At 59.0% G+C, this 115,343-nt stretch carries 98 protein-coding genes, 2 pseudogenes and 1 riboswitch; of the genes and pseudogenes, 62 read left to right on the top strand and 38 right to left on the bottom strand.

Going from position 1 to position 115,343, the window contains the following annotated elements; all coding sequences use genetic code 11:
• The first annotated feature begins 419 nt into the window (after positions 1-419).
• Genes QD357_RS19710 through QD357_RS19700 form a run of 3 tightly spaced genes read left to right on the top strand, consistent with a single transcriptional unit; the run spans position 420 to position 4,156 of the window.
• Entirely contained in the window at positions 420-2,171 is a 1,752-nt protein-coding gene (locus tag QD357_RS19710; protein ID WP_183938765.1) for a SulP family inorganic anion transporter, read from the top strand.
• Positions 2,155-2,988, top strand: a complete 834-nt coding sequence (gene ppk2, locus QD357_RS19705) for a polyphosphate kinase 2 (RefSeq protein ID WP_183938766.1) — start codon at positions 2,155-2,157, stop codon at positions 2,986-2,988. Before QD357_RS19710 ends, ppk2 begins: the two co-directional genes overlap by 17 nt.
• A gap of 28 nt (positions 2,989-3,016) precedes the next feature.
• On the top strand, positions 3,017-4,156 hold the full coding sequence (locus QD357_RS19700) for an AI-2E family transporter (protein ID WP_414124843.1): 1,140 nt from the start codon (positions 3,017-3,019) through the stop codon (positions 4,154-4,156).
• An 81-nt stretch (positions 4,157-4,237) separates the two neighbouring features.
• Here QD357_RS19700 and QD357_RS19695 read toward each other — a convergent pair whose 3' ends face one another.
• Entirely contained in the window at positions 4,238-4,546 is a 309-nt protein-coding gene (locus QD357_RS19695; protein WP_183938768.1) for a hypothetical protein, read from the bottom strand.
• Positions 4,547-4,678: 132 nt separating this feature from the next.
• Here QD357_RS19695 and QD357_RS19690 point away from each other — a divergent pair, with 132 nt between their 5' ends.
• From QD357_RS19690 to QD357_RS19680, 3 genes are all read left to right on the top strand, one after another.
• A complete protein-coding gene (locus QD357_RS19690) occupies positions 4,679-6,472 on the top strand; it encodes a tetratricopeptide repeat protein (protein WP_183938769.1) in 1,794 nt (597 codons plus the stop codon).
• Positions 6,473-6,613: 141 nt separating this feature from the next.
• Complete coding sequence (locus QD357_RS19685) at positions 6,614-6,955, top strand: DUF3302 domain-containing protein (protein WP_183938770.1); 342 nt, start codon at positions 6,614-6,616, stop codon at positions 6,953-6,955.
• Positions 6,955-8,112 (top strand): HlyD family secretion protein, encoded by a 1,158-nt coding sequence (locus QD357_RS19680; RefSeq protein WP_414124842.1) that lies wholly within the window; start codon positions 6,955-6,957, stop codon positions 8,110-8,112. The genes QD357_RS19685 and QD357_RS19680 overlap by 1 nt, the downstream gene beginning before the upstream one ends.
• 250 nt (positions 8,113-8,362) lie before the next feature.
• On the opposite strand, the gene QD357_RS19675 is transcribed toward QD357_RS19680, so the two are convergent.
• Positions 8,363-9,382, bottom strand: a complete 1,020-nt coding sequence (locus QD357_RS19675; RefSeq protein ID WP_414124841.1) for a quaternary amine ABC transporter ATP-binding protein — start codon at positions 9,380-9,382, stop codon at positions 8,363-8,365.
• Between the two features lie 11 nt (positions 9,383-9,393).
• Positions 9,394-9,663 (bottom strand): hypothetical protein, encoded by a 270-nt coding sequence (locus tag QD357_RS19670; protein ID WP_414124840.1) that lies wholly within the window; start codon positions 9,661-9,663, stop codon positions 9,394-9,396.
• A 9-nt stretch (positions 9,664-9,672) separates the two neighbouring features.
• Here QD357_RS19670 and QD357_RS19665 point away from each other — a divergent pair.
• A pseudogene (locus QD357_RS19665) lies at positions 9,673-9,993 on the top strand (helix-turn-helix domain-containing protein); the annotation flags it as partial.
• A gap of 36 nt (positions 9,994-10,029) precedes the next feature.
• On the opposite strand, the gene QD357_RS19660 reads toward QD357_RS19665, so the two are convergent.
• Positions 10,030-10,974 carry a LysR substrate-binding domain-containing protein gene (locus QD357_RS19660; RefSeq protein WP_414124839.1) on the bottom strand — a complete coding sequence of 315 codons (945 nt, stop codon included), beginning with the start codon at positions 10,972-10,974 and terminating at the stop codon, positions 10,030-10,032.
• Between the two features lie 87 nt (positions 10,975-11,061).
• Between QD357_RS19660 and QD357_RS19655 the strand changes: the two genes are divergently transcribed.
• Entirely contained in the window at positions 11,062-12,606 is a 1,545-nt protein-coding gene (locus QD357_RS19655; RefSeq protein ID WP_414124838.1) for a trimethylamine methyltransferase family protein, read from the top strand.
• Between the two features lie 74 nt (positions 12,607-12,680).
• Here the strand turns inward: QD357_RS19655 and QD357_RS19650 are convergent, their stop codons facing one another.
• Positions 12,681-16,070 (bottom strand): response regulator, encoded by a 3,390-nt coding sequence (locus tag QD357_RS19650; RefSeq protein WP_414124837.1) that lies wholly within the window; start codon positions 16,068-16,070, stop codon positions 12,681-12,683.
• 250 nt (positions 16,071-16,320) lie between these two features.
• Between QD357_RS19650 and QD357_RS19645 the strand changes: the two genes are divergently transcribed.
• From QD357_RS19645 to QD357_RS19620, 6 genes are all read left to right on the top strand, one after another.
• A complete protein-coding gene (locus QD357_RS19645) occupies positions 16,321-17,976 on the top strand; it encodes an ABC transporter substrate-binding protein (RefSeq protein ID WP_414124836.1) in 1,656 nt (551 codons plus the stop codon).
• Between the two features lie 104 nt (positions 17,977-18,080).
• Positions 18,081-19,058 (top strand): ABC transporter permease, encoded by a 978-nt coding sequence (locus QD357_RS19640; protein WP_414124835.1) that lies wholly within the window; start codon positions 18,081-18,083, stop codon positions 19,056-19,058.
• Between the two features lie 3 nt (positions 19,059-19,061).
• Positions 19,062-19,976 (top strand): ABC transporter permease, encoded by a 915-nt coding sequence (locus QD357_RS19635; RefSeq protein ID WP_414124834.1) that lies wholly within the window; start codon positions 19,062-19,064, stop codon positions 19,974-19,976.
• Between the two features lies 1 nt (position 19,977).
• Complete coding sequence (locus tag QD357_RS19630; protein WP_414124833.1) at positions 19,978-20,790, top strand: ABC transporter ATP-binding protein; 813 nt, start codon at positions 19,978-19,980, stop codon at positions 20,788-20,790.
• A complete protein-coding gene (locus QD357_RS19625) occupies positions 20,787-21,764 on the top strand; it encodes an ABC transporter ATP-binding protein (protein WP_414124832.1) in 978 nt (325 codons plus the stop codon). Before QD357_RS19630 ends, QD357_RS19625 begins: the two co-directional genes overlap by 4 nt.
• Positions 21,757-22,230: a GNAT family N-acetyltransferase gene (locus QD357_RS19620; protein ID WP_183938781.1), complete on the top strand. Its 474-nt coding sequence runs from the start codon at positions 21,757-21,759 to the stop codon at positions 22,228-22,230. The genes QD357_RS19625 and QD357_RS19620 overlap by 8 nt, the downstream gene beginning before the upstream one ends.
• Before the next feature lie 22 nt (positions 22,231-22,252).
• On the opposite strand, the gene QD357_RS19615 is transcribed toward QD357_RS19620, so the two are convergent.
• Entirely contained in the window at positions 22,253-23,047 is a 795-nt protein-coding gene (locus QD357_RS19615) for a helix-turn-helix domain-containing protein (RefSeq protein WP_414124831.1), read from the bottom strand.
• Positions 23,048-23,357: 310 nt separating this feature from the next.
• Here QD357_RS19615 and QD357_RS19610 point away from each other — a divergent pair, with 310 nt between their 5' ends.
• The 8 genes from QD357_RS19610 (at position 23,358) to QD357_RS19575 (ending at position 32,181) form a co-directional block, all read left to right on the top strand.
• Positions 23,358-24,548: an ABC transporter substrate-binding protein gene (locus QD357_RS19610; protein WP_414124885.1), complete on the top strand. Its 1,191-nt coding sequence runs from the start codon at positions 23,358-23,360 to the stop codon at positions 24,546-24,548.
• Positions 24,549-24,628: 80 nt separating this feature from the next.
• Positions 24,629-25,537, top strand: a complete 909-nt coding sequence (locus tag QD357_RS19605; RefSeq protein WP_183938784.1) for an ABC transporter permease subunit — start codon at positions 24,629-24,631, stop codon at positions 25,535-25,537.
• On the top strand, positions 25,537-26,388 hold the full coding sequence (locus QD357_RS19600; RefSeq protein ID WP_414124829.1) for a carbohydrate ABC transporter permease: 852 nt from the start codon (positions 25,537-25,539) through the stop codon (positions 26,386-26,388). Before QD357_RS19605 ends, QD357_RS19600 begins: the two co-directional genes overlap by 1 nt.
• Positions 26,385-28,475 carry an alpha-galactosidase gene (locus QD357_RS19595; protein ID WP_414124828.1) on the top strand — a complete coding sequence of 697 codons (2,091 nt, stop codon included), beginning with the start codon at positions 26,385-26,387 and terminating at the stop codon, positions 28,473-28,475. The genes QD357_RS19600 and QD357_RS19595 overlap by 4 nt, the downstream gene beginning before the upstream one ends.
• A gap of 5 nt (positions 28,476-28,480) precedes the next feature.
• On the top strand, positions 28,481-29,572 hold the full coding sequence (locus QD357_RS19590) for an ABC transporter ATP-binding protein (protein ID WP_414124827.1): 1,092 nt from the start codon (positions 28,481-28,483) through the stop codon (positions 29,570-29,572).
• On the top strand, positions 29,572-31,518 hold the full coding sequence (locus QD357_RS19585; RefSeq protein WP_414124826.1) for a beta-galactosidase: 1,947 nt from the start codon (positions 29,572-29,574) through the stop codon (positions 31,516-31,518). The genes QD357_RS19590 and QD357_RS19585 overlap by 1 nt, the downstream gene beginning before the upstream one ends.
• Positions 31,519-31,615: 97 nt before the next feature.
• Positions 31,616-31,855: a type II toxin-antitoxin system ParD family antitoxin gene (locus tag QD357_RS19580; RefSeq protein WP_183938789.1), complete on the top strand. Its 240-nt coding sequence runs from the start codon at positions 31,616-31,618 to the stop codon at positions 31,853-31,855.
• The gene (locus QD357_RS19575; RefSeq protein ID WP_183938790.1) at positions 31,852-32,181 is read left to right on the top strand and encodes a type II toxin-antitoxin system RelE/ParE family toxin; all 330 of its coding nucleotides are present in this window, start codon (positions 31,852-31,854) and stop codon (positions 32,179-32,181) included. Before QD357_RS19580 ends, QD357_RS19575 begins: the two co-directional genes overlap by 4 nt.
• 48 nt (positions 32,182-32,229) lie before the next feature.
• Here the strand turns inward: QD357_RS19575 and QD357_RS19570 are convergent, their stop codons facing one another.
• From QD357_RS19570 to QD357_RS19555, 4 genes are all read right to left on the bottom strand, one after another.
• The gene (locus QD357_RS19570) at positions 32,230-34,488 is read right to left on the bottom strand and encodes an EAL domain-containing protein (RefSeq protein WP_414124825.1); all 2,259 of its coding nucleotides are present in this window, start codon (positions 34,486-34,488) and stop codon (positions 32,230-32,232) included.
• Positions 34,489-34,814: 326 nt separating this feature from the next.
• Complete coding sequence (locus tag QD357_RS19565) at positions 34,815-35,114, bottom strand: DUF982 domain-containing protein (protein WP_281397205.1); 300 nt, start codon at positions 35,112-35,114, stop codon at positions 34,815-34,817.
• Between the two features lie 100 nt (positions 35,115-35,214).
• Positions 35,215-36,330 (bottom strand): MFS transporter, encoded by a 1,116-nt coding sequence (locus QD357_RS19560; RefSeq protein ID WP_414124824.1) that lies wholly within the window; start codon positions 36,328-36,330, stop codon positions 35,215-35,217.
• Between the two features lie 255 nt (positions 36,331-36,585).
• Positions 36,586-37,272, bottom strand: a complete 687-nt coding sequence (locus tag QD357_RS19555; protein WP_183938794.1) for a GntR family transcriptional regulator — start codon at positions 37,270-37,272, stop codon at positions 36,586-36,588.
• Positions 37,273-37,381: 109 nt separating this feature from the next.
• Between QD357_RS19555 and QD357_RS19550 the strand changes: the two genes are divergently transcribed.
• The 4 genes from QD357_RS19550 to QD357_RS19535 all read left to right on the top strand — a co-directional run bounded on the left by QD357_RS19550 (position 37,382) and on the right by QD357_RS19535 (position 41,149).
• Entirely contained in the window at positions 37,382-38,305 is a 924-nt protein-coding gene (locus QD357_RS19550; RefSeq protein ID WP_414124823.1) for a substrate-binding periplasmic protein, read from the top strand.
• 16 nt (positions 38,306-38,321) lie between these two features.
• Positions 38,322-39,062 (top strand): amino acid ABC transporter permease, encoded by a 741-nt coding sequence (locus QD357_RS19545; protein WP_414124822.1) that lies wholly within the window; start codon positions 38,322-38,324, stop codon positions 39,060-39,062.
• 13 nt (positions 39,063-39,075) lie between these two features.
• Entirely contained in the window at positions 39,076-39,867 is a 792-nt protein-coding gene (locus tag QD357_RS19540; protein WP_414124884.1) for an amino acid ABC transporter ATP-binding protein, read from the top strand.
• 76 nt (positions 39,868-39,943) lie between these two features.
• Positions 39,944-41,149, top strand: coding sequence for an NAD(P)/FAD-dependent oxidoreductase (locus QD357_RS19535; protein ID WP_414124821.1), 1,206 nt, complete (start codon positions 39,944-39,946; stop codon positions 41,147-41,149).
• A 21-nt stretch (positions 41,150-41,170) separates the two neighbouring features.
• Here the strand turns inward: QD357_RS19535 and QD357_RS19530 are convergent, their stop codons facing one another.
• The 7 genes from QD357_RS19530 to QD357_RS19500 all read right to left on the bottom strand — a co-directional run bounded on the left by QD357_RS19530 (position 41,171) and on the right by QD357_RS19500 (position 49,860).
• Positions 41,171-42,562, bottom strand: a complete 1,392-nt coding sequence (locus QD357_RS19530; RefSeq protein WP_183938799.1) for an LLM class flavin-dependent oxidoreductase — start codon at positions 42,560-42,562, stop codon at positions 41,171-41,173.
• A gap of 33 nt (positions 42,563-42,595) precedes the next feature.
• On the bottom strand, positions 42,596-43,573 hold the full coding sequence (locus QD357_RS19525; protein WP_414124820.1) for an ABC transporter permease: 978 nt from the start codon (positions 43,571-43,573) through the stop codon (positions 42,596-42,598).
• A gap of 1 nt (position 43,574) precedes the next feature.
• Complete coding sequence (locus tag QD357_RS19520) at positions 43,575-44,594, bottom strand: ABC transporter permease (protein ID WP_414124819.1); 1,020 nt, start codon at positions 44,592-44,594, stop codon at positions 43,575-43,577.
• The gene (locus QD357_RS19515) at positions 44,584-46,134 is read right to left on the bottom strand and encodes a sugar ABC transporter ATP-binding protein (RefSeq protein ID WP_414124818.1); all 1,551 of its coding nucleotides are present in this window, start codon (positions 46,132-46,134) and stop codon (positions 44,584-44,586) included. Before QD357_RS19515 ends, QD357_RS19520 begins: the two co-directional genes overlap by 11 nt.
• Before the next feature lie 61 nt (positions 46,135-46,195).
• On the bottom strand, positions 46,196-47,206 hold the full coding sequence (locus QD357_RS19510) for a sugar ABC transporter substrate-binding protein (protein ID WP_183938803.1): 1,011 nt from the start codon (positions 47,204-47,206) through the stop codon (positions 46,196-46,198).
• A 114-nt stretch (positions 47,207-47,320) separates the two neighbouring features.
• Positions 47,321-48,379, bottom strand: coding sequence for an ABC transporter permease (locus tag QD357_RS19505; RefSeq protein WP_183938804.1), 1,059 nt, complete (start codon positions 48,377-48,379; stop codon positions 47,321-47,323).
• Complete coding sequence (locus QD357_RS19500; protein WP_414124817.1) at positions 48,376-49,860, bottom strand: sugar ABC transporter ATP-binding protein; 1,485 nt, start codon at positions 49,858-49,860, stop codon at positions 48,376-48,378. Before QD357_RS19500 ends, QD357_RS19505 begins: the two co-directional genes overlap by 4 nt.
• A 234-nt stretch (positions 49,861-50,094) precedes the next feature.
• Here QD357_RS19500 and QD357_RS19495 point away from each other — a divergent pair, with 234 nt between their 5' ends.
• Together QD357_RS19495 and QD357_RS19490 are read left to right on the top strand one after the other, a co-directional pair.
• On the top strand, positions 50,095-51,141 hold the full coding sequence (locus tag QD357_RS19495) for a substrate-binding domain-containing protein (RefSeq protein WP_414124816.1): 1,047 nt from the start codon (positions 50,095-50,097) through the stop codon (positions 51,139-51,141).
• Between the two features lie 75 nt (positions 51,142-51,216).
• Positions 51,217-52,425 carry an acyl-CoA dehydrogenase family protein gene (locus tag QD357_RS19490; RefSeq protein ID WP_183938807.1) on the top strand — a complete coding sequence of 403 codons (1,209 nt, stop codon included), beginning with the start codon at positions 51,217-51,219 and terminating at the stop codon, positions 52,423-52,425.
• A gap of 75 nt (positions 52,426-52,500) precedes the next feature.
• Here the strand turns inward: QD357_RS19490 and QD357_RS19485 are convergent, their stop codons facing one another.
• The 3 genes from QD357_RS19485 to QD357_RS19475 form a co-directional block, all read right to left on the bottom strand.
• Entirely contained in the window at positions 52,501-53,715 is a 1,215-nt protein-coding gene (locus tag QD357_RS19485; protein ID WP_183938808.1) for an SfnB family sulfur acquisition oxidoreductase, read from the bottom strand.
• Positions 53,716-53,969: 254 nt separating this feature from the next.
• Complete coding sequence (locus QD357_RS19480; protein ID WP_414124814.1) at positions 53,970-55,211, bottom strand: Zn-dependent hydrolase; 1,242 nt, start codon at positions 55,209-55,211, stop codon at positions 53,970-53,972.
• Positions 55,208-56,419 carry a diaminopropionate ammonia-lyase gene (locus QD357_RS19475; protein WP_414124813.1) on the bottom strand — a complete coding sequence of 404 codons (1,212 nt, stop codon included), beginning with the start codon at positions 56,417-56,419 and terminating at the stop codon, positions 55,208-55,210. The genes QD357_RS19480 and QD357_RS19475 overlap by 4 nt, the downstream gene beginning before the upstream one ends.
• A 169-nt stretch (positions 56,420-56,588) precedes the next feature.
• On the opposite strand from QD357_RS19475, the gene QD357_RS19470 reads away from it, so the two are divergent.
• Positions 56,589-57,095, top strand: coding sequence for an Lrp/AsnC family transcriptional regulator (locus QD357_RS19470; RefSeq protein WP_414124812.1), 507 nt, complete (start codon positions 56,589-56,591; stop codon positions 57,093-57,095).
• 94 nt (positions 57,096-57,189) lie between these two features.
• Here the strand turns inward: QD357_RS19470 and QD357_RS19465 are convergent, their stop codons facing one another.
• From QD357_RS19465 to QD357_RS19455, 3 genes are all read right to left on the bottom strand, one after another.
• On the bottom strand, positions 57,190-58,350 hold the full coding sequence (locus tag QD357_RS19465; protein ID WP_414124811.1) for a M20 aminoacylase family protein: 1,161 nt from the start codon (positions 58,348-58,350) through the stop codon (positions 57,190-57,192).
• A 300-nt stretch (positions 58,351-58,650) separates the two neighbouring features.
• Positions 58,651-60,681 carry a methyl-accepting chemotaxis protein gene (locus tag QD357_RS19460; RefSeq protein WP_414124810.1) on the bottom strand — a complete coding sequence of 677 codons (2,031 nt, stop codon included), beginning with the start codon at positions 60,679-60,681 and terminating at the stop codon, positions 58,651-58,653.
• A gap of 385 nt (positions 60,682-61,066) precedes the next feature.
• Complete coding sequence (locus QD357_RS19455; protein ID WP_414124809.1) at positions 61,067-61,960, bottom strand: helix-turn-helix transcriptional regulator; 894 nt, start codon at positions 61,958-61,960, stop codon at positions 61,067-61,069.
• A 21-nt stretch (positions 61,961-61,981) separates the two neighbouring features.
• On the opposite strand from QD357_RS19455, the gene QD357_RS19450 reads away from it, so the two are divergent.
• Positions 61,982-62,143, top strand: a complete 162-nt coding sequence (locus QD357_RS19450; protein ID WP_414124808.1) for a hypothetical protein — start codon at positions 61,982-61,984, stop codon at positions 62,141-62,143.
• A gap of 280 nt (positions 62,144-62,423) precedes the next feature.
• Here QD357_RS19450 and QD357_RS19445 read toward each other — a convergent pair whose 3' ends face one another.
• The 4 genes and pseudogenes from QD357_RS19445 to QD357_RS19430 form a co-directional block, all read right to left on the bottom strand.
• Entirely contained in the window at positions 62,424-62,897 is a 474-nt protein-coding gene (locus QD357_RS19445) for a chemotaxis protein CheW (RefSeq protein ID WP_414124807.1), read from the bottom strand.
• An 83-nt stretch (positions 62,898-62,980) separates the two neighbouring features.
• Positions 62,981-64,444, bottom strand: a pseudogene (locus QD357_RS19440) (methyl-accepting chemotaxis protein); the annotation flags it as partial.
• 29 nt (positions 64,445-64,473) lie between these two features.
• On the bottom strand, positions 64,474-64,851 hold the full coding sequence (locus QD357_RS19435) for a hypothetical protein (RefSeq protein WP_414124806.1): 378 nt from the start codon (positions 64,849-64,851) through the stop codon (positions 64,474-64,476).
• 876 nt (positions 64,852-65,727) lie between these two features.
• Positions 65,728-67,383, bottom strand: a complete 1,656-nt coding sequence (locus QD357_RS19430) for a diguanylate cyclase (RefSeq protein ID WP_414124883.1) — start codon at positions 67,381-67,383, stop codon at positions 65,728-65,730.
• A gap of 476 nt (positions 67,384-67,859) precedes the next feature.
• On the opposite strand from QD357_RS19430, the gene QD357_RS19425 reads away from it, so the two are divergent.
• The 10 genes from QD357_RS19425 (at position 67,860) to QD357_RS19380 (ending at position 80,310) form a co-directional block, all read left to right on the top strand.
• Positions 67,860-69,029 carry a transporter substrate-binding domain-containing protein gene (locus tag QD357_RS19425; RefSeq protein ID WP_414124805.1) on the top strand — a complete coding sequence of 390 codons (1,170 nt, stop codon included), beginning with the start codon at positions 67,860-67,862 and terminating at the stop codon, positions 69,027-69,029.
• A complete protein-coding gene (locus QD357_RS19420; RefSeq protein WP_414124804.1) occupies positions 69,026-69,616 on the top strand; it encodes an ANTAR domain-containing response regulator in 591 nt (196 codons plus the stop codon). Before QD357_RS19425 ends, QD357_RS19420 begins: the two co-directional genes overlap by 4 nt.
• A 28-nt stretch (positions 69,617-69,644) precedes the next feature.
• Positions 69,645-70,538, top strand: a complete 894-nt coding sequence (locus QD357_RS19415) for a proline iminopeptidase-family hydrolase (RefSeq protein WP_414124803.1) — start codon at positions 69,645-69,647, stop codon at positions 70,536-70,538.
• Positions 70,539-70,603: 65 nt separating this feature from the next.
• Entirely contained in the window at positions 70,604-72,301 is a 1,698-nt protein-coding gene (locus QD357_RS19410; protein ID WP_414124802.1) for an ABC transporter substrate-binding protein, read from the top strand.
• A 126-nt stretch (positions 72,302-72,427) separates the two neighbouring features.
• Positions 72,428-73,465, top strand: a complete 1,038-nt coding sequence (locus tag QD357_RS19405; protein ID WP_414124801.1) for an ABC transporter permease — start codon at positions 72,428-72,430, stop codon at positions 73,463-73,465.
• Positions 73,466-73,475: 10 nt separating this feature from the next.
• Positions 73,476-74,447, top strand: coding sequence for an ABC transporter permease (locus QD357_RS19400; protein ID WP_414124800.1), 972 nt, complete (start codon positions 73,476-73,478; stop codon positions 74,445-74,447).
• 2 nt (positions 74,448-74,449) lie between these two features.
• Complete coding sequence (locus tag QD357_RS19395) at positions 74,450-75,475, top strand: ABC transporter ATP-binding protein (RefSeq protein ID WP_414124799.1); 1,026 nt, start codon at positions 74,450-74,452, stop codon at positions 75,473-75,475.
• A complete protein-coding gene (locus QD357_RS19390) occupies positions 75,472-76,458 on the top strand; it encodes an ABC transporter ATP-binding protein (RefSeq protein ID WP_414124798.1) in 987 nt (328 codons plus the stop codon). Before QD357_RS19395 ends, QD357_RS19390 begins: the two co-directional genes overlap by 4 nt.
• A gap of 468 nt (positions 76,459-76,926) precedes the next feature.
• Positions 76,927-79,002 carry a putative bifunctional diguanylate cyclase/phosphodiesterase gene (locus QD357_RS19385; RefSeq protein WP_414124882.1) on the top strand — a complete coding sequence of 692 codons (2,076 nt, stop codon included), beginning with the start codon at positions 76,927-76,929 and terminating at the stop codon, positions 79,000-79,002.
• Positions 79,003-79,071: 69 nt separating this feature from the next.
• Positions 79,072-80,310: an ABC transporter substrate-binding protein gene (locus QD357_RS19380; protein WP_414124881.1), complete on the top strand. Its 1,239-nt coding sequence runs from the start codon at positions 79,072-79,074 to the stop codon at positions 80,308-80,310.
• 51 nt (positions 80,311-80,361) lie between these two features.
• Here the strand turns inward: QD357_RS19380 and QD357_RS19375 are convergent, their stop codons facing one another.
• Positions 80,362-81,315 carry a helix-turn-helix transcriptional regulator gene (locus tag QD357_RS19375; RefSeq protein ID WP_414124797.1) on the bottom strand — a complete coding sequence of 318 codons (954 nt, stop codon included), beginning with the start codon at positions 81,313-81,315 and terminating at the stop codon, positions 80,362-80,364.
• A gap of 331 nt (positions 81,316-81,646) precedes the next feature.
• Here QD357_RS19375 and QD357_RS19370 point away from each other — a divergent pair, with 331 nt between their 5' ends.
• From QD357_RS19370 to QD357_RS19355, 4 genes are all read left to right on the top strand, one after another.
• Positions 81,647-82,453: a LuxR C-terminal-related transcriptional regulator gene (locus tag QD357_RS19370; protein ID WP_246451354.1), complete on the top strand. Its 807-nt coding sequence runs from the start codon at positions 81,647-81,649 to the stop codon at positions 82,451-82,453.
• A 348-nt stretch (positions 82,454-82,801) separates the two neighbouring features.
• Positions 82,802-84,478, top strand: coding sequence for a methyl-accepting chemotaxis protein (locus QD357_RS19365; protein WP_414124796.1), 1,677 nt, complete (start codon positions 82,802-82,804; stop codon positions 84,476-84,478).
• Positions 84,479-84,591: 113 nt separating this feature from the next.
• Positions 84,592-84,810, top strand: coding sequence for a hypothetical protein (locus QD357_RS19360; RefSeq protein WP_414124795.1), 219 nt, complete (start codon positions 84,592-84,594; stop codon positions 84,808-84,810).
• A gap of 299 nt (positions 84,811-85,109) precedes the next feature.
• A complete protein-coding gene (locus QD357_RS19355) occupies positions 85,110-85,313 on the top strand; it encodes a hypothetical protein (RefSeq protein WP_414124794.1) in 204 nt (67 codons plus the stop codon).
• Positions 85,314-85,443: 130 nt separating this feature from the next.
• On the opposite strand, the gene QD357_RS19350 is transcribed toward QD357_RS19355, so the two are convergent.
• Positions 85,444-86,439 (bottom strand): LacI family DNA-binding transcriptional regulator, encoded by a 996-nt coding sequence (locus QD357_RS19350; RefSeq protein ID WP_414124793.1) that lies wholly within the window; start codon positions 86,437-86,439, stop codon positions 85,444-85,446.
• A gap of 241 nt (positions 86,440-86,680) precedes the next feature.
• On the opposite strand from QD357_RS19350, the gene QD357_RS19345 reads away from it, so the two are divergent.
• From QD357_RS19345 to QD357_RS19290, 12 genes are all read left to right on the top strand, one after another.
• Positions 86,681-87,997 (top strand): MFS transporter, encoded by a 1,317-nt coding sequence (locus tag QD357_RS19345; protein ID WP_414124792.1) that lies wholly within the window; start codon positions 86,681-86,683, stop codon positions 87,995-87,997.
• A 65-nt stretch (positions 87,998-88,062) separates the two neighbouring features.
• A complete protein-coding gene (ltnD, locus tag QD357_RS19340; RefSeq protein WP_414124791.1) occupies positions 88,063-88,992 on the top strand; it encodes an L-threonate dehydrogenase in 930 nt (309 codons plus the stop codon).
• A 3-nt stretch (positions 88,993-88,995) separates the two neighbouring features.
• Positions 88,996-89,772: a 2-oxo-tetronate isomerase gene (otnI, locus tag QD357_RS19335; protein ID WP_414124790.1), complete on the top strand. Its 777-nt coding sequence runs from the start codon at positions 88,996-88,998 to the stop codon at positions 89,770-89,772.
• A gap of 3 nt (positions 89,773-89,775) precedes the next feature.
• Complete coding sequence (gene otnK, locus QD357_RS19330; protein ID WP_414124789.1) at positions 89,776-91,038, top strand: 3-oxo-tetronate kinase; 1,263 nt, start codon at positions 89,776-89,778, stop codon at positions 91,036-91,038.
• The gene (gene otnC / locus QD357_RS19325; RefSeq protein ID WP_414124788.1) at positions 91,035-91,673 is read left to right on the top strand and encodes a 3-oxo-tetronate 4-phosphate decarboxylase; all 639 of its coding nucleotides are present in this window, start codon (positions 91,035-91,037) and stop codon (positions 91,671-91,673) included. The genes otnK and otnC overlap by 4 nt, the downstream gene beginning before the upstream one ends.
• A 282-nt stretch (positions 91,674-91,955) precedes the next feature.
• Positions 91,956-92,396 carry an acetyl-CoA carboxylase biotin carboxyl carrier protein gene (locus tag QD357_RS19320; RefSeq protein WP_414124787.1) on the top strand — a complete coding sequence of 147 codons (441 nt, stop codon included), beginning with the start codon at positions 91,956-91,958 and terminating at the stop codon, positions 92,394-92,396.
• Positions 92,396-93,787, top strand: a complete 1,392-nt coding sequence (locus QD357_RS19315; protein ID WP_414124786.1) for an acetyl/propionyl/methylcrotonyl-CoA carboxylase subunit alpha — start codon at positions 92,396-92,398, stop codon at positions 93,785-93,787. The genes QD357_RS19320 and QD357_RS19315 overlap by 1 nt, the downstream gene beginning before the upstream one ends.
• Positions 93,784-94,212 carry an acetyl-CoA carboxylase gene (locus QD357_RS19310; RefSeq protein WP_414124785.1) on the top strand — a complete coding sequence of 143 codons (429 nt, stop codon included), beginning with the start codon at positions 93,784-93,786 and terminating at the stop codon, positions 94,210-94,212. Before QD357_RS19315 ends, QD357_RS19310 begins: the two co-directional genes overlap by 4 nt.
• Entirely contained in the window at positions 94,209-94,916 is a 708-nt protein-coding gene (gene pxpB / locus QD357_RS19305) for a 5-oxoprolinase subunit PxpB (RefSeq protein WP_183938840.1), read from the top strand. Before QD357_RS19310 ends, pxpB begins: the two co-directional genes overlap by 4 nt.
• A complete protein-coding gene (locus QD357_RS19300) occupies positions 94,913-95,908 on the top strand; it encodes a biotin-dependent carboxyltransferase family protein (RefSeq protein WP_183938841.1) in 996 nt (331 codons plus the stop codon). The genes pxpB and QD357_RS19300 overlap by 4 nt, the downstream gene beginning before the upstream one ends.
• Before the next feature lie 31 nt (positions 95,909-95,939).
• Positions 95,940-96,707, top strand: a complete 768-nt coding sequence (locus tag QD357_RS19295) for a 5-oxoprolinase subunit PxpA (RefSeq protein WP_414124784.1) — start codon at positions 95,940-95,942, stop codon at positions 96,705-96,707.
• Positions 96,708-96,753: 46 nt separating this feature from the next.
• The gene (locus tag QD357_RS19290) at positions 96,754-97,959 is read left to right on the top strand and encodes a pyridoxal phosphate-dependent aminotransferase (protein ID WP_183938843.1); all 1,206 of its coding nucleotides are present in this window, start codon (positions 96,754-96,756) and stop codon (positions 97,957-97,959) included.
• Between the two features lie 64 nt (positions 97,960-98,023).
• On the opposite strand, the gene nac is transcribed toward QD357_RS19290, so the two are convergent.
• Positions 98,024-98,929 carry a nitrogen assimilation transcriptional regulator NAC gene (gene nac / locus QD357_RS19285; RefSeq protein WP_183938844.1) on the bottom strand — a complete coding sequence of 302 codons (906 nt, stop codon included), beginning with the start codon at positions 98,927-98,929 and terminating at the stop codon, positions 98,024-98,026.
• A gap of 240 nt (positions 98,930-99,169) precedes the next feature.
• On the opposite strand from nac, the gene QD357_RS19280 reads away from it, so the two are divergent.
• The 6 genes from QD357_RS19280 to QD357_RS19255 all read left to right on the top strand — a co-directional run bounded on the left by QD357_RS19280 (position 99,170) and on the right by QD357_RS19255 (position 103,912).
• Positions 99,170-99,949, top strand: coding sequence for an SDR family oxidoreductase (locus tag QD357_RS19280; protein WP_183938845.1), 780 nt, complete (start codon positions 99,170-99,172; stop codon positions 99,947-99,949).
• Positions 99,946-100,653: an amino acid ABC transporter permease gene (locus QD357_RS19275; protein ID WP_414124783.1), complete on the top strand. Its 708-nt coding sequence runs from the start codon at positions 99,946-99,948 to the stop codon at positions 100,651-100,653. The genes QD357_RS19280 and QD357_RS19275 overlap by 4 nt, the downstream gene beginning before the upstream one ends.
• Positions 100,650-101,408, top strand: coding sequence for an amino acid ABC transporter permease (locus tag QD357_RS19270; protein WP_183938847.1), 759 nt, complete (start codon positions 100,650-100,652; stop codon positions 101,406-101,408). The genes QD357_RS19275 and QD357_RS19270 overlap by 4 nt, the downstream gene beginning before the upstream one ends.
• Positions 101,405-102,172, top strand: a complete 768-nt coding sequence (locus QD357_RS19265) for an amino acid ABC transporter ATP-binding protein (RefSeq protein ID WP_414124782.1) — start codon at positions 101,405-101,407, stop codon at positions 102,170-102,172. The genes QD357_RS19270 and QD357_RS19265 overlap by 4 nt, the downstream gene beginning before the upstream one ends.
• A 133-nt stretch (positions 102,173-102,305) precedes the next feature.
• Complete coding sequence (locus tag QD357_RS19260; protein WP_183938849.1) at positions 102,306-103,142, top strand: ABC transporter substrate-binding protein; 837 nt, start codon at positions 102,306-102,308, stop codon at positions 103,140-103,142.
• Positions 103,143-103,237: 95 nt separating this feature from the next.
• Entirely contained in the window at positions 103,238-103,912 is a 675-nt protein-coding gene (locus QD357_RS19255; RefSeq protein ID WP_414124781.1) for a 4-carboxy-4-hydroxy-2-oxoadipate aldolase/oxaloacetate decarboxylase, read from the top strand.
• A 66-nt stretch (positions 103,913-103,978) separates the two neighbouring features.
• Here the strand turns inward: QD357_RS19255 and fdhA are convergent, their stop codons facing one another.
• The 8 genes from fdhA to QD357_RS19215 form a co-directional block, all read right to left on the bottom strand.
• On the bottom strand, positions 103,979-105,169 hold the full coding sequence (fdhA, locus tag QD357_RS19250) for a formaldehyde dehydrogenase, glutathione-independent (protein WP_414124780.1): 1,191 nt from the start codon (positions 105,167-105,169) through the stop codon (positions 103,979-103,981).
• 242 nt (positions 105,170-105,411) lie between these two features.
• Positions 105,412-106,509, bottom strand: a complete 1,098-nt coding sequence (locus tag QD357_RS19245; RefSeq protein ID WP_414124779.1) for a 2Fe-2S iron-sulfur cluster-binding protein — start codon at positions 106,507-106,509, stop codon at positions 105,412-105,414.
• 1 nt (position 106,510) lies between these two features.
• Complete coding sequence (locus QD357_RS19240) at positions 106,511-107,755, bottom strand: aromatic ring-hydroxylating oxygenase subunit alpha (RefSeq protein ID WP_414124778.1); 1,245 nt, start codon at positions 107,753-107,755, stop codon at positions 106,511-106,513.
• 90 nt (positions 107,756-107,845) lie between these two features.
• Positions 107,846-108,045: riboswitch (cobalamin riboswitch) on the bottom strand.
• A gap of 299 nt (positions 108,046-108,344) precedes the next feature.
• Positions 108,345-109,382, bottom strand: a complete 1,038-nt coding sequence (locus tag QD357_RS19235) for a quaternary amine ABC transporter ATP-binding protein (protein ID WP_183938854.1) — start codon at positions 109,380-109,382, stop codon at positions 108,345-108,347.
• Positions 109,375-110,262 carry an ABC transporter permease gene (locus tag QD357_RS19230; RefSeq protein WP_183938855.1) on the bottom strand — a complete coding sequence of 296 codons (888 nt, stop codon included), beginning with the start codon at positions 110,260-110,262 and terminating at the stop codon, positions 109,375-109,377. Before QD357_RS19230 ends, QD357_RS19235 begins: the two co-directional genes overlap by 8 nt.
• 97 nt (positions 110,263-110,359) lie before the next feature.
• Positions 110,360-111,361: an ABC transporter substrate-binding protein gene (locus QD357_RS19225; RefSeq protein ID WP_183938856.1), complete on the bottom strand. Its 1,002-nt coding sequence runs from the start codon at positions 111,359-111,361 to the stop codon at positions 110,360-110,362.
• Between the two features lie 600 nt (positions 111,362-111,961).
• On the bottom strand, positions 111,962-114,523 hold the full coding sequence (locus QD357_RS19220) for a GcvT family protein (RefSeq protein ID WP_414124777.1): 2,562 nt from the start codon (positions 114,521-114,523) through the stop codon (positions 111,962-111,964).
• Positions 114,524-114,826: 303 nt separating this feature from the next.
• A partial coding sequence (locus tag QD357_RS19215) for a formyltetrahydrofolate deformylase (protein ID WP_414124776.1) occupies positions 114,827-115,343 on the bottom strand: 517 nt, incomplete at its 5' end.

The raw sequence follows: 115,343 nt of genomic DNA, 5'->3' as shown, positions 1-115,343 counted from the left end.
GTCCTATGTTTGCGTACGAAGCGTCCGTCAGCAGACTTTATCCCTCCCGTGGACCATGACGCGTGCGCTGCGGTGCGGCTTCGCTCGTTTCTCAACCAAACCGCTGCACAGGGAGAAACGATCCTCGATCAGCACCGGGAAGGAGCGCGAACGTGCCTTCAGAACCAGCGGTGCGCGCTTGCACTTCCTCCGATTCATCGGTCATGGCGGCCGGCGGCATCCAGTCGGATCTGATGCGCCACGGGGATGTTACACGATGCTACACGCGTTCGGGCGGCCTCCGCGTTAAAATCTCGTCCATCTGTCATAAACCTGTCACGAAGAGGGCGAGCCCTTGCCTGAGCTATGCCTTCATCGAGCAGTGATCAAGTGTTGGGACGTCGCTCAAGCGAACGCCCTTTGCGGACGGGAGCTTTAGGATGGCCGTGAGTTTTCATCTGCCCATATTGCGGGGCCTGGGCGGCTTTCGATCCGATTGGCTGCGTAGCGACATCCCCGCCGGTCTGTCGATTGCCGCGGTCGGATTGCCCAGCGCCATCGCCTATCCCGCCATTGCCGGACTTCCGCCGGAAACCGGAATTTATGCCAGTATTGTCGCTCCTATTGCATACGCCCTCTTCGGGCCGTCGCGATTATTGGTGGTCGGACCCGACGCCGCGACGATGACCGTGCTTGCCGCTGCCATGGGTGCGGTGGTCGCCGCCATGCCTGCCGGAACTCCGGTTGATCGAGTCGCCATTGCTGCCGCCCTCGCTTTGGGCGTCGGGTGTTTCTGTTTCGCCGCTCGGCTACTGCGCCTGGGCATTTTGGCGAACTTTCTCTCGCGGCCTATCCTCGTTGGTTTCTTCGCCGGCGTATCGCTTTCCATCCTGGTGGGCCAGATCAGCCGGTTTACGGGTGTCCGCATTGAATCGGATGGTCTCCTGGCGCCGGTTGCGGAAATCCTTCGCAAGAGCGCATCCATCCATTGGCCCTCATTGCTGTTCGGGCTGGCCATGTTTTGTCTGCTATGGGTCGCAAAGGCGATGCGTTCCCGTATACCGGGACCCGTGCTCGTCGTTGTCGTATCCTTCCTGCTATCCGCCATCTTCGATTTTCAGGGGCGCGGAATTGCCGTGATCGGCGACATTCCTCGCGGGCTTCCGTCGATTAGCTTGCCGCCGATCTCGCAATTGCCGCTCGACAAGATCGCCCTGGGATCGGCCGCTGTTTTCCTCGTCAGCTTTGGTGCAGGCATTGTCGCTGCCCGTAGTTTCGGAGCAAAGGCGGGCGAGGAGGTCGATGCCAATCAGGAATTGATCGGTCTGGGTGCTGCCAACATCGCGCCCGGCCTGTTTGGCGCATTCCCGATCAGCGTTTCGGATTCGAGAACGGCGATCAATTTTTCGGTGGGCGGCCGTTCGCAGGCATCCGGCCTGGTGTCTGCAGCGACGTTGATTGCGGCCCTGGTCTTCCTGCACAGCGCCTTGCGCATCCTGCCTATTCCCGCCCTTGCGGCAATACTTGCGACTGCTGCGATCGGCCTTATCGATGTTCATGAGCTGAAAAGAATATGGCAGATCAGCAGAATGGAATTCGTCTTCGCGCTGATCGCCATGTGGGGCGCCATTAGCTTCGGCGTTCTAAACGGCGTGGTCGTCGCCATCGTTGCGACGCTGATCTATCTCCTGCGCAAGACGATGTTTCCTCGCGATACGCTTCTCGGGCGCATTCCCGGCCGGGACGGCTTTTACGATATGCAGCGCTTTCCGGATGCCGCTGCCATCCAGGGCGTGGCGATATGCCTGATCCAGGGCAGCGTGCTGTTCTACAATGCCGATTACGTTCGCATAAGACTGCGCGACATCGCCAAAAGCCTCGCGCCGGACACACGCCGCTTCGTGCTCGACGCCAGCGCAATGGTCCACCTCGACAGCACGGGTGCTGCGGCGCTCGATGCGGTTCAGGAGGCTCTGCAGCAGCAAGGTATCGTCTTTTGCGTAGCGGAGCTGAACGCTGAGGCCAGGGCGCTGCTGGAGCGCGCGGGAGTCGCCGATCGTATCGGCGCGATGAGTTTCTTTGACGACAAAGAGGATGCAATCGGGTCGTTCCGTCTTCAGGAGGCGGAGCGCAAGGCAGTGCAAAACGAGACACCGCAATTCAGGGAGGGAAGTCATGAACAAGATGTATGACCCCAATCGTGACGGGGAGACAGATGGCGGCTCAAAGAAGAAAAAGCGGAACAAGGATTACGAAAAAGAGATCGCAAAGCTGCAGGTCGAACTTGCGCACCTGCAGGCTTGGGTCAAAAGCTCCGGCGCCCGCATCGTGATCATTTTCGAGGGCCGCGATGCGGCCGGCAAGGGTGGCATGATCAAGCGCATTACGGAACGCGTCAGTCCGCGTGTATTTCGCGTGGTTGCCCTGCCGGCACCCAACGACCGTGAAAAGTCGCAGATCTATATGCAGCGTTATATCGCTCATTTGCCCGCGGCAGGCGAGGTCGTGATCTTCGATCGCAGTTGGTACAACCGCCCCGGCGTCGATCGGGTCATGGGCTTCGCCACGGAAAAGAAGGCTAAGCGCTTCCTTGAGCTTGCTCCTCGTTTTGAGGCCGCCATTGTCGAGAGTGGCACAGTTCTGCTGAAATATTTCCTGACTGTCAGCGAAGCGGAGCAAGAGCGTCGCTTCAGACGTCGGATCGACGATCCGGTACGGCAATGGAAGTTAAGTCCGATGGACGTGGAGTCCTATCGTCGTTGGTGGGACTATACGCGGGCCTACGACGAAATGATCAGAATGACGGATACTCAGCACGCTCCCTGGTGGATCGTCCCTTCAGATGACAAGAAGCACGCCCGCATCAATTGCATCTCGCATATTCTGAAGTCGATTCCCTATGAGCGAGTGAAGTTCGATAAACCTGAATTGGGAAAGCGGCAGAAGCGACCCGGGGATTATGTTGAGGACGAGGGCGTCCGCAATATCGTTCCGGACCTTAACTGGTAGACCACAGAATGTGGCGGGAGCTTATGCCATGCAGTCAATCTCAGCTCCGCCCGCACAGGAATTAGCGGGAGATACCAACAGCGTCCGAACGAGCCCGAGCTCCGCCGACGCACGAATAGGCGAATTCATCCGGCTCGCTGTCGCCGGCCTTTTCGCCTATTGGTCCTTTACGATCGTCGCTCCCTTCATCTTGATCATCGCCTGGGCGGCTATACTGGCAGTCGCCCTTTTTCCCGTCTTTGAATTGTTGAGAAAGTTGCTTGGCCCTCGAGGCATTGCCGCGGCAGTTTTGATCGTGATTGCGTGCCTTGCGATCGTGATCGCGCCGCTGGCAACCATCCTGTTTGGCTTCGCCKACGGTACGCGCGCGCTTCTAACCGGCCTGAAGGAAGGGACGATCGCGTTGCCCTCAGCGCCGGAGAGCATAAAAGCGTGGCCCTATTTCGGAGAGCGCGCTTTTGAGCTTTGGAACTATGCCATAGCCAATTTTGCTGAGATGCTGAAGCAGTTCCAGGAGCCGATAAGAGCGGCCGCCGGCGTCATTCTGGAGAGAACAGCGGCTCTTGCAGGCGGCGTGCTCAGTTTCATTGCATCCCTGTTGCTTTGCGGCGTTTTCCTGGTCACTAGGCAGCAGTTGGTGTCGGCGGTGAACCTTGTCGTCACCCGGATCGCAGGCAATCGGGGAACCGATTTTGTTCGTCTGGCAAGCATAACGGTCCGCAATGTGTCTCGCGGCATCATCGGTATCGCATTGCTGCAGACGCTTCTGTGCGGGCTTCTCCTGTTTCTTTTCGACGTTCCTGCTCAGGGAGTGTTGAGCTTTGTCGTTTTCATACTCTGCATCATCCAGATCGGACCTGGCATCGTGCTGCTGCCCCTGGTCATTTGGGGCTGGTTCGCATGGCCATTCACGGACGCCTTATTGTTCATGCTCCTCGCAGTGCCGATCGCCCTTCTGGATAATATTCTAAAGCCGATTTTGATCTCGCGCGGCTTGTCCACCCCGATGCCTCTGATCTTGCTTGGCGTCATCGGTGGAACCCTGGCACACGGGTTGGTGGGCTTATTTCTCGGGCCGGTCGTCCTTGGTGTTTTCTATGATCTGTTTGTGGCCTGGACAAATCCCACAGTTCCCGCCGGTGAGAGTCCCGCAGTGACGTCGGCTTGAGAGGACGGATCGTGGCTGGTTATCGCCGCCTGCTGCCGAGCCATACTCATCGGCAGTGTCGATATGCTCTTCAAAGCAGCACTATGATTTCGGGCGCGCGGACGGTGCGCGCAAGATCACGATCTTCGAATTGCGGAGCGCATCACGAATTTCGCCAGTAAGAGCCTCGACGAGACCGGCATACTCCTGGCGCCGTACTTCCCGGACATTATCAGGCAGGTAGTCCACTCGCGTCAGTGTTTCGACGGCGGCTGCAAGGTCTTCGCACATGCTGCGGAAAGTCTCGTCGGCGCTAAAGAGCTGTTGCACGCGCGCGACTTCATCAGGGAAGCGCACTTCGACAATTTGGAGTGCGGACAAATGCGTTAAATTGTTCTTTCCCGATATCATTTTCCGCCCCGTACGTCACGGTCACGTTAAAGGAGATTGAGACATTATATTGCCACAACGTAAATTAGAGGCGTAATATACATGAACATACAAGGGCGATAAGACGACCGCTATGGTCGCGGAGGGGATACCATGCAAAGCGCTTGGGCAAGCGGCGGGGACGACGCGTCGTCTCCTGATATGTGGGAGATCAGAGAACAGCTACAGCGCATCCTTTCAAGCGAGGAGTTTTTGGCGCCGGAACGGGGCCGCAGGTTCTTGGAATACGTCGTCGAAGAGACGCTTGCCGGGCGCGCTGACTACCTCAAGGCCTATACGATCGCACAGGAGGTTTTTACCCGGGATGCATCGTTCGACGCGCAAAATGACCCGGTCGTCAGAATAGAAGCGGGCCGGATTCGACGAGGCCTCGAACGCTATTATTTGGTTGCCGGGCATGATGACCGGATCGTCATTACTATACCGAAAGGGGCCTATATCCCCTGTTTTCGGTACGCTGCTGCCGCGGAGATGCGGCCCGATCCGCCCGAGACGAAAGATGTCTCGGAGACCGAACCCGAAATCCAGAAGCCAATGATTGCGGCGGATCGCAGGGACGCACCGCCGCCGCCCGTGTGGCTGTGGTATGCGATCGGGGCGGCGATAGCCTTGGCGACGTTTGTTGCCGTTGTTCCGCCGCTCAGCGTCCTTTTCTTTTCATCGCGTGGCATTCAAAATATCACCCCGGTGGCGGCGGGAGTAACCGTTCCCAAAGTTCTCGTCGAACCTTTCGAAGAAATATCAAAAGGGGGCGGGTCCGCCGACGTTGCCCGTGGCCTCACGGAAGAGGTCATTGGCGAGCTTGCGAAGTTCAAGGAAATTGCCGTCATTGCAAAACAGCCGCCTTCGAGGCCCGACACGCGCGTGGAAGAGCCGCGCTTTGCGCTGCAGGGCGGCGTTCGCGTCGACGGAAACAAGCTTCGGCTAACGACCAGACTCGTCCGCCGTTCCGATGGATCGGTGATCTGGGCGAACAATTACGACAGGGACCTTCGAGTGCAGGATATGCTCGAGGTCGAAGCCGATGTTGCGCGGCGGGTTGCGACGGCTGTCGCCCAACCTTACGGCCTGATCTTCCAGGCCGACGTGCCGCGCCTGACCGAGTCTCCTCCCAATGACTGGGACGCTTATGCATGTACCCTGTCCTATTACAACTACCGAATCGAACTGAACCCGCAAAACCATGCGGAAGTGCAGGACTGTCTCAAGCGTACGACCGCGCGGCTTCCGAACTACGCCACCTCATGGGCATTGCTTTCTCTGACCTATCTGGACGAGGTCCGCTTCCAATATCGGCTGGACGTGCCGCAATCGGCTCAGCCGTTGACGCTGGCTCTTGAAACCGCAAAGCGCGCGGTTGAACTCGATCCCGAGAATGCACGGGCATTGCAGGCCTTGATGCTGGCGAACTTCTTCAATGGCGACGTCGACGCTGCACTGAAGGCGGGAGCCGCCGCCTATGCGATCAATCCCAACGACACGGAAGTTTCCGGAGAATATGGTTTCAGACTTGCCTTCTCCGGCAGATGGGAAACGGGCTGCGAACTGATGTCGAGTGCCATCAGCAGAAACCCCGGCCCGATCGGATATTATGAAGTGGGCATGGCAATGTGCGCCTACATTCGGGGCGACTACCAGGCGGCCGAACTATGGGCGCGCATGGCAGATCTCAAATATAACCCCATGCACCATCTTGTCCTGCTCGCGATTCTTGGTGCTCAGGGCAAAGTCGAGGAAGCCGGCCATGAACAGGAGTGGCTGAAATCGAATGCGCCCGCGTTGCTGGTCAACATCCGCAGGGAAGTCGCAAAGCGCCTGCAGCGGCCCTCGGATCAAGAGCTTTTTCTGACCAGTTTAAAAGCCGCCGGCGTCGCGATTACACCCTGAAGCGTGGCGTTTTGCCGACCCGAACAAAGAGCGGCCAATAGACGATACGTGATGCTACAGGCGTTTGAGGTCTGGCAGCGTTACTATCTCCTCCTTGACTACGGCTGGTCGGCTCCGTGATGCAGCCGAAAAGGAGGAACCGTGTTTCTCGACTATTTCGCACTTGGGGTGTTGTTTTTCGTAGTGATCACTTTGTTCTACGCAGTGATCGCGATTCATGACATCCCCCACCTGATTGCCAAGGCCCGTAATCATCCTCATCAAGACGCGATCCATGTTGCCGGATGGGTGAGCCTGTTCACCCTGCACGCCATCTGGCCGTTTCTATTTATCTGGGCAACGCTTTATCGGGAGGACCGCGGCTGGGGAATCCGGCCTGACGGCAAGCTTTCGCGCGAAGCGGAGGCAAACGCTGAAATCGCGCGTCTTCACGCCCGGATCGCCGAGCTCGAAGCGCTCCCGCTGGAGAAGGAGAAAATCTGATGGATCTGCTTCTCATACTCACTTATGCCGCGCTCTGCTGGACGATCTTCAAGATATTCCGGATCCCGGTGAACCAGTGGACACTGGCGACCGCCGTGCTTGGCGGCATCTTTCTGATCTCTGCCTTGCTCCTCATCATGAGCTACAATCATCCTTATTCCAGCGACGGACGGGTCTATTTCACCTCGGCACCTGTCATCCCGGTCGTCGGAGGCCAAGTCGTAGAAGTCCCGGTCACGCCAAACCAGCCGCTGAAGAAGGGCGACGTCCTCTTCCGGATCGATCCCAGACCCTATCAGTTTGTCGTCGATCAGAAGAAGGCAGCTTTGGCTGAGGCGAAGCAGACGGTTCTTCAATTGAAGGCTGCTCTCGATGCCGCCAACGCTGCGGTCACCGGGGCTGAGGCATCGCGCGACCGTTCCCTGCAGGCGTTCGAGAAATTCCAGCAGTCGAACGAAAACGCAAAATCCAGCGGCAGGGGCGCGGTCTATTCCGAACTCGAGGTCGAGAACCGGCGTGGGATCTATCTGACCGCGGAAGCGGCGGCCGATACGGCACGCGCTCAAGCAGCTCAGGCCAGGCTGGCCTATGAATCCGAAATCAATGGCACGAACCCAACCGTGGCCCGACTGACGGCGGAACTGGGCAATGCCGAATATGAGCTTGACCAGACGACGGTGCGCGCGCCGACCGACGGCTATGTAACCCAGGTCTTTCTCCGTCCGGGGATGATGGCCAATCCGCTGCCGCTGCGTCCTGTCATGGTCTTCATCAACAGCGAAGACCGCATGCTGGCGGCGGCATTCATTCAGAACTCGCTGCAACGCGTGCGCGTTGGCGATGAAGCGGAGGTCGCTTTCAAAGCGGTACCGGGCAAGATATTCAAAGCGCGCGTCCAAGAGGTCATCGACGTCATGGCTCAAGGCCAGCTTCAGCCGGGCGGCGCCTTGATAGATCCGCAGTCACCGGAGCGTGCCGCACCGGGACAAACGCTTGCCCGCATCCAATTGCTCGAGGATACCGACCAATATCAGTTGCCGGGCGGTGTTGTCGCGGAGGTGGCTGTCTATACCGAGCACTGGCATCACGTCGCCGTCCTCCGAAAGGTCCTTCTGCGCATGAGCAGTTGGATGAACTACGTCTTCCTGGAGCACTAGAGCTCGTCGCGATCTTTCAGATTCGCTCCCACGCTTTAGAGCTCCTTGCTTGTGCATGTCGTTTTCGCAAAACTGCCGCACACTTTTGCGCGACATGCACTAACGGCCCTCCCTGTGGCGATATCAAATTGCCATTCAAGAAAAAAAGCTGGCAATGACATTGTCATTGCCAGCAAAGCACTTGCCGAGACTAGGAGAACCCGGCAAGTCGGGAGGGTTTGTGGGACCAGTGGCGCGGTCAAGATCGACGTTATCCGCTCACCGCATTCAGGAGGCCGTGTCGAGAAATCACCCCAACCGGCCGTTCGCCATCCAGGACGGTGATTTCTCCATCATGCTCCTTGGCGATTTGCAGAAGCCTCGACAGCTTGTCCGTTGCAAGGACGGTTGGGCCGGATTCAAAAAGGTGCGTCACGTCGACAGGCTGCATCACCCTTCCAGCGGAAACCAGTTCGAGCCGGGAAATTCCCTTCACGAAGTCGGCGACGTAGTCGTCCGCTGGTTCCGTCACGATCTGCTCCGGCGTTCCCACCTGGACAAACCGTCCGTCCTTCATGATTGCGATGTGCGTTCCAAGCCGGATGGCCTCGTCCAGATCATGGGTGATGAATACGGTCGTCTTTTTGAGCACCTTCGACAGTTCGAGGAACTGCTCCTGGAGCTGGCGTCTGATCAATGGATCGAGGGCGGAGAAGGGCTCGTCCATCAGCAAGATCTCCGGATCGGCTGCCATCGCCCTTGCAAGACAGACGCGCTGCTTCATGCCGCCGGATAGCTCATCAGGGAAGCGGTCACCCCAGCCGTCCAAGCTCACCAGCTTGAGTTTTTCGATTGCGATCTTGTGGCGCTCGTTCCGGTTCATACCCCGCAGCTCCAAGCTGAGCGCCACGTTGTCGATCACCGTGCGGTGCGGAAGCAACGCCATGTTCTGGAAGACCATTCCCACGCTCTGAGAGCGCAGTTGCCGGAGCTGCGTCCCTTGCAGGGCGTTGACGTTCTGATTGGCGACATGGATCTCGCCTGCCGTCGGTTCGACAAGGCGATTGATATGCCGGACCAATGTGGACTTCCCGGAACCGGAAAGTCCCATGATACAGAAAATCTCACCCTTTCCGACGGAGAACGAAACATCAGCCACGCCGACGACGCAGCCAAACCGCTCCAAGATTTCCTTCTTGCCCAGTCCATGGTCGTTAACGGCTTTGTGCGCGTCCTTCGATTTCTCGCCGAAAATTTTCCAAACGTTCCTGCATTCGACTGTCTCATCCATGAGCGCATTCCTCAATTCTTGATGGCCGACGACTGCGGCACTTCGGCAGGGGCGTGTGAGCTTCCCATGAAAGACCGGACGAGGCCGACTGGCCCGCGTGTGAGCCATTCACCCCGCTTGGTTGGTTTTGCGAGCGCTTGTGTCAAACGATCCAGCACGATCGCGAGGGCGACAATGCCGAGGCCACCGACGGTCGCTATGCCGATATCGAGACGCCCAATGCCCCGCAGCACCATCTGGCCGAGGCCGCCGATGGCAATCATCGAAGCGATGACGACCATTGAAAGCGACGTCTCGATCGGGCAAGGCAACTGATAAAAGCCACCAACAAACCCATTGTCGACATCGCAGTGGCATGCGGCTTTGTCTCGGCCACTCACTTTTCGAAATGCTATCGTCTTCTGTATGGGTGCAGCCCGCAGCAAACAAGGTTGGACTGTATGAAGACAGTTGGGGTTCGGAAGAAGAAGCGACATACCGCATTCCAACAGACGCMGCATTCGGCACTTTTGCGGGTCTGCGACCCCCAACGACGGTGGCCGGACCAAGAAATTGCCGCTTCCAGTGACGTAACGCGCGTTACTGGCTGCCGTCATAGGCTGAGTTTCTGAGTGCGATGGGGTCGCCTATCGCACTCAGGGCGAGTTTCATCGTGGTGCGCTGAGGATCTCCCCCTCTTGGCGGCTACGTCGTCCCTCCTCGACGAGCCAGTCACGCACCCGTCTTGCCTGGGTATTGAGTTCTCTCGAGCGCGGCCAGACGACGTGGAAGGCCAGGTTGGTGTGCAGGACATGCCCGCCCACGGGAACCAGCGCTTTCGATCGGATCTGCTCCTCGATAAGATGCTGCCAACCGAGGGCCACGCCTTCGCCTGCCAGAACGGCCTGTATGACGAGCACATAATMGTTGATCGCCAGCCGCCGCGGTTGAGCGGAATATCGGACCCCCGCGCTTGCGAACCACTCAGACCAATCGTAGGCGGCTCTCACAGGTTCTTCCAAATGGATGAGGGGTAACGTCACGAGGTCTTCGGGCCGCTCGGGAAGACCGCGCCGTTCGACAAAGCCGGCGCTTGCGACGGGAAAAACAACTTCCGGCGCGAGCATGGCGGAATGATAGCGCGGCCAGCTTGCCGGATCGCCGCCACGAACGCCAAGCGGGATCGGTTCCTCGTCTAGATCGAGGTCACGCACGCTGGTCTGGATGCGCAGATCGATGTCTGGAAGGTCGGCACGGAGACGGGCCAAACGCGGCAACATCCACATGGAACCGAATGCGGTCGAGGCCGCCAGCGTGACGTTGGCTTCTCGGCCTTTCGTTCTGATGTCCTCCGCCGACTTCTGGATGCGCGAAAGGCCGACGGTGACATCCGCATGGAAACGCTCGCCGACATCCGTCAATTCGACGCTGCGATGCTCACGATGAAAAAGGGGTATGCCAAGCTGATCTTCGAGTTTCCGCACGGCAAAGGAGACGGCAGCCTGGGTCATCCCGAGTTCTTCGGCGGCCCGGCTAAAATTTTGGTGCCGTCCGGCTGCCTCGAAAATTATGAGACTGGATGCGGACGGCAAAAGTCTTCTGAAGGTTTGCATAAACAGAGCTTATACAAAAGCCAAGTTTTTTCTAGCGTTACAAAGCCTCAAAGTCGTTTAGCCTCTATTCGGATTATGGAGGCGGAAATGACTGAGGCAACTGAAGAGAGCACTGGCAGACGTGGACGAAGTGGGCGATCCGCTCGACGCGATGGCATGGGGAAGGTTCACGTTCCCTACATCATTCGCAACATTCCGACCTATGACATTCTCTCCGAAGAGAACCTGCAAAAGATCGAACGCACCGCGGACCGCATTCTGGCAGAAATCGGAATAGAGTTTCGCGACGATCCGGTTGCCGTCGAACACTGGAAGAAGGCTGGGGCCAAGGTGGACGGTGTGCGCGTTCGCTTCGAACCGGGAATGCTTCGTGAGATTGTCTCGTCTGCCCCGAGCGTCTTCACCCAGCACGCCCGCAATCCGGCGAACAGTGTGCAGATCGGGGGAGGCAATGTGGTCTTCTCGCCAGCCTATGGTTCGCCCTTCGTCATGGACCAGGACAAAGGCCGTCGGTACGGCACCATCGAAGACTTTCGCAATTTCATCAAGCTCGCTCAGGCGAGCCCGTGGCTGCATCATTCCGGCGGTACGATCTGCGAGCCGGTCGATGTACCGGTGAACAAACGTCATCTCGATATGGTCTACAGCCACATCAAATATTCCGACCGCGCATTTATGGGCTCGGTGACGGCGGAGGACCGCGCAGAGGATTCGATCGAGATGACGCGCATCCTTTTCGGTGCGGACTTTGTCGACAAAAACTGCGTCATCCTCGGCAACGTCAATGTAAACTCTCCCCTTGTCTGGGATGGCACCATGACGAGGTCGCTGCGCGCCTACGCCCGCGCCAATCAGGCTGCAGTMATCGTGCCGTTCATTCTGGGGGGTGCCATGGGGCCGGTCACGAACGCCGGGGCTATCGCCCAATCCTATGCGGAAACGCTCGCCGGCTGCGCTCTGACCCAGCTCGAACGCAAGGGGGCGCCGGTTATTTTCGGCAACTTCCTGTCTTCGATGTCACTACGGTCGGGATCGCCCACCTTCGGCACGCCCGAGCCCGCCATTGGCTCGATGGTCATCGGGCAGCTCGCACGGCGGCTGAAGCTGCCTTTGCGGTGTGCAGGCAATTTCTCCAACTCCAAGCTTCCCGACGGTCAGGCCATGCAGGAGGGGCTGATGTCCATGCTGTCGGCCATTCATTGCGGTGCGAACTTCATCCTGCATTCCGCCGGCTTCCTCGATGGTCTTCTGTCCATGTCCTACGAGAAATTCGTGATGGATGCGGACCTCTGCGGAGCGCTCCATTCCTATCTTGGCGGCGTCACGGTAGACGACAACACGCTGGCCTACGACGCGTTCGAAGAAGTGGGGCCAGGCAGCCATTTCCTCGGCTCCGCCCATACGATGCGAAACTACCAGACCGCATTCTGGCAAACGACGCTGTCGGACAACGAGCCTTTCGAGAAGTGGAGCGAGGAGGGCGGATCGACTGACATTGCGACCCGCGCCAATCGCCAGTGGAAGAGCACGCTCGCAGACTACGAAGCCCCACCTCTCGACATCGCCCTTGATGAGGCGCTCTGTGAGTTCGTCGCCAAACGCAAGTCGTCGATGGCCGATGGCTGGTACTGAGGGGCAACCGAGGCAGCCGATCCGCTGCCCTGCTGCCGTGCCAGAACGTCGAGCGTGTCGTGCAATGTGCCTGCTCAGTTCAAGTTGCGGCCATCGCGAACCATGGCCCGTAACTGATCGAGATCCCGATGCAATGTCTCGGCGAGATCGCTGAGGTCGGCGTCCAGGCTAGTTTTCGTGGCATGAGCTAGCGCGAACTCACCCGAGCGTATGACGTCGCGCCAGCGGGGCTGAAGTGGCAGGGTTTCGAGCAGCAGATATTTCTCGAGTGTTCGGGCCTGCAGCGAAGAGCGGTCGAGGTTCACGCGCCAGATTCCACTGCGCTCGGCGAAGTCGATCTTGCCTTTGCCTGTCATCCGTTTCCAGAGCTCCAGGCTCTGTTTCATGACATCGATGATGGTCGAGCGAAATGCGCGCTGGTGCTTCKGCTCACCTTGCGGTTCGAGGGACAGAGCATCGGCGTGCTCAGGCTCCGGCACCAAAACGGTCAGGTTGGCGCCGGCGCTGTCGATTGCTCCCAATACGTGGTGAACCACGCGGTCTCTGCGGAGCATATCGCTCGCCGAAACCGGTTGAATGACGAGCGCAAGTCCGCCGCCGGTTCCGATATCGAACTCGAAGACGCTGAGCGTGAATGCATCGCCGCCAAGGCGAACGCTCGGCTGGAAAAATTCTCCCTCCCGTTTCACGGCCTGATACATGGCTTCAGCAAGCTCGGTCCCCGTCAACGATGAAAGCGCTGTTTCGTTTGCGATGATCGGCATGTCAAACATGCCGAGGGCAGCCTGGTTTGCGTAGATGATCCGGTGCTGGTGATCGGTGCAGAGAATTGCCACCTCGAAAATCTCAAGAAGTCTGGCCATACGCTGCTGCGACAGCCGAAGCGCGTCCTCGACTTCAACCCTTCGCTCGATCTCGGCCTTAAGCGAGCTGTTTTCGCGGATCTGGCTGCGTGCGCGTGCGGCCTCCAGCAGCGTCGCCACCCTGGCCAAAAGCTCGTCCTTGACGAAGGGTTTGACGACATAATCATTCGCGCCATGTTCGAAGCCGGCGATCACGTCGCGCGTGCGGCTGCGCGCTGTTACCATGATGATCGGCACATCGAGCAAGTCGTAGCGCTCGCGGATGGCCTTGGCGACTTCCAGCCCGCTCATCCCGGGCATCATCACATCGAGCACGACGAGATCGGGCTTCACGCGATTGATGAAGGCCAGCGCATCCGCACCGCTTTCCGTCGCGCGCACGACATAGCCGACCGGCTGCAGGACATTGCGCAGCACCTGGATGTTGATCGGCTCATCATCGACCACAAGGATCAGCGGCGCGCCGGGAGCCATCGGTGCATCGGCGGCAATCTGGCTGCGGGCGATCATGTCGACMGTTTCGTGCAGCCGCTTCTGATCGAGTTCCTCGCCGAAATAATCGATATAGGACGGCTCGACCGTTGCGGCCGGCAGCACGAGCGTGAAGCGTGATCCTTCGCCCAGCACTGAATGAGCGGTGAGCTTGCCATTGAGGAAGGTAGCGAGCTGGCGGGCGATGGTCAGCCCGAGGCCAGTGCCGGCCGGTCCTCGTGTGCCATCCCCGAAGCCCGCCTGCTCCAGAGGCTGGAAAATGCGTTCGAGGCTATCGCTGGCAATGCCGACGCCCGTATCCTCGACGCTGATCGCCACATTCTTGCCGGCCGGCGTGGCAACGACCCGGATCGTGCTCTGGCCGGCATATTTGATAGCGTTTCCAAGGAGATTGTAGAGGATCTGCTCGAAACGCACGGGGTCAGCCATCACGAAGGGAATATCTTCGGGGATATCGACCTCAAGGGCCACCGGCTCGCCGCGTAGCAGCGGTTCGCACATTTTCAGCACATTGCTGACGCTGGTTGCGATATGCACCGGGTGGATGTCGAGCCGCATGCGGCCCTGGCGGATGCGGTAGAGATCAAGCAGATCGTCCACCAGACGCGAAAGCCGTCGGGCGCTGAAGCTGATGAGCTGAAGCTGGTTGCGCTGGGTTGCCGTCAATTCACCGGCCACACCCGCCACCAGGGTTTCGGAAATGCCGATAATGCCGTTCAAGGGCGTGCGCAATTCATGCGACGTGTTGGCGACGAAGGCGTCCTTCATCCGGTCCGCCTCTTCGAGGGCCTTGTTCTTCTCCTCGATCAAGCCGACATGCGTTTCCAGTTCGGCGTTTTTCTGATTGATGAGGTTGAGCTGCTCGCGGACGGCGTCGCGCATGCGCGTGAAACTCGCCGTCAGCCGGCCGAGTTCGGACGGGTTTTTGATCGTGGGCATGGCATGATCGAGATCGCCGTCGGCGATCGCGCCTGCCGCATCGGTCAGGCGCTGCACGGGCCGGGTCATCGTGCCGGAGAGATAAAAGACCAGGGTGACGAGCACAGGCAGCAGAACCAGGGCCAGCGTGATGACGATCTGCCGGAGGGAATTGCTGTTGGCGAAGGCGACAGATTCCGGCACTTCGGCAACCAAGCTCCAGGGAACGCCGCCAAAATGCAAGTGGACATTTGCCGCAAGCGCCGGAACGTCGCCAAGCCCGTCCTCAACGAGCGCCGTGCCGGAGGGCGTGCTGTCACCGATCGCCGCGGGATTGCTACKCGCACCCGGCTGATGACCCGCCGGCGCAGAGATGTAGAAACCATCGGAATTGAGGAGATAGAGACTGCTGGTTTCCCCCTGCTGCGACTGAACGATCCGGTTGAGCCCCTTGGTGCCCATGCGGAAGATGACCATGCCACGCACTTTGTTGTAGAAGGCAACGCGAACGGCGACGTAGGCGCCGAATTTGCCGGTGACCGGATCGGTGGTGAAATCGCCCACCAGCATGGTCTGCTCCTGTGGCGCGTCGGCCATGGCGCGCGCCAGGCGGGAGAGGGGCGTCGGGGCAACCAGCGTCTTTAGGTCCATACCAAGATAACGGTCCTTCTCGACCGAATAGACGACGCGCTGCTCCGGCGTAATCAGGTACAGATTTTCGAATTCGGACGTCGTGACGAAGCTGACGAAATCATCGTGGAACTGCTGATGAGCGTTGGCATATTCGAGCGCCGAACGCAGCATGGCGTCATTGTCCTTCGGCAGCGCCGCGCCGCCACCATCGCTGTCGATCCCGAACATCTGGCGCAGGATGGCGGTTGCCCGTTCGGGCGACGGATCGATCTGGCGAAACGCGTAGGCAAAACCATAGAAATCACCGATCGAATAGCGCACGGCATTCGACTGGCTGAGGCTTTCAGCCTGCCTTGTGGCAAAGGTTAGATATTGTTCGATTTCGCTGCGCTTGGCGTCGCGAACGAAGGCGAGCTTGGCAAAAGTCTCCACCGTGACGCTGCGATTGAGGATGTAGAAGAAGGCGGAGGCGGTGGCCAGCAACGGCAGCAGGCTGATCGCCAGGAGGATGAGCAGAAGACGGCCCCGAAATCCGGACGGCGACAGCGCTCTCAGCATCGGCAGTATTCCCGCATCATGTCTGGCATGCCTCCTCCCGCTTTCCCCATGGCGGATAATTCCGGCCAATCTATACAATTGCGGAAAAAGGGGAGTCGGTTTTTTCGATATGATCGGAATTTCCGGTTTTGACGATTTTGCCGTAACTCTTGCCGGAATTGTCAGGTGACTTTGCCGCTTGCCTCGCGCTGATATGACGTCGCAAACCGGGCCGGGCAAGAACCTGCGCCTCGAGAGATGGGGAACGGAAATGAACATCAGGACTATTTTGAAGGCCGCGCTCATTGCCAGTGTCATGGCGCCGGTCGCGGCGCGTGCAGAGGTGATGTTGACTGCGTTGCCGGACGAATCGACCGCATGGGTCGAGAATTTCAATCCCTTCAACACCACGACCCGCGTGCCGTCGGTGGAAGATTTCATGTACGAGCCGCTGATCGTCTTCAACGCGCTCAAGGATGGCGAGCCGAACTATCGGCTGGCGGAATCCTTTACCTATTCGGACGATCTGAAAAGCGTCACCTTTAAGCTCAGGGATGCGAAATGGTCCGACGGCAAGCCGTTTACGGCGAAGGACGTCGCCTTCACCTTCAACCTGATTAAGGACCACAAGGCGCTCGACCTGCAGGCAATCTGGGATCAGATCGATGGCATCGAGGCGGTTGATGACCATACGGTCAAGATCAACTACAAAAAGGCCGACAGCGGTCTGATCTTCAAGATCGTGCAGGTCTATATCGTCCCGGAACATATCTGGGCCTCGGTCAAGGACCCCGTCACCTTCACCAATCCCCACCCGGTCGGCAGCGGCCCGCTCACTGAAATCCGCCGCTTCACGCCGCAGGAATATATCCAGTGCCGAAACCCCAATTATTGGGACAATGCGACGCTGAAGGTCGATTGCATGCGCTTCCCGCAGGTCGCAGGCAATGATCAGACGATCGCGCTTGCTGCAAAGGGCGAACTCGACTGGTTCGGCTCCTTCCTCCCGGACATTGAAAAGACCTATGTCGGTACGGACCCAAAAAACCATGGCTACTGGTTCCCGGCCGGTTCCATGGTGGCCTTCACCATGAATTTTGAAACGGCGAATGCCGGAAATCATGAGGCCTTTAACAATCTCGCCTTCCGCCGCGCCTTCTCCATGGCGATGGATCGTCAGGCGATGGTCGATATTGCCGGTTATGGTTATCCCACGCTCAACGAATATCCGTCCGGCCTCGGTCGCGCCTTCCACTCCTGGAACAATCCGAAGGTGGATGAGGAATATGGCGTCTATTCGAAATACAATATCGAGAGCGCCAAGGCCGAACTCGCCAAGGCCGGCTTCAAGGATATCGATGGCGACGGTTTCGTTGAAAATCCCGACGGCAGCAAGATCAGCTTCGACATCATCGTGCCGAATGGCTGGACGGACTGGGTCAACACTTGCCAGCTCGCGATCGAAGGATTGACCCAGATCGGTATCCAGGCAAAGCTTTCAACTCCGGACGTTCCCGGCTGGACCGATGCGCTGACCACCGGCAAATACGATGTCGCGATCAACTCGTTTCGCACCGGCGTCACACCTCATTTCATGTATGACGAAGCGCTCAATTCGCGCAACAAGGGCAAGACGCGCTTTGCTTCGGCCCATTACAGCAACCCCGAGCTTGATGCGCTTTTGAACTCCTTCTACACGACCAATGATCATGCGCAGCAGCTCCAGACCATGAACAAGATCGAGGAGTTCATCGGCGCGAACCTGCCCTTCGTGGCGGTCTACAACAATCCGCTTTGGTACGAATACAACACCAAGCGGTTCACCGGCTGGTTCAGCGCGGACAATCCGGTTGCTCGCCCGGTTGTCTACGATGGTGTGCCAGAGCGTCTCCTGCATCTTCTGGCACTGCGTCCGGTCGCACAATAGCTCCGGCGCGTCCGGTTCGATCCCTCTCCCCGGACCCGCTCCTTCGGTTCAGGCTTAAGGCCTGAACCGAACGGCGACGGTCACCCACCGCCGGAGACAAGCCGATGATGTTCATTCTGCGAAGACTGTTTTTTTATGTCGCCGCCTTTTTCACCGCGGCCACGATCAATTTTTTCATACCGCGGCTGATGCCGGGCAATCCGGTGGACGTGATGTTCGCCAAGATGAATTCCTCGCTGCCGCCGGAAGCCAAAACTGCCCTGATCGAAACCTTCGGTTTTGCTTCGGGACCGCTTTATCTGCAGTTTCTCGACTACATAAAAAGCGTCTTCACATGGAATCTGGGACCATCGATCAAATTCTATCCGTTGACGGTGGGCCAGGTACTCGGTCATGCGCTTCCCTGGACGATCATGCTCGCCGGCACGGCATCCGTCCTTGCCTTCCTATCGGGTTCGTTGCTTGGGGTGTCGGCGGCTTGGCGTCGCGGCGGCATCCTCGATACAATCGCTTCTCCCGGTGCGCTGGCGATCCAGTCCATTCCCGCGGTCGTCGTGGCTCTGACCGCGCTCTATGTCTTCGGCCTGATCCTGGCCTGGTTTCCAACCAGCTTCGCCTTCGATCCCCAGCTTGATCCGGGGCTGACGCCGAGCTTCCTCTCAAGCGCGCTTTACCACGCCGTCATGCCCGTCGTGTCGCTCGCCTTCGTCCACATTGGCGGCTATCTCGTCACCATGCGCAACAACATGATCGGCCAGCTTGGCGAGGATTATGTTGTCATGGGTCAGGCCAAGGGCCTTTCCGACCGTCGTGTGATGTTCAACTACGCAGCCCGCAATGCCCTGCTGCCAAGCGTGACGGCCTTTGCCATTACGCTTGGCGCCGTGATGGGCGGCTCGCTGGTGACCGAGGTGGTGTTCAATTACCCCGGTCTCGGTCATCTCCTCTATCTCGGCATCGTCGCTCGCGACTATCCACTGATACAGGGTCAGTTGCTGATCATGACGCTCGCCATGCTCTCGGCCAATCTGCTCGTCGACCTCATCTACGTCCTGCTTGACCCAAGACTGCGGAAGGCTTGACCCATGAAAAGGATGCTCCTTCCCATTCTCGGCAACCGCAAGGCGCTTATCGGCCTTGCCATCGTCATCCTCTATGTCGCCGTCGCCGTGCTTGCTCCCGTGCTGACCGGCCATGATCCGATCAAGCGGGTCGGCCGGCCGCACGAGGCGCCGTCGTTGGACCACATACTCGGCACCACCCGGATGGGGCGCGACGTCTTCACGCAGTTGATTTGGGGCACGCGCACATCGCTGTTCATCGGGCTTCTCGCGGGTTCGATCGTCACTGTGATCGGTGTGATCCTCGGCGTGACGGCCGGCTATTTTGGCGGCGTGATCGACGAAGCGATCAACTTCGTCACCAACATCGCCCTCGTCATTCCGCAATTGCCGCTGCTGCTCGTCATCGCCGCTTTCGTCGGCGAGGCAAGCCCGCTGGTCATCGCGCTCATCATCGGGCTGACCTCCTGGGCCTGGGGGGCACGCGTCACGCGGGCGCAGACGATGACGCTCCGGCAACGTGATTTCATCCTTGCCTCCGAACTGATCGGCGAGCCCAAATGGCGGATGATCGTCGTCGAACTGATGCCCAACCTGCTTTCGATCATCGGCTTCAACTTCATCGGCTCGGTCATCTATACGATCATCACCGAGGCGACACTGGAGTTTCTGGGCCTGGGCGATCCACTCGCCGTTTCCTGGGGCGCCATGCTTTACAATGCGCAGACCTCATCGGCGATGAGCGTCGGTGCCTGGTGGGAGGTGTTCGCACCGGCAACTGCGATCGCTGTTATCGGCATCGGCCTGTCGATGATCAATTTCGCCGTCGATGAAATCTCCAATCCGCGGTTGCGCACGCTCGGGACGGTCCACGCGGCCGCCCGGAAACAGCGTAAGCTCGACCGTGCTCGGACCGTGGTCCTGGAACAGGAGGCCTAAATTGAACCTCTCCTCCAATCTTGTGGAAGTGCGCGGGCTGCAGGTGGATTTCCTGACCGAGAACGGTCTCTTTACCGCCGTCAAAGGTGTGGATTTCGACATAAGGCGCGGCGAGGTGATGGGGCTGGCCGGCGAGAGCGGCTGCGGAAAATCGACCATAGCCTTCGCCCTGATGCGGCTGCATCGTCCGCCGGCGATCATTTCGAGGGGCGATATCCGGATCGACGGAACCGATGTGCTGGCGCTTTCCGCCCGCGCCTTGGAGCAATGGCGCTGGCGCAAGGCATCCATGGTGTTCCAAAGCGCCATGAGCTCGCTCAATCCGGTGCTGACGATCTTCGAACAGTTCCGGGATGTGTTGTCCCGGCATGACCGAATGGGACGGGACGCGGCGCGTGCGCGTGCCGAAACGCTGATGCAGCTCGTCTCCATTCCCTCCGATCGGCTCGACGACTATCCGCATCAATTGTCCGGCGGGATGCGCCAGCGCGTCGTGCTCGCCATCGCGCTCGCGCTCGAACCGCAGCTCGTGATCATGGATGAGCCCACGACTGCGCTTGACGTGGTCGTGCAACGGGAGATCCTGCAGGAAATCGTCACGCTCAAGKAAAAGCTCAACTTTTCCATCCTGTTCATCACCCACGATCTGGCGCTGATGGCACAATTTGCGGACCGGATTGCCATCATGCTGAAGGGTGAAATTGTCGAAACCGCGCCGGTCGCCGATATCGTTGCCGCACCCCGGCATGATTATACGCGGCGCTTGTGGGACGCGATGCCGCGGCTCGGTCACGCGATGGAGGCCGTCGTATGATGGGCGAAAATTTCCCGCCGCTGCTCGAACTGCAGAATGTCAGCAAGATCTTCACGCTGAAGCCTTTCTTCGGGCCGGAAAAGCGGGTCGAGGCGCTTCGAAACGTGACTTTGACATTGCAGGCGGGTCGGGCGCTGGCGATCGTCGGCGAATCCGGCTCCGKAAAATCGACCGTAGGGCKAGCCGTCGCCCGGCTCTTCCAGCCGACGTCGGGCAGCATCCTGTTTGCGGGCCGGGATATTGCCGGCCTTACAACCCATGCCGACCAGATGAGCTATCTCCGCATGGTGCAGATGGTGTTCCAGGATCCGTTCGCCGCGCTCAATCCGGCGCATAAGATCCGCCATCATCTCGTGCGGCCTCTCGTCCTGCATCGAGGCTTGAAAGGCGAGGCGTTGGAGGAGGCGACGCGCCGAACGCTCGTCGATGTCGAACTCGATCCGGACGTGACGCTCGATAAATATCCGCATGAGCTTTCGGGTGGGCAGCGCCAGCGCGTCAATCTCGCTCGCGCGCTTGCCGTCGATGCGAAGTTGATCGTCGCGGACGAGCCGACATCCATGCTCGATGTCTCGATCCGCCGCTCGGTGCTTGATCTCATGCGCCGGCTGAAGCTCGAGCGCGGCATCGGCTTCCTCTACATCACCCATGATATCGCGACGGCGCATTATATCGCCGAGGAGACGGCGGTGATGTTTGCCGGCCAGATCGTCGAATATGGTCCGTCCGCCAGCGTGATCCGCGATCCGCAGCATCCCTATACGCGGCTCCTGCTTTCGGCTGTGCCCGATCCGGCAGTCCGGATCACGAGCGGTCGTGACGAACGGGGACAGCCGTTCTCCATGCATGCCGAAACGGTGCGGAATTCGTCTCGCAGGCCGGTTGGGCAGTCGGTCGAAGTTGCCTCCGGCCATTTCGTCTACCATCATCCCGATATCAACCCTCCAACAGGAGACATTGCACAGCATGCCTGATCTTCTGGTCCGTCTTTACGACCTGCCTGCCCATGACAATGCGAAAGTGGCAGCCCATGGCATTGAGATACGCCGGGCGCTCACGCCGGAGCGCGGTCTGGTACTCGACTGGATCGAGACGCATTTCGGCTCGAAATGGGCAGCCGAAAGTGAAACAGGTTTCGGCAGCCATCCGATCATGACGTGGATTGCGGTCAGGAATGGCGAGATGTTGGGCTTTGCCTGCGGCGATGCCACTGCCAAAGGCTTCTTTGGGCCGACGGGGGTCGCTGAGGATCAGCGCGGCAAGGGGGTGGGCGAGGCGCTGTTGTTTGCCGTGCTCTACGGCCTTCGCGAAGCGGGCTATGCCTATGCCATCATCGGCGATCCAGGTCCGGTCGAATTTTACCGCAAACGCCTCGATGCACTCGAAATCCCCGGATCATCGCCCGGGCTCTATCGCGGCATGCTCCGCACGTCTTCCTGACAACCTATCGGGACATGACGCCTTAGGTTGGTCTTGCAGCGGCAACACCGAAGCTGCTGCGATATTTCGCAGGTGTCGTCGAAAAGCGCCCTTCGAACGCTTCATAAAAGCGCGACAGCGAACCGAAACCTGCTTCAAAGGCGACAGCGGCGACGGGCAGATCGCTGGAAATCAGCAGGGACTGGGCGGTATCGAGACGATGACGCGTTATCGCCTGGTTGATTGTAAGTCCTACCGCCTTTTTGAAAATCGACATCGCATAGTTCGGATGCAGCCCCGCGGCCAGTCCCACGTCTATTGCCGATATTTCGCCTAACGCCTTCTCGGCAATGAAGCGGAGCATTTTCTCAATCCTTGGCAACCGGTCGGGGTCCTGGTTGCGCGATATTTCGATGGCCGAGCTGCGTTCGCGCAGGTCTTGCCAGCCGTCGCGCGCAATCCGTCTAATGCGCGCAACGAGTTCGTCACGTACGATCTGCTCCAGCTCCGGGTCGCCGGACAACAGCTCTTCGCGCCATCTGAGAAAGACATCCCGATCAGGAGGCCTGGGGTTTAGCGCTTCTATAAGGCCGCCACGAAACACGGCGTCGCGGAACGAGCTCATGCTGTTGAAATTAACGAGAACGGACATCGGGACATAGAGACAGACGAAATTTGTCGGCTCGGTGACCTCCACGACCTGATGGGGGATCATGCCCCAGAACAGGCAGAGCTGTCCCTCGGAAATCTGCAGCCTGCGGCCATCGAACCAATAGGTGATGCGCCCGTCGAGAATATAGTTGAGCTCGACCTGGCTATGCATGTGAGGCCCGCTCATGCGCCGCACATCCAATCGTTCACCGGCACAAAAGCGATGGTCGCCAAACACGACGAGCGGGTGGCGGGTTGGGCCGTCATGAACTGGAACTGACTCATCTTCGAGCAGCATCGGGGCGTCCTTTAGCAAGTTTGCGATCTTAGAAAACCGGAAGTGATCTTCGCAATCGCGGTAGCGGTCTACGAATTTGGATGATGAATATCAATCGCCGTACATGGGAGTGACATGTGCGTAGGCGATATGGCGCAACGAGTCAGTGGAGGATTGTGTGCCCTTTTTTAAAAATTTCAGCTCGATTGCATTGAGCTACATGCTGATCTCGTCGGCAGCTTGTGCTGGAGAAATCGTTCTCAATTCCGATCAATCCGACCCAACGCCGAAGAAGGCAATGGAGCAACTGATCGCAAACTTCGAGGCGAAGAACCCCGACGTAAAGGTCAAGTGGAACGATTTTGATCACGAAGGCTACAAGTCCGCTATCCGCAACTTCCTGACTGCAGACGCTCCCGATGTCGTCGCCTGGTATGCCGGCAATCGCATGGAGCCTTTCGTCAAGGCGGGCCTCTTCCAGGACGTGAGCGATGTCTGGGCAACCAACGGTTTGAACGACCAGTTGAAGGCGGCTTCCGCCTCCATGACGATCGACGGCAAGAAGTGGGGTGTTCCCTATACCTACTATCAGTGGGGCATCTACTACCGCGCCGATATTTTCAAGGATAAGGGCATCGAGCCGCCGAAGACCTGGGACGAATTGGTGGCAGCTTGCGCCAAGCTGAAGGCCGCCGGCGTCACGCCGTTTGCCATCGGCAGCAAGGCACTCTGGCCGACCGCCGGCTGGTTCGACTATCTCGATCTGCGCCTGAACGGCTATCAGTTCCACATGGATCTGACGTCGGGCAAGGTGTCCTACACCGATCCGAAGGTCAAAGCCGTGTTCGCCAAGTGGGCGGAACTCGTGAAGCCCGGCTACTTCCTTGCAAACCATTCCGCGCTCGATTGGCAGGATGCGATTCCGCAATTCGTCCAGGGCAAGGCGGCCATGTACCTCATGGGCAATTTCGCAGTTGCTCCGATGAAGGATGGCGGACTGAAAGAAGATCAGATCGGCTTCCTGCCGTTCCCGGAAATCACGGCCGGATTGCCGTCTTCTGAAGAAGCGCCGTTGGACACGTTTCATATCCCGTCGGGCGCCAAGAACAAGGAAGACGCGAAGAAATTCCTTGCCTATGTGGCTTCTGCGGACGCGCAAACGACAATGAATGCCACTCTTGGCCAGTTGCCGGTCAACAACCAGTCGACCAAGCCGGACGACAAATTCCTGAAGGCAGGCTTCGAGATGCTGTCGAAGGCGCAGGCCCTCTCGCAGTTCTACGATCGTGATGCACCTGCCGACATGGCGAAGGCCGGCATGGAAGGCTTCCAGGAATTCATGGTCAAGCCCGACAAGATCGATGCGATCCTCGCGCGTCTCGATAAGGTGCGCGCTCGCGCATACAAATAGCATCCTCCCATGATGATAGGCTGCCGGACGTCCGTGACGTCCGGCAGAATTCTTACCAGCAGTTTGTACAGGAGCAGACGGTGGGCACGCCCAGTACCGCTCAACCAACGTTCTGGAAACGCAATCAGCAGGCTCTTGCCCCCTGGCTCTTTCTCGCGCCAGGCGTCCTGATGTTTCTGGTCTATGTGATTGTCCCCGTATTCCAATCGGTGTGGATCAGCTTTCACGACTGGGACGGCCTTGGGCCGAAAACCTGGATCGGTCTTGGAAACTATGTCGAGCTTTTCTCCGACGATGCCTTCTATACGTCGCTGGAGAACAACGTCATATGGCTTGTCCTCTATCTGCTCGCCGTTCCGGCCGGGTTGGCGGCAGCGCTGTTCTTGAACCAGACCGTGGCCGGCATCCGCCTCTACAAATCCCTCTTCTTCTTTCCCTTCGTCATCAGCCAGGTCGTCGTCGGCCTGATCTTTACGTGGTTCTACGCCCCGAACTTCGGCCTGCTTTCGGCGCTGCTGAACGCCTTGACGGGAACGCAGATCGCCGTCCTTGCCGATGAGCGCCTGGTGACCTACGGCATTATTGCTGCCGGCCTTTGGCCGCAGATAGCCTATTGCATGATCCTCTACCTGACGGGCCTGAACAACATCAATCCGGAGCAGATCGAAGCCGGGCGCATGGATGGCGCAAAAGGCTGGCATTTGTTCTGGAACATCGTCCTGCCGCAGCTTCGCCCGGCAACCTTCATCGCGGTGGTGGTGACGGTCATCGGCGCTCTACGGTCCTTCGACCTCGTCTCGGTCATGACCGCCGGCGGTCCCTACGGATCGAGCCGCGTTCTGTCCTATTACATGTATGAGCAGGCGCTTTCCGAATATGGTTTCCGCATGGGCTACGGCGCAGCGATTGCCGTCGTTCTCTTCCTGATCATGATGATCTTCATTGCCTTCTTCCTCATTCGCATGCTGAGGCAGGAAAGGAATTCCTGATGTTTCCGACACCTGTCCAGAAATCCGGGCCATGGGTTTCCATCGCCTATCAGATCATTCTGCCGATTACTCTCATCGTCTGGCTCCTGCCATTGATCGGCGTGGCGTTGACATCGATCCGCCCATCGGGGGATCTGGCTGCCGGCAACTATTTCGGCATCCCATCCGGTTTCGCCGGCGTCGAAAATTATACCGCCGTCTTCCGGAATTCACCCATCGGTCACTACATACTGAACTCGTTCAAGATCACCATCCCGACGGTGATCGGCGCAGTCGGGCTGTCCTGCCTCTGCGGCTTTGCCCTTGCGGTCTATCGCTTCAAGGGAAGCCTCGCGCTGTTCTTCATCTTCGTCGCGGGCAACTTCATTCCATTTCAGATCCTGATGGTTCCGGTTCGCGACCTGACCCTCAAGATGGGCCTATACGACACGGTAACCGGGCTCGTATTGTTTCATGTTGCGTTCCAGACGGGCTTCTGCACGCTCTTCATGCGCAACTTCATCAAGGGGCTGCCATTTCCCTTGATCGAGTCCGCACGCGTGGAGGGCGTCTCGGAATGGCGGATCTTCGTCCACGTCGTCCTGCCCTTGATGCGCCCGGCGATTGCGGCGCTGTCCGTGCTGATCTTCACTTTCGTCTGGAACGACTATTTCTGGGCGACAGTTCTCGTGCAGGGGCAGGCTGCCATGCCGGTTACTGCAGGACTTAACGCATTGAACGGACAGTGGGTCGCCGCATGGCATCTGGTGTCGGCAGGCTCGATCGTTGCCGCCATGCCGCCGGTCCTGATGTTCTTCTTCATGCAGAGGCACTTTATTGCAGGCCTCACTCTGGGAGCGACCAAAGGATGAGTAAGACTGTTGTCGTCACAGCGGGAGAGATTTCCCTAGCGCTCGGTCTGCCGGAACGCGGCATGCCCGAGATTCTTGGCTTCGGCCGGCGCGCGCGTGCGCCCGAATTCTGGCCCGACGTGCCGCGGTCGAGCCGCGTCAATGGCATGGATATCGATGTGCCTTCGAATGTCCTGCTGCCTGTTGGCGGTCTCGGCTTCTTCGGCTGGCCGGCAATCTCAGGCCATCGGGACGGACGTTCGTTCATTCTGGATTTCGGCAATTGGCAGTCCGAAGAGAGCGATACGGACGTCGTCCTGAAAGCCGAGGATGCTATCGCGGAAATCGGCCTCCAGATCCGCATCGAAGCAAGCCCGACCGGCGTGCTGTCGATTTCGACCTCCCTGACCAATAATGGCTCCGGCGACTACACCCTGGAGCGTTGCATGGCGGCAAGCTTTCTGATGCCGGCTGGCGCAGCGGAACTGACGAGCTTCACCGGCATGTGGGGCAGGGAATTCCAGACCCGCCGCTCGCCGCTTTCCAACGGGCTCTGGATGCAGGAAAGCCGGCGCGGACGCACCTCGCATGACCGTTTCCCTGTGGTTTTCCTCGACTGCGGCGACGAGCAAATGGGCTTTCATCTCGGCTGGAGCGGTAATCATCTGATCGCGATCGACACGCTCGACGACGGACGCCGGCTGGTGCATCTCGGCGAACTCTTCGAGCCGGGTGAAATGCGCCTTGCGCCGGGAGAAAGCTACGACAGCCCGACGGCCTTTGCAGGCCCCGACAGCCAGGCCTTCATCGCCTTTGTCCGGGAACGCGTGGTCGCATGGCCTGGCGGCGCGATGCGGCCGCGGCCGGTGACGCTTAACACCTGGGAAGGCAATTACTTCGATCATCGCATGGAGTCTCTCAAGGCCCAGGCGGATGCCGCGGCGGCGATCGGTATCGAGCGATTTGTGCTCGATGACGGATGGTTCGGCAAGCGCGACGACGATACGACCAGCCTTGGCGACTGGTTCATCGATGCGCGCAAATATCCTGACGGACTGAAGCCGCTTGTCGATCACGTGACGTCGCTCGGCATGGAATTCGGCCTCTGGTTCGAGCCAGAGAACGTCAACCCGGAATCGGAATTGTTCCACGCTCATCCCGATTGGGCCTTGCAGGTCAAGGGCCGTTCGCTTCTCCTGTCGAGAAACCAGCTTGTGCTGGATCTGACGCGGCCGGAAGTCAGCGACTATCTCTTCGAACGCATGGCGGCGGTGCTGTCTGCCCATGCGATCTCCTACATCAAATGGGACATGAACCGCGACCTGACCCATGCCGKCGGCGCCGMCGGCCGCGCGCTCATCGCGCGGCAGACGCGCGCCGTTTACGCGTTGATGGATCGGATCCGGCAGGCATTCCCGGCCGTCGAAATCGAAAGCTGCGCATCGGGTGGCGGGCGCATTGACTATGGCGTGCTCAAGCGTACTCACCGCGTCTGGACGTCCGATTGCACCGATGCCTTCGAGCGGCTGGAAATTCAGGATGGTGCCTCGCAGTTCGTGCCGCCGGAGATCCTCGGCGCGCATATTGCCGCTTCGCCGAACCATCAGACCGGCCGTAGGCTTAGCCTTTCCTTCCGCGCTCTTGTCGCGCTCGCCTATCATCTCGGTGTCGAGCTCAATCCGCTCACCCTGGAAGCGGAAGAGAAGCAGGAGCTCGAAGGCTGGATCGCGCTCCATAAGCGGCTGCGGCCGCTGCTGCATGCCGCCGGCAAGCAGTTTCGTCTACCGGCGCTCGACGGTCGTTATGTGTGGGGTGCTGCCGATGCCGAACGCATCCTGGCCTTCGTCGTTCAGGGGCAGCAGATGGTCGGCGAACAGCCGGCGCCCGTCAGCCTGCCGATTGATGGCGACGACAAGGGGCAGTGGCGGATAGCGGCAGTGCATCCCGCCGAGCCCGACTTCATCCGAATATCCGAAGGTCAACGGAAGCTTCTGAGCGGAGAACTGACGTTCAGCCTCGATACGCTCCGGCATGTTGCACTGCCACTGCCAATGCTCCGTCCCGAAAGCGGGCTCCTTCTCGAACTCGAACCCGTGATCAAAGGCTAAATTCCATGGGAAATGTAACGCTCAACCGCGTGACGAAGCAGTTCGGCGCCGCCAGCGTCATCAAGGGTGTCGATCTGACGATCGAGGCCGGCGAATTCTGCGTCTTCGTCGGGCCGTCCGGCTGTGGCAAATCCACGCTTCTGCGCATGATAGCCGGGCTGGAGGACATCTCCTCCGGCGCGCTTAAAATCGGCGGCAACGACATGACCAGAGTCGGCCCGGCGGAACGCGGGGTCGCCATGGTGTTCCAAAGCTATGCGCTCTATCCGCACATGACGGTGGCGGAGAATATCGGCTTCGGCCTGCGCATGACCGGTCATTCAAAAGACGAAGTCGCCCGCCGGACCAAGGCGGCTGCCGAGATGCTGCAACTGCAATCGATGCTGAGCCGGAAGCCTTCGCAGCTTTCGGGTGGTCAGCGTCAGCGCGTCGCCATCGGACGCGCCATCGTGCGCAATCCGCAAGTCTTCCTGTTCGACGAACCGCTCTCCAATCTCGATGCCTCGCTCAGAGTGCAGATGCGCACGGAGATCAGCAAGCTGCACCAGGATATCCGCACGACGATGATCTACGTCACCCACGATCAGGTTGAAGCCATGACGATGGCCGACAAGATCGTCGTGCTTCAGGGCGGGCTGGTCGAGCAAGTGGGATCGCCGCTGGAACTTTATCATCGGCCGAAAAATATCTTTGTCGCCGGCTTCATCGGTTCTCCGAAGATGAACTTCCTCAAGACCACCGCTACACCTGTTGCTGATGGCGCCAAAGTCGATCTGCCCGGCGGCCAGTCGATCACCCTGCCGGGCGCTTCGGTCAGGGAAGGCCAGTCGGTCACGCTCGGAATTCGTCCCGAGCATCTCGATCGGGGCGAGGGGAATGGTACTGCGCTTTCCGGCAAAGTCCGCCTTGCMGAATATCTGGGATCGGAGACAATGTTCTATCTCGCGCTTGCAGATGGTAGCGAGGTTGCGGTGAAGGCAGATGGTCTCGCGCAGGCCAAGCCCGGCGACGATCTTTCCATTCATGTCCGGGCCGCCGCCTGCCATCTGTTCGACGATGCCGGCAATGCCATCCTCAACGGAGATCTGACGAAATAATGCTTGGCGTTTGCTACTATCCGGAACATTGGCCCGAAAGCTGGTGGGAAAAAGACGCGCGCCGCATGCGGGCGCTTGGGATTTCCTATGTGCGCATCGGCGAATTCGCCTGGTCGCGCCTGGAGCCCGCGCGTGGTATGTTCGATTTTTCCTGGCTCGACCGGGCGATGGACACGCTAACGAAAGCCGGTCTGAAAATCGTCCTGGGGACGCCGACGGCCACGCCGCCGAAATGGCTGATGGACGAATATCCCGAAATCGCCCCGGTTGATGAGCAAGGCAAGGTGAGGGGCTTCGGCTCGCGCCGCCACTATACCTTCTCGTCGGACGTCTGGTGGAAGGAATCCGAACGCATCGTCGAAGCCGTCGCCAAGCGATATGGCGAGCACCCTGGCCTGGCCGGCTGGCAGACGGACAATGAGTATGGATGCCATGACACGAGCCTTTCCTGGGGCGTGGAGGACCTGAAGGCGTTTCGCCGCTGGCTGCGTCTTCGCTACCAGTCGACGCAGCAGTTGAACGAAGCCTGGGGCTCGGTGTTCTGGTCGATGGAAGTCCAGAGCTTCGACGATGTCGTGCTGCCCAACTTGACGGTGACTGAGCCCAATCCGGCCGTCAGGCTCGATTTCTGGCGCTTCCATTCCGACCAGATCGCCGCCTATGACCGGATGCAGTGCGATATCATCCGTCAGCATTCACCCGGCCGCTGGATCACCCATAACTTCATGGGTTTCGTCAATGATTTCGATCATTGGAAGGTTGGCGACAACCTCGATCTCGCCTCCTGGGATTCCTATCCGATCGGCTTTGTTGAGAAGTTCCCCTTCAGCGAAGAAGAGCGTGTGCGCTGGGCTGAGACATCGCATCCGGACATCGCCGCCTTCCATCACGATCTCTATCGCGGTGTCGGCAATGGTCGCTTCTGGATCATGGAGCAACAGCCGGGGCCGGTAAACTGGGCGCCCTGGAACCCGGTGCCGAAGCCGGGCATGGTGCGGCTGTGGACCTGGGAGGGTCTTGCCCATGGCGCCGAGGTGGTCAGCTATTTCCGCTGGCGCCAGGCTCCCTTCGCGCAGGAACAAATGCATGCAGGGCTCAATCTTCCGGGTCTCGACGAACTTTCGCCGGGAGGCTTGGAAGCTGAAACCGTCGGACGGGAAATTGCGGCGATCGGTGCCTTGCCGGAGGTTTCTCAGGCGCCTGTGGCCATCGTCTATGACTACGAAAGCTATTGGTCCGCGGTCATTCAGCCGCAGGGCAAGGATTTCCGCTACGAGGAGCTCGCCTTCCGCTGGTACGAGGCTGTCAGAAAGCTGGGGCTCGATGTCGATTTCGTTCGACCGGGCGCCAGCCTGAAGGGCTATCGGCTGGTTCTCGTCCCCTGCCTGATGCACGTTTCCGACCTGGCTCTTGCCGCATTCGAACAGGCGGATGGAGTCGTCCTCTTCGGCCCGCGGACAGGTTCGCGGGATCGCAATTTCAAAATCCCGGCCAACCTTCCGCCTGGACCTGTCGGTGATCTCGCCGGCATTCGGATCACACAGGTCGCTTCCTTACGACCGGGTCTCGGCGTTTCGCTGTCCGGCGCGATCCATGGCCAGGCGACACGATGGCGCGAATATATTGAGACCGCGGCGGACGCCAAGGTCGAGGCGACTTTCGAAGACGGCCTTCCGGCGCTGGTCTCCAAGGGACGATATCGCTATCTCGCCTGCTGGATCGAGGGACCTTCCCTCCGGGATCTGATGCAAGATCTTAGCAACGGTCTCGATCTGCAAACCGTTGCTCTGCCAGACTTCGTTCGTTATCGCAGTGCCGGCGAGCTAACATTCGCGTTCAATTATGGGCCTGATGCTTGGTCGATTCCTGAAACGCAGGAGTTTGTGATGGGCGGACAGCAAGTGCCCCCATTCTCGCTCTCGGCATGGAGAAAGGCGTCGGTCTGAACATCGAACGGGTGGTGCGCAGAAGCACATTCTGCGCACCCAATCGCCGTAGTMGCGCATCCTTGCCAAATTTTGCCATCGCGGCTATGTTTTTCGCATGAGCACGATGAACATTTCCCTGCCGGATCATCTCAAGAGCTTCGTTGATGAGCAGGTGGCAGGACGTGGATATGGGACGAGCAGCGAATATATCCGCGAACTGATCCGGCGAGATCAGGACCGTCTTATTTTGCGTGGGCTTTTGCTTGACGGGGCATCGTCTGTGCAGACTGATCCTGCCGACGGACGCTATTTCAACGATCTGCGCGATCGAGTGCGTGGTCATTCCAGTAAGTGACAAACAAAACCATCATCCCTCGGGAGCTGGCTCGCGGTGACGTCGAAGCGGCCGTGGACTACTACGCAAGCGAGGCTGGGACCAAGGTCGCCCTCGGCTTTATTGACGCTCTACAGGCCGCTTACGATCTCGTAGCGAGGCATCCGGAATTGGGATCGCTGCGTTATGGATACGAATTGGGATTGCCTGAACTGCGCAGCATTGCGCTAAAACGATATCCCTACATCGTCTTTTATCGCGACCAGGAAAATCACGTTGACGTGTGGCGCGTGCTTCATGACAAACGGGATATCCCGCAGTCGATGCAGGAACCCGAGAATCATTGATTTCCGGACAGATGCCGTCTGAAGCGTGGCGGTGAAAGCGTGCGTAGCTTACCCTGCCTCTGTCAGTCTTTCGTCCTTCGTACGGCAAAATTCGATCAACTGCTTCGAGGTCATTGGTCGTGCCAAAGCGTAACCTTGCAGCAAATGGCAGCCAAGATCCTTCAGGATCTTCGCATGCTCCATTGTCTCCACGCCCTCGGCAACGATGTCGATGTTCTGTGACCGGCCGATCTCGATGATCGAGGAGACCAGGCGGCGTTGAGATGGAGACGTGACAATCGGGTTGATAATTTCCCGATCGATCTTGAGCCGTCGTGGTTCGAATCTGAGTAGGCTGACGATACTGGCATGCCCGGTGCCGAAATCATCGATCTCGATTTCAATGCCAAGCTCTTTGACGGCTGGAATGATCTCGTTGAGAACAGGCTGGAGATCGTCGAAGGAGATTGTCTCGAGCAACTCGAAACACAGGCGGCCTTTTGCCAAGGGAAGCGCGGACAGTTCCGCAAGCAGGTTTGCCTCCGCCAGTCGACGCGCTGAAATATTCACGGAGACACGCGGGATGTGCATTCCCAGGCTGTCCCACCTTGTCAGCTCGAACAGGGCCTTTTGCAGGATGAGCCTATCCATGTCGCCGGAGCGCCCCAGATTTTCCGCGACGCCAAGAAATTTGTCCGGGGTGAGCAGGCCCTTTCGCGGGTGTTCCCAGCGGGCAAGTGTCTCGACGCCGGCGATATCCAAAGTGTTGGCGTTAAACTGCGGCTGGAAGAATGCAACGAGTTCATCGCGATCGAGCGCATGATTGAATTCGTTCGCCAATTCTTTCGAATGGATCGCGGCGCTGCGAAGCTCTTCGGTGAAAATGGCCGAGCGGCCGCGACCTGCCTTCTTCGCCTCGTATAGAGCCAGATCGGCATTTAGAAGCAATTGACCGAGTTCCCGCCCGCGCGCAGATGCAGTCTCCCAGGCGACGCCGACGCTGGCGCCGACCACACACTCCCAACCATCGATGAAGAGGGGCTGCTCGAGCGTATCGACGATCTGCTCAGCCAATTCGTTTGCTCTGTGCTCGGGATTGACGCTCCAGCTGGCGAAGATGAACTCATCTCCGCCGATCCGAGCCGCTGCGTCATGTGGACCGGTCAAATCGGCAAGGCGCGACGCCGTTGCCTGCAAGACCGCGTCGCCTCCAGCATGCCCCTTCGTGTCGTTGATCTCTTTGAAGCGATCCAGGTCGATATGAATGAGGATCAGACAATCTTCCGAACTGGGTCGCGGCGGTTGGGCGATCATCTGGTCAACAAATCGCCTGTTAGGAAGCCCCGTGAGGGCGTCATGCAGCGACAGATATTCCAGCCTTTGCCGTGCTCGAACGAGCTTTTTCTTGTGAAGGCGGAGCTTCTCAATGGTTTTCTGGCGCGATTTCGTCAGAAAGCCGACCCAGACCATCGGCGCAACGACGCATAATGCCAACAGGCTCGCATAAAGCTCAAAAATGGCTATGCCGTTATTTTGACCCCAACCGCCCTTGGGCAGGGCGACGAGGGTCCAACGGCCATACGTCATATCGACGGATGCCACCACCGGCTGCTTCGAAAACGTTCCGAGGTCGCCGAGAAAAACTTGTTTGGACAAGTTCGGCTGCGGCGTGGTGCTGACGGCAATCTCAAGGTCGCTCGATCCAAGACCGCTATCTTGGTAGAGCCTCGGTATGTCTATGATCCCGGAAAGAAGGCCCCAAAAAGTCTGGCTTTTTCCGTCATTGATATAAACCGGGCACCTGACCACGAAAGCAATTCCGCCTTGGACCAGCTCCACGGGGCCCGTCAAAACGATGTTGTGGGTGTTGCGCGCCAGCATCGCGCTATCCCGCTGCTTCTCGTTCGTTCGGTAGTCAAGTCCGATGGCCTTTTCGTTTCCTTTTTCCGGATAAACCCACTTGACCACCATGCCGGGCGCGGCGGCAAAGCTTCGCAGTTGTGAATCGGGCTGCAAGATTTCCGCGGCAAGTTTGGAAAAGGCGTTCTGGTCCATCGTCGGATTGACCGCGACACCGGCGGCCAAGCCTTGCAACAGCTTCACGTTGCTATTGATGTTCGTCTGAAGCCGCGACGATATGGTGGCAAGTTCGCCCGCAACAACCGAGCGCTCGTCGGCCAGCGATCGTTCCCGCTGCCAGTTCGTTGCAACACAGACGACGATGGCTGCAATAGTCGCTGCAAATATTGCCGGCGCAAATGCGCTGGCATGGCTTATTGCAGAACTCGCGAAGCCGCGTAATATTTTTGAATTTCTTCGAAACTTCATCAGGTTGCCGGTATAGAGAACAGGCCTGCATCCTGGCACAGTTTCTTTAAAGCAACGCTAAACCCATCAGCCAATCTACTATTGAAGAAAGCCGTCTATTCTTTCTGGATTGCGGCACTCAATGTCGCGAATTTTTGATATCAACGGCTCGTTATATTTGACGGGATTCGCCTTAATTATCTGAATTAACAACATAATTTTATGAGCGGCGATGTTCTGGTCGCAGCTCACAAGCTGCAATCCCGGTTCGATTGCGAAAGTGGATAAAAGCGGTCTTCTTCTGTAATTTTTGCTGTGACAACCGCCCGCCAGATCCGCTTATTGTCTCAGAATGCCGGTTTGGGTGGCTCGATGGTGGCAAAATCTGGGATGAAACATCCGAGCTTCATATAGATGCAGGCTTCGTGCGCTGCCACGATGAAAGCATCTCTTGCAAGCTCAGGCGTGGATTTGCCCTCGACTGCGGCGCTGCAGATCATCAACGCATCCTGATATGCCTGATCTTCTTCGGCGGGCCAGTTTACCAATAGGCAATCGAGTGCTTCCAAACTGCTCCGGATCGTTCGAAACTCGCCGATCCGGTGTAGCTCAAGGCTTACGGGCTCCTGCCATGTTCCACACGTCATCATGATCTACCTCTGACGCTGAAACGGAGCAAAGGGGATTTTTGTTCCTGAGAGAGGCTGCGTGACGGTCTTTCCGATCCTTGAAAGCTAATCGCGCTTTTCAAGATTGGGATGATGCCAGCATCCTGGACTGGCGGGCGCCGAGCAATAAGACCGCAGCGGCAAAGACAGCGACTGCCGAAGCGACGTGAAGTACAGTTCGAAAGCCATAGGCCTGTGCGATGATACCGACGGCCGGGCCGGCCAGTACGCCGCTGATCATCAACGTGTTCCAGTAAATCGCCGTGGCGCGCGCCGGACGGTCTTCGGCGTAGGACTGGACAAAACTGATGCCAAGGCTTGCATAGAGTCCGTAGTATAGCCCCTCCATTGCTGCACCCGCCAACATCTGCGGAAAAGTCTGGACCGAGGCCAGGAACTGAATGGCGATAACGGCTAGCAGCGTTGTCGCCAATAAGGGCTTCCGGAGTCCAAATCGGGCCATCAGAAGCGGCGTTGAAAAAATAGCGAAGACTTCCACAAAGGTTTTGACGGTGAAGGCTAATCCCGGCGCGTAGCCTGGCAGCCCAACTTCCTGCACGTAGAAAAGGGGCAAGGTCGAAAATGTCAGCGAGTGGGCGGACGATAGGCAGAACACAAATGTTGCGGCGAGCCAAAGACCGGGATTTACGCGACCGCCTTCGCGCTTTTCCAAAGCGCCTTCCTTGGGCTTGGCCTTGGCGTTCTGTGGCTTCACCCACCACCAAAGTACCAGCCAGACGAGCCCGAGTAGGAGGCCGCATCGGAAAACACCAACTTTGCCGATTTGATCTGCGATGACAAAGGATACCGCCGGCCCGACCATCCAGGCCGTGGAGGTTGTGGCGCGCATGAAGGCGTTTAGCCGGCTCCGTTCGATCTGGTGCTGCTCAGCCAAACCGCTGCCCAGGTTGAACATTGTCGATACCGCGCTCGTGCTGATTCCGAACCCGACCACGCCGAATGTCAGCACTGTCCAGAGAGCCGGAACGATTGACAAAGTGAGGTTCGCTAAGAGATAGCCGCCCAGGGCGACCCCGATCAGCGGAAAGGCACTTTTGCCGCGATCAATACGCTGAGCAAACTGACGATTGATAGCGATCGCCAAGCACGAGAGGGCTCCCGCATAGATGCTGATCGTCCATGGGGCCTGCTTCAGACCGTCAACGATGAAAAAGCCCATGAATGGCGCGATCATCGCATTGCAAACTGTTCCGACGAACAGAAGGAGCAGAAAGGGGAGGAGTGCACGTCTAGGGGGGCGGGACATAGGGACCGAATATGAAGCTCTTGGGATGTCACGCATCGCACGACTTACAGACCTGCGCAATCACAGGTGCAATCGGCTTTCACCGACTTCCACCATCTTGCCACTGCGAGACATTCTCACCGCCGGCCAGCCAAGTCTGTGAATGCTTTCGCCGAAGCTAAGCTGAAATCCGGCGGGCGACCGTCAGATGACTTTGCGGACTTCCTGCTCGAAACTGAGGACGTGATGTAGCGCGATCCGTTCAGCGGTTTCGGCATCTCCGCGACAGACGGCTTCAAGCATGAGTGTCTGCTCCTGCACGACCTTATCGAGCCCCGGCGCCAGTTCCGGAAATCGCCTCATGGCGACATGAAGAATCCGGAGGGAGAGATTGTGGTAATGATCGAGCGTGTCGAACAGATAGCGGTTCTTGGCGCTTCGATAGATAAAACGATGGATGCGCCGGTCTAGCGCGAGCAGGGCGTCAAGTTCCGTGGGCAGAGAAAGAGCCTTCAGCGCCTCGATCAGTTCGCCGGCTTCGCGGCGTTCCGGCTCACGCAAACGTTCCGCCGCCAAGCGCGTCGCCCAGGATTCGATCCGTGCTCTCGCCTCATAGATTGCGGTAAGGTCGCTGATATCGATCCTGCTGACAAAGGTACCCCGACGCGGATTGACGTCCACGAAGCCGTCACGCTGCAGCCGGAGCAGGGCCTCGCGCACGGGCGTACGGCCAACGTCCAGGCGGCGCATCACTTCGTTCTCACGCAGAACAGTACCCGGCGGCAAGTGTACCGTGATGATATCCTCCCGGAGCTGCAGATAGGTGCGCTCAGCCAGCGTCAACCCTGCTTCCGGGTCGTCGAGCATTTCTTCCGACACCCAATTGTCCATCACATCGTCTCCGTCCTGAGAGTGATCCGCTCCGATTGCTGAATCACTTGACAAGGGACTTCGATAATATACTCTGTAATATATTACAAAAATATTAGGAGGGTGAACCATGAATAGCAACGAAATTTCCTCATATCCCCCACTCAAACGTGGTGTGGCGGCAATCTTGGGCTTCGGGCTTGGGATGCTGGCTGCAACCGTGGTTGCGCAGGCCGAAGACTTTGAAACGCTGAAGCCAGGCGTGCTCCAGGTCGCGATCGAGCCCTACATGCCGTATACGGCGCTGAAGGAAGACAAGCTGGTCGGGCTCGACAGCGACATTATCGACGCGGTTGCCAAGAAGCTTKGCCTCAAAATCGAAACCACGGTGACTGACTTCCCCGGCATGCTCGCTGCGGTGCAGTCGCAGCGCGCCGACATCACGATCGGCGGCATCGCCTGGTCCGACGCTCGCCAAAAGGCGGGCCTGTTCACTGATCCTCCCTATTATTCTCCGCCCGCCATGGCCGTTCATGGCTCGACGTCTTATCCGGACGTCAAAAGCCTTGAAGGCAAGGCACTTGGCACTGTCACAGGATATGTCTGGGCCAAGTCGATAGCCGAAGTGCCGAAGGCCAATGCGCGCACTTATCCGACGGCCGACAGCGTGTTCGAGGATCTTTCATCGGGAAGGCTCGATGTCGGCTTTCTCGACCCCTTGCTGATCATCTATCAACAGCAGCAGCGGCCCGACATGAAGTTCCAGGTCGCATATCTCAATGCCCCAACTGCGGAGCAGGTCGCGGCGCATCCGGATTACAAATATTTCCAGCCGTATATGACCGGCTTCTACCTCCCCAAGCAGGCTCCGAAGCTCACAAAGGCGGTCTCGGATCAGATCGACGCAATGTACAAGGATGGTTCGCTTGCGGCCCTTGTGACGAAATGGGGAGGCGATCCGAAGCAATTCCTGGTTCCGTCGCCGGATATGGCCGCGCAGCGTCGTGGTGTCGACCGCTCGCAGACTTGGTCGCCGCCGTCAATTGCTGACTGACTACCGGGAGGACGACATGAACCTTTGGCAACCTCTTGCTGAAATGTTTCAAGTTCCCTGGGGCGAATATGCGGCCAATCTGGGCGAGGGTCTTTTACGGACCCTTGCCTATACGCTAGCGAGCTTCATCGGTGCTGCAGCCCTGGGTCTTCTGCTTGCCTTGATGCGCCTCAATCGGCTGCGCGCCGTACGCCTGCCTGCGGTCATCTACACGGAAGTCTTCAAGAACGTACCGCTGCTGGCCATTATCTTCGTCACGTATTTTGGCTTGCCCTCGGTCGGCATAAGATTCAGCGTGTTCGTCGCTGGCGTCTTGAGCCTGGTGCTGTTCTATGCGGCCTATCTGTCGGAGATCTTTCGTGCAGCGATTGCCGGCATCCACCCTGGCCAAAACGAGGCGGCGCATGCATTGGGTCTCGGACGCGCGACCACTTTCGGTCATGTGATCCTGCCCCAAGCGCTTCGCCTCGCGCTGCCGGGTACCAATACGATGTTTGTGGATCTGCTCAAGTCGACATCGCTGCTGGTGACCATCTCGGCGGCGGAGCTGATGACAAGGGCGCAATTGATTGCCTCGGAGACGTTTCGTTCACTCGAAGTCTATCTGGTGATCGCCGCAATCTATTTTGCCGTCTGCTACCCCCTTTCGCAAAGCCTGCTCTGGCTTGAGCGCACTATTCACGCAGGCGTTCCCTTGTCGCTTGGTCGCCGGCGAAGGCTCCGGCTGGCGCAGGCTTTGATCMAAAACGGGGGCTAGGCGAATGGCACATATGACAGTCGAAACTGCTGGCATCGCGGCTCCTTCCGACAATGCTGCGGCAATCAAGATCAGGGGTCTTCGGAAATCGTTCGATGGAAGACTGGTGCTCGATGGCATCGATCTCGACGTTCCGCGCGGCCGCATCATCAGCATCATCGGTCAAAGCGGGGGCGGCAAGACGACCCTCATGCGTTGCGTGAATCTGCTTGAACAGCCCGACGACGGCTCTATCGAAATAAATGGCGAGGCGATCTTTGTAAAAGGTGCGGTGACTTGCAAAGACCTTGCCAGATTGCGCCAGCGCGTCGGCATGGTGTTCCAGCGCTTCAACCTATTCCCGCATCTGACCGCTGTGGAGAATGTGGTTCTCGCCCAGATGCACGCGGCGGCTGTCGGGGAGCGGGAGGCTGTCGAGCGTGCGGTGCGATTGCTGACGCGGGTCGGGCTCGTACACCGGGCAATGGCCTACCCGGAGCGCATGTCCGGGGGTGAGCAGCAGCGTGTCGCCATCGCGCGTGCTCTTGCGCTCTCGCCGACCGTACTCCTGTTCGACGAGCCGACATCTGCGCTTGACCCGGAATCGACCGGCGAAGTGCTGCGTGTGATGCGTGAACTCGCAAACGACGGGATGACGATKATCATCGTCACGCACGAGCTGCCATTTGCCCGGGAAGTATCGGACTGGGTCGTCTTCATCGATGGCGGCCGGATCATTGAACAGGGACCGGCAGCGGATGTACTCGACAACCCTCGGGAACCTCGAACCGCTGCCTATGTCGCGCGATACGCAAAACCGGCCTGACCGCAGGGCACGTCAGCGCACCCACCTGGATCTTGGGTGCGCTACCGATCGGTTCCTCTAAAGACTCATGGATGAGATGAATAGGATTTCGACAGATATCGCCGTCGTTGGCGGTGGCGTCATTGGCTTGGCCATCGCACTTCGGCTTCGCGCCGACGGACGTGAAGTCATGATCATAGAGCCGAACGAACCGGGCTCCGGCGCTTCTTACGGGAACGCCGGGACGGTAGCGAACTACGCGGTCATACCGGTCGGGACGCCATCCGTTCTTCGAAACTTTCTGTCGCTGCTGCTTAATCCGAACAGTCCTCTGGCGATCCGCACATCCGCATTGCCGACCTTGTTTCCTTGGCTGGCGCGGTTTGCCTACGAATCTCTGCCACATCGCTATAGGGAAAATGCCGGCCAGATCGCCGAACTCGTCTCGGACGCGTCGTCAGCCTGGACCGAATTCGCCGCCGAGATAGGCGCATCGAATTTCCTGTCGGCAAAGGGTTGTCTTTACCTTTATCACACGCGCAAGGCGTTCCAGGCAGCCTGCGCGGACATAGAGCTGCGTCGCAGCTATGGCGTTTCGCAAGAGCTTCTCTCGGCCAGCGAAGTACTTGGGCTTGAGCCGCGGCTTCCAGGGTTCGAAGGCGGCGGCCTCTTCTTTCCCAAAGCCATCAACCTTAGCGATCCGGGCGAAGTGATGCGCCTTCTGTCTGCGGCGGTGAAACGGGTTGGCGTCGAATTCGTCCAAACCTCTGTGACCGGCATGTCACGCAAGCAGAATGGCCTGCGTATCGCGGCGTCGCCATACGAAGTGCATGCCCATACCGTGGTTATCGCCGCTGGCGCCCATTCACGCAAACTGGCTGCGGAGATTGGCGATCCCGTGCAGCTCGATACCGAGCGCGGCTACCATGTCGAATACGACATGCCGGAACCACCCATCGAGCGGCCGGTTTGCCCGACAGCACATGGCTTTTATTTCTGTCCGTTGCGAGGACGGCTGCGTGTTGCCGGTCTGGTGGAACTCGGCGGCCTTACCGCTCCGGAGAACCCGCAACTCTTGCAAGCTCTGGCGCGGAATGCTMGCCGCTTCTTTCCCGAACTCGGTGCGCCAAGTCGTACATGGCTTGGCTTTCGCCCTTCGATGCCCAATTCCGTGCCGGTTATCAGGCCATCGAAAGGCGGCAAGGACGTTATTCTTGCCTTCGGGCATGGGCATATAGGGTTGACCCTGGCCCCCCGCACCGCCCGGTTGGTTAGCGCGATACTGACGAGCAAAGGCACATAAGCGTCCAGCGACCAACGCCCGTCATTCTGCTGCCACCTTGGACTGGCGCGACAAGATGCGATAGGCGGCTCCGGGGTGCGGAGCAACCAGCCGCGGCCCCGCTTGTCCAAGCTTTTCGCGCAGCGTGCCCTGCCGGTACTCGGTCTTGTAGACGCCGCGCTTCTGCAGCTCGGGCACCAGCAAATCGACGGCATCCTCGAAACTTTCTGGCGTCACCGCATAGGCGAGGTTGAAGCCGTCGACATCGGTATCCTCGATCCATTCCTGCATCAGGTCGGCGACGGTCTGCGGCGAGCCGACAAAGACCGGTCCGAAACCGCCAACGCCCACCCAGTCCGCCATTTCGCGCACCGTCCATTCCTTGGTCGGATCGATGGTGGTGAAAGTCTCGACGGCCGATTGCACCGCATTGGTATGACGGTGCCGCAGCACCCCGTCCGGTCCGAACTGGCCGAAATCGATACCGGTCCAGCCGGAGATCAGCGTCAACGCACCTTCGAAGGATGCATATTTGCGGTATTCGTTGAACTTCCGCTGCGCCTCGGCATCCGTCTCGCCGAGAACCACGGTTTGCAGGTTAAAGGCAAGGATGTCGCGGGGATTGCGGCCGGCGCGTTCGGCCGCCTCGCGGACATTGGCAACATAGCGTTTCAGCACGGGTTTCGACGGGGAGGCGACGAAGATGCATTCCGCATGGGCGCCGGCGAAATCCTTGCCGCGGCTTGAGGCCCCGGCCTGGTAGAGAACCGGCGTGCGCTGCGGCGAGGGCTCGCTCAGGTGAATGCCGGGAACCGTGAAGTATTTGCCGGAATGGCTGATCGGATGGACTTTTTCCGGATGGGTGAAGATGCCCTTTTCGCGATCGCGAACGACCGCATCGTCCTCCCAGCTTCCTTCCCAGAGTTTGTAGCAGATCTGGAGATATTCGTCGGCGAGATCATAGCGGTCATCATGGTTGGTCTGTGCCGGCTGGCCGATATTGAGTGCGCCGCTGTTCAGATAGGAGGTAACGATATTCCAGCCGACGCGACCCTTTGTCAGATGGTCGAGCGTGGAGATACGCCGGGCAAAGGTATAGGGATGCTCGAAGGAGAGCGAGGCCGTCAGCCCGAAGCCGAGATGTTCGGTCTCATAGGCCATGGTCGGAATAAGCTGCAGGGGATCGTTGACGGGCACTTGCGCCGAATGGCGCAGGGCTGCATCGACATTGCCGTTCAAGACATCATAGACGCCGAGCACGTCGGCGATGAAGAGACCGTCAAACTTGCCGCGCTCCAGCGTCTTTGCCAGATGCACCCAGTAATCCAGGCCCTTGTAGGTCCAGGACTTATCACGCGGATGCCGCCACAGCCCCGGCGACTGGTGTCCGACGCAATTCATGTCGAAGGCATTGAGCCTGATTTCACGGGTCATGTCATTCTTCCTGCATCTATCGGCGAGCATCGTTTAGGCGCCGACGGTTTTCCTATTGATGAAACTGAAGGCGAGCACGGCGAGGATCAGCGTGCCGGTGCCCACCTGCTGCCAGTAGAAGTTCAGGCCGGTCAGCAGCAGGCCATTGGCAACGATGCTGAGCAGCAGGACGCCGAGAACGGTGCCTAGGACATTGGGCCTGCCGAGCGGCGATAGGGTGGTGCCGATGAAGGTCGCGCCGATGGCGTTCAGGAGGAACGCATTTCCGGAGGAGGGGATGTAGACCGTCACCGTCGCCGTCAGTATGAGTCCGGCTACAGCGGCAATCAGTCCGGCGAGAATGAAAGTGACGGCAACGGGGGCGCCAAGTCCGACGCCGGAATAGCGTACGACACTTGGCTGGATGCCAATTGAAACCACGATGCGTCCAAAGCGCGTGCGGGCTAACACCGCGGCCGAACCGGCTATGACCACGGCAGCGATCACCAGCGGCACCGGTACATTCGCGATTGTGCCGTGGCCGAGGAAGCGGAAGGCGGCGGGAACGCCCGAAGGCGGCAGATAGACCGGATTGCCGCCGTTGGTCAGTAGCTGCTGGAGACTGCGGCCGATGAACAGGGTACCTAGCGTCGCAAGAAATGGCGCGACACCGATCACGGAAACAAGGATTGCATTAAACGCGCCGACAAGCGCGCCAGCACCGAGGCCGGCAAGCAGAGCCAACGGCACCGGCTGGCCAGCCAGCACGAGGGAGACGAAGGCAAAGCTTGCAAAATCGACGGCCGTACCGACCGAAAGATCGATGCCACCCGAGGATACCGCAAAGGTCATGGCGATCGAGACGATGGCGAGCAGCGTGAAGTTGTTGACCAGAATGCTTTGCAGGTTGCCGGGTGTCAGGAACGTTGGCGCCAGAAGCGAGAAGACGGAGAAAACCGCGATGAGCGCAACGATCAGCCCATAGCGTGCAAGGCTGGTGACCGAGCGTCCGGCGAGGGTCGGAGCGGACATGTCATATCTCCCGTTTGCGCAGCAGTGTCGTGGCTGACACGACGATCAGGATGAGAAGGCCCTCAACGCCGCTGACGAGTGTGCTCGGCAGGTTCAGGAGCTGGAAACCGTTGGTGAGGAAGCCGACGAACAGCGCCGAAATCAGCGTTCCAGGAATGGTCGGCACCAGGCGGCGCGAAAAGACGGAGCCGAGGAGCGCGATGACGACGACGGGTAGAAGTGCCTCGCCCGATCCGGTCGTGCTGCCGCTGAGATAGGAGACCGACAGGATACCGGCAAAACCACCGCAGAACCCACTGGCAATGAAGGCGCCGGCAAGCAGGTGCTTGAGCGGCAGCCCGGCGGCGCGTGCCGCATCAGGAAACTCACCGATGGCGTAGAGCCTCAGACCGATCGGCGTGTATTGTACGATTGCCGTCGCGCCCGCCGTAAAGCCGATCAGCACATAGGCGAGAACGGGGATGCCGAAACTGTCGGACGCCGAAATTGCGGTGAGAAAATCGGTCGAAGCGGGCACGACGGTATTCTCTGTAAGCACAAGTTCGAGGCCGGCCACGATGTTCATGACCGCAAGCGTCGCGAGCAGCGGCACGATGCCCACGAACACGACGGCGGCAGCGTTGACCGCGCCGATCGCAAGTCCTGTCAGCAGAGCGGCGGCCGCGGCTGTGAGATCGCCGTAGCCGAGTTTGATCAGCGTGGCATAGACTGCGGCACTCAGACCCATATTGGCCGCTATCGAGAGGTCGATGCCACCGGTGACGACATTCGAGCCGCCGGCGATCAGCACCACCGTCAGCCCGATTGCCAGCACGCCCGAAAGCGCCGACTGGCCGAGAACATTGCCGATATTGCCGACCGAGAGGAAATAGGGTGCCGTCAGTGAGAACGCGGCGAGGATCGCGGCGAAAGCAAGCAGGGAGCCGAAGCGCAGGAAGGCCACGGCCGCCTTGCCGCTCGATTGCGGCGCGGACTTGGAGGACGCAGTGGGAAGAGGCGCATACTGAACGTCAGCCGACATGGCGCAATCCTTCCGAAGCGCCGGTCGAGATCGACAGCACTTCATCCGTTGTGGTTTTCGAGGAGTCGAGTTCGCGGATCAGCCGGCCGCGGAAGAAGACCAAAATCCGATCGGTGATGCCGACCAGCTCCGGCAGGTCGGAGGAGAGAACGATGACACCGGCGCCGCGGGCGGCAAGCTCGCCGATCAGCAAGTAGATATCGACCTTGGAGCCGATATCGACGCCGACAGTCGGCTCGTCCAAGAGATAGATTTCCGATTGACGGCTCAGCCATTTGGCGATTGCGACCTTCTGCTGATTGCCGCCCGAGAGCGTGCGGACAAGCGCATCACGTCCGGCGGTCTTGATCTGCAGCCGCTTGATCAGGTCGTTGGCATCGGAACGTTCACGCTTTTGATTGAGGAAGCCGAAGCGGCTGTAGCGGGAAAGGCTCGGAAGGGTGATATTCTCGGTCAGGCTCAGATCGAGGCCGACGCCGTGTCCGCGCCGATCTTCGGGAACAAGCGCAAGCTGGCGGCCGACGGCTTTTGCAGGGCTGTGCGGCTGCGCCGCTCGCCCCTCTATCTCGATTTTGCCGCTTGCCGCCTGCTCCAGACCGAATAGCGTTCGGATCAGGTCTTTGGCGCCGGACCCGAGCAGGCCGGTGATCCCCAGTACTTCCCCGCGTCGCAAGGTAAAACTGACATCGTCGAACCGGTTGGGCGCCGAAAGCGACCGGACATTCAGAATTGTCTCGCCCAGATCGACCTGGCGCTTTGGGAACATCTCCGCAATGTCGCGTTCGATCATCAGGCCGGCGATCGCCTTTGCAGAGGTTTCACCAATGGGCAGTGACGCCACATCCAGGCCGTTGCGTAGCACGGTGACGTGATCGCACAGCTTCTCGATTTCATTGAGGTAGTGCGAGATGTAGATGACGGTCACGCCTTCGTCGCGCAAGCGGCGGATCAGGCGGAAGAGGATGTCGGCCTCGCGCCGGACAAGTGCGGCCGTCGGTTCGTCGAAGACAAGAACTTTCGGCTTGCGGAGCAGTGCGCGGGTGATCTGGACGATCTGCCTTTCAGCGGTCGACAATTCACCGATCAGGGCGTTCTTTGGCAGGTCCACGCCGAAATAATTGGCGAGAAGCTCGCCGGCACGCCTCTGCATGGCGCGGCGATCAAGAAAAGGCGTGCCTCCAAGCCGCGTCTCGCGGCCAAGAAACAGCGCTTCGCCGACCGTGAATGTCGGAACCAGCAGCCGGTCTTGGTGGATGAAATGGATGCCGAGCTCTTGGCAGAGGTGTGGCGTCAGCCGGTCATAGGCCTTGTTTTCGATTTCGATCTGCCCCTCATCCGGCGTATGCAACCCGGCGAGCAGCTTGATCAGCGTCGATTTGCCGGCGCCATTTTGGCCGACGAGACCGTGGACGGCGCCGCGGCGAATGGCGAGCGATGCGCCAGCTAGTGCCTGTGCGCCGCCGAAACGTTTCACGACGCGGTTGAAGCGAATGATGACATCGTCATTCTCGGCCGGTAGCGTCGGGATGGATGCAGTCATGATGCAGCTTTCCGGAAAAAGGCGGACCTTGCGGCGTCGGGCCGCAAGGTCTGGTTTAGTGTCAACCGATGCCGAGCTTCTTGATGATCTCGCCAACGTTCTTCTTGTTGGCGAGCAGCGCCGGTACATAGGTCTCGCGCGGCAGCGTGTCGCCGCGAAGCAACTTGGCKACGTTGCGGATCGCCACACGGCCGATCTCGGCCGGCTGCTGAGCAGCATCGGCGCCAGCCGGCGAATTCGGATCGGCAACGAGCTGGAGAACCTCCGGGCTGCCGTCGACACCATAGGTGCGGATCTCATTGCGCCCGGCGGCGGCAATTGCCTGCGTTGCGCCGAGCTGCGGAATATCCCAGGCCGACCAGACGGCCTTGATCGAGCCCTTGTCCGGATTTTTATTGAGGATGGCTGTGATCTGCGTGAAGGCGTCCTGCACCGTATTGGGAATGACGTCACGCAGTTCCGGCTGGATGAGCTTCACCTTGGGAAAATACTTGATGACGTTGACGAGCTGGTCGTAGCGGATCGCGCAGGGCGTCACGCCATAGAAGCCGTTAAAGACGACGATATTGCCTTCCCCGCCGATGTCGGAGACGAGCTGCAGGGCGAGATCCTTGCCGATGCCCCAATTGTCCGACGTCGTGTTGTTGATCGAATTGGTCGAGCCGACATCGACGGTCAGCACCGGAATGCCGGCATCGCGGGCCTTCTTGAGCCAGGGATCGATAACGCTGAGCGTGCCGAGGATCTGCACCAGCGCATCCGGCTTCTGGGCAACCAATGTCTGAAGCTGGGCAATCAGCTTGCCGTCGTTGCGGCCGGCATCGACCGCAATCGGTTCACCGCCGAGCCGCTTCACCTCTTCGATCTGGGCGTTATAAACTTGAAGATCGAAATAGTGGTCGGTGCCGGTGGCGCTGATGGCGATGCGCTTGCCTTTAAGCGAAAGACCGTCGTCTTCGGCCCTTGCCGCAGGTGCAAGCAGCATGCCCGCGCCAGCAAACGTCGCTCCGGCGACTGCCGCGAGCTTCAAGATGTCCCGGCGCCCAAAGCCGCCCTCAAGTCCTTCATTCATGACGATGTCCTTTCGATCTAATAATCTATAAACTATATAGATTTTATTGTAATAAGAGGTACGTTATTCCAAAAGCATTCGGTCGCGGGAAATTTCTGAGGCCGAATGCTGGACTCAGCGATCGGCGTTGCGGCCAGGGCCGTAGGTCAGCGCCAGCGCGCCGACGAGTACGGCGCCTTTGACGAAATCCTGCGTGTAATAGGGAGCATTCAGCATGGTGAGGCCGTTTAGCAGCACACCGACAAAGACGGCGCCGGCGACTGTGCCGAGCACATTCGGGCGGCGCAGGTTGAGGACGGCAAAGCCGATCAATGCGGCAGCKACCGAGTCCATCAGCAGGGACCCGCCGGAGGAGACATCGCCACGCCCGACGCGGGCGGCGATCACGATGCCGCCGAGCGCTGCCAGCGTTCCCGAGATGACATAGGCAAGCGTCTTCAGCCGCCTCGTGGAAGCGCCGGCAAGCCGCGTCGCCACCTCATTGCCGCCGGTGGCAAACAGCAGCCGGCCGATGCGCGTGCGCTCGGTCAGCACGAAGAGGACGATGGCGACGACCGCCATCAGCACGACGGAAACGGGCAGGGTACCGAACAGGCTATAGCGGCCGATCAGCAGGAAGGCGGGATCATAGCTGCCGGTCGCCTTGGAGCCGTCGGGCAGGACCAAGCCTGCCGAGATGGAGCGCCCAGCCGTCGGAATGAGCTGCAGACCTGACAGCAGGAACATCACGGCGAGCGTGGCCAGCAGATCAGGCACACGCAGGCGCACGATGAGAAAGGCGTTGATAAGCCCGACGGCAGCGCCGAATGCAAGCACCAGCGGCGCGGTGGCGAAGGCATTCAGATGCCAGACGATCATGGCGTAGCTGGCCGCCATGACGCTGGAGGCAGCAACCGCGCCKATCGACAGGTCGAAGCCACCGACGGCGAGCGTTACGGTGACTCCGGCGCCGAGGATCGCAACGACGGATACGGCTTGCAGGATGCTCATCAGGTTGCCGATATTGATGAACGCCGGTTCGGCGTAGGTGAAGCCGATCACCATGAGCCCAAGCAGGATGAAGACCGCACCGGCGCGCAGGAAACTGCCKAGCGCTACCGCTGGGTTGTTCCGGTCATAGTTTTCCGGTGTTGCGCCGGCCTTTGGCAGCGCCTCGTCATCGATGGTCGTCATGCGGAAATTCCCTGTAGGGCTGAAGAAGAGGCGAAATCGGCGGCAACTGGCCGCAGCGTGTGACGGTCGATGGTCAGAATGCGGTCGGCGACCTCGTAGGCCTCTTCGGGATCGGATGTTGCGATCAGCGTGGCACGGTCGGTGCGAGCGCGGATCGCCTGGATGATATCGTGGCGGGCGCCGACATCGACGCCCTGGAAAGGTTCGTCGAGCAGCAGCAGCCGGCTCGGTTCGGCCTCCCAGCGGGCGATCACCGCCTTTTGCTGGTTGCCGCCCGACAGCGTCCAGACGGAGGCGAGTGCACCGGTGGCCTTGATGCCAAGGCGGGAAATCGCCTTTTCAGCCTCACGCCGCTCGCGGCCGCCGAAAAGCAGACCGCGCGGATACCACTTGGCAAGATGCGGCAGGCTGATAGTGGCGGCCAGCGAATTGCCGGGCCAGGCGGCCGGCATGAGCGACGAGCGATGGCGGTCTTCCGCCGCCATGGCGACACCTCCGGCAATTGCATCGGCCGGCGATCTCGGTCGATAGGGTCTGCCGTCAAGCCGCATCTCGCCGCCGGCAAAGCCTCCCACGCCGAAGATCGCCGAGAGCAGGCGGCTCTTGCCGGCACCGAGCACGCCGGTTATTGCGACGACCTCGCCCTCGTGCAGGGTCAGATCAAAGGGCCTGCTCGTCGGTAGAAGACGCATGGCGCGCATCTCGAAGATGGCCGGGCCAGTCGCCGGTCGCGCATCCGGTCTCGCCGCTTCTAGCCTGCGGCCGATCATCATTTCGATGGCGCTCGGAAAATCGATAGGGCGGGAGAAGCTGCCGACGATACGGCCGCCGCGCGTGACGAGCGCCCGATCGGCAATCGCTTCGAGATCGGCAGTCCTGTGGGAGATATAGAGGATCGCAAGGCCCCGCGCCCGAAGGCTGAGCAGGATATCGAACAGGCGCCGGCTCTCCTCGGCCGAAAGGCTTGCGGTCGGCTCGTCGAGGATCAGCAATTCAGCCTTGTTCGATAACGCGCGGGCGATTGCAGCGAGTTGCCGGTCCGCAGCGGAGAGGTCGCCGAAATCCCTGTCGAGCGGCAGCGAGAAACCAGCGGTATCGAGCATTGCGCGCGCTTCGCGACGCACGCTTGCTCGCGAGACGAAGAAGGGCGTGCCCCGCTCGGCGAAGCGATGCAGAAGAAGCGCATCGGCGACCGTCAGACCGGCTGCTCCGACAAGATCGGTGGACTGATGCACAGTCACGACCCCGGCCTTCGCCGCCTCGGACGGGGTTTTGGGCGAAAAGGGCCGGCCGTTCAGTCTGATCGCGCCGCCGTCGGCCGAAAGCACGCCCGACAGTATTTTCACCAGCGTCGATTTGCCCGCGCCGTTGGCGCCCATCAGTGCGACGATCTCGCCGCGTTCAATGGAGAAATTTGCGCCTGAGAGCGCGCGCGTGGACCCGAAACTGCGGGTGACGTTTTCGACATGAAGAAGTGGCATCGGGCAAATCCGAATTTGCATTCGAGCCGCAATATTGGCCTGCGGGGTGCCTGATCTTCGAGGCAAGCCTTTGCCGAGGGAATGCGCGGCGGGAATAAAGAATCTCCTGAAGCGCGGAAAATCGGATCATTTAATCTACTAAAAAGATAGAGTTTATATCTAATGAATTCATGCGTCGCGAGGAGTTGCCAACCTGTCAGACGACGCTTCCGATTGATCAGAAGGATCGCGACGATGAAATCCCTCGCACGGCTGGCGCTCTCCGCAGCCGCAATCTCTTTTTCCCTCTATCAGCCTTCCTTTGCCGCTGGCCTCAGCGGCGCGCCTGCCCCCTTCGACAAGGGCGGCGTCAAGGTTGCGCTGATCAGCTATATCTCGGCCGGCGACTTCTTCCAGGCCTATCAGTCGGGCGCGGAAGCCCAGGCCAAGGCGCTCGATATAGACCTGCGCGTCTTCCCAGGCCGGCAGGATGCAGCCGAGCATCGCGAACAGATCCTTCAAGCGATCAATCTCGGTGTCGCCGGGATCGTCATCGACCATGGCTTGCCGGAATCGCTCAGCGATGTCGTTCAGCAGGCGCTGGACAAAGGCATCAAGGTCGTCGCCTTCGACGTCAACCTGAACAACCCCAGGATTCCGCAGGTGGAGCAGAGCGACCACGAGCTTGCCGAGCACGCGCTGGAGCAGGTGGTGAAGGACAACGGCAAGAGCTTCAAAGCCGGCTATGTCTATGTTGCCGGCTTCGCGCCGCTCGACCGTCGCAACGAAGTCTGGGAGAAGTTCAAGTCGGAGAATTCCGGCGTGGTCGAAAAGGCCCGCTTCGGCAATGTCAGCGATACGACGGCGACCTCGACCGCCGACCAGGCCAAGGCTGCCTTGACCGCCAATCCTGACATCAGCGTCGTCTTCGCGCCATATGACGAATTTGCCCGCGGCGTGAAGCTTGCGGCGAACGATCTCGGTATTGCGGGCAAGCTGAAGATCTATTCGGCCGACGTGTCGACCGCCGATATTCAGGAGATCACCGAAGAAGGTAGCCCGTGGGTCGCGACGGTCGCGACCAATCCCGCCGTCGTCGGCGCCGTTTCCGTTCGGGCCGCAGCTCTCCAGATTGCCGGCGTGGAGATTCCCCATCAGATCACCGTCAAGCCKACATTGCTGACGCAGGAAAGCCTGCGCGCGGCCGGCGTCAAGACGATCGAGGATCTGGCGCAGAAGGTCCCGGCCTTCAACACGAGCGACGCGATAACCGCGAGCTGGATTCCGGACAAGCTTTTCTAAGCTGCGACGCTCGATCTTCCGGCGGGGGCGTGCGGCCCCCGTCGATCCATTTTTCAGAAACTGGAGTTCCGACCCATGAGCCAGTCCAATGTCGTCTTCGCGACCAATCGCAGCACGACGCGAGAGGACCTCTTTGCCCGCGCCGAAGAAATCTCGGCCAGCCTTACCAAACGCGCCCCGGAGCTTGACCGCGAAGGCCGCCCGCCGCGTGATGAAATCGTCAAACTCAAGAATGCTGGTCTGCTGAATGCCCTGCATCCGACGCAGATCGGCGGTGGCGGGCTCGATTGGGTTGATGGGCTGCGGCTGGTACGCATCCTCGCGCGCGGCGAAAGCTCCATCGGCCAGCTTCTTGGCTATCACTACGTCAACAGCCAATACGTCTATTGGGCGCTCGATGAAGCGCGCGCCCATGCGCTGGGTTCTGAAACCGTTGTGAAGAACCTCTATTGGGGCGCGGCCGTCAATCCGCGCGATCCGGGCCTTGTTCTCACCCACCGTGGCAACGGTTACGTGCTGAATGGGCGCAAGTCCTTCTCCACGGCAGCCCATGTTTCCGACTACATCAACGCCAATGCCGCACTCGACGACAAGGTCGTCGGTTTTGCCGTGCCGACCAGCCGGCCGGGCTATACGGCCAATGACGATTGGGACAATTTCGGCCAGCGGCTATCCGACAGTGGCAGCGTAGAATTCCATGATTTCCCTGTCTATGAAGAGGATTTTGTTGGTGCTCCGACCGCCCCCGACGCGGCTCCGTCGGTGCTTTCGACCTTCAACACCCCGTTCATCCAGCTCGTCTTCGTCAATTTCTATCTGGGTACAGCCGAGGGGGCGCTTCGAGCTGCCGTCGACTATGTGCGCGCGACAACACGTCCCTGGGTGACGTCAGGTGTCGCGCGTGCTGCCGATGACCCCTATATCCTTGAGCGGGTTGGCGAGTTCACCGCCGCGCTCAAGGCATCCGTCGCGTTGGCGGATACGGCGGCTGCCGCAGTGCAGGCAGGGCTTGCAAAGGGCCATGCCGTCACGGCCCGCGAGCGTGGCGAAGCGGCTGCGGCTGCCTATGCAGCCAAGGTGCACGCCACCCATGTCTCGCTCGATATCACCTCCCGCGTCTTCGAGTTGACCGGCGCACGCTCGACGGCAGAGAAACATCGCTTCGACCGTTTCTGGCGCAACGTGCGAACCCATACGCTGCATGACCCGGTTTTCTACAAGGCCAAGGAAGTCGGCGAATTCGTGCTGAACGACAAAATCCCGGAAGTCAGTCTCTATAGCTGAGGTCAGGCATATCGTTCACAAGACAAACCCCATTCCCGGCGGGCGGGGATGGGGTTTTCATTTTTCGGGGGCAAATCAGAGCGCGCCGTTCTTCGGCGGTATCACCCCGTTCAGATGGTAGTTGCCGACGACGTGGTACTTCCAGCGCACAGGATCGTGCAGCGTATGGGTGCGCGCATTGCGCCAGTGGCGATCGAGATTGAGGCCGATCTGCACAGAGGAAGTTCCGGCAAGCTCGAAGAGCGTGCTCGAGGCCTCAAGCGCCACCTCGGTCGTCAGCACCTTGGCGGCGACAACTGCAAGCGTCGCTTCGACAACGGTCGCTTCCGTCGTCTCGATCTGGGCCGCATCGACCTTGCGGCCGGCGTGTTCGATCAGTGCTGTCGCGGCCTCCAGCCGGATCGCGATCTGCCCAACCTTCGATATCGTCAGCGGATCGTCGGCGGCGCGCTCCACGCCACTATTCATCCAGGGGCGCGATTTGGTGCGCACGAATTCCAGGGTTTCGGCAAAGGCGGCGCGCGCGATGCCGAGATCGATGCCGGCATGGATGATCTGGCCGACGGAGCCGATCGTCGTCGGCCGCTCGAAGCCCTTATGATGAAGAACGACGGAATCAGCGTGGACATAGACGTTGTTGAAGATCGTCGTACCGCTGCCCGTCGTGCGCTGCCCGAAGCCGTCCCAGTCGTCGATAATCTCGACACCTTCAGTACCTTTGGGCACGAAGGCCATCACCATCTGGTCCTCTTCATTCAGCGCAAAAACCGTGACCCAGTCGGCAAACAGAACGCCGGTCGAGTAATATTTGGTGCCGTTGATGCGATAGCCGGGTCCGTCCCGCGTTACGCGGGTATTGTAGTGCCCGACTGTCTTCGTGCCGCGCTCGGAAAGCGCATTGCCGAAACGGTCGCCGGCGAGCGCTCGACCGAAGAAATACCGCTGCTGCTCCTCGCTACCGTCCGTGCGCAGCGCCTCCAGAATGTAGAAGTGGTTTTGTGGGATCTGGCCGATCGAGCCATCTGCTTCCGCGAGAATCGCGGTCACCTCCGCCAGGACTGCGTTCGAGACGTCGATCCCACCATATTCCATGGGAATAGCGATCGCCAAAAGGCCGGATTGCGAAAGCTGGTCGAGTTCGGCGAAGGGCAACCGGCGTTCCGCATCGCGGTCCGCGGCGGTGGCGGCAAATTGGGCGGCGAGCCTGCGCGCGGTCTCAAGCGCCTCGTCAGGACTTGCAATTCGATTTACTGCAGGCTGGGTTATGTGAATGACAATGGGCGCGCCCATGCCTTAGCTCCTTGTTCTGCCGGCAGACATTGGAAGCGTCCGGCGTGTTTTCGACCTCGGCGCAGCGGTCAGCGCCTTCGGGTCCAATCTAGGCACCAAGCAGGTCGAGCGAGCAAAGGCATAATTTCTATAAATAATATAGATTATAAAACGCCGTTTCTCCAAAGGACCAGGCGCCTCGCATAGGCTCGCGGCTCCATCGAAAAGGGAGAAGACTTCGGGTCAAGAGAGGGCCGCCGCGGGTGAAGGCTGCGTCAGTGCGCCTTCGCCGCAAGCTGCCGGACAACATCCAGGAGCATGTTCGCTCCCGCGATCAAGTCCGCATCGGATGTGCTTTCCTTCGGATTGTGGCTGATGCCGCCAATGCTGGGGACGAAGATCATCGCGGCAGGCGCAATCCTCGCAATCATCTGTGCATCGTGCCCGGCACCGGACGTCATGCGCCGGCATGAGTGACCGCGGCTCTTCGCAGCGCCTTCGATCATCTCAACGATATTCCGATCGAACTGCACCGGCTCGAAACGAGCCAGACCCTCGACTTCGATCGAGACGCCTTCCTGGCGCTCAAGCTCGTCCAGAAAGGCAGCCAGTGCGGCCTCTTCTTGTTGCAGGCGGCTTTCGTCCGGATCCCGCAGATCGACCGTGAACACAGCTCGTGACGGAATGACGTTGATGGCATTCGGCTGGAATTCCATGCACCCGACCGTAGCGACCGTCGGCGTGTTGGAGTTCTTCGCCCGGTCCCGAAGGAAGGTAATCACCCGTGCGGCAACATAGCCTGCGTCGCGCCGCATCGAGATCGGCGTCGTGCCTGCGTGGTTCGCGTCGCCCTCGATCGTCACCTTCTGCCAGGATATGCCCTGCAGATTTTCGACGGCACCGATCTGGACGCCTTCGCGCTCGAGCACCGGACCCTGCTCGATGTGCAGCTCGATATAGGCATAGGGACGCATGAAGCCCGGTTCATGCGCTCCATCGTAGCCGATGCGTTCCAGTTCCCTGCCAAGGACGCTGCCGTCCGTGCCGACCGTCGCCAGCGCGATCTCGGCATCGAGACCGCCCGCGTAGACGAGCGATCCCATCATATCCGGAGCGTAACGGACGCCTTCCTCGTTGGTGAATGCCGCCACCACGATTGGCTGCGACGGCTCGAATCCGGCCTCCAGGAGTGTCTCTATCACCTCAAGTCCCGACAGCACGCCGTAGCATCCGTCATAGATGCCCGCATTGATGACGGTGTCGATGTGAGAGCCGAGCATGAGGGGCGCCTCCTCGGTCACGCCGGCTGGCTTCCATATCCCGAAAATGTTGCCGATGCGGTCGACGGCAAGTTCCAGCCCTGCCTGCTCGATCCAGGAGACGAACTTGTCGCGGCCCAGCTTTTCGGAGTCCGTCGCAGCGAGGCGGACGAGTTGACCGCCGCTATCCCGGCCGATGTTACCGAGTTCCACCAGACGGCCGAGCAGCCGCGCGGGATGGATCGAATTGTCGCTCATCCCGCGACCCTTTCCATATTTCTTGACAGAACTTCTGAGGGCGTCGCTCCGATGAGCTTTTCATAGAGGTTCGGGTCCGTCGCGCCTTCAGTGTTGATCAGGAATATGCGCGACTGCGGTCCGAGACCGATCTTCTCGCGCAGTGCCTTGTCGGCGGCCAGGTTCAGAAGGGCAGCAAGCCCKACGCCGCCGCTTTCGCCCGCGACCATCGCAGGGTCGGAACCCCTAGGATTGGCCAGGAGCTTCATGGCCGCGATCGCCTCGGAGTCTTCAACTGCCATGAATGCGTCGGCGGTCCGCGAAAGGATGCGCCAGGCGACCAAGGACGGCTCATAGCATTCGAGCATCGCCATCACCGTGGCTTCGCCATGCTCGACCTTGACCGGATGACCGGCACGGGCGGTCTCGAAAAGGCAGGCCGCACGAGACGGATCGACGACGACGAAATAGGGGCGAGCGTCTCCAAGGAGGATGGAGAAATGGCCAGCCACCGTCGCGGCGATGCCGCCGACGCCTGCCTGCACGAACACATGGGTCGGCGGTTCCGGCATCTGCCGAAGCGCTTCGCTGAGAAGGGCGGTGTATCCTTGCATGACGAAGCCGGGGATGCGCTCGTAGCCGGGCCAGGATGTGTCTGAGACGGTGATCCAGCCCTTCTTTTCGGCGACGCGGGCAGCCTCGTGAACCGAGTCATCATAGTTGCCGTTTACGCGGATCATGTCGGCCCCGTAGCGCGCGATTGCAGCGACGCGTTGGGCGCTGACACCCGAATGAACGAAGATCGAGCACTTCGCACCGACGAACTGCGCACCCATGGCCACCGAGCGGCCATGGTTTCCGTCGGTTGCGCAGGCGAATGTCATCTTGGCGGCCACGGCCTTCACGTCGTCATTCTGCAGCTCGGAGACATCCACCTCTCGACCAAACTCTTTCGAGGCTTCCTCAAGGACAAGCCGGATTACGGCATACGAGCCGCCAAGTGCCTTGAAGCTTCCGAGGCCAAGCCGATGTCCTTCGTCCTTGATGACAATCGATCCCACTCCGATTTTGCGCGCGAGTGCCGGCAATGAGACGAGGGGAGTGACGTTGTGGCCTTCGCGATGCCGCAGGAAGCGCTCAACTTCGTTGGCTGCCTCGGCACTCAGAATCTCGGCGTCTCCAGCCTCTAATGGCGTGCGATAATCGGCTTGGTCGTTCAGCATGAACATCGTCGAGACGTCCTCTTTGAGTTGATGGTGAATGAGAATTACTTCATCGCGAACGAGAAAGGCGCTCCATTTTGACGCCATTTATGCAACATTCGCTCGCGGAGGCGAGGCAAATGGGGGTGAATCGCCAATTGAAGGTGAAATCCTGAAGTCCACAAAGGAACGGAACATGCCGGAAAAGACGCGCGCCGATATGGTCGAACTCGATCGCTTCGACCTCGCGATCCTCGAAATTCTGCAGTGCGACAACAAGACGCCGCAGCGGTCGATCGCCGAGGCGATCGGCTTGTCGGCCCCGGCGGTCCAGCGGCGTGTGAAGCGGATGGAGGAAACCGGGACGATCATGGCCAATGTCGCGGTCGTCAACCCCTCACACGTTCGCCAAGAGATCACGGTGTTCGTCGAAGTGGAGATGCATAGCGAGCATAAGGACATGCACGACCAGGCCAAAAAGGCCTTCAGCGAAGCACCCGAGGTGCAGCAGTGCTACTATGTCACCGGGGAGGTGGACTTCATCCTCCTCGTCGTCGTCCGGACGATGGCAGACTACGAGGCCATGACCAGACGCCTGTTCTTCGCCAACAACAACGTAAAGCGCTTCCGCAGCTTCGTCGCGATGGACAGGGTGAAGGTAGGCCTGAACGTTTCCCTCGATAGCCGCCGAAACCGCACCTGAAGGAGCGGCGCGCATGTACGCCCGAACTGATCGTCGGGCGCGGTCTGGTTCGTTTCTCTGCCTATGGCGATCGGTTGGGAGCGGAGAAGAATTCTCAGTAGACGCGAAGACGTTCGCGGACGAATTCGCGGTGCAGGCTCGCTCCTAAAGGCAAGAGCGCGTCATTGAAGTCGAAGTTCGGATTGTGGAGTGGAGCGGAATCCTCACCGTTTCCTATGAACACGAAACAGCCGGGAACCTGCTCCAGGAAACGTGCGAAGTCTTCGGAAGCAGTCATCGGCTCGCGAGCAACGCGGACCTTGTCATCGCCTAAAACCTTGCGGGCCGCGGCGAAGGACACATTCACGAGTTCCTCGTCGTTCAGGGTGGGAACGAATTCCCTGGTGTAATTGACTTCGACCGCCACGTTGTAGGCAAGGGCCGTTCCTTCGGCGATGATGCGCATCTGCTTTTCGATATCGCTGCTCACCTCCGGGCGGAAGCTCCGCGCATCGCCCAGGATCCGGGCAAGACCCGGAAGCGCATTTCGCGTTCCGTCCGTCAAAAGCTCCGTTGCCGAGACAACTGCGATGTCGCCGGGGCTCAGCCGGCGCGAGACGATCGTCTGCAGATTGGTGACAAGGGCACACGCCGCAACGAGAACTTCGCTTCCTGCCTGCGGTTTGGAGGCGTGACCTCCGACCCCGCGCAGGATGATCTCGAAATTGTCCTCGGCCGACATGATCGGACCGGCCTTGGTCTCGAAGGTGCCGACGGGCATCCCCGGCATGTTGTGGATGCCGAATATTTCCTCGAACGGAAAGCGTTCCAGAAGGCCGTCCGACAACATGGCCAGCGCCCCTTTTCCCCATTCCTCGGCAGGCTGGAACACGAACCGGACGGTTCCGTCGAAGTCATCGTCTTCGACGAGCATCTTCGCGGCCCCAAGAAGCATCGCCGTGTGCCCGTCATGTCCGCACGCATGCATGACGCCCGGCGTCTGCGACTTGTAGCTAAAGCTGTTGTTCTCAGGGATCCTCAGGGCGTCCATATCTGCTCTAAGGGCGATTGAACGATTACCCGATCCGCGCGTCAGGGTACCCACCACCCCTGTCCCGCCGATACCCTCGGCGACGTCGTCCAATCCGAACTCTCGCAGTTTCCCGGCGACGAAAGCGGCTGTTTCTTTTTCTTCGAAGCCGAATTCGGGATGGGCGTGAAGATGACGGCGCCAGGCGGTCATTTCCTCATGGAGTAGCTGCATCTCGAAACCCATTCGTTTCCTCCTCGTAGACGCGGATACGCCATCCGGCACAAACACGACTTGCTCGAGGACAAGTCGGCATGCTCCGGGCTGCGGCGGCTCTTTCAACGAGTAGCGCATTCCCGATGATTTAACCGCTGTATTTTAGTCGCCGTTTTGAAACAAAAACTCGGTTGTGCTGCCAAAGGAGGAGAGGCGGCCGCCTTTTCTAAAGCTGTCCAATCGGCGTGCTGCGATCGATTGTTTGACACTCGTGACGGAGCGCATTCGAACGTCAAGGCGTGCTCGATGGCCATCGAGCACGCCTTGACATCAAAATTGCTCCCAGCCGGTCTTGCTGGCCAATGCTGCGTTGCCGGAGAAGGCGTTTGCGAGCTTGCGGCCGAGTGCGCGGGCTGGTGATGCGACCGGTTTGGCGGTCTGACCGGCTGCGTGCGGTGCCATCCCTGCCTCGAGCTTGAAGCGGGCGATGAGATCGCGAAGTTTGACTGCCTCGTCTGCCAGGCTATTGGTGGCGGCGGTGGATTCCTCCACCATGGCCGCGTTCTGTTGGGTGACCTGGTCCATCTGATTGACGGCGGTGCTGACCTCGGAGAGGCCCGTCGATTGCTCCTTGGCGGCGGTTGCGATCGAATGAACGTGATCATTGATCTTCACCACATGATCCTGGATCGATGTGAGCGCCGTGCCGGTTGCCGTCACCAGCTTGACGCCGGAATTCACCTCTTCGCCCGAGCGGTTGATCAGCGTCTTGATATCCTTGGCGGCGTTTGCCGATCTCTGGGCCAATTCCCGCACCTCCTGGGCAACGACGGCAAAGCCCTTCCCGGCCTCACCGGCACGGGCCGCCTCAACGCCGGCATTCAAGGCAAGCAGATTGGTCTGGAAGGCGATCTCGTCGATGACGTTGATAATCTGACCGATCTCGCCCGAGGCCTGCTCGATCCGCCCCATGGCGACGACGGCCTGCTTGACGATGGCGCTTGACTGTTCGGTGCTCCTGCGTGCCTCGTCGACCATATGGCTCGCTTCGAGCGCCCGTTCCGTCGAGCTCTTCACGGCGACCGTGATTTCCTCAAGCGCCGAGGAGGTCTCCTCCAGCGCGGCTGCCTGTTGCTCCGTTCGTTTTGAAAGATCGCCGGATGCCAGGCGCATGTCACCGGCATTGTTGCTGATCGTTTCGATCGCAGTGCGGACATCGCCAAGTACGGAGCGCAAATTGGCCATCGTCGCGTTGACGTTGTTCTTCAGTTCGCCGAAAGCGCCCTGGAACTCGCCACGCATTGTCCCCGTCAGATCGCCTTCGGCCAGTGCGGCGACGACGCGACGGGTCTCGGCAACACCTTGGTCGACGGAGGCGACAAGCTCGTTGACGCTCGTCGCAAAGCGGTCGAGATCGGCATTGTCATAGGCCTTTGTGATGCGCTGCGTGAAATCGCCGGCGACCGCTGCCGATACGACGGCTCCGATGCTTAGCTGCAGATCGGCGCTTTTTGCATGCAGCGCCGCTTCCTGGGCATTCAATTCCTGCACTTTAATGCCGTTCTGTTTGAACACCTCTACAGCACGCGCCATCGCACCGATTTCGTCGCGGCGGCCGACATAGGGAATGCTCGTGCCGAGATCGCCGTCTGCGAGCTGCCCCATGCTATTGGTCAACATATTGATTGGACGAGCGATCGTTTTCCCGCCGAATACGGCGGATGCGATCAGTGTCGCCATGACCAGCAGCCCGACACCAAGATTGAGCAGCAATACGAGTTTTGCTGCCGCATTTGCCTCGCCGTCAACCTGGGTCGCCATCGCCTTTGCCGATTCAACACCCTCATCGAGCAGTTTGGATAGCTCGTTCGTCATGCTGAGCATCCTTGCTTGGACGTCCTTTTCCTTCCCATCCAATGCTGCGCCACCATCTTTGCTCTGCAGCTCCGCCTTCATGACCTCAACCATGTCGTTCGTCGCAGCGAAAAAGCTCTCGGTCATGGCTTTAAGCTGTTCTATCCGGTCTCTGTTGACCTGCAATCTCAAACTGCCCTCGGCGTCGTCCAGATATTTGATTGCTGAGTGATGACGAGCGGCTATGTAATCGACGGCAGTGGTGAGTTCCTCCGTAGAGGAGGCAAGACGCAGATCGCGCACGCCGACCTGCATGCCGCGCAACGATGCCTTTGCATCGACGAGGTCGCGGGAGACAATCAACTGGCTTTTGAGATAGGCTGAGCGTTCATCGATCACCCGGCCGCCATAAAGCACGATCAAAAGCATCGCCGCGACCATGAAAATGCTAATAGCGGAAAGTGCGGCCAATTTGGCGCCGAGGCGCGACGAAATGGATGATAGCATTCGTATACTCTCAATCACCGCGAGATGCCGTCATAGGGCTCGCGGAAGCTAAAATATCGTCCTGCATCATGCATGCGATGTGCCAAGTATTGTGGCGGCGTGGAAAAGCTATGTCGCCCAAGAAAATCGATTAATCACCTGACATAAAAGTAAACGATCGTCTTTTATTAACCGTGGCCCATGAGGTTTTTGCGCAAATTGGACGATCCTGCATAAAATGGCTATTCAGGTGCAGGTTGTGGCCCATGTCGGATTGAGGAGCATCAATCCCATTCAACGGTCGTGCGTTAGGGATCTGGAAATACGGCTGCGTCCAGCGCAGCACTACTCTCAGTGCCGAGATAGAAGGTTGCTCAGCCGTCGCTATCGCTCGGTGGCGACGATGTTATTCGCTGGTAGGTTTACGCTGCTTTGTTGCGTTGGATGGCATTTCGCCGAAGGACCTGCGATAAAGCGCTGCGAAGCGGCCCATATGGGAGAACCCCCAACTCTGGGCGATCTTCGCAATCGACAGAGAGGTGGTTGGATCCTGCAGTGCGTTGCGAGCGCCCTCCAAGCGGATTGTCCGTAGATAGTTGAGAGGTGTCGTGCCTTTGAATTGCTGAAAGGCAGCCTGCAGCGATCGAACGCTTGTGCCGGCTGCCTCTGCGATATCGGCAATGTTCATCGGCGATGCGACATTGGCGTGCATATACTCGATTGCTCTCTTCAAATGCCTGGGGATTGCCGGGGATGCTAATTTTGCGAGCCGCCCTGAATAGTTATTCGGGACCGTTTCCAGCAACGTGATCATCATCGCATTCAACAGATGTTCGATGAGCGTCGAAGGAGGGTGGGCAAAAAGGCTTGTGTCGAGACAGCTCCAAATAAGAGTTCCCAGCATCGCTATCTGCGCGCCTTTTGCGGTAGCCAGATTAATTGCGCCCATAAAACAGATGTCTTTGACAACGGGCGCATCCAGCAATGTGCTCAATTGCCGGATCATCGCGGACTTTTCGAACGCTATGCCGATATGGCTGAGGTCTACATGAGGAGTCAGTGCCTCAAAGCTTGACATGTCGCCCAATAGGACGGTCGGCTTTGTAGCGCCCTGTCTATAGCTGGTTCCTATGGCTTTCGTATCCACAAATGGAACGTAGAGCACAAAGACATCGGGTCCGTCTGAAAGTTTGATTCTTATTTCGGAATGGCGTCGACCATTCCAGATTCTGTAGTGCCCGACGTGGTAATGCCGGTCTTCGACGGAGATCAGCGGGTCTCGTCGCAACGCTTCTATCATGAGTGGCGTCACGGACCGTGTATGGAGTTTGAACCCTTTGTCGAACTCGACATTTTTAATCCTGAAACCGACATGATCTACGTACCTCAGTCTTTGCTTGCGGCATTGGAAATTACCAAGGCCTATCCGTGGGATAGAAGGATTGCGCGTCAGCGGAATCCGTTTCCGGATATGTGGGACTGAGGGCCGTTAGTACAGCAATGCGATATACGCACTGCGTTCAGGATATCCGCTAAGCGCAGAATAATCTGCTCGCAGTTGCAGCATTTTCGCCTGGGCGGATCATAGGCGCCGTACATCGGCTGATTGCGAACGGGAAATCATTCCCGTGAGGCTTCGGCTGGAAAATGGCTCCAGCCGAAGCGAATGGTTGGAATGCCTGGCCATTGCTGGCTCCGATGATCGGAACGTCGCGGGCTTGCATTTGAGGCGGCAGTTACTGACGCCCCGCAAAATAGAGCCGCTACGCCGCCGCTACCTGCTCGATGTTGGCGAACATTTGATCGAGGTTGAGGAAACAGACCATGCCTTGGTCGAGCGGGATAATTCCGTACGAGAAGGTCGGGTCGAACTCGGTGCCGAAGTCCGGCACCGGCTGGATTTGGCCATTGCCGATCGACAGGATGTCCGACACGCGATCGACCACCAGGCCGATCGTGCTCGATCCTACCTCGGCAACGACAATGGCGCTGCGGCTGGTGTGTACCGAGCTTTGCACGCCGAGCTTAGCGGCAAGATTGATGATCGGAATAACCGAGCCCCTGAGGTTCAGCATGCCGAGAACATGCGGTGGCGCGTGGGGCAGTGCCGTTGCCGCTGCCCATGCCCGGATTTCCCGGATCGATGTCGTCTTGATGCAGAACTGCTGGTCACCGAGATGAAAGGCAATGATTTCCAGCGTCGTTGCCTGACCTTGGGCTGAAGAGGTCGCCTCCATCGAAATTCCTCCCATTCCTTGGTGGCTGCCGCAGTCGCCGCCTTGCCGCCAAAGGCGCGGGCAATTTTGTTGCCAAGCGCACGTGCCGGAGAGGCAACCGGCTTTGCCGTGTCACGGGCAACCCGCGGGCCAGCCACACCCTCCAACTGGAAGCCGGCGATGAGATTGCGAAGCTTAACCGCCTCCTGGGCAAGGCTGGAGGCGGCCGCCGTCGACTGTTCCACCATGGCTGCATTCTGCTGCGTCGTCTGATCCATCGAATTGACCGCCGTGTTGATCTCGGCAAGACCCGTCGACTGCTCCTTGGCCGAAACGGCGATGGCGTTCATGTGGCTGTTGACCTGGCCGATGAAGCCGCCGATGACGTTCAGCGCTTCGCCGGTATCGCGTACCAGCTTCACGCCGCTTTCGACTTCGGCCGAGGACTTCTGAATATGTCCCTTGATCTCCTTGGCCGCCTGGGCGGAGCGCTGGGCAAGTTCACGCACTTCCTGGGCGACGACGGCAAAGCCCTTGCCGGCTTCACCGGCACGTGCCGCCTCGACGCCGGCATTCAGCGCCAGCAGGTTGGTCTGGAAGGCGATTTCGTCGATGACGCCGATGATGTTGGAAATCTGCTGCGAACTCTCCTCGATCCGCCGCATCGCCTCCTCGGCATGCGAGACCACTTCGGCGGATTTCTGGGCGCTCTGATTGGCTTGGGTCGCGACCGTGCGGGCTTCTTCGGTCAGTTTCGTCGACGAGCCGACATTGGCGACGATCTGATCGAGGGCTGCCGCGGTCTCCTCGATCGACGCGGCCTGCTGTCCCGTGCGCTTGGAAAGATCCTGCGCGCCTGACGAGATTTCGCGTGTGCCGCTGTCCATCGCATCGACACTTTCGGCGATGGTCGACAGTGCTGAGCCGAGCGGGCGAACGGAGCGATTGAAGTCCTGGCGCAACGGTTCGAAGTCCGCCGCGAAGGTCTCGTTGATTTGGAAGGCGAGATCGCCGGCGGCCAACCGCTTCAGACCGGATGCGAGGTTTTCGGAGGCAAAACGCAACTGTTCGGCTTCCTGCTCGCTGCGGCGCTGTACCTCGGCACGTTCGGCCTCCTGATGACTGCGAGAAACTGCAGCGTCTTGTTCGAGACGAGCGTTGGCGACGGCGTTCTGTTGGAAGACCTTAACGGTTTCATACATGGCGCCAATTTCGTCCCGGCGCATTTTGAAGTCGATATCGACACTTGTGTCGCCGTCGGCAAGTCGGCGCATCACCGCCGTCATCGTCTTGATGGGCCTGGCAACTCCGATCATCAATACGATCGCCGATGCGAACAGGACGAAGATGACGCTTGCGCCAATGATCAACGAGATCGTTTCGGCGCTTGAAACGGCAGCGGCCAAAGCCGTTTTTGCTTCCTCCGTGAAGTGACGAGCGTTCTTGATCGAGGCTTCTGTTGCTGTGCGCGTACGCTCCATGACTTGGTCGATGTCTGTGGTGGCGACAACGGCCAATGCCGTATCGGTTTCCGTCTGGCTCAAGGGAGCGCCGTTCTTTTTCGCCATGGCTGCGGTCAGAGCGGAGGCACGTTTTGCTATAAGGCCCTCATACTCGCGCAGGCCACAACGATGTCTTTCAAGGCATCGGGCTTCAGAGCGATATTGATGGGCTCCTCAAGGCCATCCCATGCCTGCTGGCTGCTTCTTTTGGCCTGGTTAAGTGCGGCTTCGACATCCCGAGCGGTCGTGCCGGAGCCGACTTCGTTGGAAGCCGCCCGCATTTCCGCGAGAGATACGGCGGCAGTCTGAATGCCATTGAAAATCGTTTGCTCACGAGAAACAGCGGCGTTCGCCGAACTGATTTCGCTGCTTGCTATCTGCTGATTGATAAGGATACCTGCGATCAGGACGATGCCGATACCGGATGAAAGTGCGAGCTTGGTGCCAATCTTGAGGTTCGCCAAGAAGGACATAATAGAAATCCTTTGTGTTTAAGCGCCGGCAGCCTCCCCCCTGCAGCCGGAAGCGTTGAATGGTTTAGGTTAGAGATAAAAGAGACGGCGGGCCTCTACGCCTTCTGCACCGATCGCCCGTCTGCGTTCATTGGGTGATGCGGCATGGCACCGGTGTCGTGCCTTAGCGACCTACAGAGCGCTTCAAGGTAGTTCGTTGCGCTGACGAGGAGTTCATGTTTGCTCATCAACAGAAGTTCAACTTCGTCGGGGAGCATCGGAATATTCAGGGGCGGGGCATCCGGTCGATTGCGCTTTTGGGATGGAAACGGAATAAGATTCGGCATGCTGTTCCAGTATGAAAAGACAGAGGCGCCGTCGTCATTGGGCTCTTTGTGAATTGGTGAAAAAAGCCGCCTCAAATCATTTGTGCAGCGTGGACAGGCTTTTGGTCGCGCGACATGGAACATCGCGGCAATTGCGCCCGCGTTGGATGAATTGACGGTAACTCTTAACAAACACTGGATTTTTGCGGGTTTGCCTTGGCCATCGCGGTTGCGAAGGAACTTCGCTGCTCATTCTGGATATTATGATGAAAGCTGGATAGAGAGAGGCATGAGCAGATAGCGGAAATGCATCTCCGCGCCCGTTCCTGTAGAACTCCATCTCGATCCAGATTCAACACCCCGCCAAGCCGCAATATGCAGGCACGCAAGAACTCCTGCACCAGGTGTTTCTGATGCAGCATCATAGAACTTGGTATGAGAGGACGTATCGCTGAGCACGCATGTTGCCGCTCGGGCGGCGCCATCTGGCGCAACTACGCGGCCGGATACACTGGCGTGATCCGCCTAGATTTGGCGACTGTTACCTTCGCCGAAAGCTGTACAATGCCCGTTACGCAACAACCTGATTTCGCCCGCCTCTTTTTGCTGCATAGAGATTTTGGTCGGCGATCTCCAGAATTTCGTTGGGTGCGTTGGCAGAGAGGGTGCCAGCGACACCTATGCTGATCGTGACCTGCAGCCCGTTGCAGATCTCCGACCAGTCCCAATGCTCGACGGCCGAACGCAGTCGCTCGCAGACATCGGCGGCGCCTCGGGGAGGGCCTGCCAGCAGGACGATGAACTCCTCGCCGCCAAAGCGAATTGCCTGGTCGGTAATCCGCAACTGGTTGCGCAATATGGTTCCAATGGCACTCAGAACCTGGTCGCCGATCATATGGGAGAAGTTGTCGTTGATCGACTTGAAATGATCGACATCCAGCATCGCGATGGAATATGGACGGTTCTCAGATTCCAGTTCCTTAAAGCGGCTGTCGAGATATTTGCGGTTATAAAGCCCAGTCAGCGCGTCCAGATAAACGGCACTGGCAAGGATATCGGTTTCTTCCTGCAGTTTCTGATAGGAGGCCTCCAGCGTGTCGGCACGCTTCGTTTCCGTTTCAGCGACTTCCTTAAACCGCTTGGTTTCATAGTAGATTTCGGCGAGACGCGCGCGCTGCTGGGTTCTCTCGGCGCTATTCTGCAAATATGCGTGGTGGAACTTTTTATGCGTCTCCAGCGCCAGGTCGAACTGTCCCAGCCCCTCATAAGCCTGCGACAGATAAAGATAGATCTGGATATAGGAATCGAAGCTGCCGCCGTCGCCGATCAGATCCAGCGCCTCAAGCAGCAGCGAGCGGGCTTCCACGAAGTTTCCGCCATTGATGTGGATTTGGCCTAGAGTGTAGAGATATTGCTGCCTGTCCCGGACATAGCTGTTTTCCTGAAATGCCTGGTAGCGGACCATGCACTGGAGCGCCTTGTCGTGCTCGCCTAGATGGCTGTAGTAATCGGCTTCGTTGCCGAGACAAATGCGAGCAGCCCAGCGGTCGCCGATCTCGATTGATATATCGAGCGCCTGTTCGGTCAGCTCCAGCGCTCTCACTAGCTTCAGGTGCCCTTCTTCCTGCTGGCCGAGAGACTGCGCGATATAGCCGCCTTCCGAATGAGCGCCGCCGAGATTGATGAGCCACCAGCATTCGAAGGTCTTATCGCCGATAGATCTGGCGAGCTCGACAGCCCTTTCGCTGATCAGAATGGCGCGGTCGGGCTGCTTGTTGTACCAGAAGATAATGCCGATGACGTTGGTGGCCAGGCTCTGCACCCTTGGGTCGTCGGTCCTGTCGGCCAAATCCAGCGCGCGGGTAGCCTCTTCGATCGCCTCCTCCGGCAAGCCCAATTCCAGGAACAACCATCCGAGATAGGCCCGGGCATAGGCTTCCTGAATGGGCTCCCCGTTTGACTTCCAGAAGTCTACTGCCTTGCGGACATGCGTTATCCCGAGTTCGGCCTTGCCGATCTGCAAGCAGTACCAGGCGATATCGGTGTCGCATAGCGCGGCGGTCCGATCGTCGCTCCGCGACTTGGCATCGGCAAGAGTTTGGCTGGCAAGTGTGAGCGCCTCAACCGAACGGCCGGTACATCCGAGGTGCCAGGCTTCCCGTAAGTTCGAATTTGCTTTTTGAGCAATTGCCTCGATATCAACAACTTGCATATTGAACGCCAATATTTGTCTTCCGGGCACCGATAGCATCAGAAGTTTAACAATGATGCAAATTGACCAATAAAACATGCCGCAGGTTCGTATTTATTGTGGCATGCAAGTGAGGGTGTTCCGCGGTTGCTGTTGGAGTGTCTGTTTTAGTTATTGCGCATCCTCGCATCGAGCGCCCCGCCACGGTGCGATATCACCGCATCGCACCTATGCGATTGATTGAAAAATGAGCATGTTTTCTAATTGACTATAAAGTGAGCCTATCGTAGCGTTGAAGTAAGAAATGGCATTAATCGCCGACGGCAAACGAGCCCCGATTTCCGCATATCCTGCGGACGGGGCTTTTTTATTGCCGTTTGGTTGGTCTTACCAAGCACGTATTCGAACTGAGATATTGGCGTGATAAGCGATACACCCAGTCAGGATAATCGATTGCCTTTCGGGCGGCAGACAAGCGGTTGCCGCCTGCGTTACGTGTCGTGGGACGCCTCATGATCCGGAAGCCCATCCCTGTTTCGCTTCTTTATTCGACGACAGGCACTTACGCAGCGCTTGGCCGCGATGCTGTGGACGGGGCCTTGGCGGCGATCGCCGAAGTCAACGGTGATCCCAACTGCTTCTTCCAATTCGAACCGCGCGTCGATGATCCAGCCGGTAGCGCAGAACGCTATGCCGAACTTGCCGAAGCCACCATCCGGCAACGGGGATGTCGGCACATTGTCGGTGCGATCACGTCCTGGAGCCGGAAGGAAGTGCTTCCGGTCGTCGAACGCCACGGCGCGCTGCTGTGGTATGCCTTTCCGCATGAAGGTTATGAGACGAGTGACAGCGTCATCTATCTGGGGGCCTGTCCCAACCAGCATCTGCTGCCCTTGTTCGACTATGTCCTGCCGCGCTACGGCCGGCGGCCGTTCATCGTCGGCTCGAACTATATCTGGGGCTGGGAAATCGGCCGCATCGCCCGCGAGATAACCGAAGCCGTGGATGGTGAGGTTCTGGCTGAGCGCTTTGTGCCACTCGGCTCGGAAGAGGTTGACCATCTGATTGCCGAGATCCGCCAGAAGCGGCCGGATTTCATCCTCTCCAACCTCGTTGGTCGTTCCGCCCAGGCGTTCATCCGTGCCTATGCGGAGCTGCGTGAGGACGACGTCCAGTTTAGCGCCGAACGCCGACCACTCGTAGCCTGCAACCTTTCGGAAATCGACCTCGCGGACCTCAGCCCGCAGGCCAAGGCTGGGCACATCATCACCAACATCTATCTGGACAGGCTCGACACTGAGGAAAACCGGCGTTTCAAGGCGCGGTTGGCAGCCCGTCGCGGCGGCGGACGCCCGGTCACCGGGCCATTCGTCTTCGCCTACATGGCGGTTTCCGTCCTGGCTCAGGCAGTCGCTGATGCCGGCACGGACGATCCGGATCTGATCCGCAAGGTGGTCACGCAACGGCGGTTCGATACGCCCATTGGGCCTATTTCGTTTGATCCGCGCACACATTATGCCGGGTTGCGGCCATTTATCGGCAGGTCCGACAGTGAGGGCGGTTTCGAGATTTTCGACACCGAAACGCCCGTTGTCGAGGCTGACCCTTACTTGGTGCGTTCGATTTTTCCGGGCAAACCCAGCGGCTATGCGCCGGGAGCCGGACTAAGGGTGGTGAAATGAGCCGCTTCGAACGACCGATGTTTTCCAGTTGGCGCGCGGTGATCTTGCATCGGCCGCACCCGGCCGTCGAGGCGCTGACGCGCCAGTTGGACTCGCTGCATATCCAGGTCAGGGCCGTCTGGCCGCAGCTCGACGAGCAGGATGCGCTCGCCGACGTCGTGTTTTTCGATGCCGATATGGGACACGACCAGCAATTTCCCTGGCCATCAGGCTTTTCGCCCATGCCGCTTGTGGCGCTGATCGGCTCGGAAGCGCCCGGACGGATCGAATGGGTGCTGGCCCAAGGCTCCAACGCGCACATGCTGAAGCCGATCGGCTCCACCGGCGCCTATAGCGCGCTGCTGATCGCGTCGCATGTCTACCAGAAGGCCCGCGGCGATGCCGACGATATTCGTACGCTCGAGGACCGATTGCGACAGCGGCCGATCGTTGTGCGCGCCGTATTGCAGTTGATGCAGCAAGGATATGCCGGCGAAGCGACCGCTTTCAAACGCTTGCGAAGCATCTCGATGGATTGGGGCATGACGATCGAGGAAGCCGCGGATGCCATCTGCAAGAATGACAGGCGTACCCGTGGCGGACTCTAAGGAAGATGATGAAGAAGGGAGACGAAACATGCAGCTAACCGAAGACTATGCACTCTATGGCGCCTATCAGACCTGGTATCGGATCACCGGCGATCTCGCCTCCGGCAAGCCGCCGCTGATCGTCGCGCATGGCGGGCCGGGCTGCACGCATGACTACGTCGACAGTTTCAAGGACATCGCCGCCACGGGCCGCGCCGTCATCCATTATGACCAGGTCGGCAACGGCAAGTCCACGCACCTGCCGGAAAAGGGTGGTGATTTCTGGACGGTCGATTTCTTCAAGGCGGAACTCCACAATCTGATCGACCATCTCGGCATCCGCGATGCCTACTGCCTGCTCGGACAATCCTGGGGTGGGATGCTGTCGGCAGAATTCTCAGTCGATCGGCCGGCCGGGCTCAAGGCGCTGGTGATCGCCAATTCGCCGGCGGCGATGAAGACCTGGATTTCTGAGGCCAATCGCCTTCGGGAAGCCCTGCCGGCCGATGTGCAGGCCACGCTGCTCAAGCATGAACAGGCGGGCACGACGGACAGCCTCGAATACGCCAAGGCGACCGACGTTTTCAACGAACGCCACGTCTGCCGCGTCGTCCCCATGCCGCCCGAGGTAAAGCGCACTTTCGACGCCATCGCCGACGACCCGACTGTCTACCACACGATGAACGGTCCCAACGAATTCCATGTCATCGGCACGATGAAGGACTGGTCGATCGTCGGCCGCCTCTCGACCATCGACGTTCCGACGCTGTTAATCTCTGGCCACTATGACGAGGCGACGAAAGCCTGCGTGCAACCCTATGCCGATGAAATTCCGGATGTGCGCTGGCGGATATTTGAACAGTCCAGCCACATGCCGCATGTCGAGGAGCGCGCGGCCTGCATGGCAGAGGTCGCTGCCTTTTTGGATGAGAAAGCACCGTGAAAACAAGAGATTGCCTCACGGGGCAGCCGCATGGAACCAGCTATAATAAAAGGGAACAGATAATCATGACGATACGATCGACAATATCCATCCGCCGCACTGTGGCGGCTTTCGCCGGCCTTCTGCTCACGCAGACCCTGCTTTCAGGGGCAGCCTATGCCGAGGATCGGGCTGCGCTGATGACCCAGCATCGCGGCGGCACGATGACGCTCTCGGCCGTTTCGGCTGCCGGCACCGTCGACCCGATGCTCAACTACACCGCCCAGTATTGGCAGGTCTACCAGATGACCTACGACGGTCTCGTCAAGTTCAAGCAGGCCGGCGGCACGGAGGGTTTCAAGATCGTGCCCGCGATCGCCGAGGCGATGCCCGAGGTCAAGAACGATGGGAAAACCTACGTGTTCAAGATCCGCAAGGGCATCAAGTTCTCGAACGGCAAGGATGTCACCCCGGCCGATGTGCTGGCCTCGTTCCAGCGGATCTTCAAGGTCAAGGGCCCGACCATGGGCAGTTTCTACAATGGCATCGTCGGCGCCGATAAATGCATGGAAAATGGCGATACCTGCACGCTTGATGGCGGTGTGATTGCCGACGAGAAAGCCGGCACGGTCACCATCAATCTCGTCGCGGCGGATTCAGAGTTCTTCGCCAAGCTCGCGGTGCCGCATGCGAGCATCGTTCCGGCCGATACGGCCGCCAAGGATGCTGGTACGAGCCCCATCCCGGGAACCGGCGCCTACATGATCGCAAGCTACAATCCGAATGAACAGATGGTGCTGAAGCGCAATCCTTATTTCAAGGAATGGAGCGTCGACGCTCAGCCGGACGGCTATGCCGACGAAATCGACTATAAGTTCGGCATGACGGAAGAGGCCGGCATCAATGCCGTAATCAACGGTCAGGTGGACTGGATGTACGACACGCCGCCGGCAGACCGCTTGCCGGAACTAGGCTCGAAATATGCCAAGCAGGTTCATCTCGATCCGCTGGCGGCCTTTTGGTATGCGCCGATGAATGTCAATCTGCCGCCCTTCAATAACATCAAGGCACGACAGGCATTGAATTATGCGATCGACCGCGATGCGCTCGTCGGTCTTTTCGGGGGCGAAGTGCTGGCACAGCCGAGCTGCCAGATCCTGCCGCCTGATTTCCCTGGCCATGTCGATGATTGCCTTTATACCAAGGATCCCGGTCCGCAATGGTCCGAGGCAGACATGGACAAGGCCAAGCAATTGGTCGAGGATTCCGGTACGAAGGGCCAGAAAGTGACCGTGATCGCCGAAGACAACGCAGTTGCGCGCGGCATCGGCACTTATTTGCAGAGCGTGCTCAGCGAACTCGGCTATGATGCCTCGATGAAGGCGATCTCGCCCAATATCCAGTTCGCCTACATCCAGAATACCAACAACAACGTCCAGATCAGCGTTACCCAGTGGTATATGGACTATCCGGCCGCATCGGACTTTCTGAACGTGCTGCTTTCCTGCGATAGCTTCCACCAGGGCAGCGATTCCTCGATCAATATCTCAGGCTATTGCAACAAGGACCTCGACGCCAAGATGAAGGCGGCCATGACCCTTTCGCTGACCGATGAGAGTGCAGCGAATGCCGAATGGGCCAAGATCGACAAGGCCTATATGGGTGAATCGCCGCTGGCGCCGCTGTTCACGCCAAAGAGCGTGAATTTCACCTCGGCCCGCCTCGGTAATTACCTGTTCAACAAGCAGAATCGTTGGATCATTTCCCAGTCCTGGGTGAAGTAAATGGCTTCGGGCAGTGGCGTGCGCCGCACGCCGCTGCCCGTTCGATCTCTTCTTGAACAATCCGGACCGGCAAGACCAGAGGGCTATTTGCAGCCGCTCGACTGTGCGTGATGGCAGGAAACGGAAATGACCCTCGTACCCGACAGCGTTGCAAATCCGGTGGAGAGTGCGGAAAGCCAAGGCGCGCGAAAAGGCTCGGGGCATTGGCAACGGGCCTGGCGGCTACTCAAGCGCGACAAGGCGACGGTCGCCGCTGCCCTGGTACTGCTTTTGATTATCCTGTCCAGCCTCGCTGCGCCGCTTTATGCGAACTACGTGTCGATGACCGATCCGTTCCGGTCCAATCTCAGCGGTAAGGTCAATGTCGACGGAAAGAAAATCAAGATCATGCAGCCTTCGACGGAAGGCCTGGGCCTTGGTGTCACGCCGATCGGTCCGACCTGGGCTGCGCAGTATTTTCTCGGCGCCGATACGCAGGGACGCGATGTCGCTGCCCGGCTTCTCTATGGCGGCCGCAATTCGCTACTGATCTCCTCCTGCGCCACTGCGATCTGTCTGATCCTGGCCGCGCTGATCGGCATCTGTGCGGGCTTTTTCGGTGGCGTCGTCGATATCATCCTGTCGCGACTGCTCGATATCCTCTGGGCCTTTCCGGTCTATCTTCTGGCGATTTCTCTGTCGATTGTGCTGATCTCCAAGGGCATCGTGCTTGGCCCGATCGAGATCACCGCCGACAGCCTGCTGCTGCCGATCGGAATTATCGGCATCATCTACGTGCCTTATGTGGCGCGGCCGGTGCGCGGCCGCGTGTTGGAGCTGAAGAATAGCGAATTCGTGCTGGCCGCGATCGGGCTGGGCGTTCCCGAATGGCGCATCCTCTGGAAGGACATCCTGCCCAACGTCACCACGATGCTCATCGTGTTCATTCCGCTGATGATGGCACTCAACATCGTGACGGAATCGTCGTTGTCCTTCCTTTCGATCGGCGTGCAGGCGCCGGATGCGAGCTGGGGAACGATCATCCAGGACGGGCAGACCCTGCTTTATACGCGCCCGGCCGTGGCACTGGCACCCGGCATTGCCATCGCGCTCACGGTTCTGTCGCTCAACGTGCTCGGCGACAGCATCCGCGATGTGCTCGACCCACGCACCAAGATCGTCTGAGGAAGCGGAGATGGTTTTTGCAATCCTTCAGCGTCTCGGCCAGATGGTGTTCGTCATGTTCGGCATCTCGGCGCTGGTGTTCCTGATCTTCTTTGCGACGCCCGGTTCCGACCCGGCCGCGCGCATTGCCGGCCGCAATGCGTCCCAGGAGACGATCGCGCAGATCCGCAGCGAATTCGGCTTCGACCAGCCACTGCCGGTCCAATATGTGCTGATGATGAAACGGCTGTTCGTGACGCAGGATCTCCCTTCCTACGTCAATCGCGGCATGCGCGTCGTGCCGCAGGTTGCGGAGGCCGCGCCGGTGACGCTGTCGCTGGTGTTCGGTGCCGCCGTGCTGTGGGTGGTCGGCGGCATCGTCTTCGGTGTCGCCGCCGCCATGGCCCGCGACACGCTGCTCGATCGCGGGCTCATGGCGCTCGCGCTGATTGGCGTCTCCATGCCGGTCTATTGGCTGGGCGAAGTGATGAACCTGATCTCGCAGAGCCGCTTCCACGACACATGGGCGTTTTCCTGGGTTCCGGCGCTCGGCTATAAGCCGCTGTTTTCCGATCCCGTTGGCTGGTTTCTGACGCTGATCATTCCCTGGGCAACGCTCGCAGCACTTTATGTCGGCATCTACGGCAGGGTGCTGCGTGCCAACTTGGTGGAAGCCTATCAGGAGGATTATATCCGCACCGCCCGTGCGAAAGGGCTGAGCCCGGCGCGGGTGATGCTCAGGCATGCGCTCCGGACGTCGCTGATCCCGTTCGTGACCATGTTCGGCCTTGATTTTGGTGCCCTTGTCGGCGGTGCAGCCCTTCTCACGGAAGTCGTGTTCGGCCTGAACGGCGTCGGACGGCTCACCTATCAGGCGTTGCTCAACCTCGATCTCCCGATGATCCTCGGCACCGTGATGTATGCCTCATTCTTCGTGGTGCTCGCCAATGCGTCCGTCGATATCGTCTACGTGCTGATCGATCCGCGCGTGAGGAAGAACTGACGATGCAGAACGCGGAGAAACCCATTCTTCTCGATGTCCAAGGTCTCACGGTTTCGTTCGTCACTGATTATGGTCTTGTCAGGGCCGTGGATGACGTGTCCTTTTCCGTGCGCGAAGGAGAAATCCTGTCGATCGTCGGCGAATCCGGCTCAGGCAAATCGGTAACGCTGCTTTCGCTGCTCGGCCTCCATGATCCAAAAACCACCAAGGTCGAAGGCGCGGTCGCCTTTCGCGGAGAGCGGATTCTCGAACTGTCAGCAAGTGCCATGCGTCGCATCCGCGGCAAAGAAATCGGGCTCATCTCGCAGGACCCGATGACGGCGCTCGCTCCGGTCTATACGATCGGCTGGCAGATCGCCGAACAGATCCGCGCCCATGAGCCGATCTCGGCCGGGGCTGCCCGTTTGCGGGCGATTGAGCTTCTGGGTGAAGTCGGCTTTTCCAACCCCGCAGAAGCGGTCGAGCGCTATCCACACCAGCTATCGGGCGGCATGCGGCAGCGGGCGGTGATCGCCATGGCGCTGTCCTGCCAGCCAGCGCTCTTGGTCGCCGACGAACCGACGACGGCGCTGGACGTGACCGTGCAGGCACAGGTGCTCGACCTGCTGCTCAGACTGCGCAAGGAACTTGGTCTGGCGATTGTTCTCATCACCCATGATATGGGCGTGGTCTCCGAGGTCGCCGACAAGGTGGCGGTGATGTATGCCGGCCGCATCGTCGAGCGCGGCACGACGCGCGAAATCTTCTCCAATCCCATCCATCCCTATACCTGGGGCCTGATGGCCTCGATCCCGCCGCTGGCGGGCGAGCGTCCGAAGCGGCTGATTTCGATCGGCGGCATGCCGCCGACGCCGGGCAGCATTCCCGAGGGCTGCGGTTTTCAGCCGCGTTGCCGGTTCGCCCGGAGCGAATGCGCCGCCCGCCCGCCAATCCGCCATATCGGCAATCAGTCGGTGCTCTGCTTGCTCGATGGAGAGGAACGCGAGGCCCTGCGCAATACCGTCCTGATATCGGAGGAGCCCGCATGAGCGCGACCGAGAACACCAGGCCGCTGCTTTCCGCCGAGGGGCTGACCAAGAACTTCGTCGTCGGCAAGACCATCTGGCCGGGTTCGGGCCGTATATTGCAAGCCGTCGAGGAGATCAGCCTCGATGTCTATCCCGGCGAAACGCTGGGTCTGGTGGGTGAATCGGGCAGCGGTAAATCCACGCTCGGTCGCTGCCTGACGCGGCTCTACGATATCACCGCCGGCCGGCTGACTTTCGACGGCCAGGACATTTCCAAGGCGGAGAAACGCGCGCTTATGCCCGTGCGGCGCAAGGTGCAGATGATTTTCCAGGATCCTTCGTCCTCGCTCAATCCACGCCGCAAGGTGCGTGATATGCTCGAGGAAGTGCTGAAGGTGCATGCCATCCGCAGCGGAGTGGCAATCGATAACCGGCTGGCCGAACTGATGGAAATCGTCGGCCTGCGTCGCGAATATCTCGACCGTTATCCGCACGAATTCTCCGGCGGTCAGCGCCAGCGTATCGGAATTGCACGCGCGCTCGCCGTCGAGCCAGCCCTGATCGTCGCTGACGAGCCAGTATCGGCGCTGGACGTTTCGGTGCAGGCGCAGATCGTCAACCTTTTCGCCGACCTACGGCAGCGGCTAAACCTCACCTATGTGTTCATCGCCCATGACCTGGCGGTGGTCCGGCAGGTGTCGAGCCGGGTGGCTGTCATGTATCTCGGATCGATCGTCGAGATCGGCGAAACGGATGCACTTTATGGTGCACCGCGCCATCCCTATACCCAGGCGCTGCTCTCGGCCGTTCCGCAGCCGCACAATCGCGGCAAGCGGGGGCGCATATTGCTCGACGGCGAGATACCAAGTCCCCTTAACCCTCCCAGGGGTTGCAAATTCTCGACCCGCTGCCCATACGCCAAGCCGCTTTGCCACGAGGTCAGGCCGCCGCTGATTGCCGAGACGGGCGGCCATAGCGTCGCCTGCCACTTTCCGCTTGCGTGACGGCGTCGTCTTTTCAGGCGCGTCATCTTTTCGATTGGCTTTCTGAGATTGTTTCTATCGATCCAAAGTGGCGTAGTCATGAGGAGCGACACGCAGACGGTGAGACTGATAAAACAAGACTATCCGTATTACGTCATCTGATCCAAAATGCGCGGTGAAGGCTTGCTCCCTTCGGCACGCTCAGCATTTTATTAAACTTCTCAAAGGCTAATCGTCCCACGCCTTGCAGCAGCGACCTTCGGATATCGATGACGCAGCGAGGCCGTTGATCCCGCCCGAATGACTTGTGCGGCTTCCCCCCAATGAGAATAGACCGGATGGATGACACGTCTGGTCACCGCTGCAGCCAGGAGGATCGCCATGAAGCTACCCTCGTTTTCGCGCAAGGTATCCTATGGCGCGTTCACCGCAGGTAAGCCGACAGTTCGAACAAGTGTGCTGCCGATCGATGCGGTGACGATCGAGCATATGGCTCCGTCTGACCAACGTCATTCCTCTTTGGATGGATACATCAGGTCCATTGGGCGGCACTATGTCGCCGCTGTCGTCGTCATGACGATGCTCATTGGCGCGACCTACCAGACCGTCGAGATCGCACTCGATCGCCATTCGCTGCAGCAGGACATCAGCTATCTTACGGGGCGCCAGTTCATCCGTTTTCAGCAGCTTACCAATCAGACGCGCGCCGTCATGAGCGCCTCGGCCAACGCGGAGATGCCGGAATATATCATCAAGCCGATGGTCGATGATGTTCGCAAAGCAATCGGCGACATCCGCGCCATGAGCACGCAGCTCAACGAACTGCACGGCAAGTTGGAACGGAATCTTCTTGAAAAGCTCAATACGCGCGATGCCGCATCGGAAGAAATGCGGCTGGAACTCGCGGGGCGGCTGGAGGATTTCCTCAAGCGCGCCGATAGGGTTGTGTCGGCAAAACTGGAAGATCGACGTCAGCGTTATTCTTTTTGGGGGCCGATCGATTTTGCTGCTTCTTCGGACAGCATGCTCATGCGCCAGTTCAGTGCGTTGATCGACAGCGCACATGATCGCAGCGACGGGAGCATAGATCATGCACGCCTGATCAGCGCCGTGCTTCTTAGCCTCACGGCGACCGCACTCATTCTGGCCACCTCAATTCTTTTCATGCCGCTTCTGAGGAGGCTCCGTAACGAGCACCGGCGAACGATCGATTTTGAGTCCAAGTTGACGCATCAGGCGCATACCGATGCGCTCACCGGCCTCAGCAACCGCTCGTCCTTCAATGATGCGTTGATCGCGTTTTTTGTGTCGCTGGAGCGGAGCGGCACGGGCTTTTCGATGCTGCTGGTCGACCTCGATCATTTCAAGGGCATCAACGATAGTCTGGGGCATCCCGCGGGGGATGCGGTTCTCCGCCATGTTGCCCGCATCCTTCAAGGGACCTTTCGCTCCACGGATATCGTGGCGAGACTTGGCGGCGACGAATTTGCCGTTCTGCTTCCCGGTCTTGCCGATATAGCGGCGTTGGAGACGCTCGCCGAGCGCGCGGTTGCCGCGATTGGCGCGGAGTTTTATTTTGACGGTCGGGGCTTGCCGATTTCAGCCAGCATAGGCGGCGCGATTGCACCTCAGCATGCGGCAGATGAGACATCGCTCATACGTGTTGCCGATCTCGCGCTTTATGCTGCGAAGGCCAAGCGCAATACCGCCGTGATCTTTGACGAAGCCTCGCTTGCACGACGTCTTGAAGAGAACCAACTAGCAGCGGCTCTGGCTTTCGCCGCCGACCGCGACGAGTTCGTGGTCTACTATCAGCAGAAGGTCAATCTGCAAACCGGAGAACACCTGGGCTTCGAGGCCCTGGTGCGTTGGAACCATCCCCGGCTTGGCATCTTGCCGCCAGGTCGCTTCTTGCCGCTCGTGGAAGGATCCCACCTGATCAGCAGCATGACGCGCTGTGTCGTCAACATCGCGGCTCGTGATCTCAAGGCGTGGAAGGCCGCGGGGCTCCGCCCCGGATCGGTGGCCGTCAACCTTCCAGAGGTCCTGCTGCTCGGTCGGGACGGCTATGATATCATTGCTGCGGCGATCAGAGCCAATGACCTTGAATGGCGCGACTTCGCCGTTGAAGTGACAGAAGACGTTTTTCTCAACCGTGGCGCCAGCCAGATATTGGAGACCATAACACGCTTCAGGGAGCGGGGCATGTCGGTCTCGCTGGATGATTTCGGCACCGGTTTCGCGTCACTCGTGCACCTGCGTGACTTTCCATTCGACGAGCTCAAAATTGACCGCAGCTTCGTTGCCGATCTGGGCAGCGATATCCGGTCGGAACAAATCGTGGGAGCGATGATCAATCTTGCTCGCAACCTGGGCAAACGCTGTGTCGCGGAGGGTATCGAAAACAAAACCCAGCAGGATTTCCTTCTGCAGGCAGGATGCGAGATCGGCCAAGGCTATTTGTTTGCCAAGCCTGAACCGGCCTCCGCAGCAGTCGAGCGTCTGACGGTCTCGAACCGCGGCACACGCATCGCATCACGCAGAACGATGCGCATCGCAGGCTGACGTTCAAGGAGAATTCCGCATTCGGTGGATCGACCAATTTTATCAATGAAGGAACAGCGGATGAATGGAATGATGCGGGCATTGCTCGCGGTTGCTTTGGCGGTCACTGGCCCGGTGGCGCCGGCGCTTGCCGGCGACGGGGTGTCGGTGGATGTCGTGCATTTCTGGATATCGAAGAGCGAGTCTGCCGCACTCGACGTGTTTCGAAAAGCTTGGGTGGCGGCCGGCAACCAGTGGACCGACATGCCTGCCGCCAATAAGGTCGCCGTCCAGCGTGTCGTGAGTGATCGTATCGCCAATGGCTATCCGCCGGCCGTGATGCAGTGGAACGCGAATGTTGGATCGCGGGAACTGCCGGAGATGGGAATCGTTCAGGATATAGATGACGTCGCCGAGGCGGATCACTGGCGGGATGTCATGCCTGCGACTGTCCTCGACCGGATATCGTACCGGGGAAAGGTGTATTTCGCGCCAACCAATATCCATGCGGAAAATTGGCTGTGGACCAGCAGGAAGATATTCGACGATGCCGGCCTTAGCGTGCCGGTTTCCTGGGACGATGTCTTCAACGTCGCCGAAAAGATCAAAGCCGCCGGACATGTTCCGATTGCACTTGGCGGTGCACGATGGGAAGTGTCGCTCATTTTCAACGACATCATCTATCATAAATTCGGACCGGAGGGATATGCACGCCTTATGAGCGGTGATGCGGCATTGGTTCAGGATCCGCGGATGATCGAGGCCCTGGAAATGCTTTCGCGTTTGTCGGACTATGTGGAACCGTTCGCAACGCGAAAAAGCAAGACTTGGGCAGAGGCCACGGCCGCGGTTGGCGCCGGCCAGGCTGGCATGCAGTTTATGGGAGATTGGGCAAAAGGTGAGCTTGTGGCGCGCGGCTATCACGTCGACGAGGACTTCGATTGCGCGCTCGTTCCCGGCACCTCCATCGCTTATTTCATGGTGATCGATGCTTTTGCCTTTCCGCTGACGAACCGTGATGGCACGGCAGATGCCCAAAGAGCGTTTGCGCGCATGATCCTGGACCGGGACAATCAGGTCGCTTTCAGCCGGATCAAAGGCTCGCTTCCCGTTCGCACCGACGTCGATCCGGCCGGTCTCGACCGTTGCGGCCGGCTAGGATTGGAAATGATCAGGGCGAAGAAGGGCGAGGTGAGCGCTCAATCCCAGGCGATGCCGAGCCAGATGTCGGAAGGTTGGATTGGTGTGGTCGGGGATTTCTTCAATGACAAAAATATGTCGCCCGCCGAGGCGCAGAAACGACTGTACGAACTCTTGATGCAGCGATAAGCGGTGCAACGGAAATTTGAGGTCACTGGATCGAAATGACTTCAGTGACCTCTAAGCCTTCAATGTTTGTGACGGCAGGTACCCGAAACGCTTCTTGTATTCGGCTGCAAATCGACCGAGATGCGAAAATCCCCATTTGGCCGCAACGTCTGCAACGGTCTGTTTCGTGTCGGAGGAGAGCAAATCGTGATGAGCGGCGGTCATGCGCATCTCCTGCAGATAGGTCATGGGGCTCGTATTCCTAAACTGCCTGAAGCCCTGCTGCAGGGTTCGAACGCTGACTTTGGCGGCGATCGCAATATCGTCGAGCGATATCGGGGCGGCGATATGCTCGTGCATGAAGTCGATGGCCCACTTGACATGGCGCGGAGCGGGGGCAGGGGCCGGGCGTCCCAGTTCGTTCGAGTAGCGATGCTGACAGTTTTCAAGGATGAGATAGGTGGCGGCGTCGCAAAAAGAGGCTAGAGCCAGGGGCGATTGCCGCAGGGGGCCATCCTTGCAAAGGCCGCGATGAAGCTGCTCGGCCAGATGCACCAATGCAAGCCCCGCATCCGACGTCATATCGAAATAGGGATGGATGTCGATCTTGCCGCTGATGGTCCGGTCAAGCATATGGCTCAGGTGGCCGGTGATCTTGGCCTTATCGATGAACAGAGCCAGATGACGGCGTGGGCCGAATAGAAGGGTACCGGTGGTGGGGTCTCCTTCCAGAATAGTGCCGCGCCCGGGAACCGACTCAATGGGTTTCCGCGGGTAGTTGAAGATCAAATTTCCCTGCTTTGGCAGAAAAATGATCATCTTCTCGCTGGGCGCCTCCCGCTTGAGGGCGATCGTCCCTTCGTAGGCGCAATCCGCCACCCTTACCGCTCCTGCGGAGAGAAAGTTGCAGTGGAACCTAATGGGACTATTGTTCAGTGCCGCAACCTTGATCGGCGATCCTGGCGTCGACAATACCTCAGAGAGTTCATCCGGATCGGTGCCGCTGACCACGGTTTCTGTTCCCAATGAGATACCCCCTGCGCCGCCCGTCGCCGGACCTTGGATCGAACCAGCGCGGGTATAAGAATTTAACGACATTTCGCGACCTCGAAAGATCATACCTGTCCGTGACAAGGTACGTACCTCAAACCCCACCCAAAACTCCTTTCCGGATTAAAACCGGCGTTGACCAAACCTCATCGATACCCCCAAATTGGGATGAGGAAATGAATGATTCGTTAAGAGTAACGATAAATGTGATTAAATTTAATCAGTTCCGCAGCTCTCTAATATCAAGCTCGTCGACTGACAATGTGCTTGGTTGTCGCGCAGCCCAGCGGTTAACTGGACGAGCGATATGCTCGTTCTGCGGCAGTTAGTGTGTTATTTGTTCGCGGCCAGAATCGAGAATCAGTTGGCTTTTCAAAAAAAAGGGACTGCGATGGGCTCCGCTGATCGCACGGGGGACTTTACAGGCTACGTTGACCTTTCGTCTGTTCCGACGGTGCGCAGGCTGCGTCAAAACGCGCTGCTCGAAAGGCTGCGGAAGGCCATTTCGTTCGAATACGTGACGATTGGCGGCCTGGATCTGGAAGGCTATGAATTCGGCTGCAGCCAGTCGATCGACACGGATATGCCGCCACTCTACATGGACACCTACTTTGCCGAGAAGATGAGTCCACAAGACCCTTTGGTTGTGGCCGGCAAAACAAGGAAGACGGTCTACACGGAAGAAGAAGCCTTCGATCTGTCATCACCACCGCTGAGGCTTCTTTATCTTTCGCGCGCTCATGACGTGCGAAACAGGATCTTGTTCCCCTTGTGCAGAAACGATGTCGTCTACGGCGCGGTTTGTTTCACAAATGCGCGGCCATTCACAACAGACGAGCGCGACTTCTTATCGATAATGGCCGAACCGCTCTATGGTGCCGTTACCCAACCTATCATGGACAGATTTGCCGCCAGTCATTTTCGCCTGACTGGGGGCGAACTGCTTTGCCTGAAACTCGCCAGTCGCGGTTTGACCAGCGAGGAGATTGCCGATGAATCCTGCTACACAGCGGAAACGATCAACAGCTATCTCAAGTCGGCGACCCGGAAGCTCGGAGCATCCAACCGCGTCCAGGCAGTCGCCTCGGCGATAAGAAAGAACCTGATCGATTGATCCCTGGGCGCTTCCGGCGTCTCGTGAGCGCTCGCGAAACGAATAGCGACGAAATATCGGGATATTGCCGCCGTTTGACCGACCTCAACGCGGTCGCAACTGGCCTCTTCTGGTCCATTTTGAGGCCTAAACGGGCAGCTTCTCTACCAATGGCCGAAAAACGCATGGATATCCGATGCGCGCGGAGTAGGTCACGGCTGGCTGAAATGTTTACGCATCATTAACTATCTCGTCCCAAATCCTGGACATCCGATGAGGTTCGGTCTGCACCTTTTCCCGCCATGAAGACGGGTTTCGGAGCGCTTATCGCGCGTTATCAATTTCGGAATCCGGTTTTCAGGAGGGACAATGTCGAACTATTCTCACGCACATAGCGATCGTCACACGCATCACGGTTCGGCCGCCGGGCCAAGCGGAACGTCCTTAAAAAATCAGAACATCGACCGCCGGCTGGAATTCATGGGCTTGGACACGAGGGCTCGTGCCAGCATTCGCTCGCTGAAGGCTCTCATCGAACGCGAGCTGCCGCGGGGCCTGGACAAGTTCTATGCCGAGCTTCGCAAGAGCCCTGAGGTCAAACGGTTCTTTTCCTCGGACGAGCATATTGCTCGCGCCAAGGGCGCACAAGCGGGCCATTGGGTGAACATTTCCGACGGCAATTTCAATGAGGACTATGTCGGAAAGGTACGCACGATCGGCACGGTTCACGCGCGGATCGGGCTCGAACCACAATGGTATATCGGCGGTTACGCCATCATTCTCGATCACCTGATCAGCACTGCTGTCGAGGAGATGTCTCCGAAGGGCGGGCTATTCTCGAAAGGCCCGATGAAACCTGCCGAATTCGGCAAGGCGCTCGCAAGCTTGGTAAAGGCCGTCATGCTGGATATGGATCTCGCCATTTCCGTCTATATCGATGAGGCCGAGGCCGCCAAACAGAAGGCCCAGGCGGAGGCGATTGCCGCGGAACAGAAGCTGGTATGCGACTGTTTCGGCCGGGCGATGGCAGCCATCGTCAGCAAGGACATCAGCTATCGCATCAATGACGATCTGCCGAGCGCCTATCACGGGCTGCGCGACGATTTCAACAATGCGCTTGAACAGTTGGCCGGCACGGTAGGCCAGATCGAAGGTGCCGCATCGCAGATTCATGGCGGATMGCAGGAGATACGTTCGGCAGCGGACGATCTGGCCAGGCGGACCGAGCAACAGGCCGCCTCGATCGAGCAGACGGCGGCTGCATTGGAAGAAATCACGACAACGGTCAAGGATTCCGCTCGACGGGCAGAAGAAGCAGGCCAGCTCGTCGCCAAAGCGCGCCTTGGTGCAGAAAAATCAGGGGAGATCGTCCGCCAGGCTGTCGCCGCCATGGGCGCGATCGACAGCTCGTCTCGCGAGATTTCCAACATCATCGGTGTCATTGATGAGATCGCTTTCCAGACGAACTTGCTTGCATTGAACGCCGGTGTGGAAGCGGCACGCGCTGGGGACGCAGGCAAAGGCTTTGCGGTTGTCGCCCAAGAGGTACGAGAACTTGCCCAGCGCTCCGCCAAAGCGGCAAAGGAAATCAAGGAGCTGATCAACAATTCCGGCGAGCAGGTTAAAGCCGGCGTCGGATTGGTTGGCGAAACCGGATCGGCACTCACGGTCATCGTCGAAGAGGTGAAGGAAATCGACCACCATATCGGTGCGATCGTTGAAGCGGCTCGCGAACAATCGACCGCGCTTCAAGAAATCAACACTGCCGTCAATGCAATGGACCAAAGCACGCAGCAGAATGCCGCGATGGTCGAGGAGTCGACTGCCGCCAGCCATGCCCTCGTACGGGAGGTCGGTCGCATTACGCAATTGTTGAGCGAGTTCAACATCAGTCGTGGCCGGACCTCCGATGCGCAGCCGCGGAATAGGAAGACCGAGCCGCAGGCATCTCCTTCGCCCGCGCGCGAGCTCAGATCCAAAATTGCGAAGGCCTTTCCGACCMATGGCAACGCCGCGATTGCCACCGAAGGCTGGGAAGAGTTTTGACGCCGTCTCGCAATCTATTTTCGGTCTAAAATACCTGGGTCCATCCGGGCCCGGGTACCAATTCTGAGCGAGCCAGGACGGCGCTCCAGCGCATTTCAATTCAAGGAATTTCAATGAGCATCGTTATCCCCTTTCCTCTCGACAACGCTTCGGATGCTTCGGGGCTCTCTTACGACGAGGTCGACGCACTGCAAAAAATGCTGTGTGTTCGTGCAGAAATCGAGGGCATTTTCAATCGACTGACCGCAATTCACAACGGAATAGCGGCGGTAAAGGCCGAGGAAACCCGTCACTTCTCCGAGGGCAGGTTGCGCGCGGGAGGCGAAGCTTAGGTTTGAATATCGAAGGCACGTTCGGTTCTGGTTGTCCGAACGTGCCTTCAAGGGATCGCGAACATCCCAAATCTCGACACTTAAAGCCGATTGATTCAAATGCTTCGCTTTCGAGCAATCGTTGCAGAAGGTTTTTACGCTAATAATCGTCCTTGAAAGACCTTACTTCAAAAGACAAAAGCCTCAAAAAATCAGTTTGTGAATTCCTCGGGGATAATATGCGAACGGTCCTGGGTGCATTTTCTATCGACAGTAGTCACGGTGCGACCGTGATCTTGGAGGGGAGGTCAAACCTTCCTATGGGTAAGAAGCTTCGTGCCGAGATACATATTCCGGGCCGGGCTATCATTGAAGCGACCGCCTATAAGGACTGGCCATATCCAAGACCGGTTGCCTACGAAGGTTATTTTTTGACGGGAATCGAGAGAGCCGACCTGATCGACGGAACAGCCATCAATGTTGAGCTGCTGTCGAATGAGCGTCCCCGCGAGTTTCCGGAATGAGACAAGTCAAGCATTGGCAGAACTTGACCACGGCTGGGACGAGCTCGTCTCCCATCAACTAAGCCAAGTAAACACCGCCAACGGAGGGTGATTGCTTGTCTCAAATATGGCCTCAATGGCACACGCTACATCAAGCCGTCTCGCCCGGCACAAGCAAGAATCCGACATCGACTGTCTGAGCTGGCGCATCCTCCAGCAGGAGTTCCGCTGCCCGCCTTCCTATCTCCACACGCCGCGTGAGAATGCTGGCAATGGGCTGCGGGGTGTGGCGGCAGATATCGAGTGCGTTGAAGCCGATGATCGCCAACCGGTCAGGCACGGGAATTCCCATGGACAGGCAATGGAAGTAGCCTCCAAGTGCCATGTCGTCATTGGAGAAATACACGGCGTCAACGTCGGGGGATCGGCTTAAAACACTCGCTAACCCCGCCTTTCCGGCGCTGACAGAGGAAGGAGCATTGCGGATTTCCCGATCTCTTAGCGTGAGCCCAGCCTGTTTGAGCTGATCGACAAAGCCTTCGAAGCGTTTTGCGCTGCGGGTGTCGCGTTCCATGTCGTGTCCGACATAAGCAATACGCGTGTAGCCTTTTTCAATGAGATGAGCGGCGGTAGCCCGGCCAGCCGAGCGGTGAGAGAATCCGACAGCGATATCGATCGGTTCTCCATCGATATCCAGCAGTTCAAGAACACGGCATCCGGCGGCGCGCAACAGCTTTCGCGTTCCTTCCGTATGTTCCAGGCCGACAAGCATGACCGCTTCCGGCCGCCACGCCAGAACGGCAGCAACAAGCGCTTCCTCCCGCATCGGATCATATTCGGTCACGGCGAATACGGCTTGCTTCTGCCGCACCTCAAGCGCCCGGGTAACGCCGCTCAGGACGTCCGCGAAAACGATATTCGAGAGGGAGGGCACGATGATCGCCACCAACGGCGTGCCCGTCGATGCCAGGGCTCCGGCAATCTTGTTGGGAACGTAGCCAAGCTTATCGACCGCCGCCATGACGCGCGCGCGTGTTTTCTCGGAAAAGGACCCATGATTGCGCAGAACGCGCGAGACCGTGCTTTCACCAACGCCCGCAGCGTCCGCAACCTCGGCCAGTGTGATCGGAGCGTTTTTCAGGTCCATTTCCTTCCCCCGGCTCGAGTTTTCCGCCTCGTTTCACCTTGTCAATCAAGATTTTGGCGAGCGCGACGCACTCTGAAAAGGCAGCCTCCGCAAGCATATTCGGAACAGGCCTGTCTATTCAATGGCAGCGCTGCCAAAAAATACTTGGCAGCGCTGCCAAAATGATTTACATGAATGGCAGCGCTGCCAATTTGGGGCGCGAGGAGGCGAACGAACCGCATTTCATCGGAGGAGGAGAGCAATGACGGTGCTGGATCAGGCATTGGCCGCCCAGGCGGGCGTGTCCGAAGCTTTAGAAAATACTGCTTACAAGAAAGTGTTTTGGAGGATTATCCCCTTACTGATGTTCTGCTACGTGGTCGCATATCTCGACCGCGTCAATGTCGGCTTTGCCAAACTACAGATGTCCAGCGAGCTGGGCCTTTCGGAGGCCGCCTACGGGGCTGGCGCCGGCATTTTCTTTATCGGCTACTTCCTTTTCGAAGTGCCCAGCAATCTGCTGATGAACAAGGTCGGCGCAAGGATTTGGATCGCCCGCGTCATGATCACTTGGGGCATCGTTTCCGCCGCCTTCGCATTCACGAGCTCGGAAACGATGTTCTACATTCTGCGTTTCCTGCTCGGTCTCGCGGAAGCCGGCTTTTTCCCGGGGATCATTCTCTATATGACATCTTGGTATCCGTCCCATCGGCGCGCCAAGATCATTGCGACCTTCATGTCCGCCATTCCGGTTTCCGCCATCTTCGGAAACCCGCTTTCGGGCTGGATCATGGACAGCTTTCACACGTTCCACGGCATGTCCGGATGGCAATGGATGTTCCTGATTGAGGCCGTTCCCGCAGTTCTGCTTGGCCTTGTCGTCTTCTTCTATCTCGACAACCGTATCGACGATGCAAAATGGTTGGACCAGAAGGAGAAAGACGTTCTGTTGGCCAACATGGAGGCTGAGAACCGGATCAAGACCGCGAGCCCCAGCAGCCTCGGCGCAACCCTGCGCGACGGCCGGGTGTGGCTGATGAGCCTTATCTACTTCTGCTTCGTGCTCGGCCAATACGGCTTGAACTTTTGGATGCCGACGCTCGTCAAGGCTTCCGGGGTTGTCGGCAATTTCAACGTCGGCTTGGTCTCGGCAATTCCCTACATCTGCACATTCATCACCATGCTCGTTCTCGGACGCTCGTCTGACCACTTCCGCGAACGTCGCTGGCATCTCGTTGTCCCCGCCATGATCGCCTGCGTCGGCTTCATCGCCGCAACCATGGCATCGAGCACTGGAATTGCCATCGCAGCGCTGTCGCTGGCTGCGGCCGGTGTCATTACCTGCGCGCCGCTGTTCTGGTCCCTGCCAACAGCCTTCCTGGCCGGCACTGGCGCCGCGGCAGGCATTGCATGGATCAATTCGGTCGGCAATCTCGCGGGTTTCCTGGGACCCTTCATAATCGGTTATCTCAAGGACGCTACGGGCAGTAATTCCATTGGTATGTATTTCCTGGCAGCGGCCTTGGTCGTCGGTTGCATCGCAACGCTTTCGGTGCCGGCGAAAATGGTAAACCGCTGAAATGAGCGGCTCCCCGACACCAGATGTCGGGGAGTCCACCCATTGCATCATCTAAGGATCATCACATGACAACCCTTCAGGAAAACGCGGAAACGCCCCAGGTGGCGGTGGTAATTGGTCTTGGCGCCATGGGCATGGGCATGGCCCTCTCGCTCAAGAAGGCCGGCTTTGATGTGATCGGTGTCGATATTTCCGCAGATGCCGTTTCCCGCTTCGTGCAAGCAGGAGGCCGCTCCGCTTCCAGCATCGCAGAAGCCGCAAGAGAGGCCGACATCGTGGTTTCGGTGGTCGTCAATGCGGCCCAGACGGAAAACGTCCTGTTCGGTACTGGCGGCATTGCAGACGTCATGCGTCCCGGCTCCGTATTTATCTCGTCGGCAACGATGGATCCCGCCGTGGCCAGCAAGCTTTCCTCGCAACTCGAGACAAGGGCMGTTCACTATCTCGACGCCCCCATTTCGGGGGGAGCGGCGCGTGCTGCCAATGGCGAGCTGACGGTCATGGCCTCAGGGACAAAGGCTGCCTTCAGCGCAGCGCGCCGCGCGCTCGATGCCATGGCCGCCAAAGTCTATGAACTCGGTGATACCGCCGGCGCCGGCGCCGCGTTCAAGATGATCAATCAGTTGCTCGCCGGCGTTCATATCGCCGCCGCCTGCGAGGCGATCACGCTTGCCGCGAAACTGGGGCTCGACCTCGACAAGGTCTATGAGGTGATTACCGCTTCCGCCGGCAATTCATGGATGTTCGAAAACCGCATCCCCCATGTGCTCGCCGGCGATTACACGCCGCTCAGCGCCATCGAGATTTTCGTCAAGGATCTCGGCATCATCCAGGATATGGCTCGGTCCGAACGTTATCCGGTGCCGCTCAGCGCTGCGGCATTGCAAATGTACCTCGCGGCTTCCGGCGCCGGCATGGGACGCGACGACGATTCCTCGCTMGCGCGCCTTTATGCGCAGCTTTCCGGCGCTTCGCTTCCAGAAAAGGCGAGGTGAGCCATGCCTGCCTTTGCTGCCAACCTGACGATGATGTTCAACGAATGGCCGTTTCTTGATCGTTTCGACGCTGCCGCCGAGGCAGGGTTTTCCGCTGTCGAATATCTGTTTCCCTATGACTTCAAGCCGGAAGACGTCCAGGAACGACTTGTCCGCAACGGCTTGACCCAGGCACTGTTCAACATGCCTCCGGGCGATTGGGCCGCCGGCATGCGAGGGCTGGCGTCGTTGCCGGGCCGCTTCKACGATGTAGCCGATGGCGTGACCCGCGCGCTCGTCTATGCCGAGGCCACCGGCGTGAAGAACATTCACCTGATGTCAGGCTTGGGCGATCGTAACGATCCGCAAGCGCGAGTAAATTACCGTCGTGCGGTGGAGCATGCCGCTGAACGGCTCGCCGAAAGAGGGCTCAATCTTTTGCTCGAGCCCATCAACGGGCGTAATATGCCGGGCTATTTTCTCAATGATTTCCACGCGGCCGCGCAGATGATCGGTGAGTTCGGCCTCACCAATGTGAAGCTGCAGTTCGATATCTATCATTGCCAGATCATTCATGGCGACGTGACGACACGCCTGCGGGAGCTGATGCCAATCAGCGGGCATGTGCAGATCGCCAGCGTGCCGTCGCGTCAGGAGCCCGACGGCGAAGAACTCAACTATCCGTTCCTGTTTTCCGAACTCGATCGGCTCGGCTACACGGGCTATGTCGGCTGCGAGTATCATCCTCGCGGTCGAACGACGGACGGTTTGGGATGGTTCGAACCTTACAAGCGGGGATGATCGATGGGTATTCTTCTTGGCGTCATAGCTGACGACTTCACCGGTGCAACCGACATCGCCAGCATTCTCGTCCGCGAAGGCATGCGGACTGTCATGTCGATCGGCGTTCCCACGTCGGCATTCGACGTTCATGACGCGGATGCCGTCGTCGTTGCGCTAAAATCCCGCACTACTCCCGTTGCGGAAGCGGTCGCGCAATCGCTCGACGCACTGACGTGGCTGCGGGCGCACGGCGCCGAGCAGATTTTCTTTAAATATTGCTCGACATTCGACTCCACCGCTAAGGGCAATATCGGTCCCGTCGCGGATGCCTTGAGCGACGCGCTCGATGCAAAGATTGCGGTTGTATGTCCTGCTTTCCCCAAGAACGGGCGGACGGTGTTCAATGGGCATCTTTTCGTCGGCCGGCAACTGCTGCAGGATTCGCCGATGAAGGACCATCCGTTGACGCCCATGCGCCGTTCCGATCTGGTCTCGCTGATGGCGGAACAGTCGGCCCACAGCATCGGCCTCGTTCCCCATGACGTCATCTCTGCGGGTGATGCTGCGATTGCGGACGCTTTTGGCAGAAGCGTAGAGGCCGGACAACGCTATGTCGTCACGGATGCGATCCATGATGATCATCTCCGGGCCATCGGACGCGCGGTGCGCGGCCATAAGCTCATCACCGGCGGTTCGGCGCTCGCCATGGGCCTGCCGGCGAATTTCGGCATTTCACCACGCAAGCCGGCGGAACGCGCGTCCACATCCTCGGCGTCACCGCGAACGGCAATTCTGGCGGGCAGTTGCTCTGCCGCCACGCGTCAGCAGCTTGCCAGGGCCACGGCGCTTTGGCCGAGCCGCAGGATCGACCTAGACGCCATAGCCAACAAGCGCTCCGTCGTCGAAGAGACGCTGTCCTGGGCGCAAAGCCAACCGGCCGGCGAACCGGTTGTGATCTACGGGTCCGCCGATCCCGCTGAGGTGGAGGAGAACCAGGCGAAATACGGGGCACAGCAGGCGGGCGCCATGATGGAACATACGCTGGCCGCGATCGCGGAAGGGCTCGTGGCGAACGGCGTCAGCCGATTGCTCGTGGCCGGAGGAGAGACGTCCGGCGCTGTGATTTCTGCGCTCAAGGTGCAAGGCCTCTCCATCGGCGCTGAGATCGCGCCCGGAGTGCCATGGACGACAACACTCTCCGATCGGCCATTGCAGGTGGCGCTCAAAAGCGGCAATTTTGGCGGTCCTGATTTCTTCGAACGTGCCCTGGATATTTCCGTATGAGCGAGACAAAGATTCGCGACCAGATCACCGGGTATGCAAAATCGCTGTTCGATCGCGGCCTGACCGCCGGATCGACCGGCAATATCAGCGTCCGCGTCGACGATGGATGGCTGATGACCCCGACAGGATCGTCCATGGGAGCCATTGACCCAGCGCGCATCGCCAAGCTGGATGAGGCAGGGCGGCACATCTCGGGTGACGCGCCCACCAAGGAAGCGTTTCTTCATCGCGTCATGTACGAGAAACGGCCGCGCGCGCGGGCTGTCGTCCATCTGCATTCGACTTATTCCGTCGCGGTCAGTTGCCTGTGCGGCCTCGACCATGATGATGTGCTTCCGCCGCTCACGGCCTATTATGTCATGCGCGTCGGTCGCCTGCCGCTCGTGCCCTATTATCCCCCTGGCGACGAAGCCTTGGCTCAGGCTGTTGCGGAGCGCACTGCCAACAGCCATGCCGTGCTTCTCGCCAATCACGGCCCGGTCATTGCCGGTGCCGATCTTTCCGAGGCGGTATATTCCGTCGAGGAACTCGAAGAGACGGCCAAACTGTTCCTGTTGTTGCGTGGTGAGAAAACAAGGCCCTTGAGTTGCGACGAGACGACCGAACTGCAACGCCGCTTCCCAGCCAAATGCTAGGGTCGATCGGCACGGCTGTGGCCTGAACTGATTTCAGCCGCTGAAGCATCTTGCGACAGATCGGGATGGCATCTTGATCGCAACCCGAATCCTGATCGGCAAACCGCTGATCAGGAGCTGTAGCCTCCCCCTTCAAGGCGCCCCCCATCACCCGTGACCGCTGGTCATTGAAAGTTCTTCTGACCCCATCGCTCGGCCCATCGTGTACGGAGGAAGTCAGCCGAAAGCGGTTCTCACAGTATGGGGATCGCGAAGAGGCACTCCGAAATACCGAGTACTCTGATGGACCTGTCGAAAATAAAGACGCTGATCGATTTTGTCGGACGATCGAATGTTTCCGAGCTGACGGTGACGGAAAAGGACGTCACGGTTCGGATCTTCCGGACACCGGATCAGGCGGCCTCCACGGTGCCGGCGCAGGTCCCCGAAAAAGCAGCGGCTGGTCCCGCCGCATCCAGCCGCCATGCTTCGCCAAATGCACCTGCCTCGACCATCGCCGTGAAAGCGCCCCTTTTCGGCGTGCTGCATCGCGCGCCAGCACCGAAGGAAGAGCCTTTCGTTGGGATTGGCGACACGGTGGAGGAGGGGCAGACCCTTTTCATCATCGAAGCAATGAAGGTCTTCAACAAAATCGTCGCGCCGCGTGCAGGCCGCATTTTGCGCCTGACCGATGTCGATGGCAGCGAAGTCGAAACGGGCGACGTGCTGGCGGAGATCGCGTGATGACGGAGCCTTTCGACAAGGTCGGCTTGGCGGAACGACGTTTCGATACGGTTCTCATCGCCAATCGGGGCGAGATTGCAGTGCGCATTCAGCGCGCTTGCCGCGAACTTGGTCTGAAGACGGTGGCGATCTGCTCCGAGGCGGACCGGCAGGCAGCCTATGGCAAAACAGTCGACCGCTTTCTGTGCATCGGTCCCTCGAATGCGGCCCGGAGTTATCTCAATCAGGACGCAATCCTGCTCGCCGCGCAACTGACTGGGGCAGGCGCGATCCACCCCGGCTATGGGTTCCTGTCGGAAAACGCTGCCTTCGCTGAAGCCGTCGAGAAGGCCGGTCTCGTCTTCATCGGGCCGGAGGCTTCCTCGATCGCGACCATGGGCGACAAGATATCGGCAAAACGGGCAATGATCGCCGCCGGCGTTCCCTGCGTGCCCGGCCCCGATACGGCGCTTCCGGATGATCCGTCTTCCATCGAGCGTATCGCGCTGGAAATCGACTACCCCGTGATCATAAAGGCGGCCGGCGGCGGCGGCGGAAGAGGCATGCGGGTGGTTCCCGACGCCGGCTCTCTGCACGGAGCCATCGCCCTGACGCGCGAGGAAGCGCGTCAGGCTTTCGGTTCCCCCGCGCTCTACATGGAGAAGTTTCTCCAACATCCGCGCCATATCGAAATTCAGGTGCTCTGCGATATCTATGGCAATGCCATCTGGCTCGGGCATCGCGATTGTTCGATGCAACGGCGGCATCAGAAGGTCGTGGAAGAGGCGCCTGCACCAGGAATTTCTTCGGAGACGATCAAGCCTGTCGGCATGGCCTGCGTCGAAGCCTGCCGGCAGATCGGCTATCGTGGTGTCGGGACATTCGAGTTCCTTTATGAGGATGATGCGTTCTATTTCATCGAAATGAACACGCGCCTGCAGGTCGAGCATCCGGTCACCGAGATGACCAGCGGGATCGATATTGTTCGCGCGCAAATACAGGTCGCTCAAGGGCTTCCCCTGGAAACCGCCCAGGATGATGTGACCTGTACCGGCCATTCCTTCGAATGCCGCATCAATGCCGAGGATCCCGAAAGCTTCCTGCCTTCGGCAGGCACGATCTCCGATCTTGTCTTACCGGAAGGTCCCGGCATCCGGGTCGACACCCATATCCATGCCGGCTATCGAATTTCGCCCTATTATGACTCGCTGATCGCCAAGCTGATCGTTCACGCGCCCAATCGGGCGGAGGCGATGGCGAAAATGCGCGAGGCGCTTGCCGCCACCCGAATAGAAGGGATTTCCACCAACCTGCCATTGCTGCGCGCATTGTTCGACGACGAAGGCTTCGCCCGCGGCGGGACGGATATCCATTACCTGGAGCAATGGCTACAGCATCGGAGGGCGGCATGAGCGCGATCGACTTCAGCGATCCCTTAACCATCGCAGCCCTTGCCGATGCTTTGACGGCAGCGGGGGTAGACGGTCTGGAAATATCGAGGCCCGGCGGCAATCTGCGCATCGTGGTTTCGAAGGAGGCGGGCGCGCAAATCAGCCTGACGGGAAAAGCGCAGCCGGGCTTGGCCGCGATATCGGCGGCGCCGGTCAAGGCGCCGATGGCAGGTCATTTCTATCCTTTGCATCCCCGGGATACCAATGGAGCCGAGCGTCTGCCTCGTACCGTCGCCAGTGAAGACGTGATCGGCTTCATCCGCATCGGTTCCGTCCTGCTTCCCGTTCCCGCTGGCCGGTMCGGCTTGCTGGCCAAGCAGTTGATGGAGCCAGATGCGCTCGTCGGATTTGGTGATCCCCTGTTCGAAATCGAGCCGATATCATGATTGCTACTTCGAACATTCTTACGCCATTGCGCGAAATCGTTCCCGCCACGAAGGGCCAGGCGCGGGTTTCCTGCATCGGAGCCCGATCCTTCCTGCTCGAAGCACTGGGTGAATTCGATCTCCCTGCGCAACGATGGATCTGGGCCCTGGCCCAAACTGTAAAGGGCTGGGCTGATATCGCGGAAGTGATCCCCGGCATGACCAATTTGCTGGCGATCTTCAAGGAAACGCCCGAGGATCCCGAAATCATTGCGGGCCGGCTTCTCGAAGCATGGAGCAATGCCGAGAGCCTCGACCTGGAAGGCAAGATCATCGAAATTCCCGTTCATTACGGCGGTGCTTATGCGATCGATCTTCCCGCCATCTGCGACTTCTGCGGATTGAGCGACCGCGAGGTGGTGCGCATTCACTACGAGGCGAGCTACCGCGTCTTTGCCCTGGGAAGCGCCCCGGGTTTCGGCTACCTGCATGGTCTCGATCCGCGCATTTACATGCCGCGCAAGACCGTCCCATCACTCAGGATGGAAAAGGGCAGCGTGACGATCGGGGGAATGCAGACGGGCGTCGCGATGCTGACCGGCCCGAACGGCTGGAACTCGCTCGGCCACGCAGAATTGCAAATGTTCGATCCAACATCTGCGACACCGGCCTTGATGGCACCCGGCGATACCGTGCGCTTCTTACCGGCGAGGATCGAGCTATGATCGAGATTGTCGAGACCGGTCCATTCAACACGGTCCAGGACCTTGGCCGACCCGGCTATCGCGATATCGGGGTTTCGGCCTGCGGCGCAATGGATCCTCTTGCCGTGAGGATCGGCAATATTCTCGTTGGCAACGAAGACGATGCAGCCGCGATAGAGGTCCAGACCTTTCCGTTTAAGCTTCGATTCGAGACCGGTGGCGTCTTTGCTGTCACGGGTGCGGACGGCCATCCGATGCTGGACGGTCGGGAACTGCTTCCGTGGTGTACCCATGTTGCGGAGCCGGGTCAGATTCTGGAGCTGAGACAGCCGCCGAAATTGGCCCGCGCCTATATCGTGTTCCGTGGAGGATTGGATGTGCCGGTTCTCATGGGCTCGCGCAGCACCTCGTTACGCGGTGGCTTCGGCGGAAATGCCGGTCGACCGCTCGTCAAGGGCGACAGGATTGAATTCGGCACGTCTTCTGATGCGCTTCCTCTGCCACCAGGCGGCATCGCTGTCGTCGAGCCGGCCGTGGCCCTGCGTGATGTCTTTCCGGCTATGATAGAGGGCGTTCTGCCGATCCGTGCGATAGCCGCCGGCGAACATGAGCTGTTTGCCGGCGATGGCGAGGCCTTCTGGAGCCAGACCTGGAGGATATCGTCGAGCAGCGACCGAACCGGTTATCGCCTGTCCGGCGAACCGATCAAACCGACGGCGACAGTCGAGATGCGCTCTCACGGCATCGTGCCTGGCGTGGTGCAGGTTCCGCCCGGCGGCGAGCCGATCATTCAGATGAGCGACGCCAACACTGCGGGTGGCTATCCTAAGATCGCCGGCGTCATCGAATGCGATCACTGGCGTCTCGGCCAAGCCCGTATCGGGAGCCGGTTGCGGTTCGTCCGCTCCACGCATGCCGAGGCACGCGCGGTGGAGCAGGCCGTTGCCCGCTACATCGCGGATATCAGACAGACCTCGCAGATGGTCAAGCGCGCCTTGAAGGCGATGGCTTGACGGCAATTGCAGGGATCAAAGGGAGGAAACGATGAAGATCGATCTGAATTCCGACATGGGCGAAGGTTTCGGTCCTTATCGGCTCTGCGATGACGAAGCGATGATGAAGATCGTCTCCTCAGCCAACATCGCCTGTGGTTTTCATGGTGGAGACTCCGACACGATGGCGCGCATGGTGCGTCTTGCGAAGGAAAACGGCGTGGGTATCGGCGCACATCCGGGTATGCCGGATCGGGCCGGCTTCGGCCGGCGTGAAATGCCGTTTCAGCCCGATGAGCTGCGGCAGCAGATGCTTTACCAACTCGGCGCACTGATCGCGATCGCCAAAAGCGAGGGCATGACTGTCGGCCATTTCAGCTTTCATGCGGCTATGGGCAATATGGTCAATCGTGATGCTGCGCTCGCCGACCTGATGATGGATGCCATTTTCACGGTGGATCCACGTCTTGTGGTGTTCGTGACGCCTGACAGTGAAATCAAAAAAGCGGCAAAACGCGCGAAGCTCAAGACGCTGGCGCTGTTTCTGGCCGACCGCGCCTATGACGCCCGCGGCGCGCTTGTTGCCCGCGGTCTGCCGGGAGCCTTGGTCAAGGACGAGGCTGCAGTCCGGGCGCGGGTGCGCCGTTTCCTGACGGACGGCACAGTCGAGGCCATCGATGGCACCACAATCCAGATGCCGGCGAGATCAATCCTCGTCCACAGCGATACGCCCGGTTCGCTGGAACTTGCCCGCATCGTCCGCAGCGAAATCGAGGCTTCCGGCGCCACGCTCGCGCCTGCTGCCGAACTTGCATCCTGATTGCTTCCAGCAATCAAGTTTTCATTTCCATCGAAAGAGCACACCAATGCCTTCCATAGCCGATCGCCTCAAGAACGTCTCCATATCCGCTTCCGCCGCCATGACCCAGCGCGCCAGGGAACTGGCCGCCAAGGGCATCAAGGTCGTCAGTCTTTCGTCCGGGGAGCCGGACTTCCCGACGCCCGCTCATGCGATTGAGGCAGCTCATGCCGCAGCCCTCCGCGGCGATACAAAATATCCGCCGATGGACGGCACGCCGGCGCTGAAGGCTGCGATCAGCAGAAAGTTCAGGCGCGACAACAACCTCGATTACGATGCCAGCCAGATCGTGGTGTCCGGCGGCGGCAAGCAGGTGATTTTCAATGCGATGCTTGCCACCTGCAATCCCGGCGACGAGGTCGTTATTCCGACTCCGTCCTGGGTCAGTTATGCCGATATCGTCAAGTTTGCCGGCGGTGTGCCGGTCGCCGTGCCGTGCTTCGAACAGGCGGGGTTCAAGCTGCGTCCCGAGGACCTTGAGGCCGCAATCACGCCGCGCACGAAATGGCTTATCCTGAACTTCCCGAACAATCCGACGGGTGCGGCCTGCTCGCGCGCCGAGATGGCCGCAATTGCCGAAGTCATGCTGCGCCACCCGAATGTCTGGATCCTGACTGACGATATCTACGAGCATCTGGTCTATGGCGGCTTCGAATTCTGCACGATCGCCGATGCGGAGCCCAGGCTTTACGACCGCGTCCTGACGATGAACGGCGTCTCCAAGGCTTATGCCATGACCGGCTGGCGGTTGGGATATTGCGCAAGCGGATCGAAGGAGCTGATTGCGGCGATCAGCAACGTCAACGGCCAGAACAGCGGCGGCACGACGACCGTCACGCAAGCGGCGGCGATCGCGGCGCTCGATAGCCCCCAAGACCTGCTCAAGGAGCGCGCGGCCATCTACAGGGAAAGGCGCGATTTCGTTCTCGATCAGCTCTCAAAGGTCGAAGGGCTGCGCTGCCATAAGCCCGAGGGGGCCTTCTATATCTATCCCAATATTTCCGGTCTGATCGGCAAGACTACGAAGGGCGGGCGCAAGATCGAGACCGATGTCGATTTCGTCATGGCGCTCGTGGAAGAGCATCACGTCGCGACGGTGCAGGGTGCCGCCTATGGCATGAGCCCGTATTTCCGTATCTCCTATGCGACAAGCATGGAAATGCTTGGCGAGGGCTGCGCGCGCATCGCCCAGTTCTGCCGTGATATGCGCTGACGGATGATCGGGCCTCTCCGGTCCGGTTTCCGGGTCGGAAGCATTTAGCGCCTACTTTCAGGCTTCAGAGCTTCAGGTGCTCGGTCAGCTCGACGAGGATGTCCTTGACGGCGAAGGCCGGCTCCGACAGCGAACTCTGATCGGATGTGCAAAGCGACAGTGCTTCTTCGATGCGGGGTGTGACCAGCCGGCAAACGAGAGGCTCGCTCGATTCCGACACGATGCGGTCGGCGATCGCCTTTGGCATAATGGTCGCGCCAAGACCGCTGCCGACCGCACGCGCCAGGGTTCGCACGATTTCGATTTCCGCTACGACCTTGAGATTGATCCGGCTGCGCGTGAAGGCGGCGTCGACGGCCCGACGCACGAAATTGTAGGCCGGCGGCAACAACATCGGCATTCCATCCAGTGCACTGACCGGCACGGGCTTCAGGTCTGAATCGATCGCGAAATTGCGATGGGCAACGAAATAGAATTCCTCCCTGAGGATCGGTTCGAACCGCACGCCTTTGATTGGGCCGACGCCGTGGATCAGCGCCATTTCCAGCCGACCATTCATGATCATCTGGCTGTAGGTCTGGCCGACGCTCTCGGTCAGATGCAGCAGAATCCCGGGGTGTCTTTTTCTCGTCTCCGCCAGAAGATCGACCGAAAGCGTGGCGGCGCTGCTGAAGGGCACGAGGCCGACTGACACACGCCCAGCAAGCGAATTGCCGGCGGCGGCCGCATCCGTCTGCGCCTGTTCCATCTGACGGAGAATGATCTGCGCATGCCGGTAGACCGCATGTCCAGCATCGGTCATGCTGACGCCCTGCTGGCTTCGGATCAGGAGCTTCTGACCGAAATGCTCCTCGAGCGCCGCCAACTGCTGGCTGAGTGCCGGTTGGGCGAGGTGCAGGATATCGGCAGCCCGCGTAATGCTGCCGCTGTCAACGATGGCGATGAAGGATTTGAAACGTCTGATATCCATGGCATTGGGTACTATTCTGTTTTCGCGGGCATGTTTGCAGACGCGCATCCGTTTTGCAACGCGGACTGATGTTTGAAAGTCATGAGGGCTCCGGCAAAATGGGGCAATTGCCCGCGTTCGCAGCCCGCTCCCCGCGGCAGGTCAACCTCCATAAAAGTTGCTTATTACTCCAAAAGTAATCGGTCTTAGGCAAGCAGTTAAAGCTCCGCTAATGTCCACCGCAACAACAAGGGGATCAGAATGCCATTCTCCGATTACAAGACCGCGTTGGTCACTGGCGCTTCCTCCGGTATCGGCGCAGCCGTCGTAGAGCGGCTTCGCCGCGAGAATATCGAGGTGCATGCGATTGCGCGCAGTGCTGGTCCACTGAAGGAATTGGCAGAACGCACGGCATGCATTGCCCACGTCATCGACGTGACGGATCGTGCTGCCATCGCCGATCTCGCGAACCGCGTTCAGTTTGACATTCTGGTCAACAATGCCGGCGTCGACCGGCCGAAGAAATTCCTTCAAGCGGACGAAGAGGACATAGACCTCCTCATCGACGTCAATCTTCGCGCCGTCCTGCATATCTGCCGCCTGATCGTACCCGGCATGGTGGCGCGCGACTGCGGACATGTCGTCAACATCTCCTCGATTGCCGGCAACTATAATTTCGGCGGCAACTCCGCCTATCATGCCGTCAAAGCCGGCGTCGCCATGCTGTCGAACCAGTTGCGTATCGACGCGTTCGGCAAGCGCGTCCGCGTGACCGAAATCTGCCCCGGCCGCGTCGCGACCGATATTTTCAACCATGTCCATGGCAGCGACCCCAGTGTGCGCGAACGCTTCATCGATGGGTTTGAGCTGCCGCAGGCGGCCGATATTGCTGACGCAATCGCCTTTGCGATTGCCGCGCCGGTCGCAGTCAATATTGGCCACATGGAAATCACCCCGACACTGCAGGTAATGGGCGGCCTTCAGACGGCCAAGCCAGAGACGCCAGCCGCCCAATCTGACGCGGAAGGTGCCAAGCGGTGAGCGGGTTCGATCTCTCGGCCATCCTGAGCAATCCGGACTATCAGGCGATGCTCCTGGAGGGCATCGAGATGACTTTCGTCATCTATATCGGCTCCTGGCTGTTGGCCACGACGCTCGCCATTCTGCTCTTTGCCTTCCGGATGTCGCCGCTTCGTGTTGGCGACCCGATCGTAAAGGCTTACGTTTCCTATCATCGCAATGTTCCGACACTCGTGCAGCTCATGCTGTGGTATTTCGGAATCTATTCGTTGATGCCGCAAGGCATCACAGACTGGCTCGCCAACCATAATGCCGAAGCCATATTCGCGGTCATCGGGCTCGGATTGTGTCAGGCGGCTTATTTCAGCGAGGATTTGCGTTCCGGTCTGCGTTCTGTCAGTCCGGGGCAGATGGAAGCTGCCAAAGCTCTCGGGCATGGTTATCTCTCCGCAATGCGTTTCGTGATCATGCCCCAAGGCCTGCGCAATGCACTGCCACCGCTGATCAACCACAGTGTCTCCCTTTTCAAGAATAGCAGTCTTGCCATCGTCGTCGGTGCGTCAGAGCTTACGCATGCGGTGAAGGAAATCGATAATGTCAGCTTCCGCACCTTTGAGATCTATCTGATCGGCACCGTTATCTATCTGTTCTTCTCGCTCATCATCATGGCCTTGGGCGCATATTTCGCCATGCGTGCCGATCCGATGCGGAGGGCGCGCGCTTGATCCAGGACATTATCAATATCATCCATGACTATTGGCTTCTGTTGCTGATCGGCCAGTATCCCAACGGCCCGCTGGGCGGCCTTGCCAATACGCTCATCCTGTCCGCACTCGCCATTGCGCTCGCTTTCCCTCTCAGCATCCTGCTTGCCATGGCGCGCCTTTCCAAATGGGCGGCTCTCAGATGGCCAGTGACCGGCCTGGTCTACATCACACGCGGCGTTCCGCTGCTGATGCTGATCCTTTGGTCCTATTTCATCGTTCCGCTTTGGACCGGCGCTGACGTGCCGAGTTTCCTGATCATGCTGGTAACGCTTGTCATCTATGAGGGTGCGTTCTTGAGCGAGGTCGTGCGGGCCGGCATCGTTTCACTCGGCCAGGGGCAAATGGACGCCGCCAGGGCGCTCGGCCATAGTTATATCGGAGCGATGCGCTTCGTGATCTTGCCGCAGGCGCTCTACAATATGATCCCGAGCATGATCTCGACGTTCGTCTCGACGATCAAGGACACGACGCTTGGTTATGTCATCAATGTGCCGGATCTCACGTTTGCGGCAAGCCAGGTGAACAACCAGCTTCTCTCGCAGCCCTTCCAGGTCTTCTTCATCCTTGCCGTGGTCTACTATCTCCTTTGCTGGAGCCTGACCCACGTCGCTAACAGCGTTGAAAAGCGAATTGCTCGCCGACGTGCCGGGCCGAGCAAAGCGCGCCTCCGCACCGATGTCGTTCCCCTCAAAACATTTACGGAGCAGCTATGAGCATCCCAGTTTCCGGGCCGCAGGACGCTCAGGAGATACGCCTTCACGAGGTCTGCAAGAGCTACGGTCATTACCAGGTGCTGAAGAACATCAACGCCGATGTCAGCCGCGGCGAGGTGGTCGTCATTTGCGGGCCGTCCGGTTCCGGCAAGTCCACCCTGATCCGTACGATCAACAGGCTGGAGGAGATCAACAGCGGTTCGATCAGTTTTGAGGGAAAGAATATTCACGCCCCGATGGGTGGTTCCGAGCTAAACCGGCTGCGCAGCCGGATCGGTTTCGTTTTTCAGAATTTCAACCTGTTTCCCCATTTGTCCGTCGTCGACAACATTGCCATGTCGCCGATCCGGGTGAAGGGCGTGCCGGCGAAGGTCGCGCGCGACAAGGCCGTTGCGCTGCTTCATCGCGTCGGTCTTGCCGACAAGGCAAATGCCTATCCCGGCCAGCTTTCAGGCGGTCAGCAGCAGCGCGTGGCAATCGCCCGCGCGCTCGCGATGGAGCCGCCCGTCATGCTTTTTGACGAGCCGACGAGCGCACTCGATCCGGAGATGGTGGGCGAAGTGCTGAGCGTCATGAAAAGCCTGGCGGCCGAAGGAATGACCATGCTCTGCGTCACCCACGAAATGGGCTTTGCCCGCGAAGTGGCGGACCGGATCTGGTTCATCGACGCGGGCGAGATCCTGGAGACCGCTCCTCCCGAGGAGTTCTTTAAAACTCCCCGCCATCCCAGAGCTCAGCGCTTTCTTTCCGATTTGCGCCACTAGAGCAATTCCAGGAAAAGTGCATAGCGGTTTTCCGTCCGGAATTGCGGAAAAACAAAGAGATAGAGCGATTCTGAGATTCCGTGAAAAGCTGAACCGCTCTAGGCATCACAAAGCAATAACAAGGAKAACAGCAATGAATTGGAAATGCTTCACCGTAACGCTGGCACTCGCGGGCATCGCCGGCGCCATGCCGGCCAAGGCCGACCAGCTCGACACGATCATGTCGGCAAAGACGCTGCGCTGCGCGACCTATGCGGATGTCCCCCCGTTTTCCTCTCCTGATCCCAAGACCCGCGAAATGGCTGGGTTCGACGTCGATCTGTGCAAGGCGATCGCAAATGAACTCGGCGTGAAGGCTGAGATCAAGCCGATTTCGGTCGAAGCGCGTGTTCCCGAAGTCAAGCTTGGCCGCGTCGACATCACGGTCGCCAACCTTGCTTATACGCTGAGCCGCGCCGAGCAGATCCAGTTCAGCGATCCTTATTATGTCGCCAAGGAAATGCTCATCGTTCCCGCTGATGACGCCGGCAAGAAGAAGGCCGATTACGAGGGCCAGCGTCTTGCCTCGACCAAGGGCTCGACCTCGGAACTGGCGATCAAGCTCAATAAGTCCGACCCGCTCACCTTCCAGGATACGGGGTCTGCATATCTCGCCGTTCAGCAGGGCAAGGCGCGTGGCATGGTCGCGAACACCATGACGACGACGCTACTGGTCAACCAGTCGAAGACCAAGGGCAAGCAGATGCGGATGATCGACGAGCCGATGCTGCTGGAGCCGGTCGGTATCGGCATGCAGAAGGACCAGCCCGCCCTGACCGCAAAGATCAACGCAATCCTGCATAAGCTCGACGACTCGGGCGAGATCAACAAGATCTGGGACAAATGGCTCGGCCCGAACACGGAATACAAGATGACCCGCAACGAAAAGGTTGTACCAATCTCCGAATTGAAGTTCGAACCAATCCCTTGATGCCGCATCCCTTCGCCTGATCGGTGATCCATCCGAACATCGTTGTTGATCGCCGGCGGCACTGCCTGCCGCCGGCCTAACCATGAGAAGTTTCCATGACCCACATCAAAGATATCGCCGAGCGACCGAGCAAAGCAGACATCGAGGCGCTCTCCAAATTCTCGCCCGCGACGATCCATGAGGCCCAGGGTCGCCGTGGCGCACTTTCCTCGCGCCTGAAGCCGGTGGACTATCGCATGAAGCTTTGCGGCCCGGCCTTCACGGTGAAGTCCGCGCCGCGCGACAACATCATGCTGCAACTTGCGATCAACTACGCCAAGCCGGGCGACATCATCGTCGTGTCCGCGGGCGAATACGAGGAAGCGGGTTCCTTCGGCGATGTCCTGGCCAATGCCTGCCTTGCCAAGGGCATCGGCGGATTGGTGACCGACACCGGCGTGCGCGATACGCTTCAATTGCGGGAACTTGGATTTCCGGTCTTCTCGCTCAGCGTCTGCCTCAAAGGCACCGTCAAGGAAACGATCGCAGCCGTCAACGACCCGATTATCGTCGGCGGAGAGATCATCAATCCAGGCGATATCGTCGTCGGTGACGCGGATGGTCTCGTTGTCGTTCGCAGAGGAGAAGCGCAAGAGGTAGCGCGGCTTTCGCAGGCGCGCGAGGATGCCGAAGCCGGCTATATCGAAGCCTATAAGCAGGGCAAATCGGTCATCGAAGTCAGTAAGCTCGAACCGGTGCTGAAAGCCAAGGGCCTCATCGTCGATATCTGACGGCCTCTTTGAGGCATCCCAGTCGGCCGGAGAATACAGTCCGGCCGACCGATGGCGCAGATCCGACTATGCTGCTTTCAGCAACGCCCCATGCGGATCCAAGACGAACTTCGTCGCCGCACCCTGGTCGAAGCTTTCGTAGCCTTGGGCGGCATCTTCAAGCGAGATGATTTTTGCGTTGACGATGTCGGCAATTGGCAGCCGATCATGCAGGATTGCCTGCATGAGTTGCCGGTTGTACTTCAAGACCGGAGTCTGACCTGTATGGAAGGACTGCGCCTTCGCCCAGCCGAGGCCTAAGCGTAGGGAGAGGCTGCCGTGCTTGGCCGCAGCATCGACCGCGCCCGGATCTTCTGTGACATAGAGGCCGGGAATGCCGATCGAGCCGGCTGCGCGGGTGATTTCCATCATCTGATTGAGGACGATTGCCGGCTGTTCACCACCCGAGTGGCCGCGAGCCTCGAAGCCGACGGCATCGATGGCGCTGTCCACTTCGTCGCTGCCAACGACTTCTGCAATCATTTCGCCGAGGCGATCGCTCTTGGACAGGTCTATCGGCTCGAAGCCAACCTTTGCGGCATGTGCGAGGCGTTCCTTGTTGAAGTCGCCGATCATGACGACGGCCGCACCCAGGATGCGGGCGGAAGCTGCCGCCGCCAGACCCACCGGACCAGCACCTGCGACATAGACAGTGGATCCTACGCCGACACCAGCGCGAACGGCGCCGTGAAAGCCGGTGGGCAGAATGTCCGACAGCATGGTGAGGTCACGGATCTTCGCCATGGCCTTGTCGCGATCAGGGAACTTCAGCAGATTGAAATCCGCATAGGGCACCATCACATAGCGCGCCTGGCCGCCGATCCAGCCACCCATGTCGACATAACCATAGGCGCCGCCTGCGCGTGACGGGTTCACCGTCAGGCAAACGCCGGTATCCTGCGATTTGCAGCAGCGGCAGCGGCCGCAAGCGACATTGAAAGGAACCGAGACGATATCGCCGATGTCGAGCATCTCCACATCGACGCCTTTTTCAATGATCTGCCCGGTGATCTCATGGCCAAGCACGAGACCCGGCATGGCGGTCGTGCGGCCACGCACCATGTGCTGATCAGAGCCGCAGATATTCGTGGAGATCACCTTCAGGATAACGCCGTGCTCGATACGACGGCCGTCCGGCGCCTCCAGTTTTGGATCATCGATGTCGCGAACCTCTACGCGACCGGGCCGCATATAAACGACGCCTCTGTTGCCAGTCATGCCATCTCCTCCTTGGTTCAACACTTGATCATCACTGTCCGCGATCGCCTCCTGTTCGGCCCGCTCCTCAACGGCCGAACAGAAGTAAAAATCGACCGCGGCCACCGCGATTTCAGCGGCGGCCGGTCCACTATCGAGAAGGTGTCCGGACAACACCTTCGACATGTCTAAAAGACCACACCTGCAGGATGCGGTGCCCTCAGGAAAGCGACTCAACAGATATCCATGGGCGACGCTCCATCTCACGCCTCGATCGACACATCGCCTGTTGGCTGTGAGCAGCAGGCCAGGATGTAGCCTTCTTCGATTTCTTCATCGAGAATGCCACCGTTGTGCCGCATATCGACCTCGCCCGAAACCTTCATGATGCGGCATGTGCCGCATAGGCCACCCTCGCAGGCAGCGCCGATGCGTACGCCGATGGCGCGGGCCGTCTGCAGGATCGTCTGGCCAGGCGGGCACTTGGCCTCCTTGCCGGCCATGGTAAAGGTGACGGTAGCAATCGCATCGGCATTGGTCTCGCCCGGGCCGGCGCGCACCGCGAGTTCCTCGGCTGCGGGTGCTGCCGCAGGCTGGAAGCTTTCCTCATGGTAACGGTCCATGTTGAAGCCGCAGACCTTCAACATGTCGCGTACGCCACGCATGAAGGGCTCGGGACCACAGCAAAATACCGTGCGCTCGCGGAAATCAGGGGTTAGCAACGAAAGACGCGCCGCATCGATGCGGCCGCGCAGCCCATGCCATCCGTCACGCGGATTGTGGTTTTTGACGATGAAACCGAGCGAAAGCTTCGGCATCTGCGCCGCGAGACATTCGAGTTCCGTCTTGAAGAGCAGGTCGTCCGGTGTGCGGGCGCATGAGATGAAGCCAACGTCCGCCTGCGGCGTACAGTCCGCCATCCAGCGGATCATCGACATCATCGGTGTGATGCCGGAGCCGCCCGAGATGAAGAGGTATTTTTCGCCCGGATGGCGCACGAATGAGAAGTCGCCAAGCGGCCCGAAAGCCTTCAGCTTTATCCCCGGTTTGAGGTTGTCGAACATCCAGCGCGTACCGATGCTCGTTGCCTGGGCCTTCACCGTCACGGAGACGGAAAAGGGTCGTGAGGGCGTCGACGACAGCGTATAGGTACGGAACACCGGCTCGTTTTCGGAAACGGGTAACTCCAGGGTTACGAACTGGCCTGGCAAATATCGGAACCAATTGTCCCGGTCGGAGCGGAACGTGAAGGTCATCACATCAGGTGTCTCCACCGTGGCGGCGATGCACTCCAGCAGGTCGTGGCGGTCATTCCACGGCTGCAGTTCGTCGAAGTGGCGAAATGTGCTGACAGTCGTCATGTCAGGCCACCTGCAACAGAGGCTTCGCCACGCCGTCGAGCCGATCGATCATGAAGTTGGAATACCATTCGACGAACTGCTTGACGCCATTTTCGTCTTCCGGCGAGTAGGGGCCGGGCTCGTAAGCGGGCGAGCGGATGCCGAAGGCATTTTCTTCAACAATCCGGCGGTCCTGGTCGTTTGTCTCGGTCCAGACATGCGTAAGCTCATCAAGACGATAGTCGACACCTTCGACGGCGTCCTTGTTGACGAGCCATTTGGTGGTGACCTGCGTCCGTTCCGGCCCGAGCGGCAGGACACGGAAGGTGACCGCGTGGTCTGCGAGTACGTGGTTCCACGTCGTCGGGTAGTGGAAGAGCAAGAGCGTGCCGATACCGCTTTCCAGCATGTCGTTGGCAAGCGGACGCTGAACGGCACGAGCACCGGACATGGTGTAGCTCTCGGCGTTCTGGATGAGCGGCATGCGCGCGGCACGGAATTGACCGGTCGGCGAGATGCGGAATTCGCTGGGAAGTCCTGCTGCTTCGCACTTTGCCCAATGCTCGGCGATAACCGGATCGTCCTTGGCACCCTGCACGCCCGTGGCACTTGGCGCCTCCGGATAGGTGCGGCAAAGTTCGGGGTGATTGGCGGCGCAGTGATAGCACTCGCGATTGTTTTCCCAGACGAGCTTCCAATTGCCTTTCTCGATGATCGTGCTTTCGAAAGCGACCTTCGTTTCGCCGAGACGGTGTCGGGCAAGGTAGGGCTCGACGGTATCGCGGAAGGGCGCGAAATCCGGCGCCTGATCGGCGAGGCAGATGAAGATGTATCCACCGACAGTCTCGCAGTGGATCGGCTTCAGACCATGTTGGTTCTTGTCGAAATCCTCCGCCATATGGCGGGCGAACAGCAGACTGCCGTCCAGCTCATAGGTCCATTGGTGATAGGGGCAAACAAGTTTCGCCGACGAGCCCTTGTCTTGCGCACAGACGCGCGAGCCGCGGTGACGACAGGAATTGTGCAGCGCGTGGATTGTACCCGCCCGGTCGCGAGTAAGAACGACAGAATAATCACCGACCTGCGCCGTGAAATAATTGCCGGCCTTCGGAATCTCGCAGTCATGACCAATGAACAGCCAATCGCGATACCAGATGGTCTCCAAATCGAGCTTGTAATAATCGGGATCGGTGTAAAAGGCCTGCTCCAGGCTGTAACCGTGGCGGCGGTTCTTAAGCTTGCGGAGCACGTCGCTGGCAATATCCATTCTCTTGATCCCCTAAGGGACTGTTGGATGGAATCGTCGGCATCGATATCGCAAAGCGGTACCGCCCGCCTGATCGCCATCGCAATCAGTCGTGTTGTTTTCGTCTCGAACTGGTTTCCGGGCTTCAGAACTGTCCGTTCGGACTTCGACATACTTTCCCAGGCAAAAAGCCAGTGGAATCATATCGGTTATTCGCTCTGCTACCGTTGCGGGGGCGGCGGCGACGGTCGCCGGCTTTCCAATTATCCGCATCACCAATTCGATGCCGCACCCGAGAACAGCGTGAACATAACGTATCGCTTAGCGCGCCCAAGCATGCATCGCGACATTTGTGTCGCAGATTGAATATGGCGCATATATTTAAAAAGACCCGCCCAAATGGTCGCGGTTTTCAGGCGCAGCCCGTCGGCTGCGCAAAAGGCGCCAATGGTACGGTCAGGATGGTTGGCAAGCTGGATTTCTTTGGAAAAGGGCCGGTTATTCTTCCGATATTCAAACAGTCGGAATTGGTCGTGTCTCGGCCAATGGGGTATGGGCTACCCAGGTGGCACAGGCGAATCGACGATCCGCCTGTGCCGAGATTTCATCGTCAGTGCGAATTGACCATCGCCGTCGCCAGTTGGCGGAAATTCACGACGCCAAGCGGTTGACCCGTTGGTGCGACGACGTGGACCTCCCCGTCGGGTGACGAGCACAACAAGCGCACCGCTTCTTCAACGGTAGTACCTGCTGCGATCGTCGGCCCGCCAGTCAGGGCTGCGGATGGCAGCGGCATCATGATAGCCTCGACCTGAACGACACGCCCTCGGTTCACCTCTTTCACGAAATTGGCGACGTACTCGTCGGCCGGCCGCAGGACGATATCCTGGCTGGTGCCCTGCTGGATGACTTCGCCATCGCGCAGGATCGCGATCTGATCTCCGAGACGAAGCGCCTCGTCGAGGTCATGAGTAATGAAGACGATGGTTTTCTTGATCTCCTTCTGCAGATCCAGAAGAACCGTCTGCATGTCCATGCGGATCAGCGGATCAAGAGCCGAATAGGCCTCGTCCATCAACAGGACCGGCGCGTCGTTGGAAAGCGCTCGGGCGAGGCCAACACGTTGTTGCATGCCGCCCGAAAGCTGGTTGGGATACTTTTTCTCGAATCCCTTCAAGCCGACGCGCTCCAGCCAATTCATGGCAATGGCGACGCTTTTTGCCCGGTCCATGCCCTGCACTTCGAGGCCGTAAACGGTGTTGTCGAGCACGTTGCGATGAGGAAGGAGCGCGAACTTCTGGAACACCATCGCGGTCTGATGCCTGCGGAATTGGCGAAGCTTATCCTCATTCATCTTCACGATGTCGACGCCGTCGACCAGCATTTCACCGGCCGTGGGGTCGATGAGGCGGTTGATATGCCGGATCAAGGTGGACTTGCCGGAACCGGAAAGCCCCATGATCACCTGGATGCAGCCCGAAGGAATTTCGAGATTGATGTCCTTCAGCCCCAGGACGTGGCCGTGCTTCTCGTTGAGCTCCGTCTTGGACAGGCCGTTCTGAACGGCCTGGATGTGGGCCTTGGGATTGGGTCCAAAGATCTTATAGAGATTGCGGACCTTGATCCCGCCGAAATGATGATCAGCCATGGACGGTCTCCCGGTGTTTCTGAATTCTCTTGCCATAGGCCTGGCTCACACGGTCGAAGATGATGGCAATGCCGACGATCGCGAGGCCGTTGAAAATACCGAGCGTGAAGTACTGGTTGGCAATCGCCTTCAGAACCGGCTGGCCAAGTCCTTGCACGCCGATCATCGAGGCAATGACGACCATCGCCAACGCCATCATGATGGTCTGGTTGATACCGGCCATGATGGTGGGAAGGGCGAGCGGCAGTTGCACCTTGAAAAGCTTCTGCCAATTGGACGATCCAAAAGCGTCGGCGGCCTCGAGCACGTCCTTGTCGACAAGGCGGATGCCGAGATCGGTTAGCCTGATCATCGGGGGAATGGCGTAGATGACGACGGCGATGAGCCCCGGCACCTTGCCGATCCCGAGCAGCATGACGACCGGGATAAGATAGACGAAGCTCGGCATCGTCTGCATGACGTCGAGGATGGGGTTGACCACCCTTTGGATGCGATCGGAGCGGGACATGATGATGCCCATCGGAATGCCGATGGCGATCGACAGCAAGGTGCAGACGAAGATCATGGAGACCGTCCGCATGGTGTCGTCCCACATATCGAAATAGCCGATCAGCAGGAGTGTCACGAGACAGCCAACGACGATTTTCATGCTTCGGCTCGCCGCCCAGGCGATCACGAGAATGATCAGGGTGATGATCGGCCATGGCGTCTGCGTCATGAAACGATCGGCGGCGATCAAAAAGTGCTGCAGCGGAGAAAAAAAGCTTTCGATCGCGTCGCCATAGCCGCGGGTGAATGTTCGAAACGCTTCGTCAATACCCTTCTTCAGGCTGGCGAGTGTTTCATCGTTCATGTGTGGGAATTTATAAAACCATTCCATTCGGTTCCCCTTTTTAAAAAAGAAGCCGTGGCAAGTCTTTTTGATTTTATCGGCAGCTAGGAAGCGGTGCGCTTTTGCGCACCGCAAGATTTTACCATTACAACGAAGCTTCGATTTTCTTCGCCGCTTCCGGCGAAACCCACTTCGTCCAGATGTCCTTGTTTTCCTTGAGGAAGTGCTTGGCGCCGTCTTCGCCCGTTGCCTGATTGTCGGTCATCCAAGCCATGAGCTTGTTGACCGTGTCGTTGCTCCAGGAACGCTTCTTAAGGTATCCGAGGACGTCAGGGCCTGCCTTTTCCGAAAAAGACTTGGCTACAAGCGTCACAACGTGGTCGACCGGCCATGCGTTCGGCTTCGGATTGGGGCAGTCCGCAACGGTGTTGCAGCGCTTCCATTCGGCCGCGTCAGCGGGTACGCCAGCCTCAAGCTTGACCATCGCGTATTTGCCGAGCAAGGCGGTTGGCGCCCAATAGTAGCCGACCCAGCCTTCCTTGCGCTCGTAGGCCTTGGCGATCGAGCCGTCCAGGCCGGCAGCCGAGCCAGTATCGACCAGCGTGAAGCCAGCCTTCTGAGCATCAAAGGCCTTGTAGAGTTGCGAGGTCACGACCGTGCCGCCCCAGCCCTGCGGACCGTTGACAATGGCACCCTTCTTGGAATCTTCCGGATCGGGGAAGAGTTCCGGATGCTTCAGCATGTCCGGGATCGTCTTGATGTCCGGATGAGCGTCGGCGATGTATTTCGGAATCCACCAGCCTTGAACGCCGCCATCGGGCAGGGACGTGCCGGCGATAACCAGCTTACCTTCTTCCGTGCCCTTCTTGACGACATCCGGAAGAAGATCGATCCAGGCTTCTGGCGCGATGTCCGGCTGGCCTTTTTCAGCCATGGAGGTGATGGTCGGAACGGTGTCACCGACGGTGATCTCGGCGCTGCAACCGTAGCCTTCGTTGAGAATGATCTTGTCGAGGTTCGACAGAACCTCCGCGCTCTGCCAGTTCATGCTGGCGATGGTGACGCTCCCGCATTCTCCGGCGCTTGCAATCGACGCTCCGCCGAGCAGGCCAAACATCAGGCATGTGGACGCAAGTAGTTTTTTCATTATCGTTCCCTCATTTTGCGGCATGTATTGGGCAAGCGGGTTGTGCCGCGTGAACCCGCTTCAACGGCTATCAGGAGCTCCTCCTCCTGCGATAACCGATCTCTCTAAAGCACTGATGCGCCGGTGAACGGCAGCCAGCCTCAAGGCTGTACTGATGTTCGCCGGTCTGAATTACATTGGAAGTTGGGTCGCCCTCGTTGTCTTGTTGCCAAGGCTTGCTGGATTGATGATGCTGCTAAGGACAAATGTTCAACTAGCCCACAAAAGGCGTCAGGTTGTTCGAAAGCTGGGCACGCTATGCTGGCCATCATTGAAAGGGTAACTGACCTTTCGCACGTCGACGAATGTGGATCACCGCTCATGCCAGTCGTATATACTGTGCATTTGAAACACATAGGATGTTTGCGACGATCGGGTGGTTGTTTCGAGACAGTGACAGCGGAGACGCCAGCATCGATCTTGGATTTCGAATGCAAGATCGATTGATCCGGCAGAGGGGCATTGTTTGCTCGACGCCGCCGGCATGTGGCGGCGTCGGACAATTGCTTCAATGACTGTCGGCAAAGCGATGAGGCTTATGCGCCGTTTTAGATCAAGCGCTTAGCTTTTCGGCTTCAGGCTTTCCGGGTCATAGATCGGCTTGTAACCGATGCCGACCACCTCGACCGGATAGGTCTCTGCAAAATATTCGATGTTAAGCTTGCGACCTTCCTGGCAATGGCTCCAGGGCAGGTAGGCAAGCGCAATGTTCTTACCGATGGTTGGGCCAAATGCGATCGAGGTCGTGTAGGAGCGGCGGCCAAGTTCGTCCACCAGCACCTCGCCGGTTTCCGGGTCCATGACCGGGAGGTTGCCGAGCGGATAGCGGGCAACACCCTTGCTGTCGACATTGTCGGTCATGACGAGTGTGCAAAGCACGGCCGGTTGATGGTCGCGCGCCTTGTACTCCAGATGTTTCGCCTTGCCGCGGAAGTCAGCTTCCTTGACCCTCGGACGGGCGAGGTCGCATTCGATCAGGTTGTACTGGGTCAGCAGGTCCGCGTTCTGCAGACGCAGGCTTTTTTCCATACGGCGCGAGTTTGCATATGTCTCGACGCCGAAGGCCATGACACCCGTTGCACGCAGCGCATCCCAGACGGCAAGGCCATCCTCGTACGCCATGTGCAGTTCCCAGCCCTGCTCGCCGACATAGGAGATGCGGAAGGCAGTGACCCGCTTGCCGGCGATCTCGATGGGCTTGATTGCTGCGAAGGCGAAGTTTTCAGGATCCAATCCTGCCGGATCGGCAACGACCTTCTTCAGCGTGGCGCGGGCGTTCGGCCCCCAGATGCCGATCGTGACGAACTTCTCGGAGACGTCCGTGACGGTGACGTTGAAGCCCTTATCCTCGGCAATACGCTTGATGTAGTGGAAATCACGCGGGCCGGCGTCTGCGCCGTCGATCACTCTGCAGCGATCGGCCATGCGGATGACCGTCAAGTCGGCGCGCACCATGCCCTCGTCGTCGAGGAAGTGGGTATAGATGCCCTTGCCGATATTGGCGTCGCCGCCGATCTTTGCGGCGCAGACCCATTCCATGAGTTCGACATGGTCAGGCCCTTCGACATCGAACATGTAGAAGTGGCTGAGGTTGACGATGCCGCAGTCCTCGCTCATCGCCAGATGCTCGGCATTGGAGACGCGCCAGAAGTGGCGATTGTCCCATTCGTTTTCGCGAACTGGAACACGGTCGCCGTATTTCTCCAGCAGATGTTCGTTGGCGGCGTAGCCGTGCGCACGCTCCCAACCACCCAGCTCCATGAAATAGCCGCCAAGCTCCTTTTCGCGCTCGTAGAAAGGCGAGCGCTTGACGTTGCGGCTCGAGGCATAAGGTTCGCGCGTGTGGACCGCCGGGAAATAGATCTTCTGCGCGGCTTCGTAGCAGCGACTTTCGATAAATTTCTCTTCGAGCTGGTGCGGGTAGAAGCGCGAATAGTCGATGCTGGCGTGGTCGATCTCGGTGCGGCCGTCGGTCATCCAGTCGGCAATCAACTTGCCGTATCCCGGACCGTCCTTGACCCAGATGGCGACGCAGTACCAGAGGCCGCGCACCTTCTGGCTCTCGCCACACGACGGGCCGCCGGCGGCGGATACCTGCAGGAGACCGTTGAAGGAGTGGCCTTCATTATAGCCGAGCTCGCCGAGAATTGGCGTCAGTTCCATGGCGCGTTCGAGCGGCTCGAGGATCTGCTCCATATCCAGGTCGCGCTGCGAGGGCGAGAGACGCGCCTCGTGCTTTTCGAGCAATTCGCGCGGATGGCACATGCGCGGATTGTCCTTCTCGTAGTAACCCCATTCGATCTGACCGCCTTCCGTGGTCTTCGGGTCGCCGGTGTCGCGCATATAGGCGGAGTTGCCCTGATCGCGCAGCAGCGGATAGCCGATTTCCTTGCCGGTGCCTTCGAATTCATTGTAGGGGCCGAAGAAGGTGAGGGGGTGGTCGACGGGCATGACCGGCAGATCTTCGCCAACCATTTCGGCGATCAGGCGACCCCAAAGACCAGCGCAGACGATGACGTGGTCAGCCATGATGGTGCCGCGATGGGTAACGACGCCCTTGATGCGGCCGCCTTCAACAATCAGCGATTTGGCCGGCGTGTTGCCAAATACTTGAAGCTTGCCGGATTTCTCCGCGGCATCGACCAACTTGCCGGCTACAGTCTGCGAGCGTGGAACGACGAGGCCGGCATCCGGATCGAACATGCCGCCCATGACCTGATCTTCCTCGATCAGCGGGAACATCTGCTTGATTTCGGAGGGCGTCACGAGGTGGGCGCGGGTACMGAAAGACTTGGCCGACGTCACCTTGCGCTTGATTTCTTCCATCCAGGTATCGTCGCCGGTGCGAGCGACTTCGAGACCGCCGATGCGGGCATAGTGGCCCATCTTTTCGAAGAAATCGATCGAGTACTGGGTCGTCCAGACCGAAAGATAGTCATGGCTTGTGGTGTAGCAAAAATCCGAGGCGTGCGCCGTGGACCCGATGTCAGTAGGGATGCCCGACTTATCGATGCCGACGATGTCGTCCCAACCGCGTTCGATCAGATGATGCGCGATCGACGCACCAACGATACCTCCGAGGCCAACGATGACGACCCTCGCTTTTTCGGGAAACGCTGACATTTTTACCCCTCTTCGTTTCTAATGAGGTTGAAATTCACTGTATGAGGTCGGGTCTAGCAATGTTTTCGGCGGACCATGCGACAGAACCCGACAGCAGATGTTCAAAGCGGGCCATCCGAAGCTTCGGCGTCATTCCGGTCTCGCTCTTCATATGCACTTCGGGCGCAGTCGTTTCTCACGGGTCCTGCAGCAGGCTCATTGCGCGCTAAATGTCCTGCAATTGCAGGGACGCCATCGATTTTCTGCACATCCAGACCTTCAGTATAAGATTTCCCGGCGATTTTATCTGTTCCTCACCATCGCTCAGCCCATTCTCTCCGACGCATAGCTCCCCGGGCTTGCCGGGAAGACGATGGTGCGGTTGCCGTTGAGGAAGGTGCGGTAGTGGATATGGGCATGGATGGCGCGGGCCAGCACCTGGCTTTCGACATCGCGGCCGATCGAGACATAGTCTTCCGCCGACTGCGCATGCGTGATGCGCGCCGTGTCCTGCTCGATGATCGGACCTTCGTCGAGATCGCCGGTGACGTAATGCGCCGTSGCCCCGATCAGCTTGACGCCGCGCTCATAGGCCTGCTTGTACGGATTGGCGCCCTTGAAGCTCGGCAGGAAGGAATGGTGGATGTTGATGATCTTGCCCGACATCTTCTTGCACAGCGCATCCGACAGCACCTGCATGTAGCGGGCGAGCACGATCAGTTCCGTGCCGGTCTGCTCGACGAGATCCAGCAACTGGGCTTCGGCCTGCGGCTTGTTGTCCTTCGTCACCTTGATGTGGTGGAAGGGGATATCGTGGTTGACCACCACCTTCTGGTAATCG

Origin of the sequence: Rhizobium sp. BR 317 (assembly GCF_047445835.1) — a bacterium.
GTDB lineage: Bacteria > Pseudomonadota > Alphaproteobacteria > Rhizobiales > Rhizobiaceae > Rhizobium > Rhizobium paranaense.
The sequence above is the reverse complement of the archived record's forward strand: the minus strand, read 5'-3'. Positions and strand labels throughout refer to the sequence as shown.

Coding starts and splice junctions, on each gene's coding strand:
- QD357_RS19455 (WP_414124809.1), bottom strand. CDS start 61,960: ATGATAGAAGCGTTGCGACGAGACCCGCTGATCTCCGTCGAAGACCGG.
- QD357_RS19385 (WP_414124882.1), top strand. CDS start 76,927: ATGGCTCCGTCTGACCAACGTCATTCCTCTTTGGATGGATACATCAGG.
- QD357_RS19425 (WP_414124805.1), top strand. CDS start 67,860: ATGATCCGGAAGCCCATCCCTGTTTCGCTTCTTTATTCGACGACAGGC.
- QD357_RS19565 (WP_281397205.1), bottom strand. CDS start 35,114: ATGACGTGTGGAACATGGCAGGAGCCCGTAAGCCTTGAGCTACACCGG.
- QD357_RS19235 (WP_183938854.1), bottom strand. CDS start 109,382: ATGGCTGATCATCATTTCGGCGGGATCAAGGTCCGCAATCTCTATAAG.
- QD357_RS19460 (WP_414124810.1), bottom strand. CDS start 60,681: ATGCTATCATCCATTTCGTCGCGCCTCGGCGCCAAATTGGCCGCACTT.
- QD357_RS19445 (WP_414124807.1), bottom strand. CDS start 62,897: ATGGAGGCGACCTCTTCAGCCCAAGGTCAGGCAACGACGCTGGAAATC.
- QD357_RS19415 (WP_414124803.1), top strand. CDS start 69,645: ATGCAGCTAACCGAAGACTATGCACTCTATGGCGCCTATCAGACCTGG.
- QD357_RS19265 (WP_414124782.1), top strand. CDS start 101,405: ATGAGCATCCCAGTTTCCGGGCCGCAGGACGCTCAGGAGATACGCCTT.
- QD357_RS19410 (WP_414124802.1), top strand. CDS start 70,604: ATGACGATACGATCGACAATATCCATCCGCCGCACTGTGGCGGCTTTC.
- QD357_RS19710 (WP_183938765.1), top strand. CDS start 420: ATGGCCGTGAGTTTTCATCTGCCCATATTGCGGGGCCTGGGCGGCTTT.
- QD357_RS19230 (WP_183938855.1), bottom strand. CDS start 110,262: ATGGAATGGTTTTATAAATTCCCACACATGAACGATGAAACACTCGCC.
- ppk2 (WP_183938766.1), top strand. CDS start 2,155: ATGAACAAGATGTATGACCCCAATCGTGACGGGGAGACAGATGGCGGC.
- QD357_RS19555 (WP_183938794.1), bottom strand. CDS start 37,272: ATGGACAATTGGGTGTCGGAAGAAATGCTCGACGACCCGGAAGCAGGG.
- QD357_RS19320 (WP_414124787.1), top strand. CDS start 91,956: ATGGACCTGTCGAAAATAAAGACGCTGATCGATTTTGTCGGACGATCG.
- QD357_RS19530 (WP_183938799.1), bottom strand. CDS start 42,562: ATGACCCGTGAAATCAGGCTCAATGCCTTCGACATGAATTGCGTCGGA.
- QD357_RS19395 (WP_414124799.1), top strand. CDS start 74,450: ATGCAGAACGCGGAGAAACCCATTCTTCTCGATGTCCAAGGTCTCACG.
- QD357_RS19480 (WP_414124814.1), bottom strand. CDS start 55,211: ATGAGCGACAATTCGATCCATCCCGCGCGGCTGCTCGGCCGTCTGGTG.
- QD357_RS19675 (WP_414124841.1), bottom strand. CDS start 9,382: ATGGATGAGACAGTCGAATGCAGGAACGTTTGGAAAATTTTCGGCGAG.
- QD357_RS19485 (WP_183938808.1), bottom strand. CDS start 53,715: ATGGGCGCGCCCATTGTCATTCACATAACCCAGCCTGCAGTAAATCGA.
- QD357_RS19515 (WP_414124818.1), bottom strand. CDS start 46,134: ATGACTGCATCCATCCCGACGCTACCGGCCGAGAATGACGATGTCATC.
- QD357_RS19260 (WP_183938849.1), top strand. CDS start 102,306: ATGAATTGGAAATGCTTCACCGTAACGCTGGCACTCGCGGGCATCGCC.
- QD357_RS19635 (WP_414124834.1), top strand. CDS start 19,062: ATGAAAAGGATGCTCCTTCCCATTCTCGGCAACCGCAAGGCGCTTATC.
- QD357_RS19350 (WP_414124793.1), bottom strand. CDS start 86,439: ATGGACCTGAAAAACGCTCCGATCACACTGGCCGAGGTTGCGGACGCT.
- QD357_RS19400 (WP_414124800.1), top strand. CDS start 73,476: ATGGTTTTTGCAATCCTTCAGCGTCTCGGCCAGATGGTGTTCGTCATG.
- QD357_RS19255 (WP_414124781.1), top strand. CDS start 103,238: ATGACCCACATCAAAGATATCGCCGAGCGACCGAGCAAAGCAGACATC.
- QD357_RS19520 (WP_414124819.1), bottom strand. CDS start 44,594: ATGTCGGCTGACGTTCAGTATGCGCCTCTTCCCACTGCGTCCTCCAAG.
- QD357_RS19225 (WP_183938856.1), bottom strand. CDS start 111,361: ATGAAAAAACTACTTGCGTCCACATGCCTGATGTTTGGCCTGCTCGGC.
- QD357_RS19670 (WP_414124840.1), bottom strand. CDS start 9,663: ATGGTCGTCATCGCTTCGATGATTGCCATCGGCGGCCTCGGCCAGATG.
- QD357_RS19240 (WP_414124778.1), bottom strand. CDS start 107,755: ATGGATATTGCCAGCGACGTGCTCCGCAAGCTTAAGAACCGCCGCCAC.
- otnK (WP_414124789.1), top strand. CDS start 89,776: ATGGGTATTCTTCTTGGCGTCATAGCTGACGACTTCACCGGTGCAACC.
- QD357_RS19470 (WP_414124812.1), top strand. CDS start 56,589: ATGCCGGAAAAGACGCGCGCCGATATGGTCGAACTCGATCGCTTCGAC.
- QD357_RS19690 (WP_183938769.1), top strand. CDS start 4,679: ATGCAAAGCGCTTGGGCAAGCGGCGGGGACGACGCGTCGTCTCCTGAT.
- QD357_RS19560 (WP_414124824.1), bottom strand. CDS start 36,330: ATGATCGCGCCATTCATGGGCTTTTTCATCGTTGACGGTCTGAAGCAG.
- QD357_RS19360 (WP_414124795.1), top strand. CDS start 84,592: ATGAGCATCGTTATCCCCTTTCCTCTCGACAACGCTTCGGATGCTTCG.
- QD357_RS19465 (WP_414124811.1), bottom strand. CDS start 58,350: ATGGGTTTCGAGATGCAGCTACTCCATGAGGAAATGACCGCCTGGCGC.
- QD357_RS19280 (WP_183938845.1), top strand. CDS start 99,170: ATGCCATTCTCCGATTACAAGACCGCGTTGGTCACTGGCGCTTCCTCC.
- QD357_RS19585 (WP_414124826.1), top strand. CDS start 29,572: ATGCTTGGCGTTTGCTACTATCCGGAACATTGGCCCGAAAGCTGGTGG.
- QD357_RS19345 (WP_414124792.1), top strand. CDS start 86,681: ATGACGGTGCTGGATCAGGCATTGGCCGCCCAGGCGGGCGTGTCCGAA.
- QD357_RS19640 (WP_414124835.1), top strand. CDS start 18,081: ATGATGTTCATTCTGCGAAGACTGTTTTTTTATGTCGCCGCCTTTTTC.
- QD357_RS19615 (WP_414124831.1), bottom strand. CDS start 23,047: ATGAGCGGGCCTCACATGCATAGCCAGGTCGAGCTCAACTATATTCTC.
- QD357_RS19645 (WP_414124836.1), top strand. CDS start 16,321: ATGAACATCAGGACTATTTTGAAGGCCGCGCTCATTGCCAGTGTCATG.
- QD357_RS19315 (WP_414124786.1), top strand. CDS start 92,396: ATGACGGAGCCTTTCGACAAGGTCGGCTTGGCGGAACGACGTTTCGAT.
- QD357_RS19355 (WP_414124794.1), top strand. CDS start 85,110: ATGGGTAAGAAGCTTCGTGCCGAGATACATATTCCGGGCCGGGCTATC.
- QD357_RS19370 (WP_246451354.1), top strand. CDS start 81,647: ATGCTCGTTCTGCGGCAGTTAGTGTGTTATTTGTTCGCGGCCAGAATC.
- QD357_RS19680 (WP_414124842.1), top strand. CDS start 6,955: ATGGATCTGCTTCTCATACTCACTTATGCCGCGCTCTGCTGGACGATC.
- QD357_RS19295 (WP_414124784.1), top strand. CDS start 95,940: ATGAAGATCGATCTGAATTCCGACATGGGCGAAGGTTTCGGTCCTTAT.
- QD357_RS19525 (WP_414124820.1), bottom strand. CDS start 43,573: ATGTCCGCTCCGACCCTCGCCGGACGCTCGGTCACCAGCCTTGCACGC.
- QD357_RS19695 (WP_183938768.1), bottom strand. CDS start 4,546: ATGATATCGGGAAAGAACAATTTAACGCATTTGTCCGCACTCCAAATT.
- nac (WP_183938844.1), bottom strand. CDS start 98,929: ATGGATATCAGACGTTTCAAATCCTTCATCGCCATCGTTGACAGCGGC.
- QD357_RS19450 (WP_414124808.1), top strand. CDS start 61,982: ATGGAGTTTGAACCCTTTGTCGAACTCGACATTTTTAATCCTGAAACC.
- QD357_RS19570 (WP_414124825.1), bottom strand. CDS start 34,488: ATGAAGTTTCGAAGAAATTCAAAAATATTACGCGGCTTCGCGAGTTCT.
- QD357_RS19435 (WP_414124806.1), bottom strand. CDS start 64,851: ATGTCCTTCTTGGCGAACCTCAAGATTGGCACCAAGCTCGCACTTTCA.
- pxpB (WP_183938840.1), top strand. CDS start 94,209: ATGATTGCTACTTCGAACATTCTTACGCCATTGCGCGAAATCGTTCCC.
- QD357_RS19245 (WP_414124779.1), bottom strand. CDS start 106,509: ATGACGACTGTCAGCACATTTCGCCACTTCGACGAACTGCAGCCGTGG.
- otnC (WP_414124788.1), top strand. CDS start 91,035: ATGAGCGAGACAAAGATTCGCGACCAGATCACCGGGTATGCAAAATCG.
- QD357_RS19580 (WP_183938789.1), top strand. CDS start 31,616: ATGAGCACGATGAACATTTCCCTGCCGGATCATCTCAAGAGCTTCGTT.
- QD357_RS19290 (WP_183938843.1), top strand. CDS start 96,754: ATGCCTTCCATAGCCGATCGCCTCAAGAACGTCTCCATATCCGCTTCC.
- QD357_RS19610 (WP_414124885.1), top strand. CDS start 23,358: ATGCTGATCTCGTCGGCAGCTTGTGCTGGAGAAATCGTTCTCAATTCC.
- QD357_RS19620 (WP_183938781.1), top strand. CDS start 21,757: ATGCCTGATCTTCTGGTCCGTCTTTACGACCTGCCTGCCCATGACAAT.
- QD357_RS19600 (WP_414124829.1), top strand. CDS start 25,537: ATGTTTCCGACACCTGTCCAGAAATCCGGGCCATGGGTTTCCATCGCC.
- QD357_RS19490 (WP_183938807.1), top strand. CDS start 51,217: ATGAGCCAGTCCAATGTCGTCTTCGCGACCAATCGCAGCACGACGCGA.
- QD357_RS19405 (WP_414124801.1), top strand. CDS start 72,428: ATGACCCTCGTACCCGACAGCGTTGCAAATCCGGTGGAGAGTGCGGAA.
- QD357_RS19420 (WP_414124804.1), top strand. CDS start 69,026: ATGAGCCGCTTCGAACGACCGATGTTTTCCAGTTGGCGCGCGGTGATC.
- QD357_RS19300 (WP_183938841.1), top strand. CDS start 94,913: ATGATCGAGATTGTCGAGACCGGTCCATTCAACACGGTCCAGGACCTT.
- QD357_RS19380 (WP_414124881.1), top strand. CDS start 79,072: ATGATGCGGGCATTGCTCGCGGTTGCTTTGGCGGTCACTGGCCCGGTG.
- fdhA (WP_414124780.1), bottom strand. CDS start 105,169: ATGACTGGCAACAGAGGCGTCGTTTATATGCGGCCCGGTCGCGTAGAG.
- QD357_RS19500 (WP_414124817.1), bottom strand. CDS start 49,860: ATGCCACTTCTTCATGTCGAAAACGTCACCCGCAGTTTCGGGTCCACG.
- QD357_RS19390 (WP_414124798.1), top strand. CDS start 75,472: ATGAGCGCGACCGAGAACACCAGGCCGCTGCTTTCCGCCGAGGGGCTG.